94 protein-coding genes, 3 tRNA genes, 1 other RNA gene and 1 pseudogene (2 of these 99 running past the window's edge) are annotated in these 115,343 nt (G+C 58.4%); 41 read left to right on the top strand and 58 right to left on the bottom strand.

What is annotated here, in order from left to right; genetic code table 11:
- A protein-coding gene (locus QZ298_RS00990; protein ID WP_296004760.1) for a PD-(D/E)XK nuclease family protein crosses the window boundary here: on the top strand, positions 1–1,556 show its 3' portion. It extends 1,288 nt beyond the left edge of the window; only the last 1,556 of its 2,844 coding nucleotides appear in the window; its start codon lies off the left edge, out of view; the stop codon is at positions 1,554–1,556.
- A gap of 262 nt (positions 1,557–1,818) precedes the next feature.
- Here the strand turns inward: QZ298_RS00990 and QZ298_RS00985 are convergent, their stop codons facing one another.
- From QZ298_RS00985 to QZ298_RS00960, 6 genes are all read right to left on the bottom strand, one after another.
- Positions 1,819–3,174: a pseudouridine synthase gene (locus tag QZ298_RS00985; protein ID WP_296004759.1), complete on the bottom strand. Its 1,356-nt coding sequence runs from the start codon at positions 3,172–3,174 to the stop codon at positions 1,819–1,821.
- A 253-nt stretch (positions 3,175–3,427) separates the two neighbouring features.
- Complete coding sequence (locus tag QZ298_RS00980) at positions 3,428–5,152, bottom strand: acyl-CoA dehydrogenase family protein (protein WP_296004757.1); 1,725 nt, start codon at positions 5,150–5,152, stop codon at positions 3,428–3,430.
- Entirely contained in the window at positions 5,152–6,171 is a 1,020-nt protein-coding gene (locus QZ298_RS00975; protein ID WP_296004755.1) for an electron transfer flavoprotein subunit alpha/FixB family protein, read from the bottom strand. Before QZ298_RS00975 ends, QZ298_RS00980 begins: the two co-directional genes overlap by 1 nt.
- A 13-nt stretch (positions 6,172–6,184) precedes the next feature.
- The gene (locus QZ298_RS00970) at positions 6,185–7,063 is read right to left on the bottom strand and encodes an electron transfer flavoprotein subunit beta/FixA family protein (RefSeq protein ID WP_296004752.1); all 879 of its coding nucleotides are present in this window, start codon (positions 7,061–7,063) and stop codon (positions 6,185–6,187) included.
- A gap of 138 nt (positions 7,064–7,201) precedes the next feature.
- On the bottom strand, positions 7,202–8,470 hold the full coding sequence (locus QZ298_RS00965) for an adenylosuccinate synthase (protein WP_296004750.1): 1,269 nt from the start codon (positions 8,468–8,470) through the stop codon (positions 7,202–7,204).
- Between the two features lie 238 nt (positions 8,471–8,708).
- Positions 8,709–9,017: a hypothetical protein gene (locus tag QZ298_RS00960; RefSeq protein ID WP_296004748.1), complete on the bottom strand. Its 309-nt coding sequence runs from the start codon at positions 9,015–9,017 to the stop codon at positions 8,709–8,711.
- A gap of 156 nt (positions 9,018–9,173) precedes the next feature.
- Here QZ298_RS00960 and ligA point away from each other — a divergent pair, with 156 nt between their 5' ends.
- The 4 genes from ligA to QZ298_RS00940 all read left to right on the top strand — a co-directional run bounded on the left by ligA (position 9,174) and on the right by QZ298_RS00940 (position 14,455).
- Entirely contained in the window at positions 9,174–11,240 is a 2,067-nt protein-coding gene (gene ligA, locus QZ298_RS00955) for an NAD-dependent DNA ligase LigA (protein WP_296004746.1), read from the top strand.
- A 92-nt stretch (positions 11,241–11,332) separates the two neighbouring features.
- Positions 11,333–12,223 carry a 4-hydroxy-tetrahydrodipicolinate synthase gene (gene dapA, locus QZ298_RS00950; protein WP_296004744.1) on the top strand — a complete coding sequence of 297 codons (891 nt, stop codon included), beginning with the start codon at positions 11,333–11,335 and terminating at the stop codon, positions 12,221–12,223.
- A 31-nt stretch (positions 12,224–12,254) separates the two neighbouring features.
- Entirely contained in the window at positions 12,255–12,992 is a 738-nt protein-coding gene (locus tag QZ298_RS00945; RefSeq protein WP_296004741.1) for a DUF4919 domain-containing protein, read from the top strand.
- Entirely contained in the window at positions 12,989–14,455 is a 1,467-nt protein-coding gene (locus tag QZ298_RS00940) for a clostripain-related cysteine peptidase (protein ID WP_296004739.1), read from the top strand. Before QZ298_RS00945 ends, QZ298_RS00940 begins: the two co-directional genes overlap by 4 nt.
- Before the next feature lie 19 nt (positions 14,456–14,474).
- Here the strand turns inward: QZ298_RS00940 and QZ298_RS00935 are convergent, their stop codons facing one another.
- The 3 genes from QZ298_RS00935 to QZ298_RS00925 are packed head-to-tail and all read right to left on the bottom strand — an operon-like array spanning position 14,475 to position 17,011.
- Positions 14,475–15,041 (bottom strand): HAD family phosphatase, encoded by a 567-nt coding sequence (locus tag QZ298_RS00935; protein WP_296004737.1) that lies wholly within the window; start codon positions 15,039–15,041, stop codon positions 14,475–14,477.
- Positions 15,042–15,066: 25 nt separating this feature from the next.
- The gene (locus tag QZ298_RS00930) at positions 15,067–16,017 is read right to left on the bottom strand and encodes a M23 family metallopeptidase (protein WP_296004735.1); all 951 of its coding nucleotides are present in this window, start codon (positions 16,015–16,017) and stop codon (positions 15,067–15,069) included.
- A gap of 1 nt (position 16,018) precedes the next feature.
- Positions 16,019–17,011 (bottom strand): M23 family metallopeptidase, encoded by a 993-nt coding sequence (locus QZ298_RS00925; RefSeq protein ID WP_296004733.1) that lies wholly within the window; start codon positions 17,009–17,011, stop codon positions 16,019–16,021.
- A gap of 103 nt (positions 17,012–17,114) precedes the next feature.
- Between QZ298_RS00925 and alaS the strand changes: the two genes are divergently transcribed.
- Both alaS and gpmI read left to right on the top strand, forming a co-directional pair.
- Positions 17,115–19,736, top strand: coding sequence for an alanine--tRNA ligase (gene alaS / locus QZ298_RS00920; RefSeq protein WP_296004730.1), 2,622 nt, complete (start codon positions 17,115–17,117; stop codon positions 19,734–19,736).
- Positions 19,737–19,848: 112 nt separating this feature from the next.
- Positions 19,849–21,375, top strand: a complete 1,527-nt coding sequence (gpmI, locus tag QZ298_RS00915; protein ID WP_296004728.1) for a 2,3-bisphosphoglycerate-independent phosphoglycerate mutase — start codon at positions 19,849–19,851, stop codon at positions 21,373–21,375.
- Between the two features lie 247 nt (positions 21,376–21,622).
- On the opposite strand, the gene QZ298_RS00910 is transcribed toward gpmI, so the two are convergent.
- Positions 21,623–22,351: a tRNA threonylcarbamoyladenosine dehydratase gene (locus tag QZ298_RS00910; RefSeq protein WP_296004726.1), complete on the bottom strand. Its 729-nt coding sequence runs from the start codon at positions 22,349–22,351 to the stop codon at positions 21,623–21,625.
- A complete protein-coding gene (locus QZ298_RS00905; RefSeq protein ID WP_296004725.1) occupies positions 22,344–22,970 on the bottom strand; it encodes a TatD family hydrolase in 627 nt (208 codons plus the stop codon). Before QZ298_RS00905 ends, QZ298_RS00910 begins: the two co-directional genes overlap by 8 nt.
- Before the next feature lie 184 nt (positions 22,971–23,154).
- On the opposite strand from QZ298_RS00905, the gene QZ298_RS00900 reads away from it, so the two are divergent.
- From QZ298_RS00900 to nqrF, 6 genes are read left to right on the top strand one after another with little or no spacing between them, the layout of a single operon-like run.
- Positions 23,155–24,510, top strand: a complete 1,356-nt coding sequence (locus QZ298_RS00900) for a Na(+)-translocating NADH-quinone reductase subunit A (protein WP_296004723.1) — start codon at positions 23,155–23,157, stop codon at positions 24,508–24,510.
- Positions 24,511–24,512: 2 nt separating this feature from the next.
- On the top strand, positions 24,513–25,658 hold the full coding sequence (locus QZ298_RS00895; protein WP_296004721.1) for an NADH:ubiquinone reductase (Na(+)-transporting) subunit B: 1,146 nt from the start codon (positions 24,513–24,515) through the stop codon (positions 25,656–25,658).
- Between the two features lie 13 nt (positions 25,659–25,671).
- A complete protein-coding gene (locus QZ298_RS00890) occupies positions 25,672–26,412 on the top strand; it encodes an FMN-binding protein (protein ID WP_296004718.1) in 741 nt (246 codons plus the stop codon).
- The gene (locus QZ298_RS00885; RefSeq protein WP_296004716.1) at positions 26,405–27,034 is read left to right on the top strand and encodes an NADH:ubiquinone reductase (Na(+)-transporting) subunit D; all 630 of its coding nucleotides are present in this window, start codon (positions 26,405–26,407) and stop codon (positions 27,032–27,034) included. Before QZ298_RS00890 ends, QZ298_RS00885 begins: the two co-directional genes overlap by 8 nt.
- An 11-nt stretch (positions 27,035–27,045) precedes the next feature.
- Positions 27,046–27,666, top strand: a complete 621-nt coding sequence (gene nqrE, locus QZ298_RS00880) for an NADH:ubiquinone reductase (Na(+)-transporting) subunit E (RefSeq protein ID WP_296004714.1) — start codon at positions 27,046–27,048, stop codon at positions 27,664–27,666.
- A 22-nt stretch (positions 27,667–27,688) separates the two neighbouring features.
- Positions 27,689–28,951, top strand: coding sequence for an NADH:ubiquinone reductase (Na(+)-transporting) subunit F (gene nqrF, locus QZ298_RS00875; RefSeq protein WP_296004712.1), 1,263 nt, complete (start codon positions 27,689–27,691; stop codon positions 28,949–28,951).
- A 172-nt stretch (positions 28,952–29,123) separates the two neighbouring features.
- Here nqrF and QZ298_RS00870 read toward each other — a convergent pair whose 3' ends face one another.
- Positions 29,124–29,714, bottom strand: a complete 591-nt coding sequence (locus tag QZ298_RS00870) for an HAD family phosphatase (protein ID WP_296004710.1) — start codon at positions 29,712–29,714, stop codon at positions 29,124–29,126.
- 246 nt (positions 29,715–29,960) lie between these two features.
- Between QZ298_RS00870 and QZ298_RS00865 the strand changes: the two genes are divergently transcribed.
- A complete protein-coding gene (locus QZ298_RS00865) occupies positions 29,961–31,004 on the top strand; it encodes a DUF2776 family protein (protein ID WP_296004708.1) in 1,044 nt (347 codons plus the stop codon).
- A 97-nt stretch (positions 31,005–31,101) separates the two neighbouring features.
- Here QZ298_RS00865 and QZ298_RS00860 read toward each other — a convergent pair whose 3' ends face one another.
- A complete protein-coding gene (locus QZ298_RS00860) occupies positions 31,102–34,410 on the bottom strand; it encodes a carboxypeptidase regulatory-like domain-containing protein (protein ID WP_296004706.1) in 3,309 nt (1,102 codons plus the stop codon).
- 522 nt (positions 34,411–34,932) lie between these two features.
- Between QZ298_RS00860 and QZ298_RS00855 the strand changes: the two genes are divergently transcribed.
- Both QZ298_RS00855 and QZ298_RS00850 read left to right on the top strand, forming a co-directional pair.
- The gene (locus QZ298_RS00855) at positions 34,933–35,994 is read left to right on the top strand and encodes an AI-2E family transporter (RefSeq protein WP_296004704.1); all 1,062 of its coding nucleotides are present in this window, start codon (positions 34,933–34,935) and stop codon (positions 35,992–35,994) included.
- Positions 35,927–36,658: a hypothetical protein gene (locus QZ298_RS00850; protein WP_296005138.1), complete on the top strand. Its 732-nt coding sequence runs from the start codon at positions 35,927–35,929 to the stop codon at positions 36,656–36,658. Before QZ298_RS00855 ends, QZ298_RS00850 begins: the two co-directional genes overlap by 68 nt.
- Positions 36,659–36,868: 210 nt before the next feature.
- On the opposite strand, the gene QZ298_RS00845 is transcribed toward QZ298_RS00850, so the two are convergent.
- Positions 36,869–36,942, bottom strand: a tRNA-Met gene (locus QZ298_RS00845).
- A gap of 210 nt (positions 36,943–37,152) precedes the next feature.
- Between QZ298_RS00845 and QZ298_RS00840 the strand changes: the two genes are divergently transcribed.
- Positions 37,153–37,806 carry a potassium channel family protein gene (locus tag QZ298_RS00840; protein WP_296005126.1) on the top strand — a complete coding sequence of 218 codons (654 nt, stop codon included), beginning with the start codon at positions 37,153–37,155 and terminating at the stop codon, positions 37,804–37,806.
- Between the two features lie 107 nt (positions 37,807–37,913).
- On the opposite strand, the gene mscL is transcribed toward QZ298_RS00840, so the two are convergent.
- Both mscL and QZ298_RS00830 read right to left on the bottom strand, forming a co-directional pair.
- Positions 37,914–38,390 carry a large-conductance mechanosensitive channel protein MscL gene (gene mscL / locus QZ298_RS00835; RefSeq protein ID WP_296004702.1) on the bottom strand — a complete coding sequence of 159 codons (477 nt, stop codon included), beginning with the start codon at positions 38,388–38,390 and terminating at the stop codon, positions 37,914–37,916.
- Between the two features lie 90 nt (positions 38,391–38,480).
- On the bottom strand, positions 38,481–40,343 hold the full coding sequence (locus tag QZ298_RS00830; protein WP_296004700.1) for a biotin/lipoyl-containing protein: 1,863 nt from the start codon (positions 40,341–40,343) through the stop codon (positions 38,481–38,483).
- 464 nt (positions 40,344–40,807) lie between these two features.
- Between QZ298_RS00830 and QZ298_RS00825 the strand changes: the two genes are divergently transcribed.
- The 3 genes from QZ298_RS00825 (at position 40,808) to QZ298_RS00815 (ending at position 43,840) form a co-directional block, all read left to right on the top strand.
- The gene (locus QZ298_RS00825; RefSeq protein WP_296004698.1) at positions 40,808–42,283 is read left to right on the top strand and encodes a sodium:solute symporter; all 1,476 of its coding nucleotides are present in this window, start codon (positions 40,808–40,810) and stop codon (positions 42,281–42,283) included.
- Between the two features lie 25 nt (positions 42,284–42,308).
- Complete coding sequence (locus tag QZ298_RS00820) at positions 42,309–42,758, top strand: GatB/YqeY domain-containing protein (protein WP_296004696.1); 450 nt, start codon at positions 42,309–42,311, stop codon at positions 42,756–42,758.
- A 164-nt stretch (positions 42,759–42,922) separates the two neighbouring features.
- On the top strand, positions 42,923–43,840 hold the full coding sequence (locus QZ298_RS00815; RefSeq protein ID WP_296004694.1) for a transporter: 918 nt from the start codon (positions 42,923–42,925) through the stop codon (positions 43,838–43,840).
- A gap of 88 nt (positions 43,841–43,928) precedes the next feature.
- Here QZ298_RS00815 and QZ298_RS00810 read toward each other — a convergent pair whose 3' ends face one another.
- The 4 genes from QZ298_RS00810 to QZ298_RS00795 all read right to left on the bottom strand — a co-directional run bounded on the left by QZ298_RS00810 (position 43,929) and on the right by QZ298_RS00795 (position 46,955).
- On the bottom strand, positions 43,929–45,068 hold the full coding sequence (locus QZ298_RS00810) for an acyltransferase family protein (protein WP_296004693.1): 1,140 nt from the start codon (positions 45,066–45,068) through the stop codon (positions 43,929–43,931).
- 309 nt (positions 45,069–45,377) lie between these two features.
- Entirely contained in the window at positions 45,378–45,905 is a 528-nt protein-coding gene (locus QZ298_RS00805; RefSeq protein WP_296004691.1) for a hypothetical protein, read from the bottom strand.
- A gap of 23 nt (positions 45,906–45,928) precedes the next feature.
- Entirely contained in the window at positions 45,929–46,294 is a 366-nt protein-coding gene (locus QZ298_RS00800) for a DMT family protein (protein ID WP_296004689.1), read from the bottom strand.
- Between the two features lies 1 nt (position 46,295).
- Entirely contained in the window at positions 46,296–46,955 is a 660-nt protein-coding gene (locus QZ298_RS00795) for an HAD family phosphatase (RefSeq protein WP_296004686.1), read from the bottom strand.
- A 112-nt stretch (positions 46,956–47,067) separates the two neighbouring features.
- On the opposite strand from QZ298_RS00795, the gene ybaK reads away from it, so the two are divergent.
- Positions 47,068–47,562 carry a Cys-tRNA(Pro) deacylase gene (ybaK, locus tag QZ298_RS00790; RefSeq protein ID WP_296004684.1) on the top strand — a complete coding sequence of 165 codons (495 nt, stop codon included), beginning with the start codon at positions 47,068–47,070 and terminating at the stop codon, positions 47,560–47,562.
- 11 nt (positions 47,563–47,573) lie between these two features.
- Here the strand turns inward: ybaK and QZ298_RS00785 are convergent, their stop codons facing one another.
- Positions 47,574–48,308, bottom strand: coding sequence for a TspO/MBR family protein (locus QZ298_RS00785; protein ID WP_296004683.1), 735 nt, complete (start codon positions 48,306–48,308; stop codon positions 47,574–47,576).
- A gap of 192 nt (positions 48,309–48,500) precedes the next feature.
- On the opposite strand from QZ298_RS00785, the gene miaA reads away from it, so the two are divergent.
- Positions 48,501–49,406, top strand: a complete 906-nt coding sequence (miaA, locus tag QZ298_RS00780; RefSeq protein WP_296004681.1) for a tRNA (adenosine(37)-N6)-dimethylallyltransferase MiaA — start codon at positions 48,501–48,503, stop codon at positions 49,404–49,406.
- Between the two features lie 123 nt (positions 49,407–49,529).
- Here the strand turns inward: miaA and QZ298_RS00775 are convergent, their stop codons facing one another.
- The 4 genes from QZ298_RS00775 to QZ298_RS00760 all read right to left on the bottom strand — a co-directional run bounded on the left by QZ298_RS00775 (position 49,530) and on the right by QZ298_RS00760 (position 52,463).
- A complete protein-coding gene (locus QZ298_RS00775) occupies positions 49,530–49,751 on the bottom strand; it encodes a DUF2795 domain-containing protein (RefSeq protein WP_087362147.1) in 222 nt (73 codons plus the stop codon).
- 360 nt (positions 49,752–50,111) lie between these two features.
- Complete coding sequence (locus QZ298_RS00770; protein WP_296004679.1) at positions 50,112–50,663, bottom strand: cob(I)yrinic acid a,c-diamide adenosyltransferase; 552 nt, start codon at positions 50,661–50,663, stop codon at positions 50,112–50,114.
- The gene (locus tag QZ298_RS00765; protein WP_296004678.1) at positions 50,660–51,172 is read right to left on the bottom strand and encodes a hypothetical protein; all 513 of its coding nucleotides are present in this window, start codon (positions 51,170–51,172) and stop codon (positions 50,660–50,662) included. Before QZ298_RS00765 ends, QZ298_RS00770 begins: the two co-directional genes overlap by 4 nt.
- Positions 51,173–51,176: 4 nt before the next feature.
- Entirely contained in the window at positions 51,177–52,463 is a 1,287-nt protein-coding gene (locus tag QZ298_RS00760; RefSeq protein WP_296004676.1) for an aminoacetone oxidase family FAD-binding enzyme, read from the bottom strand.
- 145 nt (positions 52,464–52,608) lie between these two features.
- Between QZ298_RS00760 and QZ298_RS00755 the strand changes: the two genes are divergently transcribed.
- Positions 52,609–53,544 (top strand): transcription antitermination protein NusB, encoded by a 936-nt coding sequence (locus tag QZ298_RS00755; protein ID WP_296004673.1) that lies wholly within the window; start codon positions 52,609–52,611, stop codon positions 53,542–53,544.
- Positions 53,545–53,551: 7 nt separating this feature from the next.
- The gene (locus tag QZ298_RS00750; protein ID WP_296004671.1) at positions 53,552–53,965 is read left to right on the top strand and encodes a DUF1573 domain-containing protein; all 414 of its coding nucleotides are present in this window, start codon (positions 53,552–53,554) and stop codon (positions 53,963–53,965) included.
- Positions 53,966–54,233: 268 nt separating this feature from the next.
- On the opposite strand, the gene QZ298_RS00745 is transcribed toward QZ298_RS00750, so the two are convergent.
- Positions 54,234–54,306: transfer RNA gene (locus tag QZ298_RS00745), tRNA-Lys, on the bottom strand.
- 132 nt (positions 54,307–54,438) lie between these two features.
- Between QZ298_RS00745 and QZ298_RS00740 the strand changes: the two genes are divergently transcribed.
- From QZ298_RS00740 to hutI, 9 genes are all read left to right on the top strand, one after another.
- A complete protein-coding gene (locus tag QZ298_RS00740) occupies positions 54,439–55,629 on the top strand; it encodes a saccharopine dehydrogenase family protein (RefSeq protein WP_296004669.1) in 1,191 nt (396 codons plus the stop codon).
- Between the two features lie 370 nt (positions 55,630–55,999).
- The gene (nspC, locus tag QZ298_RS00735) at positions 56,000–57,130 is read left to right on the top strand and encodes a carboxynorspermidine decarboxylase (protein ID WP_296004667.1); all 1,131 of its coding nucleotides are present in this window, start codon (positions 56,000–56,002) and stop codon (positions 57,128–57,130) included.
- A 17-nt stretch (positions 57,131–57,147) separates the two neighbouring features.
- Complete coding sequence (locus tag QZ298_RS00730; RefSeq protein ID WP_296004665.1) at positions 57,148–58,440, top strand: cysteate synthase; 1,293 nt, start codon at positions 57,148–57,150, stop codon at positions 58,438–58,440.
- A 13-nt stretch (positions 58,441–58,453) separates the two neighbouring features.
- Positions 58,454–59,545, top strand: coding sequence for a pectate lyase (gene pelA / locus QZ298_RS00725; protein ID WP_296004663.1), 1,092 nt, complete (start codon positions 58,454–58,456; stop codon positions 59,543–59,545).
- A gap of 131 nt (positions 59,546–59,676) precedes the next feature.
- On the top strand, positions 59,677–61,680 hold the full coding sequence (locus QZ298_RS00720) for a TonB-dependent siderophore receptor (protein WP_296004661.1): 2,004 nt from the start codon (positions 59,677–59,679) through the stop codon (positions 61,678–61,680).
- 258 nt (positions 61,681–61,938) lie between these two features.
- Positions 61,939–63,639, top strand: a complete 1,701-nt coding sequence (ftcD, locus tag QZ298_RS00715; RefSeq protein WP_296004659.1) for a glutamate formimidoyltransferase — start codon at positions 61,939–61,941, stop codon at positions 63,637–63,639.
- Position 63,640: 1 nt separating this feature from the next.
- A complete protein-coding gene (locus tag QZ298_RS00710) occupies positions 63,641–65,659 on the top strand; it encodes a urocanate hydratase (protein ID WP_296004658.1) in 2,019 nt (672 codons plus the stop codon).
- A 17-nt stretch (positions 65,660–65,676) separates the two neighbouring features.
- Positions 65,677–67,167 (top strand): histidine ammonia-lyase, encoded by a 1,491-nt coding sequence (gene hutH, locus QZ298_RS00705; protein WP_296004657.1) that lies wholly within the window; start codon positions 65,677–65,679, stop codon positions 67,165–67,167.
- Positions 67,151–68,392, top strand: coding sequence for an imidazolonepropionase (gene hutI, locus QZ298_RS00700; protein ID WP_296004655.1), 1,242 nt, complete (start codon positions 67,151–67,153; stop codon positions 68,390–68,392). Before hutH ends, hutI begins: the two co-directional genes overlap by 17 nt.
- Positions 68,393–68,461: 69 nt before the next feature.
- On the opposite strand, the pseudogene QZ298_RS00695 reads toward hutI, so the two are convergent.
- A pseudogene (locus QZ298_RS00695) lies at positions 68,462–68,941 on the bottom strand (cupin domain-containing protein); the annotation flags it as partial.
- Positions 68,942–69,090: 149 nt separating this feature from the next.
- Between QZ298_RS00695 and QZ298_RS00690 the strand changes: the two are divergent.
- On the top strand, positions 69,091–69,987 hold the full coding sequence (locus QZ298_RS00690; protein ID WP_296004653.1) for a helix-turn-helix transcriptional regulator: 897 nt from the start codon (positions 69,091–69,093) through the stop codon (positions 69,985–69,987).
- A gap of 206 nt (positions 69,988–70,193) precedes the next feature.
- Here QZ298_RS00690 and QZ298_RS00685 read toward each other — a convergent pair whose 3' ends face one another.
- The 7 genes from QZ298_RS00685 to QZ298_RS00655 form a co-directional block, all read right to left on the bottom strand.
- Positions 70,194–71,324: an aldo/keto reductase gene (locus QZ298_RS00685; protein WP_296004651.1), complete on the bottom strand. Its 1,131-nt coding sequence runs from the start codon at positions 71,322–71,324 to the stop codon at positions 70,194–70,196.
- Position 71,325: 1 nt separating this feature from the next.
- On the bottom strand, positions 71,326–71,889 hold the full coding sequence (locus QZ298_RS00680; protein ID WP_296004649.1) for an ECF transporter S component: 564 nt from the start codon (positions 71,887–71,889) through the stop codon (positions 71,326–71,328).
- Positions 71,890–71,930: 41 nt separating this feature from the next.
- Positions 71,931–73,835 (bottom strand): TonB-dependent receptor, encoded by a 1,905-nt coding sequence (locus tag QZ298_RS00675; protein ID WP_296004648.1) that lies wholly within the window; start codon positions 73,833–73,835, stop codon positions 71,931–71,933.
- Between the two features lie 35 nt (positions 73,836–73,870).
- Positions 73,871–74,305: a DUF1893 domain-containing protein gene (locus QZ298_RS00670; RefSeq protein WP_296004647.1), complete on the bottom strand. Its 435-nt coding sequence runs from the start codon at positions 74,303–74,305 to the stop codon at positions 73,871–73,873.
- Position 74,306: 1 nt separating this feature from the next.
- On the bottom strand, positions 74,307–74,861 hold the full coding sequence (locus QZ298_RS00665; protein ID WP_296004645.1) for a flavodoxin: 555 nt from the start codon (positions 74,859–74,861) through the stop codon (positions 74,307–74,309).
- A 94-nt stretch (positions 74,862–74,955) separates the two neighbouring features.
- Complete coding sequence (locus tag QZ298_RS00660; RefSeq protein ID WP_296004642.1) at positions 74,956–76,104, bottom strand: aldo/keto reductase; 1,149 nt, start codon at positions 76,102–76,104, stop codon at positions 74,956–74,958.
- Complete coding sequence (locus tag QZ298_RS00655) at positions 76,101–77,075, bottom strand: DUF362 domain-containing protein (RefSeq protein WP_296004640.1); 975 nt, start codon at positions 77,073–77,075, stop codon at positions 76,101–76,103. Before QZ298_RS00655 ends, QZ298_RS00660 begins: the two co-directional genes overlap by 4 nt.
- Positions 77,076–77,113: 38 nt before the next feature.
- Here QZ298_RS00655 and QZ298_RS00650 point away from each other — a divergent pair, with 38 nt between their 5' ends.
- The gene (locus tag QZ298_RS00650) at positions 77,114–77,644 is read left to right on the top strand and encodes a hypothetical protein (protein ID WP_296004637.1); all 531 of its coding nucleotides are present in this window, start codon (positions 77,114–77,116) and stop codon (positions 77,642–77,644) included.
- A gap of 178 nt (positions 77,645–77,822) precedes the next feature.
- On the opposite strand, the gene QZ298_RS00645 is transcribed toward QZ298_RS00650, so the two are convergent.
- The 5 genes from QZ298_RS00645 to QZ298_RS00625 form a co-directional block, all read right to left on the bottom strand.
- Positions 77,823–78,464: a nitroreductase family protein gene (locus tag QZ298_RS00645; protein ID WP_296004635.1), complete on the bottom strand. Its 642-nt coding sequence runs from the start codon at positions 78,462–78,464 to the stop codon at positions 77,823–77,825.
- A 136-nt stretch (positions 78,465–78,600) separates the two neighbouring features.
- Positions 78,601–78,674: transfer RNA gene (locus tag QZ298_RS00640), tRNA-Asp, on the bottom strand.
- A gap of 57 nt (positions 78,675–78,731) precedes the next feature.
- On the bottom strand, positions 78,732–79,265 hold the full coding sequence (locus QZ298_RS00635) for an RsmD family RNA methyltransferase (protein WP_296004633.1): 534 nt from the start codon (positions 79,263–79,265) through the stop codon (positions 78,732–78,734).
- Entirely contained in the window at positions 79,253–79,837 is a 585-nt protein-coding gene (locus QZ298_RS00630) for a hypothetical protein (RefSeq protein ID WP_296004631.1), read from the bottom strand. The genes QZ298_RS00635 and QZ298_RS00630 overlap by 13 nt, the downstream gene beginning before the upstream one ends.
- Before the next feature lie 22 nt (positions 79,838–79,859).
- Positions 79,860–80,495, bottom strand: coding sequence for a hypothetical protein (locus QZ298_RS00625; protein WP_296004629.1), 636 nt, complete (start codon positions 80,493–80,495; stop codon positions 79,860–79,862).
- A 49-nt stretch (positions 80,496–80,544) separates the two neighbouring features.
- On the opposite strand from QZ298_RS00625, the gene QZ298_RS00620 reads away from it, so the two are divergent.
- Positions 80,545–81,957 (top strand): AAA family ATPase, encoded by a 1,413-nt coding sequence (locus QZ298_RS00620; protein ID WP_296005125.1) that lies wholly within the window; start codon positions 80,545–80,547, stop codon positions 81,955–81,957.
- A gap of 99 nt (positions 81,958–82,056) precedes the next feature.
- Here the strand turns inward: QZ298_RS00620 and QZ298_RS00615 are convergent, their stop codons facing one another.
- Positions 82,057–83,007 carry a hypothetical protein gene (locus QZ298_RS00615; protein WP_296004627.1) on the bottom strand — a complete coding sequence of 317 codons (951 nt, stop codon included), beginning with the start codon at positions 83,005–83,007 and terminating at the stop codon, positions 82,057–82,059.
- Between the two features lie 12 nt (positions 83,008–83,019).
- Positions 83,020–84,771 carry a leucine-rich repeat domain-containing protein gene (locus QZ298_RS00610; protein ID WP_296004626.1) on the bottom strand — a complete coding sequence of 584 codons (1,752 nt, stop codon included), beginning with the start codon at positions 84,769–84,771 and terminating at the stop codon, positions 83,020–83,022.
- 225 nt (positions 84,772–84,996) lie between these two features.
- On the opposite strand from QZ298_RS00610, the gene QZ298_RS00605 reads away from it, so the two are divergent.
- From QZ298_RS00605 to mutS, 3 genes are all read left to right on the top strand, one after another.
- On the top strand, positions 84,997–85,362 hold the full coding sequence (locus QZ298_RS00605; protein ID WP_296004624.1) for a hypothetical protein: 366 nt from the start codon (positions 84,997–84,999) through the stop codon (positions 85,360–85,362).
- Positions 85,363–85,430: 68 nt separating this feature from the next.
- Positions 85,431–86,021 (top strand): uracil-DNA glycosylase family protein, encoded by a 591-nt coding sequence (locus QZ298_RS00600; RefSeq protein ID WP_296004622.1) that lies wholly within the window; start codon positions 85,431–85,433, stop codon positions 86,019–86,021.
- Between the two features lie 195 nt (positions 86,022–86,216).
- Positions 86,217–88,850, top strand: coding sequence for a DNA mismatch repair protein MutS (gene mutS / locus QZ298_RS00595; protein WP_296004620.1), 2,634 nt, complete (start codon positions 86,217–86,219; stop codon positions 88,848–88,850).
- A 149-nt stretch (positions 88,851–88,999) separates the two neighbouring features.
- On the opposite strand, the gene udk is transcribed toward mutS, so the two are convergent.
- The 3 genes from udk to QZ298_RS00580 form a co-directional block, all read right to left on the bottom strand.
- A complete protein-coding gene (gene udk, locus QZ298_RS00590; protein WP_296004617.1) occupies positions 89,000–89,617 on the bottom strand; it encodes a uridine kinase in 618 nt (205 codons plus the stop codon).
- 73 nt (positions 89,618–89,690) lie between these two features.
- Positions 89,691–91,646 (bottom strand): DNA topoisomerase (ATP-hydrolyzing) subunit B, encoded by a 1,956-nt coding sequence (gene gyrB / locus QZ298_RS00585; RefSeq protein ID WP_296004615.1) that lies wholly within the window; start codon positions 91,644–91,646, stop codon positions 89,691–89,693.
- A gap of 233 nt (positions 91,647–91,879) precedes the next feature.
- A complete protein-coding gene (locus tag QZ298_RS00580; protein ID WP_296004613.1) occupies positions 91,880–92,617 on the bottom strand; it encodes a cell division ATP-binding protein FtsE in 738 nt (245 codons plus the stop codon).
- A 233-nt stretch (positions 92,618–92,850) separates the two neighbouring features.
- Here QZ298_RS00580 and ssrA point away from each other — a divergent pair.
- Positions 92,851–93,254: a transfer-messenger RNA gene (gene ssrA, locus QZ298_RS00575) on the top strand.
- Positions 93,255–93,429: 175 nt separating this feature from the next.
- Complete coding sequence (locus QZ298_RS00570) at positions 93,430–93,867, top strand: peptidylprolyl isomerase (protein WP_296005124.1); 438 nt, start codon at positions 93,430–93,432, stop codon at positions 93,865–93,867.
- A gap of 319 nt (positions 93,868–94,186) precedes the next feature.
- Here the strand turns inward: QZ298_RS00570 and QZ298_RS00565 are convergent, their stop codons facing one another.
- From QZ298_RS00565 to QZ298_RS00500, 14 genes are all read right to left on the bottom strand, one after another.
- Positions 94,187–95,374, bottom strand: coding sequence for an aminotransferase class I/II-fold pyridoxal phosphate-dependent enzyme (locus QZ298_RS00565; protein WP_296004611.1), 1,188 nt, complete (start codon positions 95,372–95,374; stop codon positions 94,187–94,189).
- Positions 95,375–95,488: 114 nt separating this feature from the next.
- Positions 95,489–97,153, bottom strand: a complete 1,665-nt coding sequence (locus tag QZ298_RS00560) for a putative transporter (RefSeq protein ID WP_296004608.1) — start codon at positions 97,151–97,153, stop codon at positions 95,489–95,491.
- A gap of 81 nt (positions 97,154–97,234) precedes the next feature.
- Positions 97,235–97,927: an LrgB family protein gene (locus QZ298_RS00555; RefSeq protein WP_296004607.1), complete on the bottom strand. Its 693-nt coding sequence runs from the start codon at positions 97,925–97,927 to the stop codon at positions 97,235–97,237.
- A complete protein-coding gene (locus tag QZ298_RS00550; protein ID WP_296004606.1) occupies positions 97,920–98,270 on the bottom strand; it encodes a CidA/LrgA family protein in 351 nt (116 codons plus the stop codon). Before QZ298_RS00550 ends, QZ298_RS00555 begins: the two co-directional genes overlap by 8 nt.
- Positions 98,271–98,282: 12 nt before the next feature.
- Positions 98,283–98,447: a hypothetical protein gene (locus QZ298_RS00545; RefSeq protein ID WP_296004604.1), complete on the bottom strand. Its 165-nt coding sequence runs from the start codon at positions 98,445–98,447 to the stop codon at positions 98,283–98,285.
- 5 nt (positions 98,448–98,452) lie between these two features.
- Positions 98,453–100,969: a ferrous iron transport protein B gene (gene feoB / locus QZ298_RS00540; protein ID WP_296004602.1), complete on the bottom strand. Its 2,517-nt coding sequence runs from the start codon at positions 100,967–100,969 to the stop codon at positions 98,453–98,455.
- A gap of 143 nt (positions 100,970–101,112) precedes the next feature.
- Positions 101,113–103,125 carry a VCBS repeat-containing protein gene (locus QZ298_RS00535; protein ID WP_296004601.1) on the bottom strand — a complete coding sequence of 671 codons (2,013 nt, stop codon included), beginning with the start codon at positions 103,123–103,125 and terminating at the stop codon, positions 101,113–101,115.
- A 1-nt stretch (position 103,126) separates the two neighbouring features.
- Positions 103,127–104,998 (bottom strand): sialate O-acetylesterase, encoded by a 1,872-nt coding sequence (locus QZ298_RS00530; protein WP_296004600.1) that lies wholly within the window; start codon positions 104,996–104,998, stop codon positions 103,127–103,129.
- Between the two features lie 14 nt (positions 104,999–105,012).
- Positions 105,013–106,626, bottom strand: coding sequence for a sialidase family protein (locus tag QZ298_RS00525; RefSeq protein ID WP_296004599.1), 1,614 nt, complete (start codon positions 106,624–106,626; stop codon positions 105,013–105,015).
- Between the two features lie 5 nt (positions 106,627–106,631).
- Positions 106,632–108,206, bottom strand: a complete 1,575-nt coding sequence (locus tag QZ298_RS00520; RefSeq protein WP_296004597.1) for a sialidase family protein — start codon at positions 108,204–108,206, stop codon at positions 106,632–106,634.
- A 12-nt stretch (positions 108,207–108,218) separates the two neighbouring features.
- Positions 108,219–110,141: a DUF5017 domain-containing protein gene (locus tag QZ298_RS00515; RefSeq protein ID WP_296004595.1), complete on the bottom strand. Its 1,923-nt coding sequence runs from the start codon at positions 110,139–110,141 to the stop codon at positions 108,219–108,221.
- 12 nt (positions 110,142–110,153) lie between these two features.
- Complete coding sequence (locus QZ298_RS00510) at positions 110,154–111,152, bottom strand: DUF5017 domain-containing protein (RefSeq protein WP_296004594.1); 999 nt, start codon at positions 111,150–111,152, stop codon at positions 110,154–110,156.
- A gap of 22 nt (positions 111,153–111,174) precedes the next feature.
- Positions 111,175–112,800: a RagB/SusD family nutrient uptake outer membrane protein gene (locus QZ298_RS00505; protein ID WP_296004592.1), complete on the bottom strand. Its 1,626-nt coding sequence runs from the start codon at positions 112,798–112,800 to the stop codon at positions 111,175–111,177.
- A 21-nt stretch (positions 112,801–112,821) separates the two neighbouring features.
- Positions 112,822–115,343, bottom strand: the 3' portion of a protein-coding gene (locus tag QZ298_RS00500) for a TonB-dependent receptor (protein WP_296004591.1). It continues 637 nt past the right edge of the window; the window shows 2,522 of its 3,159 coding nt (coding positions 638–3,159); its start codon lies beyond the right edge, outside the window — the gene reads right to left on this strand; its stop codon occupies positions 112,822–112,824.

Genomic DNA, 115,343 nt, shown 5'->3' with positions numbered 1-115,343 from the left:
CTGCCACATGGCGGGAGTTGTCCGACGGGTTGCTCGGCATCATCCAGACCGTCGCTCGTATTCCCTATCGGGGCGACGATGCGCGTCAGCGCATCGAGTTTTTGGCCGTCATTTCCGAGGAGATCGGCAAGTTGCGCAATTCGCTCGAAGCGTGCGACATCGACATTACCGCGGAGGTCTACACTTCGCTGCTGCGGCGTCATTTGCAGACGATCCGTATTCCTTTCGAGGGCGAGCCGCTCGAAGGGTTGCAGGTCATGGGTATTTTGGAGACTCGCAACCTCGATTTCGAAAACGTCGTCATCCTCTCGATGAACGATGATAACTTCCCCGGCAACCGGATGTCGCAGGCTTCGTTCGTGCCTTATAACCTCCGGGCGGCTTTCTCGTTGCCCACGCCCGAGCACCACGAGGGGGTCTATGCCTATTACTTCTATCGGTTGATCCAGCGCGCCCGGCACGTGCACATGCTCTATTGTGCCCATGCCGACGAAAAGTCGACCGGCGAGCCGAGCCGCTACGTCTACCAGCTCGATTACGAAAGCGGGCATCCCGTGCAGCGGATCGAGGTGGGCGTAGACGTCAATCTGGCTTCCGCACAGCCGATCGTCGTGCCCAAGGACGAGCAGGTCATGCAGTGTTTGGAGCGTTTCGTCGATCCCGCCAGTCCCGCCGCCTTGTCGCCTACGGCTTTTTTCCGTTATGTGGCTTGTCCGTTGCGTTTTTATTTCCACTCCGTGGCCCGGCTCAAGTCCGACGAGGAGGTCTCCGAGGAGGTCGACGCGCCGATGTTCGGTACGATCCTGCATGCCGCGGCCCAGCGGCTCTATGCGGCCGTCGTCGGGCAGGCGCATCCCGGCGAGCGGTTGCAGCAGATGTTGCGGTCGGCCGAAGTCTCCGCGGCCGTCGTCGGAGCCATCAACGACCATTATCTGCGCGACGAGCACGCTACGGTGGCTGATTATTCCGGCAACCTCTTGTTGGTCAAGGATATTGTCGAGCGTTATCTGCGCGGCGGCATCATCCGTTACGACGCGGCGCACGATGCTTTCACGACGATCGGTCTGGAGCAGGAGGTGGCCTATGCGTTTCCGTTCGCGACGGCCGGGCGCACGCTCGAACTCAAGTTCGCCGGTATCGCCGACCGCATCGACCGGTTGGACGACGGCACCCTGCGTGTGGTCGATTACAAAACCGGGGCGCCGCATCTGGAGTTCGACGGCATCGAGAGTCTGTTTTCCGGCGAGGGCAAGCAGCGTTTGTCGAATATTCTCCAGACTTTGCTTTATTCGATGATGCTTTTTCGTTCGCGCGGGTGCGATGCCCGGCCGGCGCTTTATTACGTCCGCAGCATGCACCGCGACGACTATGCGCCCGATTTGGACGACAAGCAGATCGGACTGCGGGGAGCGTCTTATTCGTCCTACGCCGTGGCTTTCGAGCAGGCGGTGCGCGCCGCGCTGGCCGAGTTGTACGATCCTGCCGTGCCGTTCGTGCAGTGCGAGGATGCCGATACATGTAAGTTCTGCGATTTCAACATCATCTGCAAAAGATAGAGTATTTGCCCGCCCATGCTGCCGCCTCGTCCGATTCTCTATTTGCTTTGGCGGTTTGTAAAGGGGGGGCATGATCGTTTTCGTGCCGCAGTTTGCGGGGCACGCCCGGCGATAGCCGGATATTTCCGGACTTTTTCCGGGTGCTGCGGTTTGCGTGCTTCGAGAGTTGCCCGAAATTGTCGGGAGGGATTTTTGTAGACATAAAACGCCCCGGGCTACAGCGAGCGGCCCGGGGCATGTTTTCGAACGCAAAGAGTTCGGGTTATTCGTAGCGGCCCGATTTCAGCCGTTCCACTTCTTCGCGCGAGAGGAACCTCCATGCGCCGCGCTTGAGGTTCTTTTTGGTCAGTCCCGCGTAGTATACTCGGTCGAGTTTGGTCACAGTGTAGCCCAGGAACTCGAAGATGCGGCGTACGATGCGGTTGCGGCCCGAGTGGATTTCGATGCCTATTTCCTGCTTGTTTTCCTTGACATACGAGATTTCGTCGGCAAAGATTTCGCCGTCCTCCAGCGTGATGCCTTCGGCTATGCGATCCATGTCGGCCCGGGTCAGCGGTTTGTCCAGCGATACTTGGTAGATTTTCTTCTTGCGGTAGGAGGGGTGGGTCAGTTGCTTGGTCAGGTCGCCGTCGTTGGTAAACAGCAGCAGGCCCAGACTGTTCTTGTCCAGCCGTCCCACCGGATATACGCGTTCCTCGCAGGCGCCGGCTACCAGTTCCATCACGGTTTTGCCGGCATGGGGATCGTCCAGCGATGTCACATAGCCCTTGGGCTTGTTCAGCACCAGGTAGACTTTCTTTTCGCCTTCGACACGGCTGTCGTTGAATTTCACTTCGTCGGTGGGCATGACCTTGGTGCCCAGTTCCGTGATGATCCGGCCGTTTACCGACACCAGACCCGCCGTGATGAAGTCGTCGGCTTCGCGGCGCGAGCAGATGCCCGATTGCGCAAGATAGCGGTTCAGCCGCATTTCGCCGGTCTGCTTGGCAGGATCGTATTTCGGATAGGATACCGGTTTGTCGTTGCGTTTGCGGAATGCCGGTTTGTCGCCGTAGGGGCGTCCGCTTTTTTTGTCGGAGGCGTATTTCTCGCCGTGGTTCTTGGGGCCGAATTTTTTCGGGCCGCCTTTGCGGTCGTCGTCGGATCTGAATCCCGGTTTGGTGCCGAAGTGTTTCGGGCCGCGCTGTTCGCTGAATTGGCGGCGTCCATCCTGCTGCGGAGCGTCTTCGTAGCGGTTCTGCGGGCCGCGATAGGGCTTGGAGCCGAAGCGGGACCTGTCGTTGTCGAAGCGGGGTTTGCTATCGTATGCCGGTTTGTCGTCGAACGATCTGTACGTTTTTTTGCCGAACGGGCGGTTGTCGTTTTCTTGCGACGGCGTATCGTAGCGGTTTTGCGGGCTGCGGCGCGGTTTTTCTTCGAACGTCGGACGGTTGTCGTGCGTGAAGTTGGGATTGTACGACGCCCGTTTGGGACGGGGCGTTTGCTCCGCATCGGCAGCATCGCGCTGCAAACGCGGGCGACGCTCGACGCGTTCCGCCGTGGCGGTCACGGTGCGCTGCCGTTTGTCGCGGCCGAATCGTGCCAGCACCGTGGTCGAGTCGTTTTTGTTCTCTTTCATTATGATGTGATGGTTTAACGGCGCAAAGGTAATCCAATTTTCCGGATTCCGGCACACGTATCCTGCCAATTCCCGTAAAAAGTCAATAACTGCGATTTTATGGTCGAAAAAAACGTATGAGCGTTGTTTTGCCGAACGTTGAGTTTCGCGGACGCTCTTTTCGGATGGGCGTCTCATGAAAAAAGCGGGTCTGTTATTCAGACCCGCTTTTCGCGACGGAACGGCAGCGGAACATGCGTGCCGGTCGGGAATGCTAACATTCTTCTTCGACTGTCTTGAACAGGTCGACATCCTCCAGCGAGGAGTTCATCACGTAGGTGTATGCTTCCGCAATTTTGCCTTCGGCCAGTTTCGGGAAGATAAGCGCCGAGTTGACATATTCCTCGCACTCGCCGGCTTGGCGGGCCAGCAGATAAGCGATGATGATGTGTCCTGCGGTTTCGACCAGACGGCGTGCATGGAAGTCCTTGAATCCGGGTTTTTCCTTGTCGCCGGCCTCGACGCGCTCGACCATTTCGACGAACTTCGCTGTCAGTTCCTTGAGCTTCGCCGCCACGGGTTGCATGGCTTCGCAGTAGTTCTCGGCTGCATAGCGTTCGATCTGCTCCAGGAACGTGCCCTTGGTCACGGCGTTGATGGCGGCCACGACCTGCAATTGCGAGGTACCCTCGTAGATGTTCATGATGCGGGCGTCGCGGTAGATGCGTTCGCAGGGGTAGTCTTTCATGAAACCCGAGCCGCCATGAATCTGAATGGCGTCGTAGGCCAGCTGGTTGGCGTACTCCGACGAGAAGAGCTTCACAAGCGGCGTGAAACCGTCGGCCAGCCGGGTGTAGAACTTCATTTCCTGACGTTCTTCGGCTTCGAGCGGCCGTTCGTGCGAGATGTGGGTATACTGCTTGTAGACTTCTACGAAGCGCGTGGTTTCGTAGAGCAGCGCACGGGCGCCCTGCAACTTGGCTTTCATGTTGGAGAGCATCTCCGAGATGGCCGCGAAGCGGATGATGGGTTTGCCGAACTGGGCACGCTCGTGGGCGTATTTAAGCGCTTCGCGGTAGGCGGCTTCGCACGTGCCGACCGATTGCGCGCCGATACCCAGGCGGGCGGCGTTCATCAGCGACATCACATACTTTATGAGACCCATCTTGCGGTCGCCGACCAGTTGGGCCGGTGCGTTGGTAAAGACCAGTTCGCACGTGGGCGAGCCTTTGATACCTAGTTTGTTTTCGATGCGGCGCACCTTCACGCCGCCGTCGCGCTTGTCATAGACCAGCATCGACAGGCCGCGGGCGTCGGTGGTGCCTTCCTCGGTGCGGGCCAGCACCAGCGATACGTCGCCGTCGCCGTTGGTAATGAAACGTTTTACACCGTTCAGGAGCCACGTTTGCTTCTCTTCCGACCAGGTGGCTTTGAGCATCACGGCACCCAAATCCGATCCGGCATCGGGTTCCGTAAGGTCCATCGCGCAGGTCGCGCCGGCCGACACCCACGGCAGGAACTTCTGTTTGATTTCCTCGGAAGCGAATTCGTTCAGCGTCTCGGCGCAGTCTTGCAAGCCCCAGATGTTCTCGAAGCCGGCATCGGCGCGGGCCACCATTTCGTTGGCCATCACGAAGCATACGAGCGGGAAGTTCAGACCGTCGTACTTGCGGGGCAGCGTGAGTCCGCTCAGCCCGGCATCGACAATGGCTTTCATGTTCTGGACAGTGCCGGAAGCGTATTCCACATGGTCGTTCACTACGCGCGGGCCTTCGTGGTCGACCCCTTCGGCGTTGGGCGCAATGACGTCGCCGCACACTTCGCCGGCGATTTCCAGCACGCGACGGTAGGAGTCCATCGCGTCGTCGAAATTCTGCGGTGCGTAGTCGTAGAGGTCTTTCTCGGCGAAGCCGCGCTCCTTCAGCTCCACGATCTTGCGCATCATCGGATGCTGGAGGTGGAACTGCAAATCCTTGTTATCTGAAAAGAAATTAGCCATTACTTCGAATTTTGTTTGTAGTACTTGATCATTTTGGGGATGATATCGCTCACGTCGCCCGTGATGGCGTAGTCGGCGATCTTGTTGATCGGTGCTTCGGGATCGGTGTTGATCGAGATGACCATCGACGACTGATCCATGCCGGCCGTGTGTTGGATCTGGCCCGAGATGCCGCAGGCGATGTAGAGTTTGGGACGCACCGTCACGCCCGTCTGGCCCACCTGGCGCGCATGTTCGGTAAATCCGGCATCCACCGCGGCGCGGCTGGCGCCTACTTCGCCGCCCAGGACGTCGGCCAGTTCGTGCACGAGCTTGAAGTTCTCCTTCGACCCCATGCCGTAGCCGCCGGCTACGATGATTCCGGCACCCTTGATGTCGATCTTGCGTTCTTCGATCTGCCGCTCGACGATCCGCACGGCCAGGTCGGTGTCTTTGACGAACTTCTTCCAGTCGATGGCTTTCGCCTCGCCCTTTCCGGGCTGCGCGGCGTATTCCTTGCGCATCACGCCCTCGCGCACGGTGGCCATCTGGGGCCGGTGGTCGGGGTTGACGATCGTGGCAATGATGTTGCCGCCGAAAGCGGGGCGGATCTGGTACAAAAGGTCGGTGTATTCCTTGCCGCTCTTGGGGTCTTTGTGTTCGCCGATGACCAGCTGGGTGCAGTCGGCCGTCAGACCGCTGTGCAGGGCCGACGAGACGCGGGGCGCGAAGTCGCGGCCGATGCACGTGGCGCCGAAAAGGACGATCTGGGGCTTCTCCTGCTCGATCAGCCCGCAAAGCACGGCCGTGTGGGGCAGCGTGCGGAACGGGGCGAAAGTCTTGTCGTCGGCTTTCCACACCGTGTCGGCGCCATACTTGGCCAGTTCCTTTTCGATGCCGGCGAGGTTCTCGCCCAGCACTACGGCGTCCAGACCGACGCCCAACGTCGAGGCCAGCTCGCGGCCCTTGGTCAGCAGTTCGAGACTCACGTCGGCGATTTTGCCCTCTTCGATCTCGATATAGACGAATATGTTGTTCATGCGTTAAAACGATTTAACCGAGCGTATGGCTCGCAATAAGTTCGACCATCAGTGAATTGATATCTTCGTCGGCGGCCGTCAGACGCTTGGCTTCCTTGGCCTGGAACACGACGTTTTCGATCTTTTTGACCTTGGTGGGCGAACCCGTCAGCCCCAGCTGCTCCGGATCGGGATCGACGTCGGCGGCCGAGAATTCGACGATCTGCAAATAAGATTTCGCGGCGGCACGGCGTGCGGCTTCGGAGTCGGGTGCGGCTGCGATTTCCGATGCGGCGAGCGCGCACTTGAACTTCATCACGCGCTTGGCATTGCGCGGCCGGCATTCGGGCGCTGAGGCGTTGACTGTGATGACGGCCGGAACGGGACACTCGACGACCTCAGTGCCGCAGCTCAAACGACGTTTGATGACCAGCGACGTCTCCTTGATTTCGACGATCTCTTCGGCATAGGTTACCTGCGGCAGGCCCAGCTTCTCGGCTACCTGGGGGCCGACCTGCGCCGTGTCGCCGTCGATGGCCTGACGGCCGGCGATGATGACGTCGGGCATGATCTTGCGCAAGGCGCATGAAAGGGCATAGGAGGTGGCCAGCGTGTCGGAGCCGGCGAATTCGCGGCCCGAGAGCAGATAGCCGCCGTCGGCGCCGCGGAACATGGCGTCGCGGATGATGTCGGCGGCGCGCTGCGGCCCCATGGTAAGCACGTGCACCGTGGCGCCCTCGATGCGATCCTTCAGCGAGAGGGCGATCTCCAGCGCATTGAGGTCTTCGGGATTGAAGATGGCAGGCAGAGCCGCACGGTTGACCGTCCCTTCGGGGGTCATGGCGTCCTTGCCCACGTTGCGGGTGTCGGGCACCTGCTTGGCCAACACAACGATTTTCAGTTGTTTTTTCATAAAAGGTATTTAGGATTTAGTAATTTTCTTGACTATTCGGGCCGCGACATCGGAAGCCGGCGAATCGCTCTGTCCGTATTTCCGATGGGGCAAGAGGTGTCCCGGACAGCCGATTAGAGGCTTGCGCCGCGCGGCTTTTCAGTTTCTTACGATCGTTTCGTCGCGATCCGGCCCCACGGAGATGATCCGCACGGGAACGCCCGTTTCGCGCTCGATGAACTCGACGTAGCGTTTGAAAGCAGCGGGGAATTCATCGTAGGTCTTGCAGCCGCGCAGGTCGCATTTCCAGCCCTCGAATTCGGTGTAGACGGGTTGCAGCCCCGCGTCGATCGAGTAGGGGAATTCCGACGTGCGGCGGCCGTCGATTTCGTAGGCCGTCGCCACCTGGATCGTGTCGAAATCGTTCATCACGTCGGACTTCATCATGATGAGCTGCGTGACGCCGTTGATCATGATCGAATATTTCAGCGCCACCAGATCGAGCCATCCGCAGCGGCGTTCGCGGCCCGTGACGGCGCCGAACTCATGGCCTATGCGGCGCAGCTCGGCACCCGTTTCGTCGAACAGCTCCGTGGGGAACGGGCCGCTGCCTACGCGCGTGCAGTAGGCTTTGAAGATGCCGTAGACTTCGCCGATGCGGTTGGGGGCGATGCCCAGGCCGGTGCAGACGCCGGCGCACACCGTGTTGGACGAGGTAACGAAAGGATAGGAGCCGAAATCGACGTCCAACAGCGTGCCTTGCGCGCCCTCGGCCAGGATGCTTTTGTCCTCGGCCAGGGCATCGTTGATGGCGTACTCGCTGTCGATGATCCGGAACCGCCGCAGGAACTCCACGGCGTCGAACCACTGACGCTCCAGGTCGGCGATGTCGTACTGGAACCCGAGGCTCTGCAAAATACGTTCGTGGCGCGCTTTGGCGCGAGCGTAGATCGCCGCGAAATCGGGACTCAACAAATCGCCCACGCGCATGCCGTTGCGGCTTACCTTGTCGGTGTAGGCGGGGCCGATGCCCTTGCCTGTGGTGCCGATCTTGGCGCTTCCCTTGGCCGCTTCGTAGGCGGCGTCGAGGATGCGGTGCGTGGGCAGAATGAGGTGGGCTTTCTTCGAAATGCAGAGCTGCCGCGTCAGGTCGTGGCCGCTTTTGGCCAACTCCTCGGCTTCGGCCCGGAACAGAATGGCGTCGATTACCACGCCGTTGCCTATGATGTTGGTCTTGCCGCCCTGGAAAATGCCCGAGGGAATCGAGCGCAGGACGTATTTCTCGCCGTTGAACTCCAGCGTGTGGCCGGCATTGGGGCCGCCTTGGAAGCGCGCCACGACATCGTAGCGGGGCGTGAGCACATCCACGACCTTGCCTTTGCCCTCGTCCCCCCATTGCAGGCCGAGGATCACATCGACTTTTTTCATTATCTCGCTAACTTGTTTTGTTGTGCAAAAGACGTTTTTTGCATCCAAAGATAATAATTTTTCTTCGAAATATCCAATCCGAAAAAAGAATCCCCGATAAATAAAAAACGCACGCCGAACGAGCGTGCGCATACGAATCCGCTTCGTGTCGATGCAGACGCGAAGTGAGACGTTCACGGGCCGCCGGGATGGCGGTGCCGCTATGGGAGCGGCGTCGGAAAAAGTCGGATGGCGGGGATCAGAGGTCGTTGTCGGAGCCGTCGCCCGAATCGGAGTTGTCGTCCTGGATTTCGTCGGCTCCCTTGATTTCGTCGTCGAAGTAGTCTTTTTCGTCTTCCTCCTGGGAGTTGTCGTCGATCTTCACGTCGATCTTCACTAAATAGGCGGTATCATCGGTATCGAACGGCACGGCATAGAAAAAATCGCCGTTGGGTTTGTCGACGCGCATCATCGCGTCGGTAAATCCTACGGGGTACTTCTCTTTGACAGCCTCCTGCATTTCGGGGCTGAGATTGCGGAAACTTGTTACAATATGCTTCTTCACCATACTATGTTTGGCCTTGTGTGGATGCGAAAATTTTTTGCAAGTATAAACAAAATTTGCCTATCGTACGTCATCTGCAATTTTTTTTTGCATTTTTTTTGTTTTTGGCGGTGCTTACAAACAAATTATGTACCTTTACACGAGTTATAGGGCATTTTTATGATTCGCAACAAGATCGAAGAGCTGCGCCGGCAACTCGAATATCATAGCCACAAGTATTATGTCGAGAACGCTCCTGTGATTTCCGATTACGAGTTCGACGCCATGATGCGCGAACTGCTGGAGCTGGAGCGGCTGCATCCCGAGTATGCCGATCCCGATTCGCCTACCGTGCGCGTGGGCAGCGACATCACGGCCGAATTCGAGACCGTGCGGCACCGCTATCCGATGCTTTCGCTGGGCAACACCTATTCGCTCGACGAGTTGCACGAGTTCCTGGCCCGCATCGGGCGCGAAGAGGGGCAGGTCGAATACGTTTGCGAGCTGAAGTTCGACGGCACGGCCATTTCGCTGACTTATGAGAAAGGGCGTTTAGTGCGTGCCGTGACGCGCGGCGACGGTGTGGCGGGCGACGACGTGACGGCCAACATCCGCACGGTGCGGTCGGTGCCCTTGAAGCTGCGCGGCAGCGGCTGGCCTTCCCATTTCGAAATCCGGGGCGAGGTATTGATGCCCTACACTTCGTTCGACAAGATCAACGCCGAGCGCGAAGCCGCCGGCGAGACGCTTTTCGCCAATCCGCGCAATGCTGCGGCCGGGACGCTCAAGCAGCAGTCGTCGGCCGTCGTGGCGCGGCGCGGGTTGGATTGCACGCTCTACCAGCTTGCCGGCGACGATCTGCCGTTCGCCACCCACTGGGAGAGTTTGCAGAAAGCGCGCGAGTGGGGTTTCAAGGTCTCGGAACATATGCGCATATGCCGCAGCGAGGCGGAGATCGATGCGTTCATCGCCTATTGGGACGCGGCGCGGCGCGAGCTGCCTTTCCCGACCGACGGCGTGGTCATCAAGGTCAACGACTTCGCCGTCCGCCGCCGGATCGGCTTCACGGCCAAGGCGCCCAGGTGGGCCGTGGCCTACAAGTTCAAGGCCGAGCAGGCTTTGACCCGTTTGACGAGCGTCGACTTCCAGGTGGGCCGCACGGGGGCCGTGACTCCCGTGGCGAATCTGGAACCCGTACAGCTGGCCGGCACTACGGTGCGCCGGGCCACGCTTCACAACGCCGAGCAGATGGCGCTGCTCGACATCCGTCCGGGCGACATGGTTTACGTGGAGAAAGGCGGCGAGATCATCCCCAAGATCACGGGCGTGGAGCTTGCCGAGCGTCCGGCCGACAGCCGGCCTTTCGAGTATATCGACCGCTGTCCCGAGTGCGGCACTCCGCTGGTGCGCTACGAGGGCGAAGCCAAGCATTATTGCCCCAATCAGAGCGGCTGCCGGCCCCAGATCATCGGCCGCATCATCCACTTCATCCGGCGCAAGGCGATGGATATCGAGGGCCTGGGAGAGGAGACCGTGGAGCTGCTCTACGAGAACGGGTTGCTGCACGACATATCGGATCTCTACGATCTGCGGGCGCCGCAGCTGGCTCCGCTGCCCCGCTTGGGCGAGAAGTCGGCCGAGAACATCGTGCGGTCGATCCGCGCGTCGCTGGAGGTGCCGTTCCATAGGGTGTTGTTCGGCCTGGGCATCCGGTTCGTCGGCGAGACGACGGCCAAATATCTGGCCGAGCATTTCCGTTCGCTGGACGCTGTGATGCACGCTTCGTGCGAGGAGTTGGTCGAGGCGGACGAGGTGGGCGCCAAGATCGCCGACGCCATAGCCGATTATTTTGCCGATGCGGAGAATCTGCGGATCATCGGGCGGCTGCGCGATGCCGGGCTGCGGCTGCAAGCCGAGGCGCGGGAGCGGGTCTCGGAAGCGTTGGCGGGCAAAAGTTTCGTCATCTCGGGTAAGTTCGCGCGGCATGGCCGCGACGAGATGAAGGAGCTGATCGAGTTGCACGGCGGCCGCAACCTCGCAGCCGTGTCGGCCAATGTCGACTATATAGTGGCCGGAGAAAACATGGGGCCGGCCAAGCTCAAGAAAGCGGAGAAGCTGGGCATCCGGATCATTTCCGAAGAGGAGTTCGAGGTCATGATCGGGGGCGGATATGCCGCATCCGGACAGGAAACCTCTCCGGTTGGCGTGAAACCGGACGATACGCCCTCGCAAGGGTCGCTCTTTTGATCTCCCGGTCGTTCGTGCCGCGAGTGCGGCGCCGCCGTAAGACCGTTATTACGAATCCGCCGATAACGCGGCCAAACCATAACACAAAAACTATGTTAAACCACAAACTTGCAGGCGTAGGAGTTGCCATGATAACTCCTTTTACCCCCGAAGGACGGGTCGACTACGAAGCGTTGGCCCGTATGATCGACTATGTGATCGAGGGCGGCGTGGACTACATCGTGGCGCTCGGCACCACGGCCGAGACTCCGACGCTCTACATGCCCGAGCGGGCGGTCATTGCGATGTTCATTACCAACCACATCGCTGGGCGCGTACCCCTGGTAATCGGCTGCGGCGGCAATTCGACTTCGGAGGTGCTCGACCAGCTGCGCGAATTCGACCTGCGGGGCGCCGATGCCATTCTGAGCGTGACGCCCTACTACAACAAACCCTCGCAGGAGGGGCTTTACCAGCACTTCCGCACCGTGGCGGAGCATTCGCCGCTGCCCGTGATCCTCTACAACATCCCGGGGCGTGCCGGCGTCAACATGACGGCCGAGACCACGTTGCGCTGCGCCCGCGATCTGGACAACGTGATCGGCATCAAGGAGGCTTCGGGCGACATCGGACAGATTCAGCGCATCCTCGCCGGCCGGCCGGCGGATTTCCTGGTCTTGTCGGGCGACGACGGCATGGTGCTGCCCATCATGCAGCGCGGCGGCGACGGGGTTATTTCCGTGGCGGCCAACGCGTTCCCGCAGCGTTTCATGCAGTGTGCGAACCATGCCAAGACGGGGGATTTCGAACAAGCCGGAAAGGAGTTCGCGGCGCTCGACGAGGCCGTCAAGGCGCTCTTCGCCGAGGGAAATCCCGTAGGCGTGAAGTGCGCGCTTTCGGTGCTGGGCAAGATCGGCTCCACGGTGCGTCTGCCGCTGGTCGAAGGGTCGGCGCAGCTGCGCGAGCGGTTCCGAACTCTGATTGCCGAATACGATTTGCGATAAATTATCCGTTAGTCGAGGAAAACGCTTGCCGATGAAACGATTTTTGCAATTGCTGCTGTTTTTTCCGCTGGTCGCGGCTGCCAAGACTCCCGTAGAGCAGGATATCATCGATCGGACGCTCGATTCGTCGTCGCCTTATTATCATACCGCTCTGATGATGCGCTACAATGCCGGCGACCGGACGATGACGGACGACGATTACCACTATCTTTATTATGGCTATGCCTACCAGGACGGTTACAAACCTTTGGCGGCCAATCCTGAGCTGGACAAGTTGTTGTTGCTGGTCTCGGGTCTCGATCCCGACAAGCCGGACCGCGCGGTGCTGGAATCGGTGATTTCCACGGGCCGCGATGTGCTGGCGCGCGATCCGTTCAGCCCCAAGGTGCTCAACTTGATGGCCTTCGCCTACGATGCCTTGGGCGATAAGGAGCAGGCCGCAGCTTTTTCGGCCCGCATGAACGGTGTCTTGCGCGCGATCCTTGCATCGGGCGACGGCCTGACGCAGAAGACTCCGCGCCATGTGTTGATGTTCGACCATGCGCTCGATGCTATGGATGTCGAGGGCCTGGCCTACGGCAAGGCCCGCATCATCAGCCGCACGGTAGAGTTCATCCCTCTTGCTGCGCCCTATGTGGTGGAGGGCAAGAAGCGCCGCGGCTTCTATTTCGATTTCGGCCGTGTCTATTGGAACAAGCCTGAAGGATACACTTACAAGCGCGACCGGACGTGGCAGTTCAACAACCTCAAACCCCGCGAATACAAATGATCCGACGTCTGTTTTGTCTTTTGATGCTTGCGTTGTCCCTGACGGCCTGCAAGAAAGAGGCACTTCCTCCTGTGATGCTCGAGCCGGGGCAGACGGAGGTATTTCTTTCGTTTCAGGAAGGGGCTGCGGCCACTTGTCTGATAACGGCGGCACAGGGCGGTTGGACGCTCTCCGTCGAGGGCGACGGATTTCTGGCGGAGCCGCTCAGCGGAGGGGCCGGCGAAACGGTCGTGACGATCACTTCGACGGTCGGAAACATCGGAAAGAACCCGCGCGCTCTGGGCAGCATCCGGGTGTGGCCCGAACGGAGCCAGACGCCGCAAGAGATCGAAGTGGTGCAGTTGCCGGACGCGGCGCCGCGGGCATTCTTCATGTTCTTCATCGGCACCAGCTTGCAGTCGTTCTTCGATTACAATCTTCAGCAGGCCCTGAACGTCATGAATCCCTCCATCCCCGGCGACAGCCATGTGGTTGCTTTCTGCCGGGTCGGCGGGGTGTGGCAGATCGTCCGGCTCGACTATGATCCGGAGCAGGGCAAGGGCGTGCAGACGCCGATCCGGACTTTTCCGCAGGTCGATCGCAGCGATCCGGCGTTCATTACCGAGGTGTTGGGGTGGATGAAACACTATTTCCCTGCCCGGGAATACGGTCTGGCCATCGGGGGCCACGGTACGGGATGGCTGCCCGTCGGATATTCGGTCTATGGCCGTAGCGCGTTCCGAAGCGGCTTCGCCGAGCAGAAGATCGCCACGGACGGCTATCCGTTGACACGTTATTACGGCGAGAGCGGTTCCGCGTTCGATGTGGATGAAATCGCCGGCAGTCTTCAGGCTACCGGCATCCGTTTTGATTACATCATCTTCGACGATTGTTTCATGTCCAATATCGAGACGCTCTATGTCATGCGCAATACGGCGCGCTATATTCTGGCTTCGCCGTGCGAGGTAATGGACAAGGGTTTTCCCTATCAATATGTGATTCCTGCGTTGCTCGCCCCGGAAGCACTGCTCGAAGATCGCTTGCAACAGGTCTGCGAGAAATACTACGATTTCTACCTGCACGAATACGATCCCCGCTATCCGTCGGGGTGCGTTGCCATGACCGACTGCGGGCAGATCGATGCGCTGGCCGCCGTTTCGCGTCAGCTTTTCGCCAGCGGTTCAGGCACTTGCGATCCTGCGCAGTTGCAGCACTACGAGGGGCTTTCGCGTCATTTGTTCTACGATTTCCGGCAGTATGCCGAGCAGATAGCTACCGACGCCGGCGCGTTGGAAAATTTTCGCCGGCAGTTCGACTTGACCTTTCCGCCCGCCTGCCGTTTCAACACGCCGAGTTTTTATTCGTGGTACAGCCGTCCCCTCTTGATTCCGATCGACTATTATTCGGGGGTCACGTGCAGCGCGCCGTCGGATGTTTATCCTTCCGAAAACCGGCAGACCGAGTGGTGGCAGGCCACGCACTGACGTTCTGCGGGTTTTCCTGCTATTTCATCGTAACCTTGAAATAGGGCGCTCCGCTCCGCCGGGCCGCCTCCAGACCTACGGCCGAATCTTCGAAGACCAGTGTTTCGTGGGGTGCGGCGTTTTCGCGCCTCATGGCTTCCAGAAAGCAGTCGGGAGCCGGTTTGCTGCGCGCGATGTCGGGGCCGGCCAAGATGCCGTCGACCCGACCGAGGCCCAAGTGCCGCATCACGTTGTCGATGTTTTCCCGGCTGCCCGTCGAGACGATCCACACCCGCCCGCCCTGCCTGCGGAACTGCTGGCAGAACTCCCACAACGGCCGGTTGAGCTGCACGGAGTCGAAGAAAGCGGGGTAGAGGGCTATTTTGCGTAGGCGCAGTCTTTCGCGCTCGGCTGCATCGGCAATGCCGTAGGCGGTCAGAAATTCGTCGCACCGCATGCCGAAATAGCGGGCGAGATATTCCTCCTCGGTAAGGGGGTAGCCCGCTTCGCGCATCGTTGCGACGTAAGCCTGGGCATTGGCACGACGGGTGTCGACCAGCGTGCCGTCGAAATCCAGCAAGATGAGTTTGATGGGCGAGCCGTTCATCGTGGCGGGGAAAACGTGCCGTGCGTCAGTCGAACGACTGCATGCCGGACTGGGCGATCTGCATCAGCCGCTGGTATTCGGAGGGGGTAAGCTCCATGAAGAAATAGTGTACCGGGTCGACCCGCATGCCGTTGAAGCGCACCTCGTAGTGGAGGTGGGGAGCCAGCGAAAGGCCCGTGTCGCCAGAGCGGGCGATGATGTCGCCGCGCTTGACCTGCTGGCCTTTGCGGACGTCGATTTTCGACAGGTGGCTGTACGAGGTTTCGTAGCCGTTGCCGTGGTCGATCACTACGGTCTGTCCCGAGGTCGAGTTGCGCAGCGCCACGTCGCGCACCACGCCGTCGGCCGTGGCGAAGACGCGCGAACCCTCCGGCACGGTATAGTCCACGCCCTGGTGCGACTGGAGGGTCTTGTAGAACGGATGGATACGCATGCCGTACGATGCCGTGAGCAGCGTCAGCCGTTTGTTGATGACCGGCTGGACGGCCGGGATGTTGTTGCAGAGGCGGCCGATGGAGTCGACCTGCGCCTGCATGCCATGGTAGGTCGCATTGAGTGCAGCGAGCCGCTCCTCGAATCGGTCGGTGCGGTCGCGCAGTTCGTATTTCAGTTCGCGGGGCGTGCGGCCTATGAGCGATTCGTAGGTCGTGGCTTGCTTGCGGTCGGGTGCCGCATCGGAGTCGTAGGGATCCGATTCGAAAAGGATGCGGAAGACGTTGCGGTCGCGGGCCGACAGATTGTCCAGCACGGAAGCCAGCGAGTCGTAGCGTTGCGTGAGGACGTCGTATTCGCGGCGCAGGCCGTCGGTCGAATGCTTGAGCGAATATTCCACCGGGGTGTCGAAGAAGATCGAAAATCCCATGTAGTAAAGCATGGCCACGCCCGTCCACACGAAGAAATGCACCGTTGCGCGGATGATGTTCTGTTTGCGGCGTTTGCGCCTGCGGAGTTTCTCTATGTCCTTTTTGCCGACCATGTTACAACATTTCGAAATGGGTTTCGCGCATCTGCTCCATGAACCTGTCGTATTCCTCGGGCGTCATGTTGCGGTTGAAATAGTTTACCGGGTTGACGGGCGTGCCCATGTGGATCACTTCGTAGTGGAGGTGGGGGGCCGTAGAACCGCCCGTGTTGCCCGCCTCGCCGATGATCTGGCCGCGCATGACCTTATCGCCCGGCTTAACCAGGATTTTGCTCAGATGGGCGTAGCGGGTCTGGTAGCCGAACTTGTGGTTCAGCAGCACCTGCTGTCCGTAGCCGCGCTTGGGTTCGCCGCGGTCGGTGCGCTGCACCACGGCGTCGCCCGTGGCGTAGACCGGCGTGCCGCGGTCGCAGCCCAGGTCGATGCCCTGGTGGGCGATGATGCGGTGGTAGATCGGGTGCATGCGGCGCGGGTTGAATGCGCCGATGTGGTTGTTGTGCAGTGCTTTGCGGTCGATGGGCCAGATGGCCGGAATCGCCGCCGCCAGGCGTGCCTTGTCTTTCGAGAGGGCCTGCAACTCGTCGAACGACACCGACTCCAGATAGAGCGTGCGGGCCAGTGCATCGAGCTGCCGCCAGGTGTCCGTCATCAGGGGGGCGAATTCGTCGTCGGCCACCGATGCGTATTTTTCGTCCGGATAGGGCTGCCATACCCCGTCGATCGAGAGCGTGTCGGTCGAAAAGAGCGTGCGGTAGACGTGGTTGTCGCGGTGGCGGATTTCGTCCACCTGCCGCTGGGCCGTCCGGATTCGGTCTTGCAGGATGCGGTATTTGATGATCAGCTCGCGGTTCTCGCGGTCGATGCGGTACATCTTGGGCGTCTGGAAAAACTGGGAGAACAGCACGTTGGCGATCGATACCAGGATGAAGCCGATCAGAATCTTGCGCAGCAGGCGGTAGATGCGCAGGCGGAACGGCGTTCGTGCCGCTTCGTGCGCCGGCTTGGGCGGAAACGTCCGCTGTCCGGAAGTATCTGGTTTTTGCGTCATCGCTCGTAAAAAACTGTTCGGTCTACGATGCAAATTTAAGTTTAATTGTGTAATTTTGCAACCCGATACAGAATAACGGTAAAATCGAATCAAACAATATAGAATGGAATCTGTAAAAATTCGCCAGGCTTTTCTGGATTTTTTCGAGAGTAAGGGACATGCCATCGTGCCGTCGGCGCCGATGGTCGTCAAAGGCGACCCGACGCTGATGTTTACCAACGCGGGCATGAACCAGTTCAAGGATATTTTTCTGGGCAACGCCCCCCGCAAATACCCGCGTGCGGCCGATACGCAGAAGTGTCTGCGCGTTTCGGGCAAGCACAACGACCTGGAGGAGGTGGGACACGATACGTACCACCACACGATGTTCGAAATGCTGGGCAATTGGTCGTATGGCGACTACTTTAAGAAAGAGGCCATCGAATGGGCCTGGGAGCTGCTGCACGAGGTCTACAAGCTGCCGGCCGAGCGGATGTACGCCACTGTCTTCGAAGGCTGCGAGAAGGACGGCGTGCCGTTCGACCAGGAGGCCTACGACTACTGGAAGCGCTTCCTGCCCGAGGATCATATCATCCGCGGCAACAAGCACGACAACTTCTGGGAGATGGGCGAAACCGGCCCCTGCGGCCCCTGCTCCGAAATCCATTTCGACCTGCGCGACGAGGCCGAAATCGCCCTCAAGCCCGGCCGCGAAATGGTCAACCAGAGCCATCCGCAGGTAATCGAAATCTGGAACCTGGTCTTCATGCAGTTCAACCGCAAGGCCAACGGTTCGTTGGAGGAGCTGCCCGCGCGCAATGTCGACACGGGCATGGGTTTCGAGCGTCTCTGCATGATCTTGCAGGGCAAGAAATCGAACTACGATACCGACGTCTTCCAGCCTACGATCGGGCGCATCGCCGCCTTGTCGGGCAAGCAGTACGGTGCCGACGAGAAAGCCGACGTGGCCATGCGCGTCATCGCCGACCACCTGCGCGCCATCGCGTTCTCCATCGCCGACGGACAGCTGCCGTCGAACGTCAAGGCCGGCTATGTCATCCGCCGCATCCTGCGCCGTGCCGTGCGCTACGGCTATACCTACCTCGGCTTTACCGAGCCGACGCTCTGCCGGCTGGTCGCCGGTCTCGTTGAGCAGATGGGCGGCCAGTTCCCCGAGCTCAAGGCCCAGCAGGGGTTGATCGAGAAAGTCATCGAGGAGGAGGAGGCTTCGTTCCTGCGTACGCTGGCTACGGGCATCAACCTGCTCGACGGCGTGATCGCGCGCACGAAGACCGAGGGTAAAAAGGCGATTTCCGGCGCCGATGCTTTCGAGTTGTACGATACGTTCGGTTTCCCGATCGACCTCACGGAGCTTATTGCCCGGGAGCAGGGCGTGGAAGTCGACCTCGAAGCCTTCGACAAGGAGTTGCAGGCCCAGAAGGAGCGTTCGCGCAACGCGGCGGCCGTCGACACCGACGACTGGGTGGAGCTGTTCCCGCTGCGCGAAAGCGTCTTCACGGGCTACGATACGCTCGTTGACCAGGTGCGCATCGCCCGCTATCGTCGCGTCACGAGCAAGGGCAAGGCTTCCTACCAGCTGGTCTTCGACCGCACGCCGTTCTACGGTAATTCGGGCGGTCAGATCGGCGACATCGGCACCATCGAGAGCGCCAACGAGCGGGTCGAGGTGGTAGCCACCGAAAAGGAGAACGGCTTGATTATCCATATCGTCGCCAAACTGCCGGAAAACCCCGCGGCGACTTTTACTGCGCGTGTCGATGCTGCAAAACGGCAGTCGGCGGCCAACAACCACTCGGCCACGCACCTCATGCACGCCGCATTGCGCAAGGTGCTGGGCGACCACGTCGAGCAGAAGGGTTCGATGGTCACGCCCGAAATCCTGCGCTTCGACTTCTCGCACTTCCAGAAAGTCACGCGCGAGGAGCTGCGCGAGGTGGAGAAGCTGGTCAACAAGGCCATCCGTGCCAACCATCCGCTCGAAGAGAAGCGCGACGCCACCAAGGAGGAGGCCGCGGCAGCCGGGGCCATGATGCTTTTCGGCGAGAAGTACGGCGACCGCGTGCGCATGGTGCGCTTCGGCGATTCGGTCGAGTTGTGCGGCGGTACGCATACGGGCGCTACGGGCAACATCGGCTTCTTCAAGATTCTCAACGAGAGCGCCATCTCGGCCGGCGTACGCCGCATCGAGGCCGTCACGGGCGAGCAGGCCGAAAAGATGCTTTACGTGGCGGAGGATACGATCCGCAGCGTGGGCGAATACCTGAACAACACGCAGATCGTGCAGGCCGTCAAGAAGATGATCGAAAGCAACGAGACCCTCTCCAAGGAGCTTGAGCAGATGCGCCGCGAGCAAGTGTCGCAATGGGCCGAGAAGCTGAGCGCCTCGGTGCCCGAGCGCAACGGCATGCAGCTCATCGCCACGCAGGTCGACCATCGTCCCGACCTTGTCAAGGATCTGGCCTACAACCTGCGGGCGCGTTCTTCGAAGCTGGTGCTGGTCATCGGTTCGGTGTGCGACGGCAAACCTTCGCTGACCATCATGCTGGGCGACGAGATCGCCGCCCGGGGCGTCAATGCCGCCACGGTGGTACGCGAGGCCGCCAAACTGATGCAGGGCGGCGGCGGCGGTCAGGCGTTCTTCGCCACGGCCGGCGGCAAGAACCCCGACGGGCTGCAGGCGGCCATCGACAAGGCCGTGGAACTGATTCTCGCCCAACTCAAGTAAACAACGTTATCGTATTGTCATTCCCAACGCAGTGAAGAATCCGGTTTTTCGGCCGATTTCCCGCATTGTTCGGCATGGCATCTTACGGATCGGCTATTAATAAATTACGACTATGGCAAACAAAGTTTTGTTGATGATTCTCGACGGCTGGGGCAACGGCCGCCATGACAAGGCGGATGTCATTTCCACCGTTCATCCCGATTATATTTCGGCCATGACCGAAAAATATCCCCACGCGCAGCTGCGCACCGACGGCGAGAACGTCGGCCTGCCCGACGGCCAGATGGGCAACTCTGAGGTCGGCCACCTCAATATCGGCGCCGGCCGCGTCGTCTACCAGGATTTGGTAAAGATCAACCGCGCTTGCCGCGACAATTCGATCATGGAGAATTCCGAGGTCGTCCGCGCGTTCGAGTACGCCAAGCAGAACGGCGTCGGTATCCACTTCATGGGTCTTACGTCCGACGGGGGCGTGCACTCGTCGCTGGAGCATCTTTTCAAGTTGTGCGACATCGCCGCCGAGTACAAGATCGACAATACGTTCGTCCATTGCTTCATGGACGGCCGCGATACCGACCCGCGCAGCGGCAAGGGCTTCATCGAGCAGCTGGAGAAGCATCTGGCCGCTTCGACGGGCAAGATCGCTACGGTCGTCGGCCGTTATTACGCCATGGACCGCGACAAGCGTTGGGAGCGCGTGAAGGTCGCCTACGACGCCTTGGTCGACGGCATCGGCGAGCATGCTGCCGACATGGCCGCCGCCGTACAGAAATCCTATGACGCCGACGTGACCGACGAGTTCATCAAGCCCATCGTGCGGGTCGACGCCGACGGCAAGCCCGTGGGCACGATCCGGCCCAACGACGTGGTAATCTTCTTCAACTACCGCAACGACCGCGCGAAGGAGCTTACCGTTGTGCTGACGCAGGAGGATATGCCCGAGGCCGGCATGCACACCCTGCCGCTCTACTATTGCTGCATGACCCCTTACGACGCCAAGTTCACGGGGCTGCACATTCTCTTCGATAAGGAGAACGTGCCCGATACCATCGGCGAGTGGGTGTCGAAGCAGGGACTCAAGCAGCTGCGCATCGCCGAGACCGAAAAGTATGCCCACGTCACGTTCTTCCTGAACGGCGGCCGCGAGGAGACTTTCGAGGGCGAGGAGCGCATTCTGGTCGCTTCGCCCAAGGTGGCGACCTACGACTTGCAGCCCGAGATGTCGGCGCCCGAGGTGGCCGACAAGCTGGTCGCGGCGCTCGATGAGCAGAAGTTCGATTTCATCTGTCTCAACTTCGCCAACGGCGACATGGTGGGCCACACGGGTGTCTACGATGCCATCGTCAAGGCCGTCAAGGCGGTCGACAGCTGTGTGGAGAAGGTCGTCGAGGCCGCCAAGCGCAACGGCTACGAGGTGGTGCAGATCGCCGACCACGGCAATGCCGACAACGCTGTGAATCCCGACGGCACGCCCAATACGGCCCATTCGCTCAATCCGGTGCCCATCGTGGTGGTGTCCGACCGCGTGAAGGCCGTGCACGACGGCATTCTGGCCGACGTGGCACCTACCGTGCTGGAACTGATGGGCGTGGCGCAGCCTGCCGGAATGACTGGCAAGAGTCTGGTGGAGTTCAAGTAGCGCCGCGGCATTGCGTTCTGCGAACAAGCCCCGATCTCGGTAAGAGATCGGGGCTTGTTCATTCGGGGACGTTCGGGTCGGGCGGAAATCCGACAGGATCCGTCGGGAGTGCCGCGACATGGGTAAGAATGGGAGATGCGAACCGGAGGCGTCCTTGTCCCGGATGGGGTTTCCGGGCGCGGATGGTCGGCTGTCGGTGGCATCGAGAAAGTCGAATGCTTGCTGCCGTCGTCCGCAATGCGGGGAGTCACTTGTCCATTTCGCCGATCAATCCCCGGACGACGACCGAGGCGCAGCCTATGCCGAAGAGGGCGGGCAGGTAGGAGATCGTGCCGACGTTCGACTTCTTGTTCTGCTCTTCGCAGAGGATCATCGCCCCCTCGCGCATCGGCTCGGGCGAGAAGACGGCATGGAAGCCGCGGCGGACGCCCGCCTTGTGGAGCCGCTTGCGCAGCATGTGGGCCAGCGGGCAGTGGTGGGTCTTCGATATGTCGGCGATTTCGAGCTGCGTGGGGTCGGTCTTGGCCCCGGCGCCCATCGAGCTGACGAGCGGAAGATGCCGTTCGAGCGCCGCAAGGATGAGCGCCAGCTTGGGCGAGAGGGTGTCGATGGCGTCGACAACATAGTCGTAGCGGGCCGCATCCAGCAGTTCGTAGGTCGTCTCGTCCTTGATGTAGCGGTTGACGACCGTAAGTTCGATCGCAGGATCGATGTCGCGCAGCCGCTCGGCCAGCACCTCGGCCTTGGGACGGCCTACGGTCGAATGCAGGGCGACGAGCTGGCGGTTGATGTTCGTCTCCGCCACCGTGTCGGCATCGGCTATGGTCATGCGGCCCACGCCCGCGCGGGCGATCATCTCCGCTGCATAGGCGCCTACGCCGCCCAGCCCGACCACCAGCACGTGGGCGCGGCGCAGCAGGTCGAGTTTCTCGTCGCCCAGCAGCAGGGCGGTGCGTTCCAGCCAGTTATTATTCATGGATGAAGATTCGTTCGTAGTTTTCGAGAGTCGCACGTTTCAGGCAGTCGATGCCGATTGCTAAAAGATCGGACGTGTGCATATAAATCGTTTTAATCGGTGTTTCGCTGTCGTCGGTTTCGAGAAAAAGTTGCGACAGCGGCGTAGTTTTCAGTGCTTCGACGGTGCGTGGCGAGCAGAATGTCCGTTCGCCGAACGAGAGGCTGTAACCCCGCTCCAGCGCCCGGCGCGCTTGCTCCGGCGAGCCGATGAACCCGTGGAAGATCACGGCCCGCGGTTCCTGCTCGCGCAGCATGCGCATCGTCTCCTCGAAAGCCCGCACGCAGTGAAGCACGACAGGCAGGCGCCGTTCGCAGGCCACGGCGAGCTGGGCGCGGAACAAAGCGGTCTGTGCGTCGCGGAGTTGCGGGCTGTCGGCCCGTGCGAAGTCCAATCCGATTTCGCCTACGGCTTGTGCGGCGCCTTGTGCGGCGCCTTGTGCCAATTCAGCTTCCAGGCGGGCCAGCGCTTCGTCCAGGGGCCGCTGCCCTGCGTCCCACGGATGGATGCCCGCGGTGCGCAGTTCGATGCCGCAGCCGGTGGGGCGGTGGGTGTGTATGTTGACGAAAGGAATGGGCATTTTCGGGGCGGCGTGCAATGGCAGCGGCGCAAATGTATAAATTTTTAAGGATATTTAGGAAATATTGGGCAGCGCATACGGTTTTTCCGGAAAAAATTCGTACTTTCGCACGCGATTAGATTGTTAGTTTGCTAACAGCTGATCCGGATCGTTCGAAATCATTCATACAAACCTATTTATAATCATGTCGAAAATCATTACACTACGCAAGGGTCTCGACATCAATCTTCAGGGGAAGCCTCAGCTCCATCTTTCCGATGCGCCGCTGGCGGCGGCGTATGCGGTTTCGCCTCTCGATTTCGAGGGGGTAACCCCCAAATTGCTGGTCAAGGCAGGCGAGCGGGTAAAAGCCGGCACGCCGTTGTTTTTCAACAAGAACGACGAGCGCGTGCTCTTCACGTCGCCGGTCAGCGGCGAGGTGGCCGCCGTCAATCGCGGCGAGAAGCGCAAGGTGCTTTCCGTGACGGTCGTGCCCGATGCCGAGCAGCAGTACGAGGAGTTCGCACGTCCCGACCTGGCGACGGCTTCGCGCGAGGAGATTGTCGGGCTGCTGCTGCGCAGCGGTCTTTGGCCGATGTTCATGCAGCGTCCCTACGGGATCATCGCCGATCCCTCCGCAACGCCGAAGGCGATCTTCGTCACGGCGTTCGATTCGGCGCCGCTGGCTCCCGACTACAACTTCGCGTTGCAGGGCGAGAAGAACAATTTGCAGACCGGAATCGAGGTGTTGCGCAAGCTCTCCGGGGGCAAGGTGCATCTTTCGGTGCGTGCCAAGGCCGAGGGCGACATGCCGTCGCTGACCGGCGTCGAGTTGCACACGTTCGCGGGCAAGCACCCCGTGGGCAACGTCGGCGTGCAGATCCATCATATCGATCCCGTCAACAAGGGCGAGACGGTCTGGACGGTCAACATCCAGGATCTGGCCATCATCGGACGGCTGTTCAACACGGGCCGCGTCGACATGACCCGCACCATCGCCGTGACGGGTTCCGAGGTCGAGAAGCCGGCTTACGTGCGTACGATCGCCGGTGCCTGCGTCGATTCGATCCTGGGCGGCAACATCAAGAAACAGCAAGCGGGCGACAGCGTCCGCATCATCTCGGGCAACGTGCTCACGGGCACCAAAACCGCAATGGACGGCTTCCTGGGCTACTATGCCAACCAGCTGACCGTGATCCCCGAGGGCGATAAATATGAGCTGCTGGGCTGGGCGATGCCGCGGTTCAAGAAATTCTCCGTGTCGCGCGCCTATTTCTCGTGGCTCTGCCCGAAGAAAGCCTACAAACTTGACACCAACATGAACGGCGGCGAACGTCCGTTTGTGGTAACGGGTCTCTACGAACAGTATCTGCCTATGGATATTTATCCGATGTATCTGCTGAAAGCCTGCCTGGCGGGCGACATCGACAAGATGGAGAACCTCGGAATCTACGAAGTGGTCGAGGAGGACTTCGCGTTGTGCGAGTTCGTCGATCCCTCGAAGATCGAGATCCAGCAGATCATCCGCGACGGTATTAACTTAATGATTAAGGAGGCATAACGATGGGACTGCGTAAAATAGTTGACAACCTCAAGCCCGCCTTCTCCGAGGGCGGCAAGTTCGGCTTCTTGGCCTCGACGTTCGATGCGTTCGAAACATTCCTCTTCGTGCCGAACACCACCACTTCGAAGGGCGCCCACATCCGTGATTGCAACGACATGAAACGTACGATGATCGTCGTGGTCGCGGCGCTGCTGCCCGCGCTGCTGTTCGGCTTCTACAACACCGGTTACCAGCATTTCCTTTCGCTGGGCGTCGCACCCGAGTTCTGGCCCTCGTTGTGGTTCGGTTTTCTGAAAGTGCTGCCCCTGATCGTCGTTTCCTATGTTGTGGGTCTGGCCATCGAATTCGGATTCGCGCAGGTGCGCGGCCACGAGGTCAACGAGGGCTTTCTCGTTACCGGCCTGCTGATTCCGATGATCATGCCGGTCGACATTCCATTGTGGATGGTCGCCGTCGCCACGGCCTTCTCCGTGGTCTTCGGCAAGGAGGTCTTCGGCGGCACGGGCATGAACGTCTTCAATCCCGCCTTGCTGGCGCGTGCGTTCGTCTTCTTCGCCTATACGCCTTTCATCTCGGGCGCCGAGGTGTGGATCGCCGGCCTCGGGTCGGGCGAGGGCGTTGTCGATGGGTTCTCGGGCGCTACGCCGCTGGAGCACATGGCCGTCGACGGCACGCTGGGCTATTCGGCTCTCGATGCTTTCCTCGGATTCATTCCGGGCTGCATCGGCGAGACTTCGACGGTGGCGATCCTCTTGGGTGCAGCCGTGCTGCTCTTCACGGGCATCGCTTCGTGGCGCACGATGGTTTCCGTGTTCGTCGGCGGTCTGGCGATGGGCTATCTGTTCCAGTGGACGGGTGTCACAGCTTATCCGGCCTGGTGGCATCTGATTGTCGGCGGCTTCGCGTTCGGTGCCGTGTTCATGGCTACCGACCCCGTGACTTCGGCCCAGACCGACACGGGCAAGTACATCGTCGGCTTCATGACGGGCGCGCTGGCCGTGCTGATTCGCGTGGTCAATCCTGCCTATCCTGAGGGTATGATGCTTTCGATCCTCTTTATGAATGCGTTGGCCCCGTTGGTCGACTACTATGTGGTCGAGGCCAACATCCGACGCCGCAACAAACGTGTTAAACTGGCAAAATAGGGAGGACGCAACCATGAAAAAATTCAATACGAACAGTAACGTATATATCGTCGTCTACTCGACGGTAATGGTCGTGGTGGTGGCGCTGTTGTTGGCCGTAGCTGCGCTTTCATTGCAGAAGCGCCAGTATGCCAACGAGCTGAACGAGAAGAAACAGTCGATCCTGGCGTCGCTCTCGGCTACCGACCGGGATTACGACGAGTTCATCGAAGCGCGCGTGCTGGATGTCGAAGGCCGAACGGTCGAGGGCGGCGATGTCTTCGCCATGCTCAACGACTTGCAGGGGTCTTTCGATGCGGGCCGCTTCCCGATCTTCGAGGCCGGAGACGGCCGCGTGGTCATTCCTGTGACCGGCTCGGGACTGTGGGGCCCGATCTGGGGATATGTGGCGTTGGAGAACGACATGAACACCGTGGCGGGCATCGTCATGGCCCACAAGGGCGAGACTCCGGGTCTGGGTGCCGAGATCGCTACGGAGAAGTACCAGTCGAACTTCGTCGGCAAGACGATTTTCGAGGGCGATGAATTCGTCTCCGTGTCGCTCCGCAAGGGCGGTGCCAAGGATACGGCCCACGAGGTCGACGCCATTACCGGAGGTACGAAGACCTCCGACGGCGTGACGGCCATGCTCCGCACCAGCATCGGCCATTATCTGCCGCTGCTGGAGGCGCGCCGTGCTGCCGCGCAGACGGGGCCCGAAGCTGCGGGCCAGGACGAAATGTCTAACGAAGAAAATGTGGAGAACCATGAGTAGCAAGAATTTCAAATATCTGACGGGGCCGTTCTCGGCGAACAACCCGGTAATCGTGCAGATATTGGGCATCTGTTCGGCCCTGGCCGTCACGGTGCAGCTCAAGCCCGCCATCGTCATGGCCTTGTCGGTAACCGTCGTCACGGCGTTTGCGAACCTTGTCATGTCACTGTTGCGCAACGGCGTGCCGGCCCGCATCCGCATCATCGTCCAGCTGGTGGTCATCGCTGCGCTGGTAATCCTTGTGGATCAGGTGCTGAAAGCCTATGTATATGAAGTGTCGAAGCAGCTGTCGGTGTATGTAGGTCTTATTATTACGAACTGCATCGTCATGGGACGCATCGAGGCGTTCGCTTTGGCCAACAAGCCCTGGCCGGCGCTGCTCGACGGCATCGGCAACGGACTGGGCTACGGTCTGATCCTCGTCGTGGTGGCATTCTTCCGCGAGTTGCTCGGGTCGGGCAGCCTGCTGGGTTACCGCGTGGTGCCCGAAAGTTGGTACATCGCCGAGGGCGGTTTCTATTCCAACTGCGGTCTGATGCTCTTCCCGCCTATGGCGCTCATCATCGTGGGCTGCATCATCTGGGTGCATCGTTCGCGCAACAAGGACTTACAAGAAAAATAGGAGGATAGCATATGGAAATGTTGAACATATTTATCCGGTCGATCTTCATCGACAACATGGTCTTCGCTTTCTTCTTCGGCATGTGTTCCTACATCGCCGTGTCGAAGAGCGTCAAGACGGCCCTCGGACTGGGTGCCGCCGTCACGTTCGTGATGGTCATGACCGTGCCCCTGAACTATCTTTTGTATCAGTTCGTACTGAAACCCCAGGCGCTCGCCTGGGCCGGACTTTCCGATGTGAACCTCAGTTTCCTGTCGTTCATCGTCTTCATCGCCACCATCGCCGCTTTCGTGCAGCTCGTGGAGATGATCGTCGAGAAGTTTTCGCCGACGCTATACAGCCAGCTGGGCATCTTCCTGCCGCTGATCGCCGTGAACTGCGCCATCATGGGCGGCTCGCTTTTCATGCAGCAGAAAGTCGACGCCATGCAGCTGACTTCCGTATGGCAGTCGATCGTCTACGGTCTGGGTTCCGGCCTGGGTTGGTGGCTGGCGATCGTCATGATGGCTGCCATTCGCGAGAAGACCACCTATTCGCACATTCCTGCCGCGCTGAAAGGCCCCGGTATCGCTTTCATCATCACGGGTTTGATGGGCATCGCGTTCATGATTTTCTCGGGTATTCAGTTCTAACCGTTAAAAGAGATTCGGAAAAATGACTACTACTATTTTAATTGCGATCGTCGCCTTTCTGGTGATTACGCTCGTGCTGGTCGCTCTGCTTCTCTTTGCCAAGGCGAAGCTCACTTCGTCGGGCGATGTGACGATCGACATCAACAACGGCGAAAAGATCATCACGGCCGAGAGCGGCGGCACGCTGCTTTCGACTCTGGCCAACAACAAAGTCTTCCTGCCTTCGGCTTGCGGCGGCGGCGGTTCGTGCGGCATGTGCAAGTGCCAGGTGCTGGAGGGCGGCGGCGACATTCTGCCGACCGAAACGGGCTTCATCTCGCGCAAGATGGCCAAGGATCACTGGCGCCTGGGTTGCCAGGTCAAAGTCAAGGAAAACTTGAAAATCAAGGTTCCCGAGGCCGTTCTGGGCGTCAAGAAGTGGGAGTGTACGGTGGTGTCGAACCGCAACATCTCGACGTTCCTCAAGGAGTTCGTCGTGAAGCTGCCCGAGGGCGAAAACCTCAAATTCCGCAGCGGCGGCTACATCCAGATCGACATCCCGAAGTACGACGCCATCAAGTTCTCCGACATGGAGATCGACGAGCGGTTCCGCGAGGACTGGGACAAGATGAAGATGTGGGATTTGGTAACCACCAACCCCGAACCGACGTTCCGTGCCTACTCGATGGCCAACCACCCGGCCGAGGGCAACATCATCATGTTGAACATCCGCATCGCCACGCCTCCGTTCGATCGGGCTGCGGGTTCGTTCATGAAAGTGAACCCGGGCATCTGCTCGTCGTACATCTTCTCGCGCAAACCGGGCGACAAGGTAACCATTTCGGGGCCTTACGGCGAGTTCTTCCTGCCCGATGACCTGCCCGATACGCAGGAGTTGATCTTCATCGGCGGCGGCGCCGGCATGGCGCCCATGCGCAGCCACATCATGCACCTTTTCAAGACCGAGAAGACCAAGCGCCCCGTCTCGTTCTGGTATGGTGCCCGCGCTTTGAAGGAGGCGCCCTATCTCGACGAGTTCCACCAGATCGAGAAGGATTTCCCCAACTTCAAGATGAACCTGGCGCTCGACCGTCCCGATCCCGAGGCGGATGCCGCAGGCGTGAAGTATACGGCCGGTTTCGTGCACAACGTGCTGTTCGAGAATTACCTCAAGAACCACGAGGAACCCGAAGGGTGCATCTATCTCATGTGCGGCCCTCCGATGATGATCGCGTCGGTCGTCAAGATGCTCGACAGCCTCGGCGTGCCGCCCGAAAATATTCTCTACGACAATTTCGGGTCGTAGCGGGCGCCAAGGAGAGTGAGAAGCTCTTTTATGAAAAGAATCGCCCCTGCTGCATGGATATGCGGCAGGGGCGATCTTTATAAGCGGAGAACAGGAGTGATTTTACATGCGGGGGCAGGAACTATGGAACGGAACCGGTATGGCAGTTCTGTTTCCGGTGGGCGCCGTCCGGCTACTTTAGCAAGATGTTTCGCAGTTCGCCGCAGGTCTTTTCCGGGTCGTGGCTGTCGAACACCTGTCCGCGGATGCCCAGACGCTCGGCGGTTTCGATGTTCGCCGAGCGGTCGTCGATGAAAAGCGTTTCGGCGGGGTCGAGCGCGTAGCGTTCGAGCAGAATTTCGTAGATGCGCGACTCGGGTTTCACGGTGCCCTCCTCGCACGAGACCACCTCGCCGTCGAAAAGTTCGTAGACCGGGAAGCGGCGCAGGAAGTCGATGAATTCGCGCGACATGTTCGATAGTACGTAGAGTTTATAGCCCGCCGCTTTCAGATCGTAGACCAGTCGTTCGGTGGGCTTTACGGTTTCTTGCAGGTCGATCGAGCGGCGCAGGTTGGCCTCGCATTCGGCTCTCGGACAGCCGTGCATGGCGCATAACGTGTCGGTCACTTCGTCCAGCGTGGAGGTGCCGCGGTCGTACTCCTCCCAGAAACGGGGCATCCGTTCGGAGCGGATGAATGCGAAGAAATCGATGAATTCCTGGGTGCATTTGTTTCTGTCGCGTGCAAAGAGTACGCCGCCCAGATCGAAAACGATATTTTTCATGGTTGCATCAGGTTTTGCCCGGTAAAGATAGTGCAAGGCGCGGGCAATGCCAAATTTATTTGGATATTGCAGGGCGGCGCCTGTTTGAGCGGAAATCCGATCCCTGCAATGGGGAGGCAAAAACAACCTTGGTTCCTGCTGCGACGCACCGGTTCGGGATGGGACGTTGCGGTCGGGTGCCGACCGCTTGGCAGGGCAGTCTTGGCCCGGTATTTGCGGATGGGGCCGGAAAATCCATATACGATTATGAATCACGGTATCAGCGTTCTGTTTCGCGCCATTCCTCTTGCGATGGCCGCTTTCTGCTTCGCCTACGGTGCTTATATCTATACCGCAGGTTCCGATCCGGCCCGTCTTACGGCCGGCCCGGTCGTCTTTTTTCTGGGGGCGATCTGCATGGCGCTCTATTCTACTGCCGCCACCATCATCCGGCAGATCATCGGCACCTATAACGAGGCTTCGAAGTACATCTTCCCGGCCATCGGCTATTCATTCGCCCTGGCCACGTTCGTGTGCGGCATCTTCATCCTCACTTCGCACATGGCCGGTTCGTTGATTACCGGACATGTCGTCTGCGGTCTGGGTTTGATTACCGTCTGCGTCTCGACGGCCGCTACGTCGTCGTCGCGGTTCGGATTGATTCCGCATAACTCCGCCGATGCCTCGTTCTCGATCAATCCGGAGGGCTTTTCTGTGGGGCAGGCTGCTACGTTGATCGGCATAGTCGTCGTGGCAGCCCTCGCCGCGTGGGTGTGGTGCATCCTGCTGTTCGTGCGGGGCACGCTGCCCGCCCATATTGTTGCCGGGAGTGTCATGTTCGGCATCGCATGCGTCTGCACGGCGCTTATTGGCTTGGTTGCCAGCATCGCCCGGCAGATTCGCGGCAGCTATACCATGCGCGAGAAGTCGCGGTGGCAGAGTCTGGCGCTCGTCATGGGTTTCCTGGCTTTCGCGCTTGGCGTTATCATGCTTATCGTGTTGCGGGGCCAGCCGATCAACTTCGTCGGCTTCGTACTTTTCGGCCTGGCCTTGATTTGTTGGAGCATATCGAGCAAGGTCATTCTGTTGGCCAAAATCTGGCACGCCGATTTCCCGTTGGCCAAGCGGATACCTGTCATCCCCATCTTGACGGCCCTGACATGCCTTTTCATGGCTGCGTTCCTTTTCGAAGCGGCGCTTTTCGCACCTAAATATTTCGTGCCGGCCCGTGTGCTGACCGGCTTCGGGGCCATCTGCTTCACGCTCTATTCGATCGTTTCGATTCTCGAAAGCGGCGCGAGCCGAAAGTGAGGGAGGCGGGTGCCGGACGAATCGGATGCCTGCAAATGAAAGCGACCTGCCCGAAGGCAGGTCGCTTGCTTGTGTCGTATTATCCCGCAGGGGATGTTTAGTTGAACGTGTAACGGATGCTCAACAGAGCCGACCACGTGGATGCCGAGCTGGCCTTGGTCGACCACTTGGGCAGGGTAAACGTGTAGGTGCCGTTCTTGTAGGTAAGCAGCCGGCTGGAGCTGATCTGTTCCACATTGCCCCAGTTGCGGTTCAGCAGGTTGGCGATGTTGTTCACGTCGACGCCCACGGTCAGCGCGTTGCGCTTGCCCTTGATGTTGAAATAGAAGTCGTGGGCGAACTTGAAGTTCAGCTCGTGGCGCCACGGCATCACGGCACCTCCGCGCGTGGTGTATTCGCCGATGTGCTTCGAGAGGTAGTCGTCCTGGTTGATGAACTCCCAGAATGCCTCCTTCTGGCCCTCCTTGGCGAACGTCATGCCGTCGAGCTGCTCCTTGGTCGGCACGTAGAGCAGGACGTCGGCACCGCCGTCGCCCGTCACGTTGCCCATCGTGTAGGAGTAGCGCGAATAGGAGTAGTTGCCGATGTAGCCCAGGCGGTAAGCCTCATAGAAAAGACCGAACGTGGTGGCCGACTTGGGGGCCGTGAGGCGGTAGCCGATATTTACCATGATGCGGTGGGGCGATACGAAAGACGAGTAACCCAATTCAGGCGTGTTCGAACCGTTGCGGCAGAAGGTGTTGGTGTTGTAGGCCGAGGTTACCTGGTCGCCGATGCCGTCGATCACGTTTTTCGATGCGGCATAGGTGTAGGCTGCGCTTACCGAGAGACCGAAGTTCCACGTCTTGGAGAGCTGGGCCGTCACGGAAGCGTAGTAGCCGTCGATGTCGGTATTGTGGATCAGATAGGGGGTCACGCTCTGGTTGCTGCTGTTGAGAATGCCCGGCTTGGCGTCCGGCTTGGGGTAGAGCTGCTTGTCGCTCTGCAACGTCCACAACTTGCGGGCCTCGGGTTCGCCCGGCAGCTGGATGCCGCCTTCGACTTCCTCCTGGCCCAATTTGGTAACGGCCACCGAGTTGATGTCCTTGTTGTAGATACCCTCGATGTTCAGGTTCACGTCGCCAGGGAGCTTCAGGTCGAGAGCCAGCGAGGTCTTCCATGTCGACGGCATCTTCAGATGCTTGTCCATGACGGTAGGCTGGGCCGGAGCGGGCAGATCCTTCTGCTGGAAAGAGCCGCCGTAGAGGTCGGCCAGGATGTCGTTGACGTTGGTGTGGAAGCCGGGCATCACGGTGCCGGTCGGCACGCGGTTGCCCTCCTTGTCCGCCGAGTATTTGTAGAGGACGCTCTGGGCCTGCATGCAGTTGCTGTTACCCACGGCCGACACGATCCATACGAACGGCACACGGCCCGTGAAGATACCCGTACCGCCGCGCAAGATGTATTTGCGCTCGCCGGTCATGTCCCAGTTGAAACCGATGCGGGGCGAGAAGTTCAGGCGAGCCTTGGGCATGTCGGAAGTCTTGTAACCGCCCTTGTCGGCGAAAAGCTGCGTGAATTCCGCATTCTCGTTGCCTGCGATCGTCGGATAGACCGGAAGTTCCAGACGCAGACCGATCGTGGCCTTGAAACGGTTGCTGATCGAGAGTTCGTCCTGCGCATAGATCGAGTGCTGCATGTAGTTGAACGAAGGATACACCTGCTTCAGGTCGGTGCGGTTGGCGTGCGTGATGGCGAATGCCAGCGGCGAGCGGTCGTTGACGAAGTCGTCCCACGACTCGTAGATGTAGTAGCCGGCACCGCCCTGCATGTAACCGTTTTTGGTGTTGTCATGCTCGAACTGGTAGCCGAACGTGAAGCGGTTGATGCCCGTTATGTAGCCCACCTCGTCCGTGACGATGTGCGAACTTACTTCGCGCAGGTTGCCGTAGGTAAAGGGATCGACGCCGAACGTGGTCAGCAGATCGCCGTCCTGAAGAATATCGACCGTCGGGAAGAGGTCGCCCTCGAAGCTGCGCGGCTCGTTCTGGTGCGAGTAGGTGTAGCGCAGCGTGTTGGTCAGGTTGCCGTCCAGGAAGCGCGAGTTCAGCTCGGCAGCAACCGACGTGAAGTTCTGCTCCTGGTAGTAACGGGCGCTTTCATAGTAGAGCGAGCAGTACGACAGACGGCCGGCATTGCGGTTGTCGTAGGTCGTCGCGTTGCTGCTGGTAATCGGGCTGATCGAGCTGGAGGGGGCGGACGAACGTTTGTATTTGGTGGTGCTGAAACGTACGTTCATCGAGTGGTTCTGGTTGATGTTCCAGTCTGCGCGGGCCATCAACTTCCAGTTGGGGACGTTGAGCGAGTAGTCGGCGTAGCGCCCGGGGTTGTAACCGAACTTCTCGCCGAGGAAATTTTTCATTTCGTCCATCTGACCCACCGTCGGACGGTTGAAAGAAGTCGATCCGCCCCATTCTTTCTGCGATTCGTCGGGGCGGGCCAGGCGTGTGATGCCCGGAGTCTTGTTCCATTCGTACTCGAAGTTGGCGAAGACGAACAACTTGTTCTTCACGATCGGGGCGACCACCGACACGCCGAGCGTGTTGCGGATGTCCTCGTTGACGGGAAGCAGTCCGTTGTCCTTGTAACGGCGGCCCTGCCATGCGTCGCTCTGGTAGAAGTCGTAGACCGAGACCTTCACTTCGTTGCTGCCCGATTTGGTCACGGCGTTGATCGCACCGCCCGTGAAGCCGCTCTGGCGTACATCGAACGGTGTCACGGCTACCGACACCTGCTCTAAGGCGTCGAGCGAGATGGGCGAACCGCCGGCGGGCAGGTTGGTGCCGATGCCGAACATGTTGTTGAACGAGGCGCCGTCGACCGTCACGTACGACTGGCGGTAGTTGCCGCCGCCGATGGCCAGACCCGAGGAAGTCGTCGAAGCCTGCGGCGTGAGTTTCATCACGTCGTTCAGACTGCGGTTTACCGAGGGCAGCATGGCGATCTGCTCGTTGGAAACGCTCGTCACGGCGCCTGCACGGTTGATGTTCATCGAGCTGTTGGCGCCGTCGCCCGTGACGACCACGACTTCGAGTTCCTGGTTGTCACGCAGATAGGCGTCGCGTTTGAGCGTCTCGCCCAGCGATAGGGTCAGACCCGGGAATTCCACGCTCTGGTAGCCCACGTAGGAGAACGTTACCGTATACCCCCCCCCGGGACGCAGCCCCTGAAGGTTGTAGCGGCCGTTCGTGTCGCTCACGGTGCCGTACTGCGTCCCCGAGGGGGTGTGCACGGCGATTACGGTAGCGCCCACCAGCGGTTGTCCCTGCTGGTCGGTAATCGTACCGTTGAGTCCCGAGGTCGTTACCTGGGCGGAGACCGCCGCCGCAACGAAGAGGGAGAGCATCGAAAGTAAAAGTTTCTTCATACGGTTTGATATTTAGTGAATAGAAAGGGTTCGCAGCAGGATGCCGCGCAGAGTCCCGTTTGCGGGAGTCGGGCAGTGCTTGCGGCGGCCTGAAAAAACAACAAGGGGAAACATCCCTGGCGGAATTTCCCCTTGTCTGTATCGTCATGCGGTTGCAACGATGCGTATCGCTGTCGGATGTGCATATTTTCTCTTGAGCATCGGTATTTGCTGTTCCGAAGTACCGAACTGCGAGAAATATGATCCGATCGTTTCATATTGCAAATATAGCTTGATTATCAATAAGACGGAAAAGAATATGCGAAAATTTTTTCAACAATTTATCTTCATTCCTTAAAAATATGCGGCGTGCGTGGGCTATTGTCGATTTTTTTTTGCAGTTCGGGCGCCGGGGCGCAGCGAGATTGTTTCGGAATTGACGCTCGCTGATTTCAGGGCCGGAGCATCCGGATGGGCGCAAGGGCAGGGGGGGGCTTGTGCAGAACTCGGGTTTGCGGCACATTCCTTGCGACGGCGGCCACGATGTCGTTTCGTGAAAAATATTGGCATTATTCGCTGTTCGTGCTGATCGTGGGGCTGGGCGTGACCATCTTCGTCGAGCTGGTGCCTTTCTTGGGCGGACTGCTTGGCGCGGCCACGATCTATGTGCTGCTGCGGGGGCAGATGTGGTATCTGACCGAGCGGCGGCACTGGCGGCGCAGTCTGGCGGCTTCGGTGCTGCTGGCTGAAAGCATCGTGTTGTTCTTGATTCCGATCAGCCTGGTTATCTGGATGCTGGTGGTACGGGTGCAGGACATCACGGTAGATCCGCAGTCGATTCTTACTCCTTTGAAACATTTCGCCGATCTGATCCGCCAACGGACGGGCTACGATCTGTGGCAGGAGGACAACCTGCGGGCGCTCTTGGCCTATCTGCCTAAGATCGGACAATGGATCGTCAAAAGCATTCTCGATTTTGCGCTCAGCATGGTCGTCCTGCTCTTCGTACTTTATTTTATGCTTATCGGCGGCGGACGCATGGAGGCTTATGTCCGCGAGATGCTGCCTTTCAACCGATCGACCGGCCGCAAGGTCATGCGCGAAATCTACCTGATCGTGCGCTCGAACGCCATCGGCATCCCTCTGCTGGCGATCGTGCAGGGCGTAGTCGCGTATCTGGGGTATTTGCTTTTCGGAGCGCCCAGTCCGCTGTTCTGGGGCGTGGCCACGTGTTTTGCCACCATCATTCCTATCATCGGCACGGGATTGGTGTGGCTGCCGTTGGCGGCTTATATGGCGCTCGACGGCAATTGGGGCGCCGCCCTGGGGCTTTGCGCCTATGGCATGTTGATCGTGACGCATGTCGACAACGTAGTGCGCTTCATCATGCAGAAGAAACTGGCCGATACCCACCCGCTGGTAACCATTTTCGGGGTGGTGATCGGATTGTCTCTGTTCGGCTTCATGGGAGTGATTTTCGGGCCGCTGATGTTGGCGATGTTCATCTTTTGCGTCGATCTTTTCAAACGCGGTTATCTTGAAGGACACCGCCGCACGGGTTCGTATCCGGCTCGCCCCTCATCGGAGAAAACAGAGTTTTTATAGTTCGGGGCGGCAAGATCGACTCGCCGGGCCGGTCGGATTTTTTTTCTGGTCGGGTCGCGGCCCGCAGGGGCGGCTGTATTGTCGACATGGAAATTTACAATACCGATTTTTTTTTGCAAATATATTACTTTTTCGATTAAGTAATGCGATTTTGTCTATATTTGCAGCCGTCAAACTTATTTGTCGAATGAAATCGAATTGTTTTTACGATCATATTTGCCAGGCGATTCGTTTGCGCCGCAGCCTGCTGTCGTCGTATTTTGCTTTGGTGCTGTGCGGCTCGCCGCTTGTTGTCGCGCAGCCGTCCCGGGAGGTGCGGTTGCGGATTCCGGCCAGGCACGAAGAAGTACTCGATGCCGGACGGCCGATCGAGTTTCGGGCCGAATTGACCGCGGCCCAAGGCAGCGGATCGGGGATTTTGCGCATGGAGGTGGCGTCCGATTGCGGCGTTCCGGTTGTTGCGTTCATCGCGTCCTATGATTTTGCGCGCGATTCGACGGATCACGACAATCGTTTTCGCAGTCGCGCCTTTTTCAGACTGCCTGCTTTGCGGCCCGGATGCTATAAGGTAGCGTTGCGGCTTGATGACGACATGTTGCACGATTTCCATTTCTTGTGCGAGCCGACGGCGTTTTCGGTCCAGCCTGGCCGGTCAAGGAAGTGATCTTTTGTGCTGTTGCCGATGAGGTGCGGCCGCCCGGTTCCGATCCGATTTCAGAGAAATAGCAGCCATTTTTTGCAAGTTTTTTGCGAGTGCATCCGGAATGCAGATGCCACCGAATGCCATACAAAGGCGGTCTATTTTTCGGGATTCAGCGAAAAATCGGAAAGAAAAAAGCACCTGCAAAACTGCAAGTGCTTGATTTCGAATTTGTAGCGGGAGAGAGACTTGAACTCTCGACCTCATGATTATGAATCATGCGCTCTAACCAGCTGAGCTATCCCGCCATTGCTGAAAGCGAGTGCAAAGATAACAGAATTTTTCGATCGTGCAAAATCTTTTGCGGAGAAAATGGCCGAAAAACTGCGATTCGCTGTTCTGGCATCGATTTTGTCTTCGAGGCCGTCGTGTGCGGACATGCTGTCCGTGTGTTTAAATTCGGTTGTATGAAGAACAAACAGAAACAGTTGCCGCATTCGCCCGTGCGTTATACGCGCATGCGCAACATGTTGGAGATGTTGGCCGTTGTCGCGGGCGTGGTCTTGCTTGCCGCGCTCTCGTGGGAAATCATCGGTGGGAGGGAGAACCATTTCTCGCCCGTTTATCTTGAGGTGCAGTTCGCTGTCTGCCTGCTTTTTCTGCTCGATTTTGTTGTCGAGTGGGCCGCGGCCGAGCGCAGGAGTCGTTTCTTTTGGCGCAACCTGCTTTTTCTGCTGATTTCGATCCCCTGGCTGAACATCCTGAATTGGAGCGGCATCGAGGTAACGCGCGACTGGGGTGTGATCGTGGGGCTGATGCCCGTGCTGCGGGCTTTCCTGGCTATGGTAATTATCGTGCGCTGGCTTGTCCGCAGCAACAAGATGCGGCGCATGCTGGTAGCCTATGTTTTTACGGTCGTTGTGTTTACCTACATTTCGGGGCTGGTCTTTTATGAGTACGAGGAGGCTGTCAATCCCAAATTGCACGGTTTCGGCAACGCGCTTTGGTGGGCCTGGATGAATGTGACGACCGTCGGGGCCGAGATCTTCCCGGTTACAGCCATCGGCAAGATTTTTTGTGTCATGTTGCCGTCGTTGGGCATGATGTTCTTCCCGATATTCACTACCTACGTCTTGCAGGAGTATACGCATAAGAAAGAGGTCGATCAATAGATCGGCCTCTTTTTTTTGTAGATACTTTTCGGGGTGTATTTTTGTTTGCTCCTGCCGCTCGAACAAGCTCGGAAACGAGCTTTTTTGATGCCTGGCGACGGAAGCCGTTATTTGCTGTTCTTCAACAAATCGCGGATTTCCGCAAGCAGCAGTTCTTCTTTGGTGGGGGCGGGCGCAGGGGCCGGAGCCGCCTCTTTTTTGCGGATCAATTTGTTCATCAGCTTGACCATCAAAAAGACGCAGAAAGCCAGGATCGTGAAGTCTACGCATTGCTGGATGAAGGCGCCGTAGTTCCAGTAGATGGGTTCTGCCGCTGCGGCCGGCGTTCCGGCAGCCGGATTGCCCGTTACCACGCTGCCCACGCTTTGCACGGCGCTGGAAGTCACGTCGCGCATTTTCGAAATATCCACGCGCAGCCGCGAGAAGTCGGTGTTGCCGAGCAGCGCGCCGATCGGGGGCATCAGAATGTCGTTGACCAGCGATGCGACGATCTTGCCGAAAGCACCGCCGATGATTACGCCCACGGCCATGTCCATTACATTGCCTTTGATGGCGAACTCTTTGAATTCCTTGAAAAATGCCATAACAGATTTTGTATTTAACCTCTGCATGGAATAGCAAATCGGGTGCAGAAATTCTTTTCCGCACCCGATTCGTTTCGCTTATCGCTGTTTTTATTCGATTTCGAGCAATACGGCGTCCGTAGGTACCGTCTGACCTGGCTCGACGAGGATCTGCTTTACCTTGCCTGCATAGTCTGTCGTGATGGAGTTTTCCATTTTCATGGCTTCGAGCACGACCACTTCGTCGTTGGCTTTGACGGTATCGCCCACCTTGACGAGCACCTCGATGATGCGGCCCGGCAGGGGCGCGTTCACGGTGTTGCCCGTGATGGCGACCGCCGGTTGTGCTTCGGCATCCGGAGCCGCTGTCGGCGTTGCGGCCGCAGCAGCCGGCTTCTGGGCTTCATAAGCCTTGACTTTCATGTCGGTAAGGAATTTCTTCGCCACCAGCGGGAAGAGTTCCAGCAACAACACCTCTTTCTCCGTGGCGGCCAACTTCGCACCGCCGGCCTCGGGCAGCTCCGGATTGGGCTGCATCTGGTATTTCGACGTGTCGTAGGGCGTTTCCTCGCGGATGCCGCATATCTTGAACCGGAATTCGGGGTCGATCTTCACGGGAGTCTTGCCGTATTCGCCTTTGACCAAGCCCACGAACTGCGAACTCTTGTTCGAGTACATCGGGCGTCCTGCCTTTTCGTCGAGCGCGCAGTTCACGGCCTGGGCGCCGACGATCTGCGAGGTCGGCGTTACCAAGGGCGGCAGACCGGCAGACAGACGCACCGAGGGAATCAACTCCATGGCGCGAGGCAGAATCTCTTCGGCCTTGAGCTGCTGGAGCTGGGCCACCATGTTGGAATACATGCCGCCCGGGATTTCAGCCTTCTGCACCAACTCGTTGGGGGCCGGGAAGCCGAAATGAGCCTCGATCTTGCGGCAGGCGTCGATCGTGGCCTGCTCGTCGTCGGCCTTGGCCGCGCGGATCGCTTCGTCGAAGAGCGCGTCGATCTCGGCGGGCAGCTTGTCGGTCAGCGGGTTGAACGGTTGGGGTTCGGGTTTCTCCGTGCCGAAGACCGACTGGTTCAACTCCTTGCGGATGTCGCGCAGCTGGGTGTTGATCTTGGCTACGGCCTCCATGTTCACGCCCGTGTCGATGCCGAGCTTCTGGCAGAACAGGTATACCAGTTCGATGGCCGGAGCGCCCGTGCCGCCGCCGAAGTACCAACAATTGGTGTCCACGATGTCCACGCCTGCGACGATTGCCGCCAGCACCGAAGCCAGGCCGTAGCCCGGGGTGCAGTGGGTGTGGAAGTCCACCGGAATCGAAAGGTGCTGCTTGAAGAGTTTGACCAGCGTGGCAACGCGGCGCGGCGGAATAAGACCCGACATGTCCTTGATCGTGATCATGTCGGCGCCCAGCGCGGCCATCTGTTTGGCCTTGTCCAAGAAATAGGCGTCGGTAAAGACCGGAGCGGGCTTTTTCTTGCCCAACAACTTCTGGAGGAAGCCCGGTTCGGGATATTTCGGGTCGACAGTGTAGCAGACGGCGCAGTCGGCGATGCCGCCGTATTGCTTGACATATTTGATCGTCGACTTCACGTTATCCACGTCGTTCAGCGCATCGAAGATGCGCATGATGCCCAGACCGCTCTCGATGGCGTTGCGGCAGAATCCGTCGATGATCTCGTCCGTGTAGGGCGAATAACCGAAAAGATTGCGGCCGCGCGAAAGCGCTGTGAGTTTCGATACGCTGCCCACGGCCTGGTGGATGGTCTCCAGACGCGTCCAAGGGTTCTCGTTCAGATAACGCATTACCGAATCGGGCACGGCGCCGCCCCAGACTTCCATTGCATAGAAGTTCGCTTCCTTGTAATAGGGCAGGCAGCGGTCGATTTGCTTCTGGGTCATGCGGGTGGCGAACGAAGATTGTTGTCCGTCGCGCAGTGTAAGGTCTCTGATTTTAAGTTTTTTAGCCATACAAATCTATGGTTTGAAATGTTTCGTTTCTCGATGTTCGAGGTGCTGTTCGGCAAACAAAAATAAACAAACGCGCCTAACTTTCCAACTAATCGATGCGTTTTTTACCGATCGGGGGCGCCGGGGCGTCGAAATTCGCACATTGGCTTTGCTGAAGATTGAAGACACTCACGCTCGGCAAAATGCAAGCGCACATGGTTTCGCTTATTCGAACTTTGGCTTCGCCCAAGATACTCACGCTCGGCAAAATGCAAGCGAGCTTGCTTTTGCCCTCGCTTATTCGTATCTTTGTCATCGTTTTTATGTTTATTCGCAAACACTCTTGCGGCCTGCGGGGATGTTTGTGGGCTGTTGTCGGCAGTGGCCTGCACAGCTCGATAAGCCGCGGCCGCCGATGAAATTTATTGGTTGTTCCGATCTGAAGCGTGTCCGTGTTTTTTTTAGGTTGCAATGTTGATAGTTCTATGACTCCGATTGCTGTCATCCTCACGGTTTTAGGTTATATCGCCGTGCTGTTCCTCGTCGCCTGGCTGTCGGGCCGGCGTGCGGACAACGCCGGCTTTTTTACCGGCAACCGCCGCACACCGTGGTACATGGCCGCTTTGGCCATGATCGGCGCCGCCATGTCGGGCGTCACGTTCATTTCGGTGCCCGGCTCGGTCGCCGTCGATTCGTTTTCCTACATGCAGATGGTCGCCGGATTTACCATCGGACAGTTCATTGTGGCTTTCGTGCTGGTGCCCATGTTCTACCGGCTGAAAGTCGTGTCGCTCTACCAATATTTCGACGAGCGCTTCGGCACGGTTACCCATCGGGCCGGTGCCTGCTTTTTCTTCGTTTCCAAGATGCTGGGGGCTGCCTTGCGTGTCTATGTCGTTTGTGCCGTCATGCAATTGCTCGTTTTCGATCACTACGGGCTGCCTTTCTGGTTCAACGCTGCGATTACCGTGCTGCTCGTGTGGCTTTATACGCGGCAAGGGGGCGTGCGGTCGTTGATATGGACCGATACGCTCAAGACGCTCTGCCTGGTCGGCAGTCTGGTGCTGACCATCGTTTTCATCGCCCGGACGCTGGGGGCGGATGGCGGCGGAGCGATGCACGAAGTTGCTGCATCGCCCATGTCGCGTATTTTTTTCTTCGACGATCCCGCTTCGGATCGTTATTTTTGGAAGATGTTCATCGCGGGCATCGTCGTACTTGTCGCCATGACCGGCCTCGATCAAGACATGATGCAGTGCAACCTATCGTGCCGCACGCCGCGCGATGCCCAACGCAATATTGTTTTGACCGCTTTTTGTCAGATCGTCGTGATCCTGCTTTTCCTCGTGCTGGGCGTGCTCCTATATTTATATGTTGATCGTGCCGGGCTGGCGCTTCCGCCCAAAAGCGACCAGCTTTTTTCGCTGGTGGCTGTCGACGGCGGTCTGCCGGCTGTGGTGGGCATCGTTTTCGTGCTCGGGCTGATCTCCAGCACCTATTCGTCCGCCGGATCGGCCCTGACGGCGCTGACGACCTCCTTTACGGTCGATCTGCTCGACGGCCCGGCGCGCTTCGGCGAGGTGCGGCTTACCCGTGTGCGCCGCTGGGTGCACGGGGCGATGGCTGTTTGCATGGCTGTCGTGATCCTTGGGGTGGGGTACTTCGCCGACGACAACGCCATCAATCTGTTTTTCCGTATTGTAAGCTATACTTATGGCCCGATTCTGGGGCTGTTCCTTTTCGGCATGTGCTCGCGGCGGCGTGTGCGCGACCGGTGGGTGCCGCTCGTGGCGCTTGCCGGCCCGGTGTTCAGCGCGCTGTTGCAGTATGCCGCGGTCCAATGGTGGGACTACCGCATCGGGTTCGAACTGCTGGTCTACAATGCGCTTTTCGTGATGGCGGGGCTGTTTTTGCTTTCCATAGGATGCGAAAAGGCGGACAATGTTGCGGAAAAATCGTAACTTTGGGGCATAAACATTTTTTGTTATGTCTCTCGAACAGCAGATTTCCAAGGGCATCATGGATGCCATGAAGGCCAAGGACGCCGTGCGTCTTGCCGCCTTGCGCAATGCAAAAAAGTATATCATCGAAGCCAAGACTTCCGGGCCTGGAATTACGGAACTGCCCGATGCCGATGTGCTGAAGATTCTTGCGAAACTCGCCAAGCAGGGAACCGATTCAGCCGCCATCTTTACGCAGCAGAATCGCCCTGATCTTGCCGAGGAGGAGCTGGCGCAGGTAGCCGTTTTTCAGGGCTTTCTGCCCAAGCAGCTTTCGTCCGAAGAATTGACTGCCGAAGTCGAGGCCGTTATAGCCGAGGTCGGAGCTACCTCCATGAAAGATATGGGCAAGGTAATGGGCGTGGCCTCGAAGCGGCTGGCCGGCCGTGCCGATGGCAAGGACATTTCAGCCAAAGTCAAGGAGTTGCTGGGGTAGGACGGCTTTCATGCAACGGCGGCTGACGCTTCTTAATGTGCGGGCCGCAGTGCAGGACTGCCATGACTGCCAACAGGCTGGGCGGTTTTACTTACCCAGCCGGATCGAATACAGCAAATATGTGAAGGAATGTGCGAGCGTTCCGATAAAAATCGTGTAGTTCTATGCGTCTGTCCGAATTGTTTCATCGCAATCTGAAAAGCATTGCCATGCCGTTGGCTATGGTCGTCGGGGCGCTGCTGTGTCGTCCTGCCACGGCGCTGGAAGAGTGGTCGGGGCGGATGATTACACCGACGCTTATCTTCCTGATGCTGTTCGTCACATTCTGTCGTGTACGGCCCCGCGAAATGCGTTTCTCGATGCTCCATGTGTGGCTGTTGCTTTTTCAGCTGGCAGCGTGCGCCGCGGTCTATTTTATTTTGTTGCCTCTCGATGCGACGGTGGCGCAAGGAGCGATGATCTGCGTGCTGGCACCCGTCGCCATGGCGGCTGTGGTCATTGCCGGCATGCTGGGGGCCAACGTGGCGACGGTGGCGTCTTTCAGTCTGGTGTGCAATATGGCCATTGCGGTCATTGCGCCGGCGGTGCTTACGTTCGCCGGTACGGGTGTCTGTTCGTTCGTCCAGATTCTTTCGCGCATTGCGCCGCTGCTGATCATGCCTTTCGTCGCCGCTCAGTGCTGCCGGTTCGTTGTGCCCCGATTCGCCGGTTGGGTGGGGGCGCACGGCCAGATTTCGTTCTACATGTGGCTGGCGGCTCTGATCGTCACGATCGGCCGTACCACGGCTTTCATCATCGACTTACGCGATGTTTCGCGGTCTGTGGAGTTGTGGCTCGCTCTCGTGGCTCTGGCGATTTGCCTTATTCAGTTCGTCGTCGGTCGGCGCATCGGGCGCCGGTTCGGCGATCCCGCCGCCGGAGGACAGTCCCTCGGACAAAAAAATACTGTCCTCGCCGTATGGATGGCCCAGTCGTTCCTCGATCCCATTTCCTCCATCGCTCCTACGGCCTATATTGTCTGGCAGAACTTCGTGAACAGCTATCAAATCTACAAAAAGGATAGAGAAACAAAGAAAGATTAAATATAAATCTGTCGGTTGGGGCGGTGGTGTCATATCTATTGACATCGCCGTTTTCAGTATGTGAACCGAGTACGGATATGTTGATTTTTTATTCTCTTCCGGTTATCGCTTTCAGGAGCTTTGGCGTATAACGTCTCAAAAGGTAGAAACTCAATAAAAGCATGGCTAAAGTGGCTGCAACTGCCGAAATGTAAATCGAAAGCATGCCGAAATCTGTAGCCGGGCGGAATATGGAGAACAAAAGTTTCAGACAATTACCGCATATTAGGGCGTGGGCGATATAAATAAAAAAACTCGAAGATGCGAGGAAAGGGCTGACTTTGCAGACGTGATGTGCTAATAGCCAGGAGGATGTGTTGTAGGCAAAGAACAAGCCTGCAACAACATTCAATCTTTTGATCGTATCCGAAGCATTGGGAAAATAATGTACAGACCAAACGAATAGTAAAGCCAACAGCGGGTAGAGCAATAGGGATGCCTTGAAGAAACGGCTGAATTCGTGCATCATATCTTTTTTGTTTACACTCATGTATGCACCCCATGAAAAGAAGAAGAAAGCGGTCAGCAATTGATAGGCGTGTCCGAAGTCCCGATAAGCTAAAGCAAACCACAGACCGCCCAACATCCATACAAAATAGCAGCGTGTATGGTTCAATATCCGATAAAGTATGGGTGTGCACAATATTACGATCATCAAATCCCGAATAAACCACAAAGGAACGTCAGCCGGATAGATAGCTGCCGAAGCCGCGTCATCTACAGACGCAGGCATTGTCAATATGCCTTTTGAGTTGTCCCAAAAGGTTTCCAATATTGCCGACAGACTGAAGTCGAAGTGAACTTTATGAAGATTGGGGAAAAGAGACGAAAAGCATGGAAGATGCAGGAAGAATGCTTTCAAAACGAATATTGTATTCCATATTACGTAGGGAATCAATAAAGTTTTTACTCTGTTTTTTAGTTTCTGCAAGTATTTTTCTTTGGTCAGTTCCACACCCCAAAAGAATACGAACCCAGAAATGAAAAAATATATCGGCACGCTCTGTCCTCGAAGAAACCCGTCTATAAAGTGGTTCACTTCTAATAGAACAGGTGCATCGGCCAGCGAGATGGAAACTCCTTGCAGCTTGAATCCGGACGTGCTGAATGTGTGGATGACCAACACGACTACCGCCAAAGGGAAGCGCAACAAATCTAAACTTTGTGAGCGCAAATCGTTTTTGTCCATGAATGTCTTCGAGTCTTTCCAGTTCCTCAAAGACTTTCTCCCTTATTAAAACCACGAAGCGTGGAACTGCAATGCCACGTCTTAACTTGAAGGTCGTAGGAAACCTATAGATGCAGATGTAGTAATAGCAGCCCACGCTAAAGCGTGAGAACCACTATGCCATCCTTGCATCTAATTGAAAATTTCCTACGTTTTCAAGTTACAAGATGAGCATAACGCTTCTTCTCAATATGTCTGGAAAGAGCGGACTCTATCCGAATGCAAAAATATAAATATTATTTCAAAGTAGCTCCTTATTGTCCGGAACGATTAATAATATTCATATACGGTCGTGATCGACACCGGTTCCTTGTCGGGGTGGATGTCCTTGTCGTATAGGATGTTGTAGGTGCAGGTAACTACTTTCCCCGAATATTCGTAGGTGGTGACCGAGGAGGTGCCGTTGACTGGTGCGGTGCATACAGCCGAGAGTCGTCCTTGTTCGTCGTAGATGTGATCCGTTGCGGTCTGCTGGCTTTCTATGAGTTTGATTCTCGATGACACATGGCCGGTGCGATTGAAATAGAGACCGTCGACGAGTTTCTCGCCCCCGGGCAGGTTGCGGTCGCCTGCGAATTCTGGGACGATCGCTGCATTCAGGCTGTCGATTTCCGAATGGAGGCAGGTTATTTCTTCTTGCAGGTTCGAGATGTCAGCCCGCAGTGCGTGTATCGTGTTCTCCAATTCTTGATCGGCAAACGGTGCCTTTTCGGCACTCTTCCTGCCGTAGAAATTGATGGCCAGTCCGATGGCGAATGCCGTAAGCAGGGCGGCCGTTTGCAAGATGTAGGGTTTCATTTTGCGTCAGAGTTCGTATTGCGTTATTTCCGGAAAATAAAATACACGGCCAATACCAAGCAGGCGAATCCTGCCAGGTGGTTCCAGCGGAGCGAATCGGACTTCATGAAGACCAGTGCGAAAAGGGTAAAGACCGACAGCGAAACCACTTCCTGGATCACTTTCAACTCCCAGATCGAGAACGGGCCGCCGAACTGGGCTGAGCCGATGCGGTTGGCCGGCACCTGGAAACAATATTCGAAAAGGGCGATGCCCCAACTCAACACCACGATCGCCGCCATGCCGAAGCGTTCCAAGCGCGATTTGAATGCGATATGTCCGTACCAGGCCAGTGTCATGAACGCGTTCGACACCACCAACAGCCCCACGGCAGCGATTCCTCGTAACATCCTATTGCAAGATTGCGCCGAGATCGTCGATGTCGGCATAGGTGTCTATGATCGTGTCGGCAGCAGTTTCCGACGACAGCACTTCGCGCGGCAGGGTGGTGGTCAGCACCACGATCCGGCCCGCTCCCGCACGTCGGGCCGCTTCGATGCCCGCGCGGGCGTCTTCGAATACGACGCATTCCGACGGATTCAGTCCCAGTTCAGCCGCGGCCGTCAGATAGATTTCCGGATCGGGCTTGCAGTGCGTTACCCGGTCGCCCGAGACGATCTGTTCGAAGAAGGCGCCGATGCCGCATTTCTCCAGCACGAAATCCACGTTCGTGCGGCAGCCCGACGAGCCGACCGCACAGCGTATGCCCGCTTCGTGCAGCTGCTTCAGCAGGGTGGCCAGCCCCTCGACCGGACGGATCGTCGGTGCATAGATTTCGCGATAGATCGCCTCCTTTTCTTCGGCCAGCGCCGCCAGTCCCTTTTCGCGGATGATCTCCTCGGGCATGATTTGGCGCATGATGTCGTCGTTGCCCATGCCGAATACGCCCGTCAGCTTCTCCTGCCATCCCTCCACGTTGTAGCGGGCGCAGAATATTTCGAATGCCTTGACGTGTACGGCGCTGTTGTCCACCAGCGTGCCGTCCATGTCGAACAATGCCCCTTTTATCATCGGTTTGCAGTTTTTGTGTTGCAAAGGTAGTGATTTTTTGCGTCCGGCCAGTCGATGGGCATGCGTTTGTGCAAAAAATGGCGTACATTTGCGCCACTCAATCATCGCTAACATGGCGCATACGAAAATCGAAAAGACCAACGCCGCCCGTCTGCTCGACCGGGCCGGGATCGCCTACGAGCTGGTGCCCTATCGGGTCGACGAGGAGCATCTGGCGGCCGTGCATGTGGCCGAACAGCTCGGAGAGCCGATCGAATGCGTCTTCAAGACGCTTGTTTTGCGGGGCGACCGGAACGGACTTTTTGTCTGCGTCGTGCCGGGCGATCACGAGGTCGACCTCAAGGCGGCGGCACGGGTTTCAGGCAACAAGAAGGCCGACCTGATCCCCATGAAAGAGCTGCTGCCCGCTACGGGGTATATTCGCGGCGGGTGTTCGCCCATCGGGATGAAAAAGGCGCTGCCAACATTCATCCATGTTTCGGCTGCCGAACATCCGTTCATCTACATCAGTGCCGGCGTGCGGGGGTTGCAGCTGAAGCTCGCCCCGCAAGATTTGATGGCATTCGTCCGCGCCACGCCGGCCGATCTCAGCCGTCAGGCGCAATAGCGGGGTGCCGATCAGATGCCCGGCCCGTTCATCGCCAGAATCCAGGCGTTCAGATAGGTCGCATAAAGCAGCCAGCAGAGATACGGGACGAAAAGCCACATCGCGTCCTGGCGCACCTGCCGGCTGCGAGCCATGTAAAGCACGACCAAGGCGTCGAGCACCACGATGTCGATCATGCCCAGCAGCGGGCTGCGGCACAGGAAGAAAAGCAAGCTCCACAAAAAGTTGACTTCCAGCTGAATGCCCCATATCGTCATTGTTTCATGCTGCGGCCCGCCCGGCGCCGTCAGAACGCGGCCGGCCGAGATGCCCATCAATATGTAGATGATGCCCCACGCGATCGGAAAGAGGATGTTGGGCGGCGTGCCTGCCGGCTTGAGCAGCGCGGGGTACCATGCGGTCATCGCATCCCGTTGCAGCCAGCCGGCCAGTGCGCCCACACCCAGGCAGAGGATTATCGGCCAGATATAGGCCCAGGGGGAACGACGGAACCACGGCAGGGGTGCCGGAGGTATCTCGGCAGCAGCTCTGCGTTCGTTGCGCTGGCCGAGGTAGGCCAGCGCAAGCATCGGCATGACTTCGAAACCCCGCCGGACAAGTTGGTTCATCTTTTTGCGGCGCAGCAGGTTGATCGTTGTGGCGGCTATGCTGATGCCTGTCAGCAGGCAGGCCGTTGCGCGGATGGCGAATGCACGACGTTGGGCCGATGCGTCCTGCGGGGAGGTGGGTTGCGGGGTTTTGTTCATGGTGCAAACGAATATTTTCGGGGTTCGCGCGGCAAAAAGGGTGCCGGGGCATCGTGCGCTGCCAAGAATTTGTCCGCTACGAGGGGCGAAGCGACATTTTGGCTTTCGATTGTGAGCGACAAGCCGATGAATTGTGTATCTTTGTCCCAAGAGAGGCCGCGGCCCGATTTTTCTTACGAACGATTGCATGTTATGAAACCTCGATTGATAGCCATCGTCGGCACCAACGCTTCGGGCAAAAGCGCCGTGGGGTTGGAACTTGCCCGGCGTTACGGCGGCGAAATCCTTTCGGCCGATTCGCGGCAGATCTTGCGCGGTTACGATCTTTGTTCGGGCAAGGTAACCGCCGAAGAACGGCAGGCTGTGCGGCATCATCTGCTGGACATAGCCGATGCCGGCACTTATTTCTCGCTGGCCGACTACCAGGCGCAGGCTTATGCGGCCATCGACGATATTGTGGCCCGGGGCAAGGTGCCGTTTCTTGTGGGCGGTACCGGGTTGTATGTCAATGCTGTTGCCGACGGTTACGAACTGGTCGACGCCGGGCCGGACGACGCATTGCGCCGACGGCTGGAGGGTATGAGCGCCGAAGAACTGGTGCAGCTGCTTCGGGAAAAGACTGCCGAGGTGCCCGAATTCCTTGATCTCAACAACAAAAAACGGTTGGTGCGGGCTTGCGAAGTGTTGCTTTCGGGACGTTCGCTGACCGAAACCCGTGCTTGCAGTCCGCGGTGCGACGTGCTGAAGATCGGCGTGACCTGGGAGCGTCCTTTGTTGCGGCAGCGCATCGAGGAGCGGTTGCGCAAGCGGCTGGAGCAGGGTATGATCGACGAAGTGAAGCAGGGACTCGATGCCGGTGTCGGCTACGATGTGTTCTACAATCTTGGACTGGAATATCGTTTCATCGCGCGTTATCTTAACGGCGAGTTCGGCAGTTATGACGAGTTCGTCGAGAAACTCAGGATTGCCATCGGGCAGTTCGCCAAGCGGCAAATGACCTGGTTCCGCAAGGATCCGTCGATCCATTGGCTCGACATGCACGGCGATCCCGTTGCCGAGGCTTCGCAGTTGATCGAAGCTTTCTTGGAAATAGGATGATCTTGTTGCAGAGTTGCGACTGCCGTATCTTCCAAATCCGGTTTCAAATAAAAATGCGACCCGCAGGTCGCATTAGAAAGTTTTCAAAAGACGTATCCCGAGGTATTTACCTCCGGAACAGGTTTAGTATTCCTCCTCGTTGAAGAAGAAGTCGTCTTTCGAGGGGTAGTCGGGCCAGATATCTTCGATCGATTCGTAGATATCGCCTTCGTCTTCGATTTCCTGCAAGTTTTCGAGTACTTCGAGCGGTGCTCCCGAGCGCACCGCATAGTCGATCAGTTCGTCTTTCGTCGCGGGCCAAGGGGCATCCTCAAGTTTCGATGCCAGTTCAAGCGTCCAGTACATAATATCAGTTTTTTTGAGTTTACGCAATCGTTGATCCGCCCGGCGGCCGATCTTGCGCCTTGCGGCGCGATTTTGCAAAAGTATAAAAAAAACGATAAAAACAAATTTTTTCGAAATTATATCTTACTGCCGGGGGACGGCTACGGCACGCGAAACCCCGAAATGGGCGTAGCGGCTGCCGCAGGTGGGCGGAGTTTTCCAGCCGCGGCCGAACGAAAAAGGAACTCTGTCGGATTTGCCGAATTTTTCAGGACGACGGGTGCACCTTCGATGGAGCGGATGTCCGAAGACGTATTCGGGGCGTGCGCCGTTTGGAGACCGTGTTGTCTGAGGCAGGGCGTTGTGAGATGGGGCGGTTTCTTACGGAATCCACAGCGTTTCGTCCACTCGATAGTAGGCGGTCAACGTGCGGCCCAACAGATAAAAGTAGTCCGAAAGCCGGTTTAGCCAGGTCAGCGCCGTGGCATCCACGCCATGTTCCTGGTCGGCCCGCAGCGCCGCCCGTTCGGCCCGGCGGCAGATCGTGCGGCAGATGTGGCAGAGCGAAACCGCCGCATGGCCGCCCGGCAGGGTAAATTTGTCGATGGGCGGCAGTGCCGCTTGCATGGCGTCGATCCGCTGCTCCAGTGCTTCCACGGCGTCGGGCGCCAGCGGCTGCACGTGGGAGCTGCCCGCTTCGCCCACGGCCAGCAGCGCTTCGACCGTCATCAGGCGGGAAAGGATGCGTTTCAGGTCTTCGTTCGGCTCCGATAAGCCCGCATCGCCGCGCAGACGATCCGAAAGCAGCGCCACGAATGCGGCCAGTTCGTCGACCGTGCCGTAGGCTTCCACTCTGCTGTCGGTCTTGAAGACCCGTTCTCCTCCGATCAGGGAGGTCATGCCCCGATCGCCCGTCTTGGTATATACTTTCATAATATGAAGTGCTGTTTCGGCAAATGATTGTTGAACAGCAGCAGATAGGCCCGATTGTCCACCGACGTGGAGCGGTGCGTGGCCACGATCTGCCGGCATAGTGCGCGGCGTTCGGATTCGGCGTTGGGTTCCAGTATCGCCAGAGTCGCCCCCGTGCGTAGGGCTGCAGCGTTCAGAGCCAGCAGCTCGGCCCGCGGCACGTCGTGCGTCGCTATGCAGAATGCCGCATCCGCACGATTCAGGCCAAACGTGCCGTATCCCGCATGAATCGCCAGATTCTGCAACTGCATGGCCCGGCGTTCGCTCACTCCGGCTGCCAGCAGGGCTTCGTAGAGCGTGCGGTCGCCCGGCAGCAGGGTCGTGCGCATGAAGACTTCGCGGACGATCGCATAGACGAAAGGCGAGTGCACCCCGTGTCCCCGGAAGTGGCGCGCGCGCGTCAGACGGATGCCTGCGGCGGCAAGTCGCGCCGTCCATCCCGGTTTCCATTGAGACAGTGCGATCTTCATCGTCTTATTTTTTGAGCATGCCCGCCAGCCGGCCCGTCGAGAAAGCGATCTGGAGGTTGTAGCCGCCTGTGTTGGCGTCCAGGTCGAGCACTTCGCCGGCGAAATACAACCCCTGGACTTTCAGCGATTCCATCGTGTGGGGATTCACTTCGTCGCAGCGCACGCCGCCGGCCGTTGTCACAGCATATTCGAACGGGGCATAGTCCGTTATGGGGAACGTCATGCTTTTGAGCGTGCGGATCAGCCGGTCGATTTCGGCATCGGTCACTTTCGAAAGATAGTTTTTCGAATGGATGTCCAGCTCCTGCGCCAGGGGCATGACCAGCCCCTTGGGAACCAGCTTGCGCAGCAGTTCCCCGAAGAAGTCCGTCTTGCCCATTTCGGCACGTTCGCGGGCGATGCGTTCGCGCAGCATCTCTGCGGTCAGCGCCGGCTTGAGGTCGAGGACCAGTTTCACGCGCCGTTGTTCGATCAGCGCATCGACCGCATCGCGGCTTACGCGGAGCGCCACGGCCCCTTCGATGCCGCGTTCGGAGAATCCGATTTCGCCGAATTCTTCGCGCACGGGTTCGTTGTCGATGTAAAGCACCGCTTTGACGTTGCGCAGCAACAGGCCGTGCATGTATTTGATCTGCGGATGCGAGGAGACCAGCGGGGTCAGCGAAGGCCGCAGCGGTTCGATCGTGTGTCCCAGATCGGCCGCAAAGGCATAGCCGTCGCCCGTCGATCCGGTGGCGGGGTAGGAGACGCCGCCCGTCGCCACGATCGCCTGACGGCACTCTTCCTTGCGTTCGAAGCCTCGTTTGTTGATATAGCGGACGCCGAAAATCCGGTCGCCGAGCGTCAGAATGCCCGTGACCCGGGTTTCGTAGAGTATCTTCACTCCGTTCTCTACGCAATATTCCAGCAGGGCGTTAGCTATGTCCCAGGCCTTGCCGCTGTGCGGGAACACGCGTTCGCCGCGCTCTACGTCCAGTTTCACGCCCTGGCGTTCGAAGAAGCGGATCGTAGCCTTGTTGTTGAATGCAGCGAACGCCGGTGCAAAAAATTCGGCGTTCGTGCGTACTTGTTGTGCGAATTCTTCGGCCGGACGCGCGTTGGTCACGTTGCAGCGTCCCTTGCCTGTGATGCGTACCTTGCGGCCCGACTTCTCCATCTTTTCGAGCAGCAGCACCCGTTTCCCGGCGTGCGCCGCCGTGCCTGCCGCCATCATGCCCGCGGCTCCGGCTCCGATGACGATCACGTCGTAGGGGCGTCGTTCTTCAGGTTGTTTTGTTTCGGTTTGTTCCATACGGACGCAAATATACGGATTTCGCTATTCATAATCCACAATCGCCCGCTAAAAAAGTCATTCCTGTTTGTCGAAAAATCTGTTGGTGTATTTTCGATTCTTGATTTTTAATCGTATTTTTGCGCCCGTTCTAAACGTTCTACCTATGTTGAGCAGAAGATTACTTCGTATAAAGGTTGTCAAGGCGTTGTTCGCCCATTTCAAGTCGGATTCCGACAACATGATCGCTTCGGAAAAGACGCTCATGGCTTCCGTCGACAAGGCCTACGATCTTTATTTCCAGATGATGTTGCTGCCTGTCGAACTGGTGCGCTACGCCGGGCAGCGTTTGGAGATGGCCAAGACCAAGAAGCTGCCTACCTACGAAGACCTGCACCCCAACACCAAATTCGTCGACAACGTCGTGCTGCGCATCATGGCCAACAGCGATGCCGTGAACGACTATGCTGCGGCCCGCAAGCTGGGCTGGGAGCGTTATCCCGATCTGATCCGTACGCTTTATGGGCGTCTCGTTGAGAGCGACTATTATAAGGAATACATGTTGCGCGAGGAACGGTCGTTCGACGAGGATCGCCGTTTTGTCGAGGATTTTTTCATCGAGATACAAAATTGCGACGAGCTGGACGACGTGTTGGAGGAGATGTCTGTTCTCTGGAGCGACGATCTGCCCTATATTCTGATTATGATCCAGCGAACGCTGTCGTCTCTGCGGCCTTCGCATGCCGAAATGAAGGTGCTGCCCAAGTTCAAGTGCGATGACGACCCCGAGTTCGTCAAGACGCTTTTCGAGAAATCGCTGGTCAACTACGACAAGTACCAGGAGCAGATCGAGAAGTTCACTTCCAACTGGGACGTGGAGCGTATCGTTTTCATGGACAACCTCATCATCGGCACCGCCATGTCCGAACTCATCGAGTTCCCATCGATTCCTGTCAAGGTAACCCTCGACGAATGGATCGAGATATCCAAGTATTACTCTACGCCCGGCAGCAGCACGTTCATCAACGGCGTGTTGGACAAGATCGTTGCGTCGCTTGCCGACCAGGGGCGGATCAAGAAATCCGGCCGCGGTTTGATTTAGCGGCGCCATGCTTCGTGTCGTGTTTCTTTGTTGGCTGGGCGTCGCTTTGAATGCCTGCGTTTCTCGGCCCACCCCGGTCGGATATGCGGGGCGCGTCGTCTCCTTGACCGATTCGTTGCTTGCCTGCGGCTGGAGCGATACCGTTCGTCTGGGGAAACTGCATTCCGGCGAAGTCGCCGTTTCTCGTTTGCAGATCGCCAACCATGCTCCGCAGGCTGTCGTCATCTCCTCGTTCGAGCGCAGTTGCGGATGCGTCGCTTTTTCGTTCGAGGAGTCTCCCTTGCTGCCCGGCCAGACCCGGGAACTGACCCTCACGTTCGATTCCCGCGGCTTGTGGGGCTGGCAATTCAAGAGTCTCGACATCCGTTTCGCCGGCGCAGCCCGGCCCTGGCGCATCTTCGTCGATGTCGATGTGAAGTAAGGGCGCGATCTGCTGCAAGTTCGGCCGGCCTTTTCGCCGAAGCTTCTGGCGCTTTCTCGGATGTCTCAACGGCAAGTTACCGATATTGTCGAATAAAAAACAGCGTTACTTGTTGGGCTGCAACAAATAACGCTGTTTTCGTGAACCGGTTGGGATCACAAAATGTCGTTGTGCGACAGACTGCGACAACGGGATACATTGCCATTCTTGATGGTAATATAACCCGTTAAAAAACAAAAAAGAGGAGAATTGATATTCTCCTCTTTCGTGAACCCGCTGGGGCTCGAACCCAGGACCCCAACATTAAAAGTGTTGTGCTCTACCAGCTGAGCTACGGATTCTCCGTGTCCCAATCGGGCATGGTTGCCGTTTTGGTGGTGCAAATGTAGAGATTATTTTTGTTTTACCAAAATAAAACGATATTTTTGTAGAAATCAAACGCAATTATTCGCAACCTACAAGTTCATACGTTTATGTGTAAAGCCTTAATCATCGGTGCCGGAGGCGTCGGTACGGTCGTTACCCAGAAGATCGCCGCCAATCCTGTCTTCACGGAAGTGATGCTCGCCAGCCGCACCAAATCCAAATGCGATGCCGTGGCCGCAGCCATCGGCGGCAACCGCGTCAAGACCGCCCAGGTCGATGCCGACAGCGTGGCCGAGTTGTGCGCGCTGTTCCGCGCTTTCAAGCCCGACATCGTTGTCAACGTTGCCCTGCCATACCAGGATCTCACGATCATGGACGCGTGCCTGGAGTGCGGCTGCAACTACCTCGACACGGCCAACTACGAGCCTAAGGACGAGGCGCATTTCGAGTATTCGTGGCAGTGGGCCTATCAGGATCGGTTCAAGGCCGCAGGGCTTACGGCGATCCTCGGCTGCGGCTTCGACCCGGGCGTCACGGCCATCTTCACAGCCTATGCCGCCAAGCACCATTTCGACGAAATCCACTACCTCGACATCGTCGACTGCAACGCCGGCAACCACGGCATGGCTTTCGCCACCAACTTCAACCCTGAAATCAACATCCGCGAGGTTACCCAGAAGGGGCGTTACTACGAGAACGGCAAGTGGGTCGTTACCGAGCCGCACGAGATACACCGTCCGTTGAACTATCCCGGCATCGGCGAGCGCGAATCCTACGTCATTTACCACGAGGAGCTGGAATCGCTCGTCAAGAATTATCCCACCATCCGGCGCGCCCGTTTCTGGATGACTTTCGGCCAAGAGTACCTCACGCACCTGCGCGTCATTCAGAACATCGGCATGGCCCGCATCGACCCGATCATCTACAACGGTGTCGAGATCGTTCCCATTCAGTTCCTCAAAGCCGTGCTGCCCGATCCCAAGTCGCTGGGCGCCAATTATCATGGGCAGACCTCCATCGGCTGCCGCATCCGTGGTGTCAAGGACGGTAAAGAGCGCACCTATTATATCTATAACAACTGCGACCACGAGGCCGCTTTCAAGGAGACCGGTACGCAGGCCGTCAGCTTCACTACCGGCGTGCCGGCTGCTTTGGGCGCTTCGATGTGGGCCAAGGGGCTGTGGCGCGGCGCCGGCGTCTTCAACGTCGAGGAGTTCGATCCCGATCCGTTCCTCGCCGAACTCGGCCCCCAGGGTCTTCCGTGGCACGAGTTGTTCGACGTCGATATCGAAGTGTAGCTCGTCGGCAGGAGGGGCATATCCCTCTGCCCGCCCGGAGTTTCCGGATTGTCGGACAAGCCCTCTCCGTATAGGAGGGGGCTTTTTGTGTAGAGACTGCCCGGATGCGGCGCCCGTCCGAACCTATGTCCGTTCGAACGCTTTGTTCGCCCGAACTCGCCGTCCATTCGAATCTGTCGGTCGTCCGGATGCTTTGTTTGCCCGAACTCGCGACTTATCCGAATCCGCCGGTCTTCTGCTCCGCACTCCGGCCGGCGTAGCCCGGTGTCCTTTTATTGGGTATAAATACTTATTTTTCCCTGCGTCCCGTAGGTTTTGTTCGCGATTTTGTTATTTTTGCATCTGTTTTTGAATTGATATTTCTTTTCGGATGATCGACTTCAGCAAGCTGCCCGCTCCATGTTATGTTCTCGATGAGAAGTTGTTGTACGACAACCTCGCCGTCATCGATCGCGTTCGCCGCGAATCGGGCGCCGAGATCATCGTAGCCCTCAAGGCGTGCGCCATGTGGAGCATCTTCCCCGAGTTGGCACAGCATTCCGACGGCGCCACCGCTTCTTCGGCCGCCGAGGCCCGGTTGGTCTTCGAGGAGTTCGGGTGCCCGGCCCATACCTATGCGCCCGTTTACAGCGAGCGCGATTTCGACGAAATCCTACGTTGCAGCGACCATATCACGTTCAATTCCGTTGCGCAGTTCGAGCGCTTCGGGCAGCGGGCGCTCATCAACGGCGTGTCGTGCGGATTGCGGGTCAATCCCGGATATTCGCCCGTCGAAACCGACCTCTATAATCCCTGCGTCGCCGGATCGCGGCTCGGCATCCCGCCCGAGCAGCTGGAGAGGCTGCCCGCCGGTGTCGAGGGGCTGCATTTCCACGTCTTGTGCGAGTCGCGGCCCGAGCATTTGCAAAAGGCGCTCGAAGCTGTCGAGGCACGCTTCGGGCATCTCCTGCCGCAGATCGGGTGGCTCAACATGGGCGGCGGCCACCTCATGACGCATGCCGATTACGATTGCGACGAATTGATCCGTATCCTCCGCGATTTCAAGGCCCGTTACCCTCGCTTGCGGCTCATCCTTGAGCCGGGCAGCGCCTTTACGTGGCGCTCCGGTTATCTGGTCGCCACCGTCGAGGACATCGTTGTCAACGGCGGCGTCAACACCGCCATGCTCGATGTGTCGTTCGCCTGCCACATGCCCGATTGTCTTGAAATGCCCTATAAACCCGCCATCGTCGGGGCGCACGAACCTGCCGAGGGCGAAAAATCGTGGCGCATGGGCGGCGCCAGCTGTCTGGCCGGCGACTTCTGTGGCGAATGGGCTTTCGACCGCGATCCGCAGGTCGGCGACCGCATCGTCTTCGAGGACATGATTCACTATACGATGGTCAAGACCACCATGTTCAACGGGGTGCACCATCCCGCCATCGTCATCGTCCGCCGCGACGGAAGCGTCGAAGTCGTACGCCGCTTCGGCTACGAAGATTTCAAAAACCGCATGTCATAACCGTAAACTTGAAATAAATGGAAAAATTTACGCCTACATCCTATACGCTTGCTTGCGTGGCCACGGGCCGGGAGTTCGAGGACGAGGGTTGGACGCTCGAAGACCGGGCCTGCAAAACGCCGTCGCTCGTGCGTACCAAGTATGCCCGGACGCAGCTCGGCGTCAAGTCGCCCGAGTTCGGGCTTTACAAGTTCTGCGATTGGCTGCCCGTTCGCCGCATGCTCAAGGGGTCTTCGGCTCCTGTCACGTTCCGCAGCAAGGGGTTGGGTAAGTATCTCGGTCTGGAGAATCTTTGGATTACCTTCAATGGCTATTATCCCGCCGTCGGAGCTTCGATGACCACTTGTTCGTTCAAGGAGACCGAGGCTTATTCGGTCTGCGCCCGTGCCGCCGAGGATGAAAGCCGCGTGCTGGTCGTCGCTTCGGCTGGCAACACCGCCCGGGCTTTCGCCAAGGTTTGTTCCGACAACAACATCAAGTTGTTGCTCGCCGTGCCTTACGACAACATCGGTGCTTTGTGGTTCGACCAACCGTTGAATCCTTGCGTCAAACTCATTTCGTGCGAGAAGGGCGGCGATTATTTCGATGCCATCCATCTTTCCAACCTCGCCTTGAAAGGGCAGGGGTTCTATGCCGAGGGCGGAGCGAAGAACGTCGCCCGCCGCGACGGCATGGCCACCACCGTGCTGTCCGCCGTGACGACCATCGGCCGCATTCCCGACTACTACTTCCAGGCCGTCGGTTCCGGCACCGGAGCCATCGCAGCCTGGGAGGCCAACATGCGGTTGATCGAGGACGGACGTTTCGGCAGCAATACCATGAAGTTGATGGTGTCGCAGAATGCGCCTTTCGTTCCCATGTACGATGCCTGGCGTGCCGATTCGCGGGTCATGCTGCCCTACGACGACAACAAGGCGCGGCGCGATGCCGAGATCATCGATGCCAAGGTCTTGTCCAACCGGCGCCCGCCCTACGGATTGGTCGGGGGTCTCTACGATGCGTTGAAAGCTACCGGAGGCGATGTTTTCGTCGCCACCAATGCCCAGGCACGCAAGGCCGGCAAGCTCTTCCAGGAACTGGAGGGCGTCGATATTTATTCGGCCGCCGGTGTCGCCACGGCTTCGCTCATCAAGGCCGTCGCCGACGGCAAGGTCGAGAAGGATGCCACCGTCATGCTCAACATCACGGGCGGCGGCGAGCAGTTGTTCAAGCAGGGCAAGGAGCTTTGGTATTTGCAGCCCGATCTGGTTTTTCCGCTCGATCCCGATGTCGACGAGGTGGTCGCCAAGGTCGAAGAATTATTCAAGTAAAACTTTATATAGCATGCGAAAGTTACTTGTTGCGCTTGTTTTTGCGGTGTCGGTTGTCCCTGCCGTCGCTCAGCAGACTGCCGAGTTCGATTCGTCGGTCAACCGTTGGTTGAAGGCCAACCGCGGAAAGGCCTACCCCCGTTTCGCAGCCAGACAGGTGCGCGAGATCGCCGATAACATCATCGCTTACCAGAACACGGACGGCGGCTGGGCCAAGAACCTCGACATGATGTCTTGCGCCGATCCTGATTCGGTCATCATGTCGCTGACGCCGCGCTACCGCACCAGTACGCTCGACAATAACAACATCTATACCCAGATCGCCTATCTATCCGAAACCTATCGGGTTACGGGCGACAAGCGCTACCGCGACGCAGCCCGCAAGGGCGTGGAGTGGATCCTCGCTGCTCAATATCCCAACGGCGGCTGGCGGGGCTGGGACGTCGATGCCATCACTTTCAACGACAACGTTATGCCCGGCGTGCTGTGGTTGTGGCTGGATATTCTCGAAGGGCAGCCGCGCTATGCTTGGGTCGACAAGAAGCTGCGCACGCGCATCCGCCATTCGTGGGATCGGGGCCTCGATCTGCTGCTCCGTTGCCAGTGGGTGCGCGACGGCGTGAAAACCATCTGGCCGCAGCAGTGCGACCACGAGACCCTGCTCCCGGTCAAGGCCCGGGCGTTCGAGCTGCCCGGGTTGGTAACCAACGAGAGTACGACCGTCGTCATGCTGCTGATGCGTATCGAGAACCCTTCGCCCGAAGTCATCGACGCCGTGAAGTCGGCTGTCGCCTGGTTCGACCGCACGAAGATCGAGGGCAAGAAGATCGTTACGGTCTCCGTGCCCGAGGGATTGGCCGAAGATCCGAATATCAAGGCCGACCGGATTCTGGTCGACGATCCCGATGCCGCTCCCATCTGGGCGCGTTACTACGAATTGGATAGCGACGGCTTCTTCTTCGCCACCCGCGCGAGCGTCAAGGTCTATTCGTTGAAGGAGGTGCCGGCCGAACGGCGCTTGGGCTACGCCTGGTACGGCGTGTGGGGCAACTGGGTGTTGGATAAGTATCCCGCATGGCTTGCTAAAATCGAAAAGGTAAAATAAAGTTATAAAATCGGGGCGGTGTTTTACTTTGCGCCTGCTTTCGGTTCATCCTCTCGACGGTCAACATGAGTTTCGCAGCCGGACTTCGCGTTGACCGTCGTTTTTTGTTTCATTCCAATTCTAATCCAAGCATGAAAAAATCCTATCCGGAACAGATCTTCTGTTTCAAGCGCTGGAACCGCAAAGGCTGGTCGGCCTTCGCCAGTTTCCACCGTCTTGTCATGATCGGAGTGCTCTCGGTGGTGATGTCCATGCTCTTGCTTGCTACGCAACGCGCTTCAGCGCAGCCGGCCGACACCACCGTGGTGTTGCGCGAGCTGCGCATTGCCGAGGTCGGCATTTCAGGCCGCCGTTCGGCGGCCGTGCGCAACGTTGTGTCGCAAACCCCGCTTTTCGACCGGAAAGCGCAGGCCGCAGCGCCTTATCAGACGCTCGAATCGGCTTTGCGCACTGCTCCGTCGGTCGATATCCGCGAGCGCGGGGGCAAGGGTACGCAAGCCGACATCTCCATCCGCGGGGGTTCGTTCGATCAGACTATGGTGCTGCTCAACGGCATCGACTTTACCGATGCCCGCACCGGTCATCAATCCCATTCTTTGCCTGTCGACCTCGATTGCATTTCGGGCATTGAGTTGCTCGACGGCATCCCCGGTGTCGGGGCTTATGCCGGCGCCGTCAATATTCGCACGGCACCGCTCGCCGCACGTTATCTGCGGTTCGAGGGCGTCGGCGGGCAGTACGGTTATGCCTACGGCAACCTCTCGGGGGCCGTCACGGTCGGCGGCTTTACTGTCCAGACCGCCGTTTCTTACCGGCGCAGCGACGGTTACCGCCATAATACCGATTTCGACACATACAACGCTTTCGTCCGTGCCACGTACGAGACCCAGCAGGGGGGATTGTTCGATTTCCAGGCCGGTTATCAGCGCCGTTCGTTCGGTTCCAACGGGTTCTACGCCGTTTATAACCCCGAGCAGTGGGAGCGCACAACGACGGCGTTGACATCGTTAAGGTGGTTGCAGCGTTTCGGGCGTTTTTCGTTGGGCGCGGCGATCAGTTACCGCAAGAACTTCGACCGCTACGACTGGACGCGCGGTACGCCCATGAACCGGCACAATACCGACAACGCGGGGGCCAAACTTTGGGCCGATTGCGATTGGGCCGGCGGCACCACCACGTTGGGCGGCGATTACGCATTCAACCACATTTACAGTTCCAACCTGGGCGACTTGCTCGCCGTGCCCAACGGCCACTATACGCGGGCCAAGGCCCGGCATACGGGCAACCTTTTCTTGCGGCATTCTTGGCAGCGGGGGGCCTGGGATGCGGCCGCTTCGGGCGGCGTCAGCTTCACGCCCTACGGAGAAACTGCTTTGTGGAGTGTCGCCGGAGGTTATGCGCCTGCTCCGGGATGGCATGTCGGCGTCGGCGCCGCGCAGTCGATGCGTCTGCCGACGTTTACCGATCTTTACTATTCGTCGCCCGCCCAGATCAACAACCTCGACCTCATGCCCGAGAAGGCCGTCACGGTGCATGCCGGCGCCCGCTATGCCAAGGGGCATTGGAATGCTTCGGCAACGGCTTATTATCGTGCCGGGCGCGACATCATAGACTGGGTGTGGCATGCCGACGACGATCCGGTCGAGGCATGGCGCGGCAAATGGCATTCCGAGCAGTCGAGCGCACTCGACACCTACGGCGTCGAGCTGGCAGGAGGGTATGTCGCTGCCGACGGGTTTTTGCGGCGCGCGACCCTTTCCTATGCGTTCGTCTCCACCGATCGCACTTCGGATGTCATCGCCAAAAGCGCCATGGACTTTCTGCGCCATAAGGCGGCGTTGTCCGTCGAGGTGCATTTCCTGCGCCGCATGACGTTCGCCTTCACGGCGTCGGTCGCTCGGCGCAACGGCAGCTATACCGACTATCCCGTGTCCGGCGATGCGTCCGTGAGCGTGATACGCGATTACGAGCCTTATTTCTTGCTCGATGCGCGCCTTGCTTGGGAGAAAGGCATCTGCCGGCTCTATGTCGACGGCACCAACCTGACCGATGCGCACCATTGCGACATGGGCGGCATCCCGCTGCCCGGCGTGTGGGTCACGGGAGGCGTCGTGCTGACCATCGGGCGGCGTTGATCTCCCTTTTCCGGCTGCGTTTTCAGCCCGGAGCCGCAAGGCTCCGGGCTAATTGTTTTGGTGTCGCAAGGCGCCGTTGGGTTCAGAGTAGTTGTGCTTCTTGTTCGGGCCGGTTTGTTATGAATCTGCGGAATTCGTTGTTATTTTCCTAACGATCCTTGCTTTTTTCTGCCGGAAAACCGTTATATTTGTAGAGTACGGAGCTGGGCCGATGGCTGTCGTCGCGTTTTGAATCATTGAATCGAAAAAATCATAGCTATGGAGCAAAGAATCGTTGAGTGCGTCCCCAATTTCAGCGAGGGGCGCGATCAGGAGACGATCCGGCGGATCGTCTCGGCCATCGAACGTTCGGGTGGCGTCAAGGTGCTGGACGTCGATCCCGGCGAGGCGACCAACCGCACGGTCGTCACGTTCGTCGGATCGCCCGAGGCGGTCGTCGAGGCCGCTTTCCAAGGCGTCAGACAGGCGGCCGAATCGATCGATATGCGGCACCATAAGGGTGCCCACCCGCGTATGGGCGCCACCGACGTTCTGCCGTTGATTCCTATTTCCGGCATTACACTGGAGGAGTGCGCCGCCTTGTCGCGCGACTTGGCCAAGCGCATCGCCGACGAGCTGTCGATCCCGACTTATTGCTACGAGGCCGCCGCATTCAAGCCCGAGCGCAAGAACCTGGCCGTCTGCCGGGCGGGCGAGTATGAGGCGCTGCCCGAAAAGCTGGCGCATGCCGAGTCGGCACCCGATTTCGGTGCCCGGCCCTATGACGAGCGGATCGCTCGCACGGGAGCCACGACCGTCGGGGCGCGCGACTTCCTGATCGCTGTCAACTTCAACCTCAATACCACTTCTACGCGCCGCGCCAACGCCATTGCGTTCGACGTCCGCGAAAAAGGGCGCCCCGTCCGCGAGGGCAACCCCATCGTCGGCAAGATCGTCAAGGATGCCGAGGGCAATCCCGTCATGCGGCCCGGCACGCTCAAGGCCACCAAGGCCATCGGCTGGTTCATCGAGGAGTACGGCATCGCCCAGGTCTCGATGAACATCACAGACATCGCCGTCACGCCCTTGCATGTCGCTTTCGACGAGGTGTGCCGCAAGGCCGAGGCCCGTGGGGTGCGCGTCACAGGTACCGAGATCGTCGGCCTGGTGCCCAAACGGGCGCTTGTCGAGGCCGGTAAGCATTTCCTGCGCAAGCAGCAGCGTTCGACCGGCATCGCCGAGGAGGAGATCGTCCGCGTGGCCGTCAAGTCGATGGGGCTGGGCGATTTGAAGCCTTTCGTGCCCGAGGAGAAAGTGATCGAATATTTGCTGGACGCAGAGCGTGCCGGCAAGCGGCTTGTCGATCTGACCTGCAAGGCTTTTGCTCACGAGACGGCCAGCGAGTCTCCGGCGCCGGGCGGCGGATCGATTTCGGCTTATATGGGCGCTCTGGGCGCTGCCCTCGGGACGATGGTCGCCAACCTTTCGGCCCATAAGGCCGGGTGGGATGAGCGTTGGAAAGAGTTTTCCGACTGGGCCGACAAGGGGCAGGCCCTCCTCTCCGAGTTGTTGCATCTGGTCGACGAGGACACTGCTGCGTTCAACCGCATCATGGACGTCTTCGCCATGCCCAAGTCTACCGACGAGGAGAAAGCCGCCCGCAGCCAAGCGTTGCAAGCCGCCACGCTCTATGCTACACAGGTGCCGTTGCGTACGATGAAAGCCGCCTGCGGGGTCTTCGACCTTGTGCAGGCTATGGCCGCCGAGGGCAATCCCAATTCGGTTTCCGATGCCGGGGTGGGCGCTCTGGCCGCCCGCAGCGCTGTGCTGGGAGCTTGTCTCAACGTCAAGATCAACGCCGCCGGATTGAAGGATCGCGCTGCGGCCGATGCTCTCGTCGCCGAGGCCGAGGCGTTGGCCGTCGAAGCGCGCCGCCGCGAAGAGGAAGTAATAGCCATTGTCGAATCAAAAATCCAGTAGCATGACCGTTTCGGAATTTCAAGCCGACATCCGCGCAGGCATCCCCGACAGGCTGCCTGCCGCCAAACCTTATGATAAGCAGATCAACCATGCCCCGCGCCGCAAGGAAATTCTTTCGCCCGAGGAGCAGGTGCTTGCTTTGAAGAACGCCTTGCGTTACTTTCCTGAGAAGCACCACGCCGTGTTGGCTCCGGAGTTCGCCGAGGAGTTGCGCAAATACGGACGCATCTACATGTACCGCTTGCGGCCCGACTACGAAATGTATGCCCGGCCTATCGACGAGTATCCTGCGCAGTGCCGGCAGGCCGCGGCCATCATGATGATGATCCAGAACAACCTCGACAAGGCCGTAGCGCAGCATCCCCACGAACTCATTACCTACGGCGGCAACGGCGCCGTGTTTCAGAACTGGGCGCAGTACCGGCTGACGATGCAATATTTGTCCGAAATGACCGACCGGCAGACGCTCGTCATGTATTCGGGCCATCCGCTCGGGTTGTTTCCCTCGCATCCCGATGCGCCGCGCGTGGTCGTTACCAACGGCATGGTAATCCCCAACTATTCGAAGCCCGACGATTGGGAGCGGATGAACGCCTTAGGGGTGTCGCAGTACGGGCAGATGACCGCCGGATCGTACATGTACATCGGGCCGCAGGGCATCGTCCACGGCACGACCATCACGGTGCTCAACGCCGCCCGCAAGCGTTTCACGGCAGGGCGCAAGGATACGCGCGGCATGCTTTTCGTGTCGTCGGGTCTGGGCGGCATGTCCGGCGCGCAGCCTAAGGCCGGCAACATCTCGGGCGTCGTGTCGGTGATCGCCGAGATCAATCCCAAGGCCGCAACGAAGCGTTTCGAGCAGGGCTGGGTCGACGAACTGCATGAATCCCTGGATGAGTTGATCCCGCGTATCCGTCAGGCTGTCAGCAAGAAGGAGGTCGTCTCGCTGGCCTACGTCGGCAATGTTGTCGATCTCTGGGAGCGTCTTGCGGCCGAAGAGATCGCCGTCGATCTGGGTTCCGACCAGACGTCGCTGCACAACCCTTGGGCAGGCGGCTACTATCCCGTCGGGTTGAGCTACGAGGCTTCCAACAAGATGATGGCCGAGGAGCCGGCTCGCTTCCGCGAGTGCGTGCAGGAGTCGCTGCGCCGCCAGGCCGATGCCATCAACAAGCTCACGGCACGCGGCATGTACTTCTTCGACTACGGCAATGCTTTTCTGTTGGAGGCGTCGCGGGCCGGTGCGGCGGTCGTGGGCGAGGGCGGACGGTTCCGCTATCCCTCCTACGTGCAGGACATCATGGGGCCGATGTTCTTCGACTATGGGTTCGGCCCGTTCCGGTGGGTCTGCACTTCCGGCAAATCCGAAGATTTGGAGCTGACCGACCGCCTGGCCGCCGAAGTGCTGGAGGAGATCCGCCGCACGGCACCCGAGGATATTCGGGGCCAGCTCGACGACAACATCCATTGGATCCGCGAGGCCGGCCGCAACAAGCTGGTTGTCGGGTCGCAGGCCCGCATCCTCTATGCCGACTGCGAGGGGCGCACCCGAATCGCGCAGGCTTTCAACCGGGCCATCGCCGAGGGGCGCATTTCTGCACCCGTCGTGTTGGGGCGCGACCACCACGACGTGTCGGGCACCGATTCGCCTTACCGCGAGACGTCGAACATCTACGACGGGTCGGCCTGCACGGCCGACATGGCCGTGCAGAACGTCATCGGCGACTCGTTCCGCGGCGCCACGTGGGTTTCGATCCACAACGGCGGCGGCGTAGGCTGGGGCGAGGTCATCAACGGCGGTTTCGGCATGGTCATCGACGGTTCGGAGGACTCCGACCGCCGCATCCGCGACATGCTTTTCTGGGACGTCAACAATGGTATCGCCCGCCGCGGCTGGGCGCGCAACGAAGGCGCCTTGGCGGCTATCCGGCGCCAGATGGAGCGCACGCCCGAGCTGCGGGTTACCTTACCTAATCAAGCAGATGAGGATATGATACGTAATACGTTGAAAAACATATAATAAATTAAAGTTTATCTATGGAGCTTCATTATATTTCCGCCGAGCATCTGTCGATTGCACGTGTCCGCGAAATCGTCGAAAAGCATCTGCATCTCGCGCTTTCCGACGACGCACGCCGGCGCATCGTCCGCTGCCGCGAGTACCTCGACCGCAAGATGGAGAACCCCGAGCGGCCGATCTACGGCATTACCACGGGGTTCGGTTCGCTGTGCAACATTTCGGTGGGGCGTGACGACCTGGCCGCTCTGCAAAAGAACCTCGTCATGTCGCATGCCTGCGGCATAGGCGAGCGGGTGCCCGCCGTGGTCGTGCGGTTGATCCTGCTGCTGAAAATCCAGTCGCTCGCCTATGGCCATTCGGGCGTGCAGTTGGCTACGGTCGAGCGTCTTATCGACTTCTTCAACAACGACATACTGCCCGTCATCTACCAGCAGGGGTCGCTCGGCGCTTCGGGCGATCTGGCGCCGCTGGCCCACATGAGCCTGCCGCTCCTGGGACTCGGCGAAGTGGAGTACAAGGGGGAGGTGCGCGATGCTGCCGGGGTATTGTCCGAAATGGGGTGGCAGCCCATCGAGTTGCAGTCCAAGGAGGGTTTGGCCTTGCTCAACGGCACGCAGTTCATGAGTGCCTACGGCGTATGGTCGTTGATCGAGGCCCGGAAGTTGAGCGACTGGGCCGATGCGATCGGCGCCTTGTCGCTCGAAGCTTTCGACGGCCGCATCGAGCCGTTTTGCGAGGAGGTGCACGCCGTGCGTCCGCACAAGGGGCAGATCGCCACGGCCCGCAACTTCCGCCGGCTGCTGGAGGGCAGCGAGATGATCGTTCGGCCGAAACAGCACGTGCAGGATCCCTATTCGTTCCGTTGCATTCCGCAAGTGCATGGAGCTTCAAAAGATACGATAGATTATGTAGAGCAGATTCTCACTACCGAAATCAATTCTGCGACCGATAATCCGACCGTCTTCCCCGACGAAGATATGGTGGTCTCGGCCGGCAACTTCCACGGGCAGCCCATCGCGCTGGCCATGGATTTTCTGGCTGTCGCCGTGGCCGAACTGGCCAATATTTCCGAGCGCCGCATCTACAAGCTCATTTCCGGCACGCGCGGCCTGCCCAGTTTCTTGGTGGCCAAACCCGGGTTGAACAGCGGGTTCATGATTCCGCAATATGCCGCGGCGTCGATCGTCAGCCAGAGCAAGGGCCTCTGTATGCCCGCTTCGGTCGATTCGATCCCCTCGTCGCAGGGGCAGGAAGACCACGTGAGCATGGGTTCCAATGCCGCCACCAAACTTTACCGTGTCGTGGACAACACCCGGCGGGTGCTGGCCGTCGAGTTGTTCAACGCCGCCCAGGCGTTCGAGTTCCGCCGTCCGCTGCGGACTTCGCCCGTGTTGGAGGGTTTGTTGGCCGCCTATCGGCAGCATGTGCCGTTCATCGAGGACGACACCGTGATGTATCCCCATATCGAATCGTCGGTCGAATTCCTGCGCCATGAAACTGCTTGTTAGGAACATCGGCCGCATCGTCGGCATCCAGCCTGCCGGACGTCTGCGCGTGTGCGGCGGGGAGATGGGGCGGTTGGAGACGCTCGGCGATGCCTGGCTGTTGGCCGACGAAGGACGCATCGCGGCGTTCGGCCGCATGTCCGAATGCCCCTCGGGCGAGGGCGCGCAGATCGTCGATGCGTCCGGCGGAATGCTGTTTCCCTCGTTCTGCGACTCCCACACCCACCTGGTCTATGCCGGGAGCCGCGAGCAGGAGTTTCTCGACAAGATCAACGGCTTGAGCTACGAGGAGATCGCCCGCCGCGGAGGCGGCATTCTCAATTCGGCCGACCGGCTGCACGACACCTCCGAGGACGAACTCTACCGCCAGGCCATGGCGCGCGTACACGAAATCATCCGCATGGGTACCGGTTGCGTGGAGATCAAAAGCGGTTACGGTCTTTCGACCGACGACGAGCTGAAGATGTTGCGCGTCATCTGCCGCATCCGCGAAACGGCTCCGTTGACCGTGCGCGCTACGTTTCTGGGAGCGCATGCCGTTGCCCGGGCTTATGCTGGCCGCCAGGCGGAGTATGTCGATTTGGTTTGCAACGAAATGTTGCCTGCCGTGGCTCGCGAGGGGTCGGCCGATTTCGTCGATGTCTTTTGCGACGAGGGCTTCTTCACGGTCGGCGAAACGGCCCGCATCATCGAGGCGGGCAGCCGGTTCGGCCTGCGTGCCAAGATCCATGCCAACGAGTTGGCCGTTTCGGGCGGCGTGCAGGTCGGCGTGGCTCACGGGGCCTTGTCGGTCGACCACCTCGAACGCATGGGCGCCGAGGAGATCGAGGTTTTGCGCGGCACGGCCACCATGCCCACTCTTTTGCCCGGGGCGGCGTTCTTTCTGGGCATGAGTTATCCTCCGGCTCGCGAGATGATCCGCGCGGGGTTGGGCGTCGCCCTGGCGTCGGACTACAACCCCGGATCGTCGCCCTCGGGCAACATGCGCATGGTCGTTTCGCTGGCTTCCATTCGCATGAAGATGACGCCCGCCGAGGCGATCAACGCCGCGACCTTGAACGGCGCCTATGCGATGGACTTGAGCCGGGATCACGGTTCGATTACTCTCGGCAAAGCGGCCGATTTCTTCCTTACCGACCCGATGCCGTCGGTCGAGTTCTTCTCCTATGCCTACCAGACGCCTTTGATCCGGCGGGTGTTCCTGCGCGGCGAGGAGTACCAGGGGTAGATGAAACCAAAGCGGCCCGGACATCTATCCGGGCCGCTGTCATGCTGGGGTCGGCGGGTTTTACTTCGCTGTCGCTGCTGCATATTGTTCGTCGTCGACCGGTTCCAGCCAGGTGTTGCGGTTGTTGTCGGAGTCGACCGTGATCGCCAGATGGGCGAACCAGCTGTCGGGCGCGGCGCCGTGCCAATGGATCGCATCGGCCGGAATTTCCACTATGTCGCCGGGGCGGAGTTCGCGTGCCGGCTTCTCTTTTTCCTGATAGTAGCCGCGCCCGGCTGTTACCACCAAGATTTGACCGGCCGAGTGGCTGTGCCAGTTGTTGCGGCAGCCCGGTTCGAACGTCACGTTCGCGATCGGGCAGCCGAGCGTCGCATCGTGTGTCAGTGGTGCCAGCCAGGCCTGACCGATAAAATAGGCCGAAAATTGTTCGGGGAGTTTCTCTCCTTGCGGGAAGATTTGTTCGAAAGATTGTTTCATCGTTTTTTCGGATTTTTGAGCGCATCCGGCCAGCAGCACTGCCAAGGCCGAAAGCAGAAAGAGTTGTTTCATGCTTCGAGTTTTCACTTTTCGTATGGCAAAATTACCCGCTTCCGGCTTTGTTTTCCGTATACCGATTACGGGTCTTGTTACCATTATTACCGGTGTCGCTTGCAATCGGGTATTTTATCGTTATTTTTGTGTCAAGACATTGAAAATCCATGAATACGATCGAACATTTCGAGCACGTCTTCGAATACAATGAGCTGCTGGGCGTCGAAACCTTGCATCCGCTGGTCAGCGTCATCGACTTGTCGCAGGCCCGCAAAATCCGCCACATGCGCCATACGTTCGGGTTTTACGCGCTTTTTCTCAAGGATGTCAAGTGCGGCAACCTGATCTACGGCCGTCAGTATTACGATTACCAGGAAGGCACTATCGTGAGTATTGCGCCCGGTCAGGTCGCCGGTGTGGAAGACAACGGCGAGGTTTTCCAGCCCAAAGGTTGGGCGCTCGTCTTCCATCCCGAGTTGTTGCGCGGGACGTCGCTCGGACGCAACATCCGCAATTATAGTTTCTTTTCCTACGAGGCCAACGAGGCGTTGCATCTTTCGGAGCAGGAGCGGGGGATCGTTCTCGATTGCCTGCACAAGATCCGCACCGAGACCGAACATACCGTCGACAAACATACCCAGCGGTTGATTGCGGTCAACATCGAATTGTTGTTGGATTATTGCGTGCGTTTCTACGAGCGGCAATTCATCACGCGATGCAATGCCAACAACGATATTCTGGTTCGTTTCGAGGCTTTGCTGGACGAGTATTTTGCTTCGGAACGACCTCAGATCGAAGGGCTGCCATCGGTAAAACTTTGTGCCGACCGGCTGCATCTGTCGGCCAACTATTTTGGCGACCTTATCAAGAAAGAGACCGGCCGCACAGCGCAGGAACATATCCAGTCCAGACTGATCGACATCGCCAAGGAGCGGATTTTCGACACCCGCAAGTCGGTCAGCGAAATCGCCTACGAAATGGGCTTCCGCTATCCCCAGCATTTCACGCGGCTGTTCAAGAAAGTTACCGGATTGACTCCCAAGGAATACCGAATGCCCAACTAACCGAGACCGTTACTCCTTGCATAAACACCGCCCTGCCGCAAAAATGCGGCAGGGCGGCTTATTCATAGGGGCGATATGGAGATATCAAGGGCCGTTTTACCCCGTTTTGATGGGGCGGCGCTCGTTAATTAGTGCCCTGTTCCGTCGGTTTCGGTAGTCCGACGGCTTGCACTTTCTGCTGTTTTTTCGGTTTCGTATATCGTCCGCTACGCTTCCGGCTGGTCGAATTTCTGGGCTACCTGCCGCAGGTGTTCAACGATCGGCAGGTGCTGCGGGCAGCTCTTTTCGCACTTGCGGCAGGCTATGCAGTCCGACGCCCGGCCATGATTCTGCGTCAGATTGGCATAGTAGACGCTTTGCACCAGAAATCCCTTGTTCAGCGACTGCGTCACGTTGTTGTAAAGTGCAAAATATTCCGGTATGGCGATTTGTTTCGGGCATCCTTCTACGCAGTAACGGCAGGACGTGCAAGGTATGGCGATCGAGCGGTTGATGATTTCCACCGCTTTTTCGACGGCTGCACGCTCTTCCGCATTCAGCGGCTCGAAATGCTTCATGTAGGAGGTGTTGTCGTCCAGTTGTTCTTGCGACGACATGCCGCTCAACACCATCATCACGCCGTCGAGACTCGCGGCATAGCGGATGGCCCACGATGCCGGCGAAAGTTCGGGCCGGAGCGTGCGGAACATCCGTTCGGCTTCTTCGGGCAGTTGCGCCAGCGTGCCGCCCTTGATCGGTTCCATCACGATTACCGGTTTGCCGTGGCGGCGTGCCGTTTCGTAGCATTTGCGTGATTGGATGCTCTCGTTGTCCCAGTCCATATAGTTGATTTGCAGCTGCACGAATTCCGTCTCGGGATGGGCAGTCAGGATTTCGTCCAGCAGTTCCGCTTTGTCATGGAACGAGAATCCGATGCGGCGGATTTTGCCCTCGGCTTTCATGCGGGCTGCGAATCCGAAACTGTCGAATCGTTCGACCGTGCGGTAGTTCGACACATTGAGGTTGTGGAGCAGGTAGTAGTCGAAATACTCCACGCCGCATTTTTCCAGTTGTTCCGCGAAAATGCGCTCCTGGTCGCCCTCTGCCTTCAGGAACATCGTCGGCAGTTTGGTCGCCAGCGTGTAGGCATTGCGGTCATGGCGTTCGACGAGGGCCTGGCGCATGATCTTCTCACTCTGGAATTCGTGGTACATGTAGGCCGTATCGAAATAGGTGAATCCTCTTTCCAGGAAAGTGTCCACCATCTTTTCGACCTGGGCGATGTCCGCTTTCGCAAAGTCCGACGGATCGGCCAGCGGCAGGCGCATGCAGCCGAATCCTAATTTCTTTTCCGTCATCTTATTTGCGGTTCGAAGGGTTCGTTTTTTCGTCGCGGCGACGTTTCGGTAGGCGTTGCATATCCATGCGGTTGATGACGGCCCAGCCGCCGAAAACCTGCAACAGCATGCCCGGAAGCCCAAGACGGAAATCCTGCGCAGCGGCTTGGAGATCGCCTGTCAGCGCCCATTCGCCCAGCGTGCCGATGCCTTGAGAGGCCAGCACGACACCCGCCAGCAATAGCAGCGACGCGCGGCGGTAATGGGCGGCAGCCCAACCCGCTGCGAGGGCCAGGACGACCGACTTCAGCAGGATGGCCGGAAGCATCGCGGCTACCGGCATGCCGAACAGCAGCGAGTTGGCCAGTGGCGATGCTACGGCGGTAAGCAGTCCCGTCCGCCAGCCGTATTTGTAGGCTGCTACGAGCGTGAAAAAGTAGATCGGCAGCCAGGTCGGGCCGCCCGCGTGCACCATGTGGCAGAGTTGCGGCAGGGCGATGTTGCCCAGCACGAAAAGCGCCGCCGCCAGATAGGTTTTGGTTTCGCTGAATTCCAGCGTACGGAATTTTGCAGTCAATATTTGCATTCGGTTTCCAATTTATTAAGTTGTGCTATGTGTAATCTGTATCAGAACTTCAAGTCGATGCCGCCCATTACCGTGGCTTTGGGCATGGGGTAGCCTGCATTGATTTCGTAGCGTTGTGCCAGCAGGTTTTCGCCTTTTACAAAAATATCCATAATCCGGCAGACCCGGAAACTTCCGCGCAGATTCCACAGCACGAAATTTTCTTGTTCGTATCGTCCGTTGCCGGCGACTTTCACTTCGGTGTAGAGTCCGTCGACATATTGCATGCCGGTCGATACGTTCCAGCGGCCTTTTGCGAACGCAGCTCCGACATGGAGCTTGTGTTCGGGCGACGCTATTACCGGATAGGCCATGTGCAGATAGCTGTAATTGGCGTCGAGCAGCCACGCGGGGGATATTCGCCAGGCGATCTGTGCCTCGGCGCCGGCATTCTCCACGCGGCCCGTGTTGATGTTTTTCGGGCGTCCGTTCACGGGCACCCGCATGATGAGATTTTCGCCGTCGATATAAAACACGTTGATGCCGTAGGATATACGCCCGTTGCACAAGCGTTGCGAGTAGGCGATTTCGTAGCTCCACAGCCGTTCGGGTTTCAGATCGGGATTCTGGGGCGGAAACATGTACATTTCGCGGATGGTGGGGTAGCGGAATCCCTTGCTTGCCGAGAGTTTGATTTCGGCATCGGCCGAGGGCAGCAGCGAGATGCCTGCCTGCGGCACCCACTCTGTGCCTACGTGCGAGTGGTGGTCGATGCGCACCCCGGCATCGAGCGTTATCCAGCCGGCGATCGTCTGGCGGAAGTCCGCATAGGCCGCCACCTCGTGCAGGGTCTTGTCGGCCAGCATCGTGCGCGCCGAGCCGTCGAGCGGCTGGTTCCAGGCCCGGCCGCCGAAGCGGAACCAGTCCAGCCCCACGGTCAGCCGGTTGCCTTCGAAAAGCCGGGCGCTCTGGTACCACGAGATGCCCAGCATCTCGTCGCGCGAGTGGAAGCGGTAGTCGAGCGGTGCCTGACCGGGCGAATAACCATCGTTGATCTTGTGGCGGCCCCAGTTGTAGAAGAAGCTCAGGGTGCCCGAGGTCTTGTCGTATTCGTTCCGGATGGCCGCCGAGGTCATGCCGCGCGTGACATGCGTGTCGTTGTCGAATATCGGATCGGTCACGCTGCCCGGGTTCGAGGCGTTGAAGTGCGTGAGGTTGACGTCGGCTTCGACCTGCCAGGCCGCCGCGATTTGATAGCCTATCTTGGCGTAGCCGCCGTATTGCCCGAAGCCCATGCGGGGACGGTGGCCGTCGGTGCGGTTGTACGATCCTGTCACAACGCTTGTGAAACGCCCAGCCTTTACACGGTTCGTGGCCTCGGTCTGAAGCGTGTTGTAGGAGCCGTAGCCGATGTTGACGCCCGTATTTACCCCTTCGTCGCGCATCTTGCGGGTCACGATGTTGATGACTCCGCCCATGGCATTGGATCCGTAGAGCACCGAGGCCGGGCCGCGCAGCACTTCGACCCGCTCGGTCAGCATCGACTGGCAGGCGTCGGCGATCGGGTGGCCCATGAGTCCCATGTATTGGGGATGACCGTCGATGAGCACCAGCAGCCCCGTGGTCGGCATTCCCGATTGCGGGGCGCCGCCTATGCCGCGCAGCGACATTTGGCCTGCCGCGCCCGTCGATACGCTGTATCCCATCAGGCCGCGGCCCGTGGCGAAAAGCCCCGGCACCTGCTCTGTCAGCAGCGGCAGCAGCGATTGTTCGTGGCTCTGTTCGATGCGGCGGCGGTCGATCGTCGAGACGGTCATCGGCAAGTGCCGGACGTCGATCCGGTGGCGCGAACCCGTTACCACCACGCTGTCGATCGGGTGGGTGGCCGGCATCTGTTCTTCGGCTGGCTGCACGGCTTGTGCCGGCAGGGCGAGCAGCAAGGTTGCGATAGAAAGTAGTCGTTTCATAGTCGATTGCTTGTTCGATGTGCTTGGGAGTGGGATCAGCAGCGTTCGATGAATTCGCGGATCGGTTCCAGGCACTCTTCGGCCGTGCGGCAGTCGCGGCAGAGCGTCTCCACGGGACACAGCCCCGTGTGCGAGCGGTTGATGATATGCGGCACTTCCTGGGTATGCACCACCCGGACGCCTCGTGCGGTAAAAAGTTCGAGAGCCGGTGTGCTGATCACGTCGGCATATACCTCGCGCACGCCGCCTGCGATCATCAGCGCTGCCGCACCCTTGCCCACCACCTTGTCGGCCACGAAAGCGCCGTCGAGCAGGGCCGGCTCCTCGTTGAGCAGGCGATAGAGGTCTTTGACACCCCGTTCATGGAACAAGCGCGTCTGCGCGCCGTTGCGGATCACGCACGAGCACCCTTCGGCGTGGAGACGGTCGATCAGCCGTTTGCGTTCGGCGTCGGTCAGATAGGCTGCCATGTTATTTGCCGATCTTTTTCAGCCATTTTTCCACTTCGGCAGCCGCGCCCGACACCGCACTGCCGCGCACGGACAGCCCTTCGGTCAGAGCCGACTTCGGGCAGAGTTCCCGAATGTCCGCCGCGCTGCGGCCCATTCGGCTGCCTTCGTGCGTCATGAAGGGCGCCACGGTCTTGCCCGTCAGGTCGCACGAGGCCAGGAAGGCCGCCACGGGCGGTGCGATGGTGCCCCACCAGCAAGGCGATCCGACGAACACCACGTCGTATGCCGATACGTCGGGTATCTTCGTGGCGAGCGCCGGACGATATCCGGCCTCGATCTCTTTTTTGGCTTGGTCCGTTACTTCGTTATAGACTGTCGGATAGGGTTTTTCGGGCACGATTTCAAGCAGGTCGGCATGTGCGGCCCGGGCGATCTGTCCGGCCAGCGTGCGGGTGTTGCCGCTATGCGAAAAATAGACGACCAAGGCTTTTTCAGGAGAGAGGGAGTGCGCACCGGCGCTCTCGCCGGCCGCGACTATGGCCGCAAAAGCCATCAGGAAAGAGAGGGTTTTCATCTTCTGTTCGTTTTTCTGTTTGCATGGCAAAGGTAGCGGACGATCGGCGTCGGCGTCGTATACGCATTACCGGATCGGCTACCATTTTTACCGTTCACTGTCCGAAGTATTCGGCGGCCCGGCGCATCGCAGCGACGATCTCCACGCCGAACGGGCAGCGGCTTTCGCAGGCGCCGCAGGCCACGCATTCCGAGGCGTGGTGCGACAGCGCGCCGTAGTGCTCGCGCACGGTTTCGGGGATCGGGCCTTCGGCGGGACACAGGTTGCGGAATTTATTGACCGATGCGATGTCTATCCCTACGGTGCAGGGAGCACAATGGCCGCAGTACATGCAATGACCGTGCCAGGTAAATTTATCCAGACCCGAAAGAGTTGACGCATAGTCTTTTTCCGCATCCGAAGCCGTGCACCACTCCAGAGCGGCCTGCATCTCCTGCTGCGACCGGCTTCCCACCATCACGGCTGCCACGCCGGGCCGCGACAGCGCATATTCCATACATTGCACGGGGGGCAGCGCACGACCGAACGGCGAGCGTTCGTCGTTCAGCAGGTCGCCGCCGCCGTATACTTTCATCACATCGATCCCCACTCCTTCGCGGGCGCAGAGTTCGTAGAGCCGTTCCCGCTCGGGGTCGATGTTATGCAGCGCCCGGGCATAGCTTTCGTCGGCCCATAGCGCATCGACATCCTCGCCGGCCGGTTGCAGGTCGTAGCACGGGTTGATCGAGAACATCAGTACGTCGATCAGCCCCGTTTCCACAGCCATGCGCGCCACCGCAGGGTTGTGGCTGCTCAGCCCGATGTGCCGGATGCGCCCATCGACCTTGAGCTGCTGTGCATAGCGGATGATTTCGCCGTCGAATACCCGGTGGAAATCTTCTTCCTGATCGACGTAGTGGATCATGCCGATGTCCACATAATCCGTATCCAGTCGCGCCAGCAGGTCTTCGAACGCCGCTTCGGTCTTGGCCAGCTCGCGCGTGCGAAGATACTGGCCGTTCTCCCACACGGAGCAGATGTGGCCCTGGATCACGAACTGCTCGCGACGCCCGGCCAGAGCATGCCCCAGGTTGGAGCGCAGTTCGGGGTCGGAAGCATAAAGATCAATAAAATTGATCCCTGCCTGTTGGGCGTAGTCGATTTCGGCGCGCAGTTTGTCTGAAGCCATCCCGGCGAAACCTTCGCAGCCCAGCGCTATGGCACTTACTTCCAGTCCGGTGCGGCCCTGCGAACGATATTTCATTTTTCCACCGGTTTTTCGTCCAATATGACCAGCTCGTATTCGCGGCTGCCCACGCCGAGTGCCGCCGCATGTTCGACGGTGCGGATGCCGTGGCGCGACTCCATGCGTTCGATCAGGTGCACCTTGCCCGGGTCTTCCGACGCATAGACCAGATCCACGCAGGCCTGATCCAGCGCCACCGGATCAAGCGAAGCCAGAATCCCGATGTCGCCCATCTGCGGGGCTGCCGGATGCGCGTCGCAGTCGCAGTCGACCGAGAGGTTGTTCATTACGTTGATGTAGAGTATCTTGTCGCCGCAATGGTCGGCCACGGCCTTGGCTGCTTCGGCCATCGATTCCAGAAATGCGTCCTGCTCGGGCAGGTTGTTCCATAGGTCGGTCTTGGTTTTGCCGGCAGTGTGTATCCATGCTTTGCCCGCCGACGAGGCGATGCCGATCGAAATGTTTTTCAGTGCACCGCCGAAGCCGCCCATCGCATGGCCCTTGAAATGGGAGAGCACGATCGCAAAATCGTAGGCGAGGAAGTGCGAACCGACGAAATCCTCCTTGAGATGTTTGCCGCCCGTGACCGGCAGGGCCGTTTCGCCGTCGGCATCCATGATGTCCACAGGGGCGATGGCCGTGAATCCGTGGGCCTCGGCTGCTTTCAGATGATCGGCCGTGGCGGCCCGGCCGCCGGCGTAGGCCGTGTTGCATTCGACGATCGTGCCGCCGACTTTCTGTACCAAGCCGCCGATCAGCGCCGGTTTAAGGTAGTGGTTGCCGCCCGGTTCGCCGGTCGAAATCTTCACGGCGACCTTGCCTTCCGCTTTGCGGCCCAGCGCTTCGTAAACAGCGTCGAGGCCTGCCGGCGAGATGTCGCGGGTCATGTAGACGACGGCTCGTTGCGGAGCGCCGTTCGTGCCGGCGCAGCCGGCGATGCCTGCCGTCAGCAGCAGGAGCAGGGTGCTAAAAATACGGATATGTTTCATAATTATAAGGTTGGAATTTTGTTCAACCATGCAAATATATGGCTTTCGATCCGTTATTCCATCCGTTCTTTTTCAGAATCCGTAATATGGGTTGCTTATTCCGGAATCCGTATCTATTGGGTTTCTTCTGCGGCTTCGGCAGCCGATTCGCTGACCTTGCGTCAGCAGAATATCGCGGTAATCGCCGCGTTCGCTTCCAGCAGCGATATGGAGCGTTTGAAACCCGCGTTGCACCGGGGGCTGGACGAGCAGTTGACCGCGGTATCCGCGACCAGGCGGGACGCGATGCCGCACCGCTGCCAGCCGATTTTTCGGCGCCCGACGCCGGCCGCCGCGTCCAGACCAGCCTGGTCGGCCATCCGGTCGAGGGCGGGGTGTTCGACTTCGCACCGGTCATCAACCATTATCTGCAATCCCACCTTTTCGGCGATATTTTCGCCCGGGACAACCTCGATTTTCCGAGCCGCGAGCTGGCAACGATCGGCGCCTTGGCAGCTGTCGAGGGGTTGGAGCCGCAGCTTGTCTCGCATCTGTCGGTTTGCTTGAACGTCGGGTTGACCCCGGCCTAGTTGCAGCATTTCGTCGTCACATTGCAGACGCGGGTAGGCGAGCAGGAAGGCCGCCGGGCCGCCCAGGCCTTGGAAAAGGTCTTGTTCTCCATGCAATAGCCCGGATAACGGAGCATTCGAAAAACTACCCCTGCGGCACGCATGCGCCCAGGGGTAGTTTCGCATTCGGATCGGACGATCACTTGATTATCAGTTCTTCGGCCCGGATTTTCGGCACGTAGTGCACGCCCTCTTCCCGATAGTAGTTGCGGTCGCCCTCTACGCCGATCTCCTCCAGTTCGATTCGTTCGATTCCTTTGCCGACAGCAACGATCAATAGCGGTTCCCACTTCAACCCGAAGGTCTCCGCGATCTTTTGTTTGTCGAACGCTCCGATGCAAATGCCGTTCAATCCCAGTTCGACAGCCCGCAGCAGCATGCTTTGGGCCGAAATCCCCAGGTCGATGTCGACATAGCGGTCTTCCGCGATCGTCGAGCATACGATGATATAAGCGTTGGGTTCCGTGCCCGGCAGAGGCAGGCCGAGGTGCGGCAATGCGCCGCCCAGACGAATGAGGGGCGTTACCTTAGCGGCTTCATCGGCCAGTACCGGACGGAAGCGCAGCGCTTGTTGATTGCGGGCCGAGGGGATGCAGGCGTTCACTGCGATGATGCTGCGGAGCTGATCTTCACGGACGATGAAGCGTGCGTCGTAACCTCGGTAGCTGCGGTTTTTCAGCAGCAGCCGGCTCAACGTGGCAAGAGGTTTCGATTGCGCACGGCCCACGGCCGTGCGCATCCGGTATTCTTCCATCTTTTTCTCCAGATAGTTGTCCGCCATGATTCGAGAAATTTTCGGTTCGTCGGGCGAATTTACGGTAACGTCTTTCGGCTTGTCGCCTGATTGAATGCAACAAAGAAAAAGTCCCGAAAGATTGACTTTCTGGACTCTGATCGAAATTGCCTTCGATTTCCTGCGGTGCGTAGGGGACTCGAACCCCTGACCCCGTGCGTGACAGGCACGTATTCTAACCAGCTGAACTAACGCACCGTTTGCTGATTGCGAATGCAAAGGTAATACAAATTCCGTTAACTCCAAATAATTTTGTTATTTTTTGAAGAAAGAAAATTGGACGCTTCCGTAACTTCTTAATTGCCAGAATGCAGGAATAGAAGAAAAATCGGCCTTTCGGGAGTGTTCGAAAACGAATATGCCGTCCGGGCGCAACAATTCGCCTTCCAGCACCGCGTCGATGATCCGTTCGCTGCCCTCCAGATCGTAGGGAGCGTCCGAGAAAATCACATCGAACTGCTTCGAACAGTTTTTCACATACAAAAACGCATTCGCCTTGACCGCATAGAAGTTTTCCATGCCCAGCCGTTCGGCCGTCCGACGGATGAAACTATGATGCACCGGATTGATCTCTACCGACGTAACGCTCCGGGCGCCGCGTGATGCGAATTCATAGCCGATCGATCCCGTGCCGGCAAACAGATCGAGGACATCGCATTGTTCGAAGTCCACCAGATTGTCCAGTACGTTGAACAGATTTTCCTTGGCGAAATCCGTTGTCGGACGTGCCCGCAGGTTGCGCGGCGGATCGATGATCCGTCCCTTGTATTTGCCGCTTACGATTCGCATGCCACTTGTTTGAAACGCTTGCCGATCAGTTTGCGAAGGAGCGCCGTCTCTTCGCCGGTCAGGTGCAGCTGCATTTCGTCCAGCGGAAAAGTATGGCCGATCCGTTCGATGAAATACAATATGTCCGCTTGGTTGGTCACAGGAATCGCTTCTGCCATGCGCAGCGAACGATCGAACACCTTTATATATAGCACGCCCGCCTTGCGGCAGAGCCAGAGGGTCGGTTCGCCGCTTGTCGGTCCTTCGAGCAGCGGGGTGGTAAACACGATCCGGTCGCCTGCGCGTTCAAGAATCGCCTGCAAAATATGGGTGTCGACTGCCATCACGGCTATCGCTTCCGTTTCCGGCCCCAGCGATCGCGGAGCGCTCCACACCGCTTCCTGGTTTTCCCGGCACGCCAGTCCCGCCGCAGCCAGCAGTTCCGCCGCCGAGGCCGCCTCGAACAGTTCGCGCGGTACAAGCACCGTCTGGGGCGTCAGCACCTCCGCTTCGATGCGTTCCGCCTCCGGCGAAAGCCGTTCGGGCTTCGGAACCGAAAAAGAGTGTCCATCCAACGCTTGCTGAATGGACACCTTGTTCGTTGCGTACAATGCGTTATTCCCAGTTGCCGGCTTCATTGTTGCCTGCTTCCATTGATCCGAACTTCACGCCGGGGTAGCGGTTGAAGTTGTTCACTTCGTCGTCGATCAGATTGATGATGTCTTGACGGTATTCGATCGTGTCCAGGAACATCTTGTAGGGTGCACGGCACTCTACGACGGGGATTACCACTTTCGATTCGGTCGTGATGATGCCGGCCTCCATGATGTACTGGGCCTGGTCGTTCGTCCCGGGAATATAGCGCAGCTGCGCCACTTCGTCTGCGGTCAGCACCTTCGGCGCGAAGATCGTGTCGATCACGGCTACCTTGAACTTCTCCACGTTTTTCTTGCCCGCTTTCTTGAGCTGGGCCATGCCCACCGAGTCGTCTTCGTCGACGATCTTGCGCTCCAGTTCCAGCGTATCGGTCAGAATGAACGCGGTCAGCGAGTCGAAGTCGCTCGTGAAACGTTGGTACTTCGACTTGAACGCGCGCTGTGCCGTACGGATGTCCTTGATGCGTTCGATGACCTGCGATTTGCGGGTTTTCAGTTCGTTGTCAAAACGGATCGGGGTGGAGATCTGGTCGTAGATCACATAGACCAACGCCACGATCACAAGAGCAAGAACGATTTGGATGATTCTTTTCATTTTTTAATTCAAGTATTTGTTGCTAATTTTGTCGAATAATAAAATAATGATGTTCAGCACACGTATTGCGTCCCAAATTTACGCTAAAATTTGTTTCGAAACAACTCCCGGGCAAAAAAAAATTATAGAAAAGTTATCCGAATACCTTGCCGACGAGGATTTTTCGCAGATTTTCGTGCTGAACGGTTACGCCGGAACCGGCAAGACTACGCTCATCGCTGCGTTGGTCGCCGCACTCAAGGATTTGGGCATCAAGACCGTGCTGCTCGCTCCCACAGGCCGCGCCGCCAAGGTGCTGGCCCGTTACTCCCACGAAAAGGCGCTTACCGTCCACAAGCGCATCTACCGCCAGCAGACCAATGCCGACTACGAGTCGAAATACTCGCTCAACATCAATTCCGAGCGCGACGCCGTGTTCATCGTCGACGAGGCGTCGATGCTCTCCGACCGCACGTCCGACGGGGCTTTCTTCGGCAGCGGGTCGTTGTTGCACGATCTGGTCGCCTACGTGCGCAGCGGGCGGGCCTGCCGCTTGATTCTGGTCGGCGACAACGCCCAGTTGCCGCCCGTGGGCAGCGATTGCAGTCCCGCGCTCGATCCGGCGGCCTTGGAATTTCATGGATCGGTGCTCTACAACACCTTGGACGAGGTGGTGCGCCAGCAGGCCGAGTCGGGCATTCTGTTCAACGCTACGTTGGTGCGCTGCATGCTCGAAAACGGCATCCTCGAAATTCCCCGGTTCCGGATGGATTTTCCCGACATCGAGGCCGTCGAAGGCGGAGATTTCCTCGAAAAGTTGCAGGATTGCTATGCCCTCTACGGCCGCGACGAAACCATCGTCATTACCCGTTCGAACAAGCGGGCCAACCGTTATAACGAGGGCATCCGCCGCAACGTGCTTTATGCCGAGGAGGAGATCGAGAGCGGCGACATGCTGATGGTCGTCAAAAACAATTATTTCTTCGCCAGCGATGACGACTGCCCCATGAACTTCATTGCCAACGGCGATGTGGCTCGCTTGCAACGCATCCGGCGTTTCGAGGATTTCTATGGGTTCCGCTTCGCCGACGCCGTGCTGGAATTTCCCGACTACGACGACACAAGCATCGCGTGCAAGGTGTTGCTCGATACGCTCGCTTCCGAGTCGCCGTCGCTCACGCGCGAGGAGTCGCAGCGGCTTTTCTACGAAGTGGAAAAGGACTACGAAGAGATAAAAAGCAAGCTCAAGCGTTTCAAGGAAATTCGTGAAAATCCGCATTTTAACGCTTTGCAAGTAAAGTTTTCCTACGCCATTACCTGCCACAAGGCCCAGGGCGGGCAGTGGAAGGCCGTCTTCATCGATCGCTGTCTCTTCGGCGACGAGCCGATGACGCGCGACATGCTCCGCTGGCTCTATACGGCCCTCACGCGCGCTACGGAAAAACTCTATTTGGTCAATTTCGACGAGCAGTTTTTCGAATAACCGGCCGGCTCTCGCATCGTTCCGCAAGCAGCCAATGCCCATAAAAAAGAGGTCGCCGAACATTCGGCAACCTCTTTCGGCAACCCATGCGAGGCGATTTTACAGCGCCGCAATCTCGAATCCGAGCTTCTGTTTCTCGACGTTCGCGATAAATTCGTCGATCGATTCTTTCGCCCATTGGTTGCAGGTGGCGATTTTCACACCGTCGCCCAGCGCAATCAGCATCTTCCGGTCGGCATAGTAGCGGTCGGCTCTCTTTTTCGCGACCTGTGCTTCGGCAAAGACGCCCAAAGTCCGAATCAATCTCGGCGTCGGGAATATTTTTTCCAGTCGGTCGATGCTTGCCTCCGGATGTTGTTTTACATAGCGTTTGACAATCTCGTGCACCAGCTTGGCTTTGCCGTAGCGTCCTTCGCCGTCGATTTGGTATTTCGTCGTGTCTTTGACGCTCGTTTTAACGATCGGCGTCGAAATGACGACGATCTCGCAGGTGTGCGGATTGCGGAAGCGTTCGAGCATGATGGCCGATATTTGGTCGGTATATCCCTGAATAGTCTGCTGCCGGGGATGTTCTTTCAGCAGATTATTGTTTTTCAAATCCGTTATCGGCATCTCTTTCCGCAGTTCATCGTCGATATACCCGCCGACAAGTACGCCCACGAACTTCACGTTCTCCGGGTCGAGGTCTACCTCCACAGCGTCGCTCTGGTTGATGGCCTCTACTATTTTCTCGCGTTCGGCCAGATAGTCGCACAGCTGGAACAGGGTATCTTTGTCGAGTGCGTGTTTCTTCAGCTCCAAAATCCCGAAGAGATCTTCGCCGTACCGGACGACCATATCGATTCGGCCGCGCGTTTTCCGGTTCGTGCATTTGCCGATGCTCATCTCGCACTCGATGATCTGCGGCTCGCCGTATTTGCGGTCGTCGAGTTTGAGGATGGACGGATTATCCATCAGGTAGGCTTCCATGCCCAGCTCGCTCGGAAAAGGGTACGGCTCCAGCGTTATGTTATTGGAACTCGCCTGCTTGTACATGTTCGGGTTGCTCATAATATGAATGTTTTAAAATTGGGTTTCTTCGATTGTTTTAAAATTTTTCCATCCGGCAGCCGCAGCATAAGCTGCCTTGCAGCCTGTCGGAACATATAACGTTGCGGTTGCACTAACTTTATCAAAGGTATTGTTTACGATAATCGGCGGAACGATTGCCTTGCAATAGACGCGTGTCAGGCTGCTGCAATTGTAGAATGCGTAGGACCCAATCGACGTCACACCGTTGCCAATCGTTACGCTTGTCAGGCTGCAACCCCTGAATGCCTCCTTTCCAATCTCCGTCACGCTGTCGGGAATCGTTACGTTTGTCAGACCGCTGCAACCGCGGAATGCATCGCTATCGATGAACGTCACGCTATTGCCGATCGTTACGCTTGTCAAGCCGCTGCAACCGTCGAATGCGTAGTTCCCGATGTACTTCACGCTGTTGCCGATCGTTACGTTTGTCAGGCCGCTGCAACCGCGGAATGCGTTTTCATCGATCAACGTCACGCTGTCGGGAATCGTGACGCTTGTCAGACTGCTGCAACCGTAGAATGCATAGTTATAGATCTCCGTCACGCTGTCGGGAATCGTTACGCTTGTCAGGCTGCTGCAACCATTGAATGCGCTGCTCCCGATTGTTGTTACGCCGTCGGGAATCGTTACGCTTGTCAGGCTGCTGCAACCATTGAATGCGCTGCTCCCGATTGTTGTTACGCCGTCGGGAATCGTTACGCTTGTCAGGCTGCTGCAACCGTCGAATGTCTGTATCGGAATTGACGTCACACTGCCGGGAATCGTGATGCTTGTCAGGCTGCTGCAACCCTCGAATGCTCTGTCCCCGATAGTTTTCAGTGTCTTCGGCAGCTTGACGGAGGTCAACGATTTATTGTTATAGAATGCATTAGCCGGCAACTCCTCCAAATTCACATTTTCCATATCGAGGATTGCGAGATTCGGAAGACTTTTCAGCGTCGCAATATCCTCATCATTCAGATTGCCGATAACGGTCAGTTCGGTAATGGAGCTTTCGTCGTAGTTGGCCAGCAGTTGCGACAGCGTGCCCGGAGTTACGACCACGACTGTTTTGCCATCGAATGCTCTAAGTGTAACGGCGATTTCTGCCGTAAGGGTCTGCGAGCCGTCCGACACGGTGACGATTATACGATTCTCGTTCGACGGCTTTTTGGCCGTAATCGTAATCGTTCCCTCCATTGTCGAAGTTGACACCGTTTCTACGGTATAGGCATCGTCGGGGGTTTGCAGCTCGGCTGTCACTACGGTGTTGCTGCTGCCACCCGTGATGGTATAATTAACCGTCTTTGGCTCATTTATATTGAGCAGCAATGAATTGCCCTCGGCAAATGTAATAGCAAGTTCTTCGGGAATGGGGTTTGTTGATACGGCGATTTCGGCCGTAACGGTCTGCGAGCCGTCCGATACAGTGACAACAACGCAATTCTCGCTCTCCGGCATTTTGGCTGTAATCGTAATCGTTCCCTCGGTTGCCGAAGCGGGTGTCGTTTCTACGGTATAGGCATCGTCGGGGTTCTGCATCTCGGCTTTCACGACGGTGTTGTCGCTCCCGCCCGTAATCGTGTAGTGGACGGTCTTGGTCTCGTCGACATCGAACTGCAACGAATTGCCCTCGGCAAATGCAATGTCAAGTGGTGTGGTTTCGGGCGGAACGGGCGGTTCGTTGATTTCATTGTCGTGCTTGCTGCACGACGGGAACGCTGCTGCGACGAATAACGCGGTTAAAAGAAATAGTTTTTTCATAGCAATATAAATTTGAGTTCTTGTGTTCAAATTTTATTGCCGTATCGGCTCCGCTGCGGCGGGTTAGGGGTATGGGGCAAAAAGAAAGTGTGGAGCCGATTTTCGTTTATCTCCGTGAAGGTTGTGGAAAGACCTGTGCAAGAATAAACGATGCAATACCCCACACTTGAACAGACGATGGGGTAGAGGTGCAGAACGCATCTGTTGCCATGATCCGAACAAGAAATGAGTGCCGTTCGTCGTCCTCTTGCACTTGAAAACTTCCACATTTTCACGAAAGGACAGTGCGAAAACACTTTCAAATATGTCGCTGCGGGCAAAAGCCGTCAGCACCGCAAAAATAGAAAATATTTTCCCGACGAACAAGCACTCGGCGGGATATTGCAGGCAAAAGTCCGCATTATCTTTCGTGTTTATCCGCTGTGGACGCAGTGGGCTTTGTTTTGTGTCGATTATCCGACCCTTGGGGGCGGGCGAGCCGCAGCTCCCGGATGCGGAGGCTCGCACTTCGTGTCTCGCCACCGCTGGCTACGGCCCGCTTTTGAACCATTCAATTTTGACCTTATTTTCGTATCTTTGACTCCGTCTTAAATACTTCCGCCTCGGCAATGCTCAAATAAATTTGGCATTGCGCTCGGCTTATTCGTATCTTTGTCCGAATGAAACCGGACAATAATTCCTGCGAGCGCCATCCGCTCGAACCCTTTCTGCCCTCTGGTGCCCGTCTGCTGATGCTGGGCAGTTTCCCGCCCCAGCGCCATCGTTGGTCGATGGAGTTTTTCTATCCCAATCTGCAAAATGACATGTGGCGCATCGTGGGTTACCTCGCCACGGGCGACAAGAGCCATTTTCTCTCTTCCGATGCCAAGCGCTTCGACCGGGAGCGGATCGAGGTGTTCTGCCGCAAACGGGGTATCGCCCTGTACGACACGGCTGCGGAAGTCATTCGACTGAAAAACAATGCTTCGGACAATTTTCTTCAAGTGGTGCGCGAGGTCGATATAGCCGCTTTGCTCGCTCGGATTCCCGCTTGCCGCACCCTCATTACCACCGGTCAGAAAGCCACCGACACGCTGTGTGCCGTCATCGGATGCGCCGAGCCGCCCGTGGGTGGTTTCGTGGAGACCGATTTCGCGGATCGGAAGCTCCGTTTCTGGCGCATGCCTTCGTCGTCGAGGGCCTATCCGCGGCCCGTCGAGTGGAAAGCTGAATTTTATCGTAAGGCATTCAGTGATTGCGGGATAATATAGCACATATTAAGTGTTTCAGCAGTAGGGCAATCGAGAAATCCCACTTCCCGGAAACATTCGGAACACTGAAAAAATATTTTCCTCCCGACTTGGCGGAGCTGGCAAATTGCGTTATCTTTGTCAGACCAATTTATACAATATCTTATTGTGGCTGCTGAAAAGAAAACCGATAAAAAATACGTCGAAACGCCGCTCATGAAGCAATATTATGCCATCAAGGCGGTGCATCCCGACGCTGTATTATTGTTCCGCGTCGGCGATTTCTACGAGACTTTCGGCGAAGACGCCATCAAGGCCAGCGGCATCCTGGGCATTACCCTCACGCGGCGTGCCAACGGGTCGGCTTCGTATGTCGAGTTGGCAGGGTTTCCCTACCATGCCGTCGACACCTACCTGCCCAAGTTGGTGCGGGCCGGCGAGCGTGTGGCCATCTGCGAGCAGCTCGAAGACCCCAAGACGGTCAAGGGACTGGTCAAGCGCGGGGTCATCGAGCTGGTCACTCCGGGCATCGTCATGGGCGACAACATCCTCTCTAACAAGGAGAATACCTACCTCGCGTCAGTTTATTTCGGTACTCGCGAGACCGGTGTCGCTTTTCTCGACATTTCGACCGGCGAGTTCTACGTGGCCGAGGGATCGGATACGTATGTCGACAAGCTCATTTCCAACCTCGCGCCCAAGGAGGTAATTTTCCAGCGCGGCTACGAGGATCGTTTTGCCGATGCTTTCGGTTCGCGGCTCTATACCTACCGGCTTGACGAGTGGGTCTTTTCTCAGGACGTAGACCGCGAAAAGTTGTGCCGGCAGTTCGGCACCTCGTCGCTCAAGGGCTTCGGCATCGACCACTTTACCAGCGGTATTTCCGCCGCCGGAGCCATTCTCCATTACCTCGAATTTACCGAGCACCGCGATATAGCCCACATCCGTTCCATTGCCCGCATCGACCAGGACGACTACGTGTGGATCGACAAGTTTACCATCCGCAATCTGGAGCTTTTCGCCTCGAACGGCGCCCGAGGCAAGGGGAGTTTCGCCGAGGTCATCGACCGCACGCTTTCGCCCATGGGCGGGCGTCTGTTGAAACGTTGGATCGCCATGCCCGTCAAGTCGCCGGCCCTCATCGACCGGCGGCTCGATGTCGTAGAATATTTCACGCAGCATGCCGAGTGTTTCGAGACCGTCCGCAGCCAGGTAACCCTCGTCGGCGACCTGGAGCGCATCGCTTCGCGCATCGCCGCCGCCAAGGTCACGCCCCGCGAGTTGGTGCAGCTCAAGAATTCGCTTTCCGCCATCGAGACGCTCAAATCCGTGCTCGCGTCGGCCGACAGCCGGCGTTTGCAGGAGATGGCCGGGCAACTCGACACGCTCGCCGAGGTGCGCGACCGCATTGCCCGCGAAATCTATCCCGATCCGCTCAATAACCAGATCCAGCGCGGCGGCGTCATCGCCGACGGGGTAGACCCCGAGCTGGACGATCTGCGGCGCATCGCCCTGCATGGCAAGGATTATCTGGCGCAGCTCCAGCAGCGCGAGAGCGAGGCTACGGGCATCCCGTCGCTCCGGTTGAGCTACAACAACGTTTTCGGTTATTACATCGAGGTGCGCAACACCCACAAGGATAAGGTGCCCGAGACTTGGATACGCAAGCAGACCCTGGCCAATGCGGAGCGTTACATTACCGAAGAGCTGAAAGTCTACGAAGAGAAGATTCTCGGTGCCGAGGAGAAGATGCTCGCACTCGAATTGCGCATCTACAACGAGTTGATGGCTTTCATCCGTACGGCACTCAAGGTCTTGCAGCAGAATGCTTCCGTCATCGCCCGTCTCGATTGTCTCCAGTCTTTCGCCCGCATCGCTTGCGAACGGCATTACGTGCGCCCCGTGCTCGACGAGGGCAAGCGCATCGAGATTCGGCAGGGGCGCCATCCGGTCATCGAAACCACGCTTTCTGTCGGCGAGGAATATATTCCCAACGACATCATGCTCGACGACCAGGAGCAGCAGATCGTCATGATTACCGGCCCCAACATGTCCGGTAAATCAGCTTTGCTGCGGCAGACGGCGCTCATCATCCTGATGGCCCAAATGGGATCGTTCGTGCCCGCCGAGTCTGCTCATATCGGCGTTGTGGACAAGATTTTTACCCGTGTCGGTGCTTCCGACAACATCTCGCAGGGCGAGTCGACGTTCATGGTCGAGATGCTCGAATCGGCCAGCATTCTCAACAACATCTCCGACCGCAGCATCGTCCTGCTCGACGAGATCGGGCGCGGCACGAGCACCTACGATGGCATTTCGATCGCCTGGGCTATGGTCGAATACCTCCACAACCATCCGAAAGTCCATGCCAAGACCCTCTTCGCCACCCATTACCACGAGTTGAATGAGATGGAGCAGATGTGCCCGCGCGTGAAGAATTACCACGTGGCCGTCAAGGAGATCGACAATCAGATCGTCTTCCTGCGCAAACTCGAAAGGGGCGGCACCGAGCACTCGTTCGGTATCCATGTGGCCCGCATGGCCGGCATGCCGGGTGCGATCGTGTCGCGTGCCGAGGAGATTCTGCGCAATCTGGAGCTGGTCTATGGCAGCAACCAGATCGTCCCGAACCGCAGTCCCAAGGAGCGCAGCCGCAAGTCGTCCTCGCAGTCGGTGCGTGAGGCGGCCGAAAGCGCCATGCCGCAGAGCATGCAGCTTTCGATGTTCCAGCTCGACGATCCCGTCCTGGTGCAGATCCGCGACCAGATACAGGGTCTCGACCTCGATGCCTTGACACCGCTCGAAGCGTTGAACAAGCTCAACGAAATCAAGAAGATCACGGGACTCTAAGCCCTCCCTTTTCGCATCGGATATAGAACAGCCCGGACAATTGTCCGGGCTGTTGCGTTCACGCCTTGGATTCGGAGAGCTGCAAAAGCGTCTTTCAGAAATAATACAAAATTTCTTTGTACAGGAATACCGTTATCACATCGGACGCTTCATTTGTTGATAAGCGAACTGATATTCTGAATCAACATCGCTACGGCCACCGAGTTGAACCCGCCCTCGGGGATGATGACATCGGCATACTTCTTCGAAGGTTCCACAAATTCTTCGTGCATCGGTTTTACCGTCGACGTATACTGCGTGATGACCGACTGCATGGTGCGGCCGCGGTCGCAGACGTCGCGCAAGATGCGCCGGGCCAGGCGTATGTCCGCGTCGGTGTCGACGAAAACCTTAATATCCATCAGGTCGCGCAGTTCCTTGTTCTCGAAGATCAGGATGCCGTCCACGATGATTACTTTCGAGGGTTTCACGCTCACAGTCTCCGGCAGGCGGTCGTGGTCGACGAACGAATAGACCGGGTGTTCGATCGGCACGTTTTCTTTCAGCGCCTTAATATGCTCCACAAGCATGTGGGTATCGAACGCCTGCGGATGGTCGTAGTTCAGTTTCGTGCGTTCTTCGAACGTCAATTCGGGATGGGCCTTGTAATAGTAGTCATGACACAGCGTCACTACATCGTCGCCTTCGAACGCTTCCTGCAAACGTTTGACAAGCGTCGATTTTCCCGATCCGGTTCCTCCGGCGACTCCGATTACCGTAACTTGCATAGAAAGAGATGTTAGAGGTGGTTATATAAAACAAAGGATCACTTACAAGAGTGATCCTTTTGCTTCGTCTTCATTATGCGTCGATGTTGGCGTAGTGGGCATTCTTCTCGATGAATTCGCGGCGGGGCGGCACGTCGTCGCCCATCAGCATCGAGAAAATGCGGTCGGCTTCGGCAGCATTCTCGATGTTTACCTGACGCAGAATGCGCGTGTCGGGGTTCATTGTCGTCTCCCACAGCTGGTGGGCGTTCATCTCGCCCAGACCTTTGTAGCGTTGTACATGCGTGCCCTTTCCGAATTCTTCCGTGATGGCGTCGCGCTCCTTGTCCGTCCAGCAGTAGCGTTCCTGCTTCCCTTTCTTGACCAGATAGAGCGGCGGGGTAGCGATGTAGACGTGGCCGTTTTCGATCAGCTCCTTCATCTTGCGGAAGAAGAACGTCAGCATCAGCGTAGCGATGTGGCTGCCGTCGACATCGGCATCGGTCATGATGATGATCTTGTCGTAGCGCAGCTTCTCCAGATTCAGTGCCTTGCTGTCTTCTTCGGTGCCGATCGTCACGCCCAGCGCCGTGAACATATTCTTGATCTCTTCGTTCTCCCACATGCGATGCTCCTGCGCCTTCTCGATGTTCAGAATCTTACCGCGCAAGGGCATGATAGCCTGGAAGTTGCGGTCACGTCCCGATTTGGCCGTTCCGCCTGCCGAGTCGCCCTCGACGAAGAAAATTTCGGCGATCGAGCGGTCGCGGCTCGAACAATCGGCCAACTTGCCCGGGAGTCCCACGCCCGACAGCGGCGTTTTGCGCTGCACGGCTTCGCGGGCCTTGCGGGCTGCGTGGCGGGCCGTAGCCGCCAGCACGACTTTCTGCACGATGGCCTTGGCATCCTTGGGATTCTCCTCCAGATAGTGCCCCAGCGCCATGGTCATCGCCTGGTCTACGGCCGCCGATACGTCGTCGTTGCCCAGCTTGGTCTTGGTCTGTCCCTCGAACTGCGGCTCGGCAACCTTTACCGAGACCACGGCCGTCAGACCTTCGCGGAAGTCGTCGCCGCTGATGTCGAACTTGACCTTCGAGAGCATGCCCGAGTCTTCGGCATATTTCTTCAGCGTGCGGGTCAGCGCACGGCGGAAACCCGTCAAGTGCGTACCGCCCTCGATGGTGTTGATGTTGTTCACATAGGAATGCACGTTCTCCGAGTAGGAGTCGTTGTATTGCATGGCCACTTCCACCGGCACGCCGTTCTTCTCGGTATCCAGATAGATGATCGAGTCGATGATCGGTTCGCCACGCGTGGCATCCAGATACTTCACGAACTCCTTGAGTCCCTCTTTCGAGTAGAAGTGGTCTTCGCGGGTCTTGCCCTCCTCGTCCTTGCGCAGGTCGTAGAGGTTCAGCCGGATACCCTTGTTCAGAAACGCCAGTTCCCGCAGCCGGTTGGCCAGGATGTCGTATTTATATTCGGTCGTGTGGGTAAAGATTTCGCCGTCGGGTTTGAAAGTGACGGTCGTACCGCGATCCTCGCACGTGCCGACCACTTCGACCTGCGAGGTGGGCGTACCCTTGCTGTACGACTGACGGTAAATCTTGCCCTCGCGATGGATTTCGGCAATAAGCAGGGTCGACAATGCGTTGACGCACGACACGCCCACGCCGTGCAGACCGCCCGACACCTTGTAGCTGCCCTTATCGAACTTGCCGCCCGCATGCAGCACCGTCAGCACCACTTCGAGGGCCGACTTGCCCTCTTTCTCGTGGTAGTCGGTCGGAATGCCTCGACCGTTGTCTTTCACAGTGATCGAATTATCCTCGTTGATCGTCACGTCGATATCGGTACAGTATCCGGCCAGCGCCTCGTCGATCGAGTTGTCCACCACTTCGTACACCAGATGATGGAGGCCCTTCTCGCCGATGTCGCCGATATACATGGCAGGACGCTTGCGCACGGCTTCGAGTCCTTCCAGCACCTGGATGTTCGACGCCGAATAGGCTTCTTCCTGCTTCTTCACGTTTTCTTGTTCAGTACTCATTTGTTGACTTTAAAATATCGTACAAATATAGTGATTATTCCCGAATAAAACAAGCAGCGGCGCGGCGCCTCCGGATCGTTTTTTTGCTATCCGTCCTTTTGCTATTCCCCGCGGTGCCGAGGTGCCGGCAGCAGCAAATTGTCGTCGGTTGCGGGCATTCTCTGCCCCGGAGCGCTGCGCCAACCTGACCGGGAGAGTCCGCACGGCGAGGAGTCTCCGGGTGCAGCGATTCGTTATGACAGCTCCGCTTCGAGATCGACTTCGCGGATCTTGCCTTTCGAGAAAAGCACGGCCCGGGCAGGGTAGTTCTCGATCAGCGAGGTGTTGTGCGTCGACATGACCACCGCACAGCCGCGGCGTGCGATTTCGCGGAACAGCTTCATGATCCCGTCGGCCGTTACCGGGTCGAGGTTGCCCGTCGGTTCGTCGGCCAGCAGCACCTGCGGATCGTTGAGCAGCGCCCGGGCGATGACCAGACGCTGCTGCTCGCCGCCCGAGAGTTCGAATGGCATCTTGTAGCTCTTCGATTCCAGATCGACCACCTGCAATACATGATCGATCCGTTCGCGGATTTCCGCTTCGCGCTTCCAGCCCGTCGCTTTCATCACATAGTAGAGGTTCATGAAGACGTTGCGGTCGGTCAGCAGTTGATAGTCTTGGAATACGATGCCGATGCGACGGCGCAGATACGGAATGTCGCGGCGGCGCAGCGTACGCAGGTCGAATCCCGCGATGGTGCCCTCGCCCGTGAGCAGCGGGACTTCGGCATAGAGGGTTTTCAGCAGGGTGCTTTTCCCGCATCCCACGCGGCCGATCAGGTAGACGAATTCGCCGGCGCTCACATCCAGATCGACATCCGAAAGCACCATTTCGCTTTCGCGCAGCAGGCGTTTGGCTGACTTGCGCCCGAGGGCGTCATTGACATGGCAGATGGCTGCACGACGAAGACTCACGACCAATTTCCGATTCATAGCGGTCACCGAATTTGAATGGGTAAAGATAATAAAAAATTCATCATGCCCCACTCCCGATGCCCGAAAAACCGTTTTCCGCCTTTCGGGTTGTTTCGGGAGACGCTCCCGCACCTTGCTGCTCCCGCCCGACGGGGCTGCGCAGATATTTATCCGCCCATTCCATGCGGATATTTCGAAATAATGTATTATTTTTGCTCCGTTTCCAATGCGGCTTTGCGGCCGTCCGATCTGGGGGTGCCCGGTTTTGACAGCAGGCAGAGTTCGATTGTAAGCACGCCGAGCGCTGTGCGGCAGCTCGTAAATATCGACGCTCGAACTACAAATGGCAATAACAGCTATGCACTCGCTGCCTAATTTTCAAGGAAAATTGGCTTAATCGCCGCGGCCAAGGCGCCGCAGCGACGAGTATCCCGGAGGAGGGTTCCGCTCCCTAATCCTTTTCCATACGGGGTATCATCGATTCGGAGATAGTGCGGCGGGTTGTTCCGACTGCCGTGCGAAATTCAAGGAACTGGGACCCGGGTTCGGCCGTCGCCTGCCAGACTCGGGGAGAAGGACGAAACGGCGACTAAGCGTGTAGAAAGCTCTCGGGTTCCTTGTTTGGACGCGGGTTCGACTCCCGCCACCTCCACGGAAAAGACAGACGGAAAGGTCTGTCTTTTTTACTTTTATACAGCCAGGAGAGGCTTGCCGGTGCTTGCTCTTCGACCGAAACGGATTTTCCCCGGATCAAGGTTCGTTCGTTTGCCGTTTCGTTTTTTTATGCTTATTTTTACAGCCAAGAAATTCCATTCATTATGTCCGAGAAAATGCAATATGCCGTCATCGCCACCGAGAAAGGGACGATGAAAGCCGAACTCTACACCCAAGAAACACCCGGCACGGTGGCCAATTTCGTCCAGCTCGCCGAGCACAACTTTTACGACGGCCTGACTTTCCACCGCGTCATTCCCGATTTCGTCATCCAGGGCGGCTGCCCGCGCGGCGACGGTACGGGCGGCCCTGGCTATACCATCAAGTGCGAGACTTCGGCACCGCGGCAGTACCACGACCGCGGCGTGCTCTCGATGGCCCATGCCGGCAAGGATACGGGCGGTTCGCAGTTCTTCATCTGCCACAACCGCCAGAATACGCAGCACCTCGACGGCCGTCACACCTGCTTCGGCCGGGTCGTGGAGGGTCTCGACGTGATCGACGACATCCGTCCCGGCGACAAGATCCTTTCGATCCGCATCGTCGAAGAGTAAAAGCCCCCTACAAGATTGCCCCTGCCGCAACACCATGCAGCAGGGGTATTTTTTTCAATCTATCTGCGTTCAAGAAACAGAACCCCGAATCCGAACCGTCGCAGTTCGCTGTTTCGGGCCGTGTATCCATTCCATCGGGCGGTGCTTCTGTCAGGGAACACAAACAAATCCGAAAGCCGATGAGCGCCGGTTTGTCGGCGCCGACCGGCCCAACTGGCCTCGGGGGAGGGCCGTGCCGGCGTTCAAAATCGGCAGCAAAAAAAGCGGGCGTCTTGAAAAAGACGCCCGCCCGCTTTCGTCCGGTCGACTTCCGGTTCGTTTATTTGTGCAGCTTCGCCACCACGTTGTCCGTCGCTTTTTTCAGCAGTTCTTCCGGACAGCACAGCGTGATGCGGATGTAGCGTTTGCCCTCCGAGCCGAAGATGCCGCCCGGCGTAAGGAATACGTCGCACTTCTCCATCACTTCGTCCGAGAACGCGAAGCTGTCGCCCTCGTAGTCTTCCGGCAGTTCGGCCCACACGAACAGGCCGGCCTGATGCTCGCGGTAGCGGCAGCCCAGTGCATCGAGCAGCGCATAGGCTTGTTTTTCGCGGCCATAGTAGATCGCATTCAGCTCCTCGAACCATTCGTCGCCCAGCGCCAGCGCCGTGTCGGCCGCCGCCTGGATCGGATAGAACATACCCGAGTCCATGTTCGACTTGAACGTCAGAATCGCGTCGATCCACTCTTTCTTGCCGACCACCACGCCCACGCGCCAGCCGGCCATCGAGTGGCCTTTCGAGAGCGAGTTCATCTCCAGCGCCACGTCGCGCGCGCCCTCGGCTTCCATGATCGAAATCGGCGCCTCGGCATTGCGGATGAAGCTGTACGGATTGTCGTGCACGATCAAGATATTATGACGGGCACCGAAATCCACGATCTTCTGCATCAGTTCCATCGAGGGCGTCTGGCCCGTCGGCATGTTGGGGTAGTTGACCAGCATCATCTTCACACCCTCCAGCCCCGCGCGTTCGATCGCGTCGAAGTCGGGATAGAAATTCGTCTCCTTGTTGAGCGCATAGGTTACCATCTCGCCGCCCGACAGCCGCACGGCCGACGAATAGGTGGGGTAGCCCGGGTTCGGCACCAGTACCTTGTCGCCCTTGTCGAGGAACGTCATGCAGATGTGCATGATGCCTTCTTTCGAGCCGATCAGCGGGAGCACTTCCGAGTTGTAGTCCAGCTCCGTGCGATACCATTTCTTGTACCAGTCGGCAAAGGCTTTCCGCAAGATGGGTTCCCCCTTGTAGGACATATATTTGTGCACGTCGGGGCGTTGCGCTTCTTTCGCCAGCCGCTCGATTACCGAGGGGTGGGGCGGCAGGTCAGGACTGCCCATCGCAAGTTTGATGATCTGACGGCCTGTGGCCGCTTCGATTTCGGCTATTTCGCGCAGGCGGCGCGAAAAATAGTACTCTCCGATGCCGTCCAGCCGATGCGAACGGGCAATATTGACTGCTTTGGCCATAATAGAAAGTTTGGTGTTACAAAGATAACGCACCCAGGGCGCAAAAGCAAATTTATTCGCGAAAATATCCTGCTTCGGATTCCGGGGCGAAGCGTCTCCCCATGCCCGTTCGGATCAGAGCGCGAACAAAATGAATATCTGCGCCGTGAGCACGCGCAAAAACATGACCACAGGATAGACCGTCGAATAGCCCACCGCAGGCATGTCGTTTCCGGCCGTGGCATTGGCATAGGCCAATGCCGGGGGATCGGTCGTTGCGCCGGCTATGAGTCCCATCAACGTATAGTAGTTCATTTTCAGCCATACGCGCGCCACGATGCCCACGATCAACAGCGGCACCACCGTAATGACCGCGCCGTAGCCGATCCACCGGTAGCCGCCCCCGACGATCGCATCCGCGAATCCGTCGCCGGCACCGATGCCCACGGCCGCCAGAAACAGCGCAATGCCTATTTCGCGCAGCATCAGGTTGGCGCTCATGGTCGTGTAGGTTACCAGATGGAAGTGCGTGCCGAAGCGGCCGATGAGTATCGCTACGATCAGCGGGCCGCCGGCCAGGCCCAGTTTCACGGGTTGGGGTACGTTCAGCAGCGGGACCGATCCCAGCAGCACCCCCAGAGCGATACCCACGAAAAGCGTGATCAGATTGGGCTGATCCAGTTTTTTCAGCGAGTTGCCCAGCACGTCGGCCACTTGGGCCACCGCCTTTTCGGGGCCGACGACCATTACCCGGTCGCCGACCTGCAATTCGAGTCCTTGGTAGGGGATCAGATCTACGCCCGCCCGGTTGACGCGCGTCAGCGTGATGCCGTACTTCGTGCGCAGCCGCAAGTCGGAAAATTTCTTGCCGTTGATCGACGATTTCGTAATCAGGATGCGGCGCGAGATCAGCTCGGCATGCGGCGTGTTGTTGCCCCATTGCTCGTCGGTCATCTTCACGCGCCGTCCCAGAAAGGCTACGATCGCCTCGGTATCCTCCGTCTGGCAGACCACGCACAGCCGGTCGCCCGTATGGAGCACCGAGTCGGCATCGGACATCGACACTTCGCCGTCGGTCGACATGACGCGCGAAACCACGAATTGCCGGTTTATCAGATCGCGTATGTATTCTACCGTCCGACCGTCGAGCATCGGATTGGTAAACTCCACCGATACCTTGTCGGCGAACTTATGTTCTTGCGAGAGAGCTGCCAGCCCTTCGTTTTCTTTCTCGAACTTTACCCGCAGTACATAGCGGATGCAGATCATCGTGAGGATGATGCCCACCACGCCCAGAGGGTAGGCCACCGCATAACCCAGGGCGATGGTCGGATCGTTGATCCCCGTCGCATCGGCATAGGCCTGCTGTGCGGCGCCCAGCCCGGGCGTGTTGGTCACTGCACCCGATAGAATGCCGACCATCGTCGGCACCGGAGTTCCCGTCGTCAGATGCAGGACATAGGCCGTCGCCACGCCTAACAACACGATCGCCACGGCACAGCATACCAGAGTCATGCCGCCATGTTTGAACGACGCGAAAAACCCCGGCCCCACTTGCAGGCCGATCGAGAACACGAAGAGGATCAATCCGAATTCCTTGACGAAGTGCAGGACTTCGCCGTCGACCGTCATGCCCAGATGGCTCAAAACGATGCCGACGAAAAGAATCCACGTGATGCCGAGCGAGACGCCGCCGATCTTGATTTTGCCGAGCAGCACGCCCAGCGTGACGACCAGTGCGAACGTCAGCACCGCATGCGCGATGCCCCCGCCGAAGAAGAGGTCATGGAGCCACTCCATTATCTGTCTGTTTTTGTGCTGTTTAACCTGGGAAACCTAACCGAGCACAAAAATACGAATTTTTTTACGGAATCCGGATATTCAATACAGGTATTTTTCCATCAGCGGAGCCAGCAGGGCCGTGGCAAGTCCCATCAAGGCCATCGCCAGTCCGCTCAGCGCCCCTTCGACCGCTCCCATTTCGATGGCGCGCGCTGTGCCGATCCCGTGAGCGGCGGCCCCCAGCGCGAAACCTCGGGCTTCGGGATCGCGAACGCCGCAGCGGCGCAAGATCCATTCGCCGAAAATACTGCCGAAAATCCCCACGCAAAACACCACGACCGATGTTACCGAGACATTCCCTCCCAGCGGCTCCGACACCGACACGGCGATCGGCACGGTTACCGATTTGGGAGCTATCGAGTTAAGAATCGGGCGTTCGGCGCCCAGTGCCATGGCCAGATAAACCACGCTCAATACGCCCGTTATGCAGCCCGCCAGAGTCGCCGCAGCCACCGGAACCAGGCTTCCGCGCAGACGCTCGACTTGTTCATAGAGCAGATAGCCCAGCGCGACGACCGACATCCCCAACGCAAAGTCGAGCATCCCGGTCGCCTCCTTGTAGCGGGAGTAGGGGATCTCTGTCACGCTCAGAAAAACGATTACCGATACGAACGTCAGCAGCACCGGATGGAGCAGAGCCAGCCGCGTGCGGCGATAGATAACCCCGCCCAGACAGAAAAGCCCCACCGTCAGCGTGAGCAGAAAGAGATCGGAAGTCAAGAAATCATTCATCTTTGTGCAATTGTTTTCGATTGAGACTCTGATAGGTGCGGCCCGCTACATAAAGCACGGCCACCGTCGATACGATGCCCGATACCACGATCGCCCACAAGTTGTCCAGAATCACACGATACGATTCTATGAGTCCCACCCCGTAAGGCACGAAGAAAAGCGCCATGCTGCCCAGCAGAAACCGGGCGGCCGGACGCACCGTTTCGGCCTTTACCCATCGCAGGCACAGCGCCGCGAAAAGCAGGATCATGCCGATGATGTTTCCCGACACATATCCGCCCGTCAGCCGGCTCAGCAGGGTGCCGACAAGCCAGCAAAGCAAAATGTAGAAAAGTCCGAGCATGAATTTCCGATTTCAGATGCAATCTCTTTTTTTCTTTGTTTTCAGCGGACAGCCGGTGGCGTTGCACGCCGAGCATCCGCCCTTGCGGCAGCCGCGCAACATGCACGCCAGCCGTCGCAACAGCAGCAGCGCCACAGCGCCCATGATGATCCCTACCGCCCAATCCTGCCAGTCCATACCGATCAAAAGAGTTGCAGCAAGTTATACACGCCCCATGAGACCAGCCAGGCCAACAGGGTATCGTATGCGACGGCCGCCGCCGCCCACCGCCAGCCTGCTTCGGCGCCTATGGCCGCCACCGTGGCCAGACACGGGAAATAGAGCAAAATGAACACCAGGAAGGCCATCGCTGCGGCCGTCGAAAAATCGCCGCTCTCCACGATCCGTTCCGACAGGGTGCGCACAGCCGGATCGCCTGCATCTGTTGTGCCGGCTGCGGTATCCGTTCCAGGCATCCCGATTGCGGCCACCTCGGCGTTTTCGCCCTGGCTGCTGCCGGTCGCGCCCTGCATCCCGGCCATTCCACGGCCTGCGCCTCCATGAGGCGTCTCCTCCGTATACAGCACGCCGAGCGTGCTCACTACGATTTCCTTGGCTGCTACGCCCGAAAGCAGCGCCACGCTCGCTTTCCAGTTCAGCCCCAAGGGGGCGAATGCCGGTTCGCAGGCTTTGCCCAGACGTCCCAGATAGGAGGATTCATAGTGCGCAGGTGTCGGGTCGGCCGGCCGTTCCGGCCGCGGATAGTAGCTCAGAAACCACACGATTATCGACGCCACCAGGATCATGCCGCCCATCTTGCGCAGATATTGCGCGCACTTGTCCCACATGTGCGATAAGGTTGCCCGCCACGTCGGCAGCCGGTAGGGCGGCAGTTCCATGACGAACGGCGTTTCGTCCACCGGAAACAAGAAGCGCCGCATCGCCCGTGCCGTCACGACCGCTGCCGCTACGCCCAGAAGATAGAGTCCCGTCATGACCCATCCGGCATGCGGGGCGAAGAACGTTCCGACAACAAGGATATAGATCGGCAGCCGGGCGCTGCACGACATGAACGGCGTTATCAAGATCGTTATCAGCCGGCTGCTCCGGCTTTCGATCGTCCGGCACGCCATGATGGCCGGCACATTGCAGCCGAAGCCCATGATAAGCGGAATGAACGACTTGCCGTGCAGTCCGATGCGGTGCATTACCCGATCCATGATAAAAGCTGCACGAGCCAGATAGCCCGAATCTTCCATGAACGAGATGAACAGATACAGTACCATGATGTTGGGCAGGAATACGATCACTGCCCCTACGCCGCCGATCACGCCGTCGACCAACAGATCGCGCAGCGCTCCGGCCGGAAGCAGGGCATCGACGCCTGCGCCGAGCCATCCGACCAAAGCTTCGATCCATGCTTGAGGATAAGCCCCCAGATAGAATGTGCACCAGAACATGAACCACATCAGGAAGAAGAAGATCGGAAATCCCCATAATTTGTGCGTCGCCAGCGAGTCGATCAGCGCCGTGGTCGTCGCTTCTTCGCTCCGGCCTGGGGTGTAGGTCTCTTTCAGCGCGCCCGAAATGAAGCCGTATTTGCGGTTGGCGAATGCCGTTTCGACATCTTCGCCCGCTTCTTTGACTATACGCGTAGACTCGCGGGCCGCTATTTCGGCCCACACCGGATAGCGTTCGCACAGACGCAGTTGCTCGTTTACCTGTCGGTCTCCCTCCAGCATCTTCATCGCAAAATAGCGCGGAGGGAAACTCTTGGGCAGTTGGTCGGCATGAAGGCTCATGTCGCTGTTCAGGCGGCGCAACCCCTCTTCGATCACTGCGCCTTGTCCGATGTGGATGTGGCGCACGCGTTCGTCCCGGTTTTCGTAGACCGCGATTACCGTGTCCAGCAGGTCGTCGATTCCCCGGTTGTTGCGCGCTTCGACCGGTACCATCGGCACGCCGAGCATCCGTCCCAGATTTTCGTAGTCCAGTTGCGCACCGCTGGCCGTCAGTTCGTCGAACATGTTGAGCGCCACAACCATGCGCGGGTTTATGTCGATCAGTTCCGTCGTCAGATAGAGGTTGCGCTCCAAGTTGGACGCCACCACCGAATTGATGATCACATCGGGCATTTCCCGGGCGATGTGCCGGCGCACGAAACGTTCTTCGGGCGTGTAGGCCGACAGGGCATAGGTGCCGGGCAGGTCGGTAATCTGGAAACGATAGCCGCGGTAGCTGCGTACGCCGCTTTTGGCGCCCACCGTCACTCCGCTGTAATTGCCCACATGCTCGTGGCCGCCCGAAATGGCGTTGAAAAGCGACGTCTTGCCGCTGTTGGGATTGCCCACCAGCGCCACGCTGATCGTATGGCTGTGCGTGCGCACCACTTCGTCGAGCGACCGGCAGCACATTTGTTTCGGTTCGTACATCGGCGGACGTTCGGAAGGCGCCGCCGCAACCGGATGGGGGCCGGACATCAGTTCGTGGGCTTCGTCGTCCGAGAGCACCTGGATCATGTCGGCTTCGCTGCGTCGCAGCGACACGTCGTATCCCATGATCCGGTATTGGATCGGGTCTTTGAGCGGTGCGTTCAGAATCACTTCGACCCGCTGGTCGCGGATGAACCCCATCTCCATGATCCGGCGACGGAACCCGCCATGGCCCAGCACTTTCAGAATAACGGCCGATTCTCCGGTCTTCAATTCGGACAGACGCATAGTAAGACTCTGTTGATTTTCGAGCGAACAAAGATAGTTGTTTTGCTCCGAATGCACAATCCCCATTTCTGGGTATTTTTCTCCCGCGCCTCCGCTTCGTAAAAAAATGCGGGCAGGTTTCAAATCCCTGCCCGCATCGTTCGTCAGTCGTCGATTCCGACCGGGTTGAGCCGGTCGTGTTCGAAGAAGTAGTATTTGCCGCTCTCGCACCCCACGATCAGGTTCGGGCCGTGCGACGTGTCGCCCAGCCAGCATGGTTCCGGAGCGTTCGAGTGGGCGCCCAGCGGGAAATCCTTGCCGTCCACCTGGAACTGCACCGGTTCCTTGAAGACCATCCGTTCGTTCGTGCCTGCATTGAGCAGCAGCATGACCTGCAAGCCGTATTGTTTCTTCGCGAAGCGCGCGTAGGGGAGTCCGCGGTCGGGCGAGGGGTAGGACGAACGTTTGATCGAGCCGATCAGCAGATCCAGTTTTCCGTCGCCGTTCCAGTCCACGAAGCGCAGTTTCCCGCGGCCCATCTGCCCCAGCGCTTCCATGGCGTTGTTGTGTCCCGTAATTTGCGAGCCGTCCGTCAGCCGCAGTTTCCCCAGGTCTTCCACATTGTAGTCGTCCACTTGTCCGTACATGTGCAGTGCATTGTCGCTGTCCATGATGACCATCACATTGCGGCCGCCAGCCCGGGCGATCGCCGGACGCACGCGCCACGTGCCGTAGAGTTCGAGGTTATCCACGCTCAGCGGAACCGGTGCGTCGAGCCGGGGTTTTTCGCGCGTGCCGCGGTTGAGCATCACTTCGAACTTGGCCCGCGAGCCACCCACGATCACGTCGGGCAATCCGTCGCCGTTCCAGTCATAGACCGTCGGACAAAGATACCCCCACGAGGCTTCGAACGGCCCCTGCACCACATGATAGCCCGGGCGCAGGCAGATCGGCTTGCCGCCGGCGCACACTTCCTCCGGCATAGCGTAGTCCGGACAGGCGTTCGTGCCGTTGTTCTTGAAGAACAGCAGGCGGCCTTCCGAGTTGCCCGCCACGATGTCCAGCTTGCCGTCGCCGTCCCAGTCCACCACGTTCGGCACCGTGAGCGAGCCGCCGTAGAGGGGTGCGTTGCGTTGCAGGATAGGCTTCGGATCGTCGTATATCGGCGCTCCGTCGGGCGTGCTGCCCATGTAGCGGTAGCGGTACATGGCCGATTCGCCGCCGATTACCAGGTCTTGCGTCGTTCCCGGCTGCGCAGGATAGGGGATGACGCGCGCGCTGTAAGCCGTGTGCACCCGGATATTCAGCGAGTCTCGCATGACATGGATCGGCGCCAATCCCGTCGGCGCTATTTTCTTCCGATAGGGGATGAATTTCATGCTGCCCAGTTTGTTGGTAAACAGATACCCGTCGTAGGCTCCGTCCGCCGAGCGTACGCAGGCCAGTTCGCTGGCTCCGATTACCAGATTCATGTCGCAGCCCACCCGTTCCGTATCGGTAATCTGCCGCCAGTTTCCGGCATCCAGCGTCAGGCGGAACAGTCCTGATCCGGGCAGCGCCCCACGATAGATTTCAGCCCCGTCGTAATAGGACTGGCGGTCGCCCTTGAAGGTCTCCGGACGATACGATCGGCCGTCGTGGCAAAACACCGCCAGTTCCAGGTCGCGTTTACCGCGACGGATGCAGTCGAACGACGCTACCGGATAGCTCAGGCCGCGAATTTCCGTTTCGGCGATCTTCGTGAAGCCTTGGGAGCCGTCCCATTGGGCCACCACCAGTTTCTTCGTCGAGAGACGCAGCAGATAGACATCTTTCCCATCCTGGAAAACCCGAATCATCGACGGCAGGTTCTTCTCTTTGTCCCACGGCGTCGTCACGCGCACCGGTTCGCGGTAAACCAGCGACCCGTCGTCGGCCGTGCAGTCGTAGGCGCAGCGCCAGAAACCTTTGGCTCCCGCCGCACCGTGCTGGATCAGCACGAAGAGGTCGGGCCATTCTTCGGACGAGATGTAGGCGAAGCCTCGCGGAGCGTTGCTGTACGTCAGTCCGAACGACATCGGAGCCAGTCCCTCTGCGCCGCCCGCCATTACCGGCCGGGCATGTTGCAGCGGTTCGGCCGCCACCAGGCTTTGCAGGGTCAAGCCGCACAAAGCCGAAAGCAAAAGCATTTTTTTCATCTTATTTTTCGTATTCGATCTTCGCTGCAAGGAGCGTCACGCCCGCGAAATCTTTGGTTTGAGGCAATACGATGGTTTGTCCGGCCTTCGCTTCCTTATAGTAGACATAAAGAATCCCCGGTTTGTTCTTGTCGTGGGTCGTGTAGCGTATTTCCGAGTTGCGCTCCGGTTTCCAGCCGTCGAGATCGGCTGCTGTGACGTTGTTGCGGCGCACCGCAATATAGATGCGGCCTTTTTCGGTCGCCGTCACTTTGCAGTGCTGCACCTCGTTCTTGATGGCCGAGTGCACCAGCAGGTCGAAGCCTGCGAAACGTTCGGGCACCATCGCCAGCGGATAGGGGCGGTTGACGAAGAATTTCGCGCCCATGTTCAGTTTGTGCAGTTCGAACCCTTCGCCCTGCGCCCTTACCGTCATGCGGGTCGTCGCATCGTTGGGTCGTTTGGCCGGTGCGGCCTGGTTGTCCGAGTCGCTGCGGAACGGCGCTACGGGCAGTCCTGCCGCATCGTACAGATTGCCGATGGCTCCGTCGCTGAAGCAGTAGCGCACGGCCACCGGACGGGCCACTTGCTTGCTCCACACCACCAGGGTGTTGTTCTTGTCGTCGATCATCCCTTGCGCCGGCACGAATTTCATCGAAGCGTCGCACAGCTCCAGCCCGACGATCGCATCATCCTTGCAGTTGATGCCGCCCTCTGCATTTTCGAACGTCACGATCGCCTGCGATCGCTTGAATTCCGCCGAGCGGAACGAGGCATGCTTGTATTTATTCCCCGTACGGCCGTACACCTCGGCCAGCGCCCAGCCCGCGAGCCGGTCGCCGACTCCTTTCTTGTAGCGGGGATGGATATTCGTCACATCGTCCACCAGGTCGGAGACGACCGCCATGCCCGTGCCCGGAACCGTCGCGGCCACCAGCGCCTGCTGTTCGCGCACCAGAGCGCCGTCGACGCCGCCTTCCGTGCGGGCATGGGGTGCGATCTGCACAAAATAGAAGGGCAGCAGCTTGCCGAACGCCTTGCGCCAACTCTCGATCATCATACCGAATTCTTCGCCATAAAGCGCAGCATTCCTCTTGTTCGATTCGCCTTGATACCAGATCACGCCCGCAAACGTCGTGTTGAGCAGCGGGTGGATCATCGCGTTGTAGATCGAGCCGATCCGCCAGCCCGGGCGGGCCGGAGCGTATTCTTTCCACGAGGCGACCATCTCCGCCTCCTTCTCCATCGCCGGGGCCGGCGTCCACACTTCGACCGGCGTGCCGCCCCACGAGGAGTTGACCAGTCCTATCGGGCGATTCAGCTCGGCCGCCAAGCGCTTGCCGAAAAAGTAGCCCACCGCACTGAAATAGCGGGCGCTCTCCGCGTCGCAGATTTCCCAGCGGCCCTCGCAGTCGTCTTGCGGATGGGGTGTACTGTTTTTCGTCACAGTGAACAGACGGATCTGCGGGTTCAGGGGTTGCGTCAGTTCCTGCTTCATGTCGGCTATGCCGTTCGCAGCGCTCCAGTTCATGTTCGACTGGCCGCTGCACAGCCACACCTGGCCGATCAGCACATCGTTGATCGTCTTTTCCGTTTTATTGGTCTTGAACGTGATCGAGCAGGGTTCCGACGTCGCCGCAGGAGTATGGAATTCGACTTCCCACTTCGTGTCGTAGCCCGCCTTGGCCGTCACGGCTTCGCCCCACGAGGGGATTACCGTGATCGTCGCATTGGGATCGGCCCAGCCGTGCAGCCGCACGGTCGTGTTTTCCTGGAGCACCATGTGGTCGCCGATTACCGACGGCAGCCGCAAGATCGGTTGCGCCGAAATTTCTGCAACGGCCAGCACGCAGGCCGCCGCCAGAAAGAATAGCTTTCGAATTGCTGGTTTCATAGTTCAGTAGGGTTTTATGGTTTGTGCAGGGTTACGATCCGCTCCGGAAGCCCCGGTTCGCGGAAGTTGCGGATGCGGAAAAAGCTCATGAAGTTGGCGTCGTGCTGTCGGGTCGGGAGTCCCCGTTCTTCCTCCATGGCCAGCCGCACCACGGCCACCATGTCGTCGCCGTCGAACCGCCAGTCCGCATATTGGAAGCCGTCGAAAAAGGGGTTGTCGCTCTCCACTACGATCCGTTCGATCCGCCACTCCCGCAGATCGGGCGAGCTGGCAAGCGCCAGTGTGTTGCGGATCAGGCCGCAATGGATGCCGTCTGCATAGATGCCTCCGTGCCGGGCGCCTCTGTATTCCTCTCCGACGGCCGACACCAGCGCCCAGTAGCGGCGCGAGAGCGAATCGTAGCGGATCGTGAATTTCTTCCCGCCGCCCGGCATTTCAACGATGTCCCGGGCCGGATCGAATGCGAGTCTGTGCGGATTCTTGATGTGCACGATGGCCGCCGAACGGCCGTACAGATGTTCATCCACCCGCAGTACGTTGACAAGTTTTCCGTCGGGCGCGATCGCCACGTTGCCTTCGATCCATTGGCGGAATCCTCTTTCGTCGCTCTCCGCAATCCATTCCGGTACGCTGGCCAGCGCTTCGGAGGCTGTCCAGGACACGGCTTGCAGCAGGTCGGCCCCGACCGGAGCCGACAGCACGAACGCCCGGCGCGGTTCGCCCGGTTCATTGGTCTCCATCGCCCGCCAGATGCGCCCGGCATGTTCCACCACCGGCACCGGTGCCGAATGATAGCGCCCGCGCAGCACGATTCCTTCGCCCGTCTCCTCGTCCGGTGCCGACCACGTGCGTCCGTTGTCGTCCGAACGGCAGATTATGACGTTGCCTTTCGGGATCGAGGTGCCCATCATGTAGAGCGCCTTGTCGTGCAGGAACAGCGAATAGAAATTGATCGGGCACGGACTCGCTGCCCAGCGCTTCCAGCTCTCACCGCGGTCGGTCGAGCGGAACAACGTCGCATGCCGCGGTTTGAATACACCGTTGCATGCGGCCAGATAGCTGCCGTCCGGCAGAACGATCAGATTCGGGTTGGTAATGTGCGTTCGGCGCAGTTCCGGCACCCGGGCGATCACGACGCCCGGCACCTTCGCCGTCTGTGCAACACGTAGTTCGCGGGCGAAAAGCATCGCCGAGGGGCCTCCTTCGCACGGCGCCGGAAGCGGCATCCACTCGCCCGGCGTATCGTAGCGTCGCGTGAAAAGCCGATACCGGGTGCGGTTCACAAAAAACGCTTCGCCCGTCGCCCGCCACAGCACGGTGTCCGGCAGCGTGTCGGCGACCGCCAGCAGCAAGTCGCATTCTCGGGATGCCCTCACGGCCTGCGGGCCGGCGAATTCGCGCAGACCGACCGCATAGTCCATGCCCGCGAGCCGCTGCGGCAGCGAGCGGCCGAAGCGGTGGCGTCTGTACTGCGGATAGACTTCCGCGCCCGCTTCCGCCGTGCGGATGTCGATCAGCCGGCCCCGAACTTCCACCATGCCGCCGTCCGGCGCTGCCGCACAGTCGGGCGGCAGCACGGACAGAAGCAGGGCGGAGAGCAATCCGCATATGTAGCGCCAAGGCTTCATGGCAGTCAGAGGTTGCGGAAGTTGCGGATACGGAAGAAGCTCATGAAGTTGGCATCGTGCTGGCGCACAGGCAGCCCCCGGGTTTCAGGGCAGGCCATACGGCATACGGCCGCGATGTCGTCGCCGTCGAACACCCAGTCGACATATTGGAACCCATGGAAGAACGGATCGGGATCGTATACGATCTCCTTATACTGCACCCAAGTGTTCAGATCGGTCGAATAGCACAGCACCATGCGGTTGCGCACCAAGTCATAGGTAATCCCGTTCGCATAGATGCCGTTGTGCTTCTGTCCTTTCATGTTCGCCGATGCCGGGTTGGTAATGGCCCAGTAGCGTTTGCTGCGCTCATCGTAGCGGATGGTAAACTTCTTGCCGCCGCCCGGCAGCGTAATCATGTCGTTCGAGACAGTAAACCGGAGCGTATGTTCGTTTTCGACCGATATGCGGGCCGCCAGTTGGCTGGTTACCTTGCTGCTGGCCCGCAGGATGTTGTAGAGTTTGCCATTGGGCGTCGCCACCATATTGCCCTCGATCAGCTCGGTCACGGTCTTATCCTCCACCGTAATGTCGTTGTCGACGGCCAGTTCAGCGGATTTCGTCCAGTTGGCGGCATCCAGCAGATCGGCATCTGCCGGCGCCGAGACTACGAACGGGCGTTTCTTCGACGTATCCGTACCTTGCGTTTCGCAGGCCCGCCAAATGCGGCCGTCATGTACGACCACAGGCACCGCCGCCGAATGGAATCCGCCCTCCAAGATCACGGTCGGCGACGTCCAGTTCAGTCCGTTGTCCTCCGAGCAGGCGATCATCAGGTTCGCGCCGCCGCGGCCGCACCCCATCATATAGAGTTTCCCCTCCCATACGAACAAGTTGTAGTAGTTGGCAATGCCGTTTTGTTCGGTAACGTTTTCCACGAGCATCCGCCAGCTGGCGCCTCGGTCTTCCGATACGAAGAGCGATGCGCCCTGCGAGACGCCCGTGCAGGATGCAAGGTAGTCGCCGTTGGGCAGAATCGCCAGCGAGACGTTGCTGATCGTCCGGCCGCGCAGTTCGGGCACTTGCGCGATGACCGTGCCCGGCGTTCGCACGTCCGCTACGCGCAGTTGCGGTGCAAACAGCAGCGTCGTGTATTTGCGGCCTTCCGGATCGGGCACGGGAGTCCATTTGCCCGGCGTTGCATAGGCATGGGTGTAGATGCGATAGGGGATGTCGCCCACCATCAGCACTTCGTCCGTGCCGGCCCACCCTTCGGCCTGCATGTCGGCGCAGTCCGTGGCCAGGCGGACGGTTCCGGCGCTGCCGCAACGGAAGGCTTCGGCCCCCCGCGACTCCATCAGTCCCGCAGCATACGCGGTCGGTTCTTCGAACAGCATGCCGGCATCTTCGTCGAAAAGATAGTCGTCGTGTTGCGGAAATACTTTTTCTCCGGCCGCCAGCGTGCGGATATCCACCAGGTTCCCGCGCACTTCCATCGCGCCGGCCGCCAGGGGCGCATCGTGTCCGCCCTCCTCTTTCCCGCAGGCCGCCAAAGCCCAGGCGGCGGCAAGCAAGAACGTTATTTTGAGATGATTTTTCATGTTCGCTTCGGTTTATTCTGCCGTCACAGTGACGGTAGCTTGTTTCACGATTTTCTTTTCGCCTGCAAGAGTCGGCACGGTGCCCACTATGGCCACTTCATACGTCCCCGGCTGAGTGAAAAGATATTCATAGGTCGCAGGCTGCACATCCGCCGCCCCTTTCACGACAATCGGCGAATCCTTGCCCACGTTCTTCGCCTCGGGCCGCACCAATTTCGGCAATACCAGCCAGGAATGTTTGTCGACCGCGGGTTTGAAGACCGCCCCCAGACGGATGACCGAAGTGTAGCCTCCGTAGGCGAATTTGCGTACCGGATTGGTGCCGTCTTCCGCTCCGAAGTTGGAATCGAGCACCACGATGGGCATGGTCGGATCGGTCGTATTGCCCTCCGTGTAGGTCTGCCTGTATATTTCCGTGTAGGACGATTCCGATTTGTAGGCGGCGCGCACCCAGCTGTCGTGGAGATAGAAGTAGGTGCGGCCTTTCTCTTTGGTTCCCGTGTCGGGGTCGACATACGCCGGATCGTTTTTCTCCACCGTATAGAAGAATGCCACGCAGCAGCTCCGGCCTTCGCCCGTAAACCATGCCGTGCAGTCCACGGTTCCGGCATCGTGCGGTACGGTAGTCGCCCCGACGGTCGTTTTCGTATCCGTGCCATAAATATAGGTCGTCATGTCGAATTCGTCGGTCACATCCGTCCACGTCGCAGCAAGGATTCCCGCTTCGGTCATCGTGCCGTCGAAGTCCGTCGAGTACTTCACTTTCGCAGGGCGGCGTTGCGTGCCGCTATTGAGCAGCATCTTGAAATTCAAGCTCATCGAGGCTTCCTGCATCCGGTCTTTGTCCGAATACGCATAGTCGTGCCCTTCCTCGCCCGACCAGAAGTCGATCTTCTCGGCAACACCGGTCATCTTTACCGTCAGCGGTTCGCCCGCCTTGCATTCCAATACCGGTATTTCCGCATCGAACACGTCGGCTTGGACGAATCCGTCGATCGACAGTTCGTATTCCCGCACATAGTGTCTGTTGGGTTTGAATTCGACCGCTTCCGGTATCGTGAAAGCGTTCCGCGAGTTGTCGATGGCCGTCAGTTCGAGCCGCAGCGATCCGGCAGGGTGGAGACCCGGCGCCACGACCAGCCAGATACTCGTGTAGCCGTTCTTGTTCAATCCGGGATAGGTCTCGAACTTCACGGTCGCGCTCCGGCTTCCGTCTTCGACCGTGATCGCCTGCCTCGCATCGGCTTGCGTCAGGTCGATCGTTCCCGCCGGAACGGTCAGATCGGCCGCCTCCGAGACCAGTTCCAGTTGCTTCACGGGTACCGAAGCCACAGGGCAGTCGGCACTCATCTTGAAGCGGAGTTCCACAATCGAGAATATGTTGGCGAACTGGAAGCGGATACCCCCTCCTGCATTTTCCTCCGAGGCTTCGATCTCCACGGGTGCGGCTGTCATCACGCCGTAACGGGCGATGTGGGCCGGCGAATCCGCCCCGGCCTGCACTTGTTCGGCCGGCAGCGAGAAGGGATGCGCCGCAACGTCGAGTTCCCGATCCTTGATTTCAACATAAGGGTAGTAGGCATAATACCCCTGCTCCGCGTTGTTGATCCACTTGAACATCGAATAGGGATCTTTCGCCGAGAAGGTGCAGCGGGCAGGATCGTCTTTGGCCGGCGCGGCAACATAGGCGAAGTTGTTGCCCGTCGGCAGACCGTTGCTCATGCCGTAGATACCCACTTCGTCGGCTTCGGCCCAAGCGATCGTCAGTCCGCGGTCGGCATCGAGGTCTATCGCCGTGCGGGTCGATGCAGGCCCGGCACCCGTGAAAAGCACCACTTCGCCGTCAGGAAGCACCGTGTCGGCAGGAAATTCCTGGCTGCAACTTGCAAACCATGCGGCCGCAGCCATAATCATGTAAGTTATGCGGTTTTTCATTGTCATTGCATTTTATTGGTTCCACTCCCCGGGTTGCGGCGGCGTGATGCCGCCCTCGTCCTCCACGATCTCGATCTTTACCTCGCGCACTACTTCCTTGCGGCCGTATACGCTGGCATTGGCGGCCACGAACGTGACGGTATATTCGCCCGGTTCAGTATAGGTATATTCATAGCTGCGGTGCGTCGCTTCGGCCATCGCCTTGATGCCCACGCCCTTGTCGGGACCGTCGTTGATGTAGTTCATCTTGGCGATCGGCCCGGAAACGGCCCAGCATTCGCGGTCTCTTGTCGGTTGGAATTCGCTTCGCAGCAGGATGCGCGAGGAGTTGATGTCAGGCATCGACGTCGCACCTTCGTACGAAGCGCCAAGAACGATTTTCCAGTTCGCGCCTTGCAGGTCGTAAAGCACCGTCGACGATTCGCCCGCGATGCCGTTGAATTTCGTCTGTTTGATGTTCCACTGCGTGCGACCGTTGTTAATCTGGCTGTCGTAAGCCTCCACCAGATAATGATAGCTGAAGTACAGCGGCGTCTCGTCGTCGGGATAGAACTCCGTGATGTTCACGTCGCCCGACATCAAGTCCGTTACCCCCGTGTCGGTCGGCATGCTGAACAGATCGGTAATCTCCACCCACGTCGCGGCCCGCACGGCTTCTTCGGTGTATTCGCCCGAGAAGTCGGTCGAATAGCACACCGGCACGCGCGCCGGATTGGGATGCCCGGCCGCACCCGCCGTCGTGGTGGTCAGGAACGAGAAAGTCATCTCGGTCTCCACGATGCGGTCTTTGTCTTTGTAGGCATATGCGTTGCCCCGCTCGCCCGAGTAGAACGAAATGAAATCGGGGTTGCCGTCGAAATCGAACCGCACGGGTTCGCCCACTTTGAACGTCTCCGAATGGATCGAGACACCGAATTTCACGTTCCCGACTTCTTCGAAACTTTTCCGGCAGCCGGCCAGCAGCAGGGTACATGCAGCCAGCAAGGCGGAATATCTTATGGTTTTTTTCATGTTCGTGTCTTGTTTAAGGGTTCTACCATCCGTTGTTCTGTACCAGATTGCGGTTCACGCCCAGTTCGTAGGTCGGAATGGGCCATATCTCGTCCCGGCGGCTCGCATTGTTGTAGTAGCGGCGGGCGTTCACATAGTACGACGAAGTGAAAGTATCCGGAATGGCTGCCGCCACACTGCGCATGTAGCGCATGCGGTCGTAGAATTCGCCCCAGCGCACGATGTCATCCTTGCGCAGCAGTTCGAAGCCGAATTCGCGGGCGCGTTCGTCCTTGATGACGTCCAGCAGGATGCTTTTGTCTCCCTGCTCCAGATCGGCCTTCTCGCTCGGGGCATATATATTCTGACCATAGCCGCGGCGGCGCACCTGGTTGACATATTCGTAAGCCTGCCGCAGTTCTTCTCCGTCGTTGTTCGAGGGATCGGCCGCCACGCCCTCGGCCCAGATCAGCAGCACGTCGGCATAGCGCAGCAGCGGGAAGTTGATCGGCGTATAGTTCGTCGCGCGGGGCGTCGTAAGTTCATACTCGCGGCGGAACTTGCCGCAGTAGCGCACCCAGATGTTGGAGGTCTGTTCGCTCTTTTCGCCCGTAGTCGTGTTGTAGGTGTAAGATGCGATCGTCCAGTCGCGGCGCAGGTCGCCCTCCTCGAACAGCCCGTAGAAATAGGGTGTCGTGCGGATCGCGCCGATCGAGTAGCCGTACATCTCCACGATCGTCTGTCCCGACGGCGTGACGTTCTGGCTCGAACAGCCGATGCCGTTGTTGCGGCCCACCATGCCGGCGGTCGTGGTGTAGGTGCCTTCGTTCGTGCCGTAGAACTCCACTTCGAAAAGGCTTTCGGCCACATCGTAGCGATCCTGGATGTAGTTGAGGAAAAGTTCTTGATACGAAGGGTTCAGGGCGTGCGTTCCCGTATCGATTACCTTCTGTGCATATTCCTTGGCTTTGGCATACATGCCCGGTTCGTTGAGCGGATAGCCCGCCATGTAGAGGGCTACGCGCGCCAGCATGCCGTAGACGGTCGAGCGGCTGACCCGCCCCGGCGACAGCAGTTCGGCCGCAGTAGGCACCAGTTCGGCGGCTTCTTCCATGTCTTCGATGATCCGAAGATAGACATCGCGCATGTTGCTTTGCGGAATCTGCACTTGGTCCTTGTTGCCGTTTTCCGGCACCGTAAGGCGCAGCGGGATGTTATGGAACCTCACGACCAACAGGAAGTGGTAGTAGGCTCGCAGAAAGAGCGCCTGCCCGTAGATGTTGTCGCGGGTCGCCTGTTCGAGCTGCGGTTTGTCGATGTATTTCATCAGCATGTTCGCACGGCCGATTCCGTCGTAGAGGTCGCGCCAGTAGGTCAGTATTTTCGCATCGGTCGGCGCTACGTCGTAGTCGCCCACCGTGCCGTAGTCCGACGAATAGCTTTCATAGCCGATGTCGGCCGAAAGGCCCATGCGGCCCAGCAGGTTGCCTCCGAAAAGCGTGGTGTTCGCCAGCGTGGCATAAACGCCGTTCAGGGCAGCATTCATTTCGTCCTCGTTGTTGTAGTAGTTCTCCGGAGTCACGAAATCTTGCGGTTCGGTATCCAGCAGGCTGCACGAAGCCAGGAAGACGCCTCCGATAACAAAAAGTGTTCTGATAATATTTTTCATGGTAGTTCTTCCGGTTAAAGATTAGAAGACGATTTTCACGCCTGCCGTATAAATCCGGTTGCGGGCATAGGCCGAGTAGTCGAATCCGGGCGTCAGCGCCGAGTTGCGGGTCGACACTTCGGGATCGAGACCCGTATACTTGGTCCATGTCCAGAGGTTCTGCCCGGAGACGAACACCTGGATAGTGTTCAGATGGATCTTGCGTGTGAATTTTTTCGGCAGGGTGTAGCTCAGCTGCAAGGTTTTCAGACGCAGGAACGAGCCGTCCTCGATGGTCTTCGAGCTGTAAACGCCCGCAGGGCCGCGGCCGCCGACACGAAAGTTCTGGCTGTCGGTGTTCTCGGGAGTCCAGCGATCGACATAGCTTTTATATTGGTTGATCGACTTGTTACCATAGTTGCCCTCGAACATGATGCGGTTGGCGTTCATCACGTCGCTGCCGTAGCGCCATTGAAAGAAAATGTTGAGGCTCAGATTTTTGTAGGTAAAGTTATTGTTGAATCCTCCCGTATGGATCGGTTCGCAGCGGCCGATGACCACCATGTCCTGGTCGTTGACCACGCCGTCGCCGTTCTGGTCTACATATTTGATGTCGCCCGGTCGGATCGCGTTGCGGTCGTTGCCATTGGTCGGCACACCTTTCTTGAGCGTGTAGTTTCCGGCGGCATCCCGGTCGAAATCTTCATAGCCGTAAACGCCGGCCCATTGTATGCCATAAAATTGAGCGATAGGTTGTCCGACCTTGGCCAGATAGAGATACGTCGAGTTGAAGTCGCCCGTGAAGCCCACTTTCGAAAGGTAGTTTTCCTCGCCTTCGGCCAGCGCCAGCACCCGGCTGCGGTTGAAGCTGATATTGAAATCGCTCGACCATTCGAAGCTCTTCGTCTTCACGTTCACGGTGCTGAGCGTGATTTCCAGACCGCGGTTGCGGATTTTGCCCACGTTCTTGTATACCGTGCGGTATCCCGAGCTGTATGGCAAGTTGCTGTTCAGCAGCAGATCGCGCGTGATCTTCTGATACCAGTCCACCGTCAGACCGATGCGGTTCTTGAAAAGCCGCAGATCGATACCCGCATCGAGTTGTTCGGTGCTCTCCCACGTCAGATCGCTGTTGCCCAGACTGGCGGTTACCATCGCTTCGCCCGGTTGTCCGTTGTTGAAGGAGTAGTAGTCCGAAAGGGTCAGCGAGGGGCGGATCGAGAAGTCGCCCACGCGGTTGTTGCCCGTCACGCCGTAGCTCACGCGCAGCTTGGCGTCGTCGATGAAGGTCAGACGCCGCATGAACTTCTCCTCGCCCAGACGCCATGCGAACGCACCCGAGGGGAAGTAGCCCCAGCGATGGTCGCGCGTGAATTTCGACGATCCGTCGGCGCGGAACGAGAACGTGAACATGTAGCGCGACTTGAGGCTGTAATTCACGCGTCCGAGCCACGACATCAGGTAGTTTTCCGTCAGCAGGGCCGACATCGAGTCGGGCAGACCGTCGTCGATGCCGCTGATGCCCAGCGATTCGTTGGGTATGTGCATGCTCGAAAATCCGAATCTTTTCTGTTGGGTGCCTTGCATCGTGAAACCCGCCACTACGTTGAGTTTGTGCCGGCTGTTCTTCCAGTTTTTCGTGTAGGTCAGCGTATTTTCGTTCATCCAGTCGGCCCGCGAGGTGTTCAGCACCGAGCCGTTGACTCCCTTGGTGTTGGTCAGCATCGGATAGCCCTTGTAGGTCTGCGAGTTGTTGAATTCGGTAGCCAGGGTCGTGAAAGCCGAATAGCCGCCGCTGACGCTCAACTTCAGGTTCTTGTGGAGTTTGTATTCCAGCTTCGCATTGGAGATGAACGTTTGCTTGCGGGTTACCTTGTCTTCGTTCTTGCTCGACAGGATCGGGTTCATTACCGCCGAGTTGTTGCCGTCGAAATAGTCGTCGAAAAGTTCTTCATCGTTCGATTGTCCCGTAATCACGGGACGGAACGCCCACGTGCGGTACATCAGATACGAAGCATAGGCGTTGCTCGACGAGAGCGCCGCCGAAGAGGTCTGTCCGTGGGTCTTGTCGCCCGTATAGCTGGCGTTCACGGTCAGCGTCGCACGTTTGTTCAGTTGTTGGGTAAGCGACAGGCGGCCCTGATACTTCTCGTAGCCCGAATAGATGATTACACCGTCCTGGCTCGCCATCGACAGCGACACCGCATATTTGGTCTGCTTCGTGCCGCCCGTTACCGAAAGGTTGTGCATGTGGATCGGGGCATTGCGGAACAGTTTGTCCTGCCAGTCTATGCCTTTGCCCATGCGCACGTAGTCTTCCATCGTCCGGTCGAGGTTGTTCAGATAGGTATCTACGCTCGACGGCGAGCGCTCGATCTGATACTCCACGAATTCGGCCGCGTTCATCATCTCCATTTTCTTGGCCACCGATTGGAATCCGTAGGTGCCGTTATATGTGATTACCGGTTTGCCTTCCTTGCCTTTGTTGGTCTCGATGATAATGACACCGTTGGCGCCGCGGGCACCGTAGATCGCCGTCGCCGAGGCATCCTTCAGCACCGTAA

The sequence above is a fragment of the uncultured Alistipes sp. genome (genome assembly GCF_910580175.1).
Taxonomy (GTDB): domain Bacteria; phylum Bacteroidota; class Bacteroidia; order Bacteroidales; family Rikenellaceae; genus Alistipes.
This window is presented reverse-complemented; position numbering and strand designations above follow the sequence as displayed.

Bases quoted from the DNA above. Each gene is read 5' to 3' on its own strand.
- QZ298_RS00605 (WP_296004624.1), top strand. From the start codon at position 84,997: ATGAGTGCCGTTCGTCGTCCTCTTGCACTTGAAAACTTCCACATTTTC.
- QZ298_RS00555 (WP_296004607.1), bottom strand. From the start codon at position 97,927: ATGAATGATTTCTTGACTTCCGATCTCTTTCTGCTCACGCTGACGGTG.
- QZ298_RS00610 (WP_296004626.1), bottom strand. From the start codon at position 84,771: ATGAAAAAACTATTTCTTTTAACCGCGTTATTCGTCGCAGCAGCGTTC.
- QZ298_RS00905 (WP_296004725.1), bottom strand. From the start codon at position 22,970: ATGCCCATTCCTTTCGTCAACATACACACCCACCGCCCCACCGGCTGC.
- QZ298_RS00785 (WP_296004683.1), bottom strand. From the start codon at position 48,308: ATGAACAAAACCCCGCAACCCACCTCCCCGCAGGACGCATCGGCCCAA.
- QZ298_RS00815 (WP_296004694.1), top strand. From the start codon at position 42,923: ATGCGTCTGTCCGAATTGTTTCATCGCAATCTGAAAAGCATTGCCATG.
- QZ298_RS00975 (WP_296004755.1), bottom strand. From the start codon at position 6,171: ATGAACAACATATTCGTCTATATCGAGATCGAAGAGGGCAAAATCGCC.
- QZ298_RS00565 (WP_296004611.1), bottom strand. From the start codon at position 95,374: ATGGCCAAAGCAGTCAATATTGCCCGTTCGCATCGGCTGGACGGCATC.
- QZ298_RS00740 (WP_296004669.1), top strand. From the start codon at position 54,439: ATGTGTAAAGCCTTAATCATCGGTGCCGGAGGCGTCGGTACGGTCGTT.
- nqrF (WP_296004712.1), top strand. From the start codon at position 27,689: ATGACTACTACTATTTTAATTGCGATCGTCGCCTTTCTGGTGATTACG.
- QZ298_RS00985 (WP_296004759.1), bottom strand. From the start codon at position 3,174: ATGAAAGAGAACAAAAACGACTCGACCACGGTGCTGGCACGATTCGGC.
- QZ298_RS00505 (WP_296004592.1), bottom strand. From the start codon at position 112,800: ATGAAAAATATTATCAGAACACTTTTTGTTATCGGAGGCGTCTTCCTG.
- alaS (WP_296004730.1), top strand. From the start codon at position 17,115: ATGGAATCTGTAAAAATTCGCCAGGCTTTTCTGGATTTTTTCGAGAGT.
- QZ298_RS00865 (WP_296004708.1), top strand. From the start codon at position 29,961: ATGAATCACGGTATCAGCGTTCTGTTTCGCGCCATTCCTCTTGCGATG.
- QZ298_RS00940 (WP_296004739.1), top strand. From the start codon at position 12,989: ATGATCCGACGTCTGTTTTGTCTTTTGATGCTTGCGTTGTCCCTGACG.
- QZ298_RS00925 (WP_296004733.1), bottom strand. From the start codon at position 17,011: ATGACGCAAAAACCAGATACTTCCGGACAGCGGACGTTTCCGCCCAAG.
- QZ298_RS00870 (WP_296004710.1), bottom strand. From the start codon at position 29,714: ATGAAAAATATCGTTTTCGATCTGGGCGGCGTACTCTTTGCACGCGAC.
- ligA (WP_296004746.1), top strand. From the start codon at position 9,174: ATGATTCGCAACAAGATCGAAGAGCTGCGCCGGCAACTCGAATATCAT.
- QZ298_RS00935 (WP_296004737.1), bottom strand. From the start codon at position 15,041: ATGAACGGCTCGCCCATCAAACTCATCTTGCTGGATTTCGACGGCACG.
- QZ298_RS00525 (WP_296004599.1), bottom strand. From the start codon at position 106,626: ATGAAGCCTTGGCGCTACATATGCGGATTGCTCTCCGCCCTGCTTCTG.
- QZ298_RS00930 (WP_296004735.1), bottom strand. From the start codon at position 16,017: ATGGTCGGCAAAAAGGACATAGAGAAACTCCGCAGGCGCAAACGCCGC.
- gyrB (WP_296004615.1), bottom strand. From the start codon at position 91,646: ATGAGTACTGAACAAGAAAACGTGAAGAAGCAGGAAGAAGCCTATTCG.
- QZ298_RS00550 (WP_296004606.1), bottom strand. From the start codon at position 98,270: ATGCTCGGACTTTTCTACATTTTGCTTTGCTGGCTTGTCGGCACCCTG.
- QZ298_RS00720 (WP_296004661.1), top strand. From the start codon at position 59,677: ATGAAAAAATCCTATCCGGAACAGATCTTCTGTTTCAAGCGCTGGAAC.
- QZ298_RS00775 (WP_087362147.1), bottom strand. From the start codon at position 49,751: ATGTACTGGACGCTTGAACTGGCATCGAAACTTGAGGATGCCCCTTGG.
- QZ298_RS00685 (WP_296004651.1), bottom strand. From the start codon at position 71,324: ATGACGGAAAAGAAATTAGGATTCGGCTGCATGCGCCTGCCGCTGGCC.
- QZ298_RS00675 (WP_296004648.1), bottom strand. From the start codon at position 73,835: ATGAAACGACTACTTTCTATCGCAACCTTGCTGCTCGCCCTGCCGGCA.
- mscL (WP_296004702.1), bottom strand. From the start codon at position 38,390: ATGGCATTTTTCAAGGAATTCAAAGAGTTCGCCATCAAAGGCAATGTA.
- QZ298_RS00895 (WP_296004721.1), top strand. From the start codon at position 24,513: ATGGGACTGCGTAAAATAGTTGACAACCTCAAGCCCGCCTTCTCCGAG.
- QZ298_RS00680 (WP_296004649.1), bottom strand. From the start codon at position 71,889: ATGCAAATATTGACTGCAAAATTCCGTACGCTGGAATTCAGCGAAACC.
- QZ298_RS00755 (WP_296004673.1), top strand. From the start codon at position 52,609: ATGTTGAGCAGAAGATTACTTCGTATAAAGGTTGTCAAGGCGTTGTTC.
- ybaK (WP_296004684.1), top strand. From the start codon at position 47,068: ATGGCGCATACGAAAATCGAAAAGACCAACGCCGCCCGTCTGCTCGAC.
- QZ298_RS00560 (WP_296004608.1), bottom strand. From the start codon at position 97,153: ATGGAGTGGCTCCATGACCTCTTCTTCGGCGGGGGCATCGCGCATGCG.
- udk (WP_296004617.1), bottom strand. From the start codon at position 89,617: ATGCAAGTTACGGTAATCGGAGTCGCCGGAGGAACCGGATCGGGAAAA.
- QZ298_RS00600 (WP_296004622.1), top strand. From the start codon at position 85,431: ATGAAACCGGACAATAATTCCTGCGAGCGCCATCCGCTCGAACCCTTT.
- QZ298_RS00510 (WP_296004594.1), bottom strand. From the start codon at position 111,152: ATGAAAAAAACCATAAGATATTCCGCCTTGCTGGCTGCATGTACCCTG.
- QZ298_RS00625 (WP_296004629.1), bottom strand. From the start codon at position 80,495: ATGAAAAGAATCATCCAAATCGTTCTTGCTCTTGTGATCGTGGCGTTG.
- QZ298_RS00645 (WP_296004635.1), bottom strand. From the start codon at position 78,464: ATGGCGGACAACTATCTGGAGAAAAAGATGGAAGAATACCGGATGCGC.
- QZ298_RS00620 (WP_296005125.1), top strand. From the start codon at position 80,545: ATGTTCAGCACACGTATTGCGTCCCAAATTTACGCTAAAATTTGTTTC.
- QZ298_RS00515 (WP_296004595.1), bottom strand. From the start codon at position 110,141: ATGAAAAACCGCATAACTTACATGATTATGGCTGCGGCCGCATGGTTT.
- QZ298_RS00830 (WP_296004700.1), bottom strand. From the start codon at position 40,343: ATGGCTAAAAAACTTAAAATCAGAGACCTTACACTGCGCGACGGACAA.
- QZ298_RS00910 (WP_296004726.1), bottom strand. From the start codon at position 22,351: ATGAATAATAACTGGCTGGAACGCACCGCCCTGCTGCTGGGCGACGAG.
- QZ298_RS00760 (WP_296004676.1), bottom strand. From the start codon at position 52,463: ATGGAACAAACCGAAACAAAACAACCTGAAGAACGACGCCCCTACGAC.
- mutS (WP_296004620.1), top strand. From the start codon at position 86,217: ATGAAGCAATATTATGCCATCAAGGCGGTGCATCCCGACGCTGTATTA.
- QZ298_RS00885 (WP_296004716.1), top strand. From the start codon at position 26,405: ATGAGTAGCAAGAATTTCAAATATCTGACGGGGCCGTTCTCGGCGAAC.
- QZ298_RS00960 (WP_296004748.1), bottom strand. From the start codon at position 9,017: ATGGTGAAGAAGCATATTGTAACAAGTTTCCGCAATCTCAGCCCCGAA.
- hutH (WP_296004657.1), top strand. From the start codon at position 65,677: ATGGAGCTTCATTATATTTCCGCCGAGCATCTGTCGATTGCACGTGTC.
- QZ298_RS00805 (WP_296004691.1), bottom strand. From the start codon at position 45,905: ATGAAACCCTACATCTTGCAAACGGCCGCCCTGCTTACGGCATTCGCC.
- QZ298_RS00945 (WP_296004741.1), top strand. From the start codon at position 12,255: ATGAAACGATTTTTGCAATTGCTGCTGTTTTTTCCGCTGGTCGCGGCT.
- QZ298_RS00770 (WP_296004679.1), bottom strand. From the start codon at position 50,663: ATGAAAGTATATACCAAGACGGGCGATCGGGGCATGACCTCCCTGATC.
- QZ298_RS00690 (WP_296004653.1), top strand. From the start codon at position 69,091: ATGAATACGATCGAACATTTCGAGCACGTCTTCGAATACAATGAGCTG.
- QZ298_RS00660 (WP_296004642.1), bottom strand. From the start codon at position 76,104: ATGAAATATCGTTCGCAGGGCCGCACCGGACTGGAAGTAAGTGCCATA.
- QZ298_RS00825 (WP_296004698.1), top strand. From the start codon at position 40,808: ATGACTCCGATTGCTGTCATCCTCACGGTTTTAGGTTATATCGCCGTG.
- QZ298_RS00750 (WP_296004671.1), top strand. From the start codon at position 53,552: ATGCTTCGTGTCGTGTTTCTTTGTTGGCTGGGCGTCGCTTTGAATGCC.
- QZ298_RS00800 (WP_296004689.1), bottom strand. From the start codon at position 46,294: ATGTTACGAGGAATCGCTGCCGTGGGGCTGTTGGTGGTGTCGAACGCG.
- QZ298_RS00670 (WP_296004647.1), bottom strand. From the start codon at position 74,305: ATGGCAGCCTATCTGACCGACGCCGAACGCAAACGGCTGATCGACCGT.
- QZ298_RS00795 (WP_296004686.1), bottom strand. From the start codon at position 46,955: ATGATAAAAGGGGCATTGTTCGACATGGACGGCACGCTGGTGGACAAC.
- QZ298_RS00970 (WP_296004752.1), bottom strand. From the start codon at position 7,063: ATGAAAAAACAACTGAAAATCGTTGTGTTGGCCAAGCAGGTGCCCGAC.
- QZ298_RS00710 (WP_296004658.1), top strand. From the start codon at position 63,641: ATGACCGTTTCGGAATTTCAAGCCGACATCCGCGCAGGCATCCCCGAC.
- QZ298_RS00730 (WP_296004665.1), top strand. From the start codon at position 57,148: ATGGAAAAATTTACGCCTACATCCTATACGCTTGCTTGCGTGGCCACG.
- dapA (WP_296004744.1), top strand. From the start codon at position 11,333: ATGTTAAACCACAAACTTGCAGGCGTAGGAGTTGCCATGATAACTCCT.
- gpmI (WP_296004728.1), top strand. From the start codon at position 19,849: ATGGCAAACAAAGTTTTGTTGATGATTCTCGACGGCTGGGGCAACGGC.
- QZ298_RS00615 (WP_296004627.1), bottom strand. From the start codon at position 83,007: ATGAGCAACCCGAACATGTACAAGCAGGCGAGTTCCAATAACATAACG.
- QZ298_RS00530 (WP_296004600.1), bottom strand. From the start codon at position 104,998: ATGAAACCAGCAATTCGAAAGCTATTCTTTCTGGCGGCGGCCTGCGTG.
- QZ298_RS00570 (WP_296005124.1), top strand. From the start codon at position 93,430: ATGCAATATGCCGTCATCGCCACCGAGAAAGGGACGATGAAAGCCGAA.
- QZ298_RS00545 (WP_296004604.1), bottom strand. From the start codon at position 98,447: ATGGACTGGCAGGATTGGGCGGTAGGGATCATCATGGGCGCTGTGGCG.
- QZ298_RS00965 (WP_296004750.1), bottom strand. From the start codon at position 8,470: ATGAAAAAAGTCGATGTGATCCTCGGCCTGCAATGGGGGGACGAGGGC.
- QZ298_RS00580 (WP_296004613.1), bottom strand. From the start codon at position 92,617: ATGAATCGGAAATTGGTCGTGAGTCTTCGTCGTGCAGCCATCTGCCAT.
- feoB (WP_296004602.1), bottom strand. From the start codon at position 100,969: ATGCGTCTGTCCGAATTGAAGACCGGAGAATCGGCCGTTATTCTGAAA.
- QZ298_RS00765 (WP_296004678.1), bottom strand. From the start codon at position 51,172: ATGAAGATCGCACTGTCTCAATGGAAACCGGGATGGACGGCGCGACTT.
- QZ298_RS00860 (WP_296004706.1), bottom strand. From the start codon at position 34,410: ATGAAGAAACTTTTACTTTCGATGCTCTCCCTCTTCGTTGCGGCGGCG.
- QZ298_RS00520 (WP_296004597.1), bottom strand. From the start codon at position 108,206: ATGAAAAATCATCTCAAAATAACGTTCTTGCTTGCCGCCGCCTGGGCT.
- QZ298_RS00535 (WP_296004601.1), bottom strand. From the start codon at position 103,125: ATGAAAAAAATGCTTTTGCTTTCGGCTTTGTGCGGCTTGACCCTGCAA.
- QZ298_RS00655 (WP_296004640.1), bottom strand. From the start codon at position 77,075: ATGAAACATATCCGTATTTTTAGCACCCTGCTCCTGCTGCTGACGGCA.
- QZ298_RS00650 (WP_296004637.1), top strand. From the start codon at position 77,114: ATGGCTTTCGATCCGTTATTCCATCCGTTCTTTTTCAGAATCCGTAAT.
- nspC (WP_296004667.1), top strand. From the start codon at position 56,000: ATGATCGACTTCAGCAAGCTGCCCGCTCCATGTTATGTTCTCGATGAG.
- QZ298_RS00665 (WP_296004645.1), bottom strand. From the start codon at position 74,861: ATGAAAACCCTCTCTTTCCTGATGGCTTTTGCGGCCATAGTCGCGGCC.
- nqrE (WP_296004714.1), top strand. From the start codon at position 27,046: ATGGAAATGTTGAACATATTTATCCGGTCGATCTTCATCGACAACATG.
- QZ298_RS00840 (WP_296005126.1), top strand. From the start codon at position 37,153: ATGCGCAACATGTTGGAGATGTTGGCCGTTGTCGCGGGCGTGGTCTTG.
- QZ298_RS00980 (WP_296004757.1), bottom strand. From the start codon at position 5,152: ATGGCTAATTTCTTTTCAGATAACAAGGATTTGCAGTTCCACCTCCAG.
- miaA (WP_296004681.1), top strand. From the start codon at position 48,501: ATGAAACCTCGATTGATAGCCATCGTCGGCACCAACGCTTCGGGCAAA.
- QZ298_RS00820 (WP_296004696.1), top strand. From the start codon at position 42,309: ATGTCTCTCGAACAGCAGATTTCCAAGGGCATCATGGATGCCATGAAG.
- QZ298_RS00810 (WP_296004693.1), bottom strand. From the start codon at position 45,068: ATGGACAAAAACGATTTGCGCTCACAAAGTTTAGATTTGTTGCGCTTC.
- QZ298_RS00890 (WP_296004718.1), top strand. From the start codon at position 25,672: ATGAAAAAATTCAATACGAACAGTAACGTATATATCGTCGTCTACTCG.
- pelA (WP_296004663.1), top strand. From the start codon at position 58,454: ATGCGAAAGTTACTTGTTGCGCTTGTTTTTGCGGTGTCGGTTGTCCCT.
- QZ298_RS00900 (WP_296004723.1), top strand. From the start codon at position 23,155: ATGTCGAAAATCATTACACTACGCAAGGGTCTCGACATCAATCTTCAG.
- hutI (WP_296004655.1), top strand. From the start codon at position 67,151: ATGAAACTGCTTGTTAGGAACATCGGCCGCATCGTCGGCATCCAGCCT.
- ftcD (WP_296004659.1), top strand. From the start codon at position 61,939: ATGGAGCAAAGAATCGTTGAGTGCGTCCCCAATTTCAGCGAGGGGCGC.
- QZ298_RS00635 (WP_296004633.1), bottom strand. From the start codon at position 79,265: ATGCGAATCGTAAGCGGCAAATACAAGGGACGGATCATCGATCCGCCG.
- QZ298_RS00855 (WP_296004704.1), top strand. From the start codon at position 34,933: ATGTCGTTTCGTGAAAAATATTGGCATTATTCGCTGTTCGTGCTGATC.